General features: G+C 73.3%; 95 protein-coding genes and 1 pseudogene (2 of these 96 only partly in view). 30 read left to right on the plus strand and 66 right to left on the minus strand.

Annotated features, from left to right (window positions below; all coding sequences use genetic code 11):
• From TPA0908_RS12130 to TPA0908_RS12150, 5 genes are all read left to right on the plus strand, one after another.
• Positions 1-353, plus strand: the 3' end of a protein-coding gene (locus TPA0908_RS12130; RefSeq protein WP_281937483.1) for an ABC transporter substrate-binding protein. 988 nt of this gene lie to the left of the window's left edge; 353 of the gene's 1,341 nt are visible here — the last part of the coding sequence; its start codon lies off the left edge, out of view; its stop codon occupies positions 351-353.
• Positions 354-426: 73 nt separating this feature from the next.
• The gene (locus TPA0908_RS12135; protein WP_281937485.1) at positions 427-1,476 is read left to right on the plus strand and encodes a carbohydrate ABC transporter permease; all 1,050 of its coding nucleotides are present in this window, start codon (positions 427-429) and stop codon (positions 1,474-1,476) included.
• Position 1,477: 1 nt separating this feature from the next.
• Entirely contained in the window at positions 1,478-2,437 is a 960-nt protein-coding gene (locus tag TPA0908_RS12140; RefSeq protein WP_281937487.1) for a carbohydrate ABC transporter permease, read from the plus strand.
• Between the two features lie 65 nt (positions 2,438-2,502).
• Positions 2,503-3,573, plus strand: a complete 1,071-nt coding sequence (locus TPA0908_RS12145; protein WP_281937489.1) for a LacI family DNA-binding transcriptional regulator — start codon at positions 2,503-2,505, stop codon at positions 3,571-3,573.
• A gap of 40 nt (positions 3,574-3,613) precedes the next feature.
• Positions 3,614-5,254, plus strand: coding sequence for a glycoside hydrolase family 13 protein (locus TPA0908_RS12150; RefSeq protein ID WP_281938567.1), 1,641 nt, complete (start codon positions 3,614-3,616; stop codon positions 5,252-5,254).
• A 59-nt stretch (positions 5,255-5,313) separates the two neighbouring features.
• Here the strand turns inward: TPA0908_RS12150 and TPA0908_RS12155 are convergent, their stop codons facing one another.
• The 3 genes from TPA0908_RS12155 to xylA form a co-directional block, all read right to left on the minus strand.
• Positions 5,314-6,753, minus strand: a complete 1,440-nt coding sequence (locus tag TPA0908_RS12155) for an MFS transporter (protein ID WP_281937491.1) — start codon at positions 6,751-6,753, stop codon at positions 5,314-5,316.
• A 106-nt stretch (positions 6,754-6,859) separates the two neighbouring features.
• The gene (locus tag TPA0908_RS12160; protein ID WP_281937493.1) at positions 6,860-8,350 is read right to left on the minus strand and encodes a xylulokinase; all 1,491 of its coding nucleotides are present in this window, start codon (positions 8,348-8,350) and stop codon (positions 6,860-6,862) included.
• 11 nt (positions 8,351-8,361) lie between these two features.
• Positions 8,362-9,549, minus strand: a complete 1,188-nt coding sequence (xylA, locus tag TPA0908_RS12165; RefSeq protein ID WP_281937495.1) for a xylose isomerase — start codon at positions 9,547-9,549, stop codon at positions 8,362-8,364.
• Positions 9,550-9,600: 51 nt separating this feature from the next.
• On the opposite strand from xylA, the gene TPA0908_RS12170 reads away from it, so the two are divergent.
• From TPA0908_RS12170 to TPA0908_RS12180, 3 genes are all read left to right on the plus strand, one after another.
• A complete protein-coding gene (locus TPA0908_RS12170) occupies positions 9,601-10,866 on the plus strand; it encodes an ROK family protein (RefSeq protein ID WP_281937496.1) in 1,266 nt (421 codons plus the stop codon).
• Between the two features lie 216 nt (positions 10,867-11,082).
• The gene (locus TPA0908_RS12175; RefSeq protein WP_281937498.1) at positions 11,083-12,672 is read left to right on the plus strand and encodes a PP2C family protein-serine/threonine phosphatase; all 1,590 of its coding nucleotides are present in this window, start codon (positions 11,083-11,085) and stop codon (positions 12,670-12,672) included.
• On the plus strand, positions 12,669-13,664 hold the full coding sequence (locus TPA0908_RS12180) for a cobalamin B12-binding domain-containing protein (protein WP_281937499.1): 996 nt from the start codon (positions 12,669-12,671) through the stop codon (positions 13,662-13,664). The genes TPA0908_RS12175 and TPA0908_RS12180 overlap by 4 nt, the downstream gene beginning before the upstream one ends.
• Before the next feature lie 84 nt (positions 13,665-13,748).
• On the opposite strand, the gene TPA0908_RS12185 is transcribed toward TPA0908_RS12180, so the two are convergent.
• Positions 13,749-14,327 (minus strand): MarR family winged helix-turn-helix transcriptional regulator, encoded by a 579-nt coding sequence (locus TPA0908_RS12185; protein WP_281937501.1) that lies wholly within the window; start codon positions 14,325-14,327, stop codon positions 13,749-13,751.
• A 95-nt stretch (positions 14,328-14,422) separates the two neighbouring features.
• Here TPA0908_RS12185 and TPA0908_RS12190 point away from each other — a divergent pair, with 95 nt between their 5' ends.
• Positions 14,423-15,556 carry a PP2C family protein-serine/threonine phosphatase gene (locus TPA0908_RS12190; protein WP_281937503.1) on the plus strand — a complete coding sequence of 378 codons (1,134 nt, stop codon included), beginning with the start codon at positions 14,423-14,425 and terminating at the stop codon, positions 15,554-15,556.
• Here TPA0908_RS12190 and TPA0908_RS12195 read toward each other — a convergent pair.
• The 7 genes from TPA0908_RS12195 to TPA0908_RS12225 form a co-directional block, all read right to left on the minus strand.
• Positions 15,550-17,031, minus strand: a complete 1,482-nt coding sequence (locus TPA0908_RS12195) for a sugar transferase (protein ID WP_281937505.1) — start codon at positions 17,029-17,031, stop codon at positions 15,550-15,552. The genes TPA0908_RS12190 and TPA0908_RS12195 overlap by 7 nt on opposite strands.
• 213 nt (positions 17,032-17,244) lie before the next feature.
• Positions 17,245-19,020 (minus strand): VWA domain-containing protein, encoded by a 1,776-nt coding sequence (locus TPA0908_RS12200; RefSeq protein WP_281938569.1) that lies wholly within the window; start codon positions 19,018-19,020, stop codon positions 17,245-17,247.
• Between the two features lie 156 nt (positions 19,021-19,176).
• Complete coding sequence (locus TPA0908_RS12205) at positions 19,177-20,211, minus strand: lactonase family protein (RefSeq protein ID WP_281937507.1); 1,035 nt, start codon at positions 20,209-20,211, stop codon at positions 19,177-19,179.
• 97 nt (positions 20,212-20,308) lie between these two features.
• Positions 20,309-20,911, minus strand: coding sequence for a GTP-binding protein (locus tag TPA0908_RS12210; RefSeq protein WP_281937509.1), 603 nt, complete (start codon positions 20,909-20,911; stop codon positions 20,309-20,311).
• Positions 20,892-21,281: a DUF742 domain-containing protein gene (locus tag TPA0908_RS12215; RefSeq protein WP_281937511.1), complete on the minus strand. Its 390-nt coding sequence runs from the start codon at positions 21,279-21,281 to the stop codon at positions 20,892-20,894. The genes TPA0908_RS12210 and TPA0908_RS12215 overlap by 20 nt, the downstream gene beginning before the upstream one ends.
• Positions 21,271-21,693 (minus strand): roadblock/LC7 domain-containing protein, encoded by a 423-nt coding sequence (locus TPA0908_RS12220; protein WP_281937512.1) that lies wholly within the window; start codon positions 21,691-21,693, stop codon positions 21,271-21,273. Before TPA0908_RS12220 ends, TPA0908_RS12215 begins: the two co-directional genes overlap by 11 nt.
• Positions 21,693-24,062 carry a sensor histidine kinase gene (locus tag TPA0908_RS12225; protein ID WP_281937514.1) on the minus strand — a complete coding sequence of 790 codons (2,370 nt, stop codon included), beginning with the start codon at positions 24,060-24,062 and terminating at the stop codon, positions 21,693-21,695. Before TPA0908_RS12225 ends, TPA0908_RS12220 begins: the two co-directional genes overlap by 1 nt.
• Before the next feature lie 303 nt (positions 24,063-24,365).
• Between TPA0908_RS12225 and TPA0908_RS12230 the strand changes: the two genes are divergently transcribed.
• From TPA0908_RS12230 to TPA0908_RS12250, 5 genes are all read left to right on the plus strand, one after another.
• Complete coding sequence (locus TPA0908_RS12230) at positions 24,366-24,965, plus strand: hypothetical protein (protein ID WP_281937516.1); 600 nt, start codon at positions 24,366-24,368, stop codon at positions 24,963-24,965.
• Positions 24,966-24,977: 12 nt separating this feature from the next.
• Positions 24,978-26,204, plus strand: coding sequence for a hypothetical protein (locus TPA0908_RS31775; protein ID WP_281937518.1), 1,227 nt, complete (start codon positions 24,978-24,980; stop codon positions 26,202-26,204).
• Between the two features lie 141 nt (positions 26,205-26,345).
• Positions 26,346-28,001 (plus strand): sodium:solute symporter family protein, encoded by a 1,656-nt coding sequence (locus TPA0908_RS12240; protein WP_281937520.1) that lies wholly within the window; start codon positions 26,346-26,348, stop codon positions 27,999-28,001.
• A gap of 16 nt (positions 28,002-28,017) precedes the next feature.
• Entirely contained in the window at positions 28,018-28,338 is a 321-nt protein-coding gene (locus TPA0908_RS12245; RefSeq protein WP_281937522.1) for a hypothetical protein, read from the plus strand.
• Positions 28,339-28,426: 88 nt separating this feature from the next.
• Positions 28,427-28,810: a hypothetical protein gene (locus TPA0908_RS12250; protein ID WP_281937524.1), complete on the plus strand. Its 384-nt coding sequence runs from the start codon at positions 28,427-28,429 to the stop codon at positions 28,808-28,810.
• Positions 28,811-28,920: 110 nt separating this feature from the next.
• Here the strand turns inward: TPA0908_RS12250 and TPA0908_RS12255 are convergent, their stop codons facing one another.
• Positions 28,921-30,723 carry a glycoside hydrolase family 6 protein gene (locus TPA0908_RS12255; protein WP_281937526.1) on the minus strand — a complete coding sequence of 601 codons (1,803 nt, stop codon included), beginning with the start codon at positions 30,721-30,723 and terminating at the stop codon, positions 28,921-28,923.
• Between the two features lie 606 nt (positions 30,724-31,329).
• Between TPA0908_RS12255 and TPA0908_RS12260 the strand changes: the two genes are divergently transcribed.
• Both TPA0908_RS12260 and TPA0908_RS12265 read left to right on the plus strand, forming a co-directional pair.
• Entirely contained in the window at positions 31,330-32,538 is a 1,209-nt protein-coding gene (locus TPA0908_RS12260) for a hypothetical protein (RefSeq protein WP_281937528.1), read from the plus strand.
• A 79-nt stretch (positions 32,539-32,617) separates the two neighbouring features.
• Positions 32,618-33,445: a class F sortase gene (locus TPA0908_RS12265; RefSeq protein ID WP_281938571.1), complete on the plus strand. Its 828-nt coding sequence runs from the start codon at positions 32,618-32,620 to the stop codon at positions 33,443-33,445.
• 75 nt (positions 33,446-33,520) lie between these two features.
• Here the strand turns inward: TPA0908_RS12265 and TPA0908_RS12270 are convergent, their stop codons facing one another.
• Entirely contained in the window at positions 33,521-38,581 is a 5,061-nt protein-coding gene (locus TPA0908_RS12270; RefSeq protein WP_281937530.1) for an NAD-glutamate dehydrogenase, read from the minus strand.
• 287 nt (positions 38,582-38,868) lie between these two features.
• Here TPA0908_RS12270 and TPA0908_RS12275 point away from each other — a divergent pair, with 287 nt between their 5' ends.
• On the plus strand, positions 38,869-40,830 hold the full coding sequence (locus TPA0908_RS12275; RefSeq protein ID WP_281937532.1) for a penicillin-binding transpeptidase domain-containing protein: 1,962 nt from the start codon (positions 38,869-38,871) through the stop codon (positions 40,828-40,830).
• A gap of 25 nt (positions 40,831-40,855) precedes the next feature.
• Here TPA0908_RS12275 and TPA0908_RS12280 read toward each other — a convergent pair whose 3' ends face one another.
• The 7 genes and pseudogenes from TPA0908_RS12280 to TPA0908_RS12310 all read right to left on the minus strand — a co-directional run bounded on the left by TPA0908_RS12280 (position 40,856) and on the right by TPA0908_RS12310 (position 48,302).
• Positions 40,856-42,076, minus strand: a complete 1,221-nt coding sequence (locus TPA0908_RS12280; RefSeq protein ID WP_308447826.1) for an arginase family protein — start codon at positions 42,074-42,076, stop codon at positions 40,856-40,858.
• Positions 42,077-42,141: 65 nt separating this feature from the next.
• The gene (locus tag TPA0908_RS12285; RefSeq protein ID WP_281937534.1) at positions 42,142-43,059 is read right to left on the minus strand and encodes a tetratricopeptide repeat protein; all 918 of its coding nucleotides are present in this window, start codon (positions 43,057-43,059) and stop codon (positions 42,142-42,144) included.
• A gap of 135 nt (positions 43,060-43,194) precedes the next feature.
• The gene (locus TPA0908_RS12290) at positions 43,195-44,883 is read right to left on the minus strand and encodes an acyl-CoA mutase large subunit family protein (protein WP_281937537.1); all 1,689 of its coding nucleotides are present in this window, start codon (positions 44,881-44,883) and stop codon (positions 43,195-43,197) included.
• A 61-nt stretch (positions 44,884-44,944) separates the two neighbouring features.
• Positions 44,945-45,207: pseudogene (locus tag TPA0908_RS12295) on the minus strand (hypothetical protein).
• 335 nt (positions 45,208-45,542) lie between these two features.
• Positions 45,543-45,956: an Asp23/Gls24 family envelope stress response protein gene (locus tag TPA0908_RS12300; protein ID WP_281937539.1), complete on the minus strand. Its 414-nt coding sequence runs from the start codon at positions 45,954-45,956 to the stop codon at positions 45,543-45,545.
• Positions 45,957-46,113: 157 nt separating this feature from the next.
• Positions 46,114-47,106: a methylmalonyl Co-A mutase-associated GTPase MeaB gene (meaB, locus tag TPA0908_RS12305; protein ID WP_281937541.1), complete on the minus strand. Its 993-nt coding sequence runs from the start codon at positions 47,104-47,106 to the stop codon at positions 46,114-46,116.
• Entirely contained in the window at positions 47,103-48,302 is a 1,200-nt protein-coding gene (locus tag TPA0908_RS12310; protein WP_281937543.1) for an acetyl-CoA C-acetyltransferase, read from the minus strand. Before TPA0908_RS12310 ends, meaB begins: the two co-directional genes overlap by 4 nt.
• Positions 48,303-48,363: 61 nt before the next feature.
• Between TPA0908_RS12310 and mce the strand changes: the two genes are divergently transcribed.
• From mce to TPA0908_RS12330, 4 genes are all read left to right on the plus strand, one after another.
• A complete protein-coding gene (gene mce / locus TPA0908_RS12315; RefSeq protein WP_107157028.1) occupies positions 48,364-48,828 on the plus strand; it encodes a methylmalonyl-CoA epimerase in 465 nt (154 codons plus the stop codon).
• A gap of 296 nt (positions 48,829-49,124) precedes the next feature.
• Positions 49,125-50,480, plus strand: coding sequence for a crotonyl-CoA carboxylase/reductase (gene ccrA / locus TPA0908_RS12320; protein ID WP_281937545.1), 1,356 nt, complete (start codon positions 49,125-49,127; stop codon positions 50,478-50,480).
• A gap of 275 nt (positions 50,481-50,755) precedes the next feature.
• Positions 50,756-52,012, plus strand: a complete 1,257-nt coding sequence (locus TPA0908_RS12325) for a DivIVA domain-containing protein (RefSeq protein ID WP_281937546.1) — start codon at positions 50,756-50,758, stop codon at positions 52,010-52,012.
• Positions 52,013-52,182: 170 nt separating this feature from the next.
• Positions 52,183-54,216, plus strand: coding sequence for a coiled-coil domain-containing protein (locus TPA0908_RS12330; RefSeq protein WP_281937548.1), 2,034 nt, complete (start codon positions 52,183-52,185; stop codon positions 54,214-54,216).
• A 110-nt stretch (positions 54,217-54,326) separates the two neighbouring features.
• Here TPA0908_RS12330 and TPA0908_RS12335 read toward each other — a convergent pair whose 3' ends face one another.
• The 7 genes from TPA0908_RS12335 to TPA0908_RS12365 form a co-directional block, all read right to left on the minus strand.
• A complete protein-coding gene (locus TPA0908_RS12335) occupies positions 54,327-55,136 on the minus strand; it encodes an alpha/beta hydrolase (RefSeq protein ID WP_281937550.1) in 810 nt (269 codons plus the stop codon).
• 66 nt (positions 55,137-55,202) lie between these two features.
• The gene (locus TPA0908_RS12340) at positions 55,203-55,535 is read right to left on the minus strand and encodes a hypothetical protein (RefSeq protein ID WP_281938573.1); all 333 of its coding nucleotides are present in this window, start codon (positions 55,533-55,535) and stop codon (positions 55,203-55,205) included.
• 80 nt (positions 55,536-55,615) lie between these two features.
• A complete protein-coding gene (locus tag TPA0908_RS12345) occupies positions 55,616-56,671 on the minus strand; it encodes a hypothetical protein (protein ID WP_281937552.1) in 1,056 nt (351 codons plus the stop codon).
• Positions 56,668-57,162 (minus strand): SigE family RNA polymerase sigma factor, encoded by a 495-nt coding sequence (locus tag TPA0908_RS12350; RefSeq protein ID WP_281937554.1) that lies wholly within the window; start codon positions 57,160-57,162, stop codon positions 56,668-56,670. The genes TPA0908_RS12345 and TPA0908_RS12350 overlap by 4 nt, the downstream gene beginning before the upstream one ends.
• A 39-nt stretch (positions 57,163-57,201) precedes the next feature.
• The gene (locus TPA0908_RS12355) at positions 57,202-58,992 is read right to left on the minus strand and encodes a 3-hydroxyacyl-CoA dehydrogenase family protein (protein WP_281937556.1); all 1,791 of its coding nucleotides are present in this window, start codon (positions 58,990-58,992) and stop codon (positions 57,202-57,204) included.
• Between the two features lie 122 nt (positions 58,993-59,114).
• Positions 59,115-60,179 carry an alpha/beta fold hydrolase gene (locus tag TPA0908_RS12360; protein WP_281937558.1) on the minus strand — a complete coding sequence of 355 codons (1,065 nt, stop codon included), beginning with the start codon at positions 60,177-60,179 and terminating at the stop codon, positions 59,115-59,117.
• Positions 60,180-60,340: 161 nt separating this feature from the next.
• The gene (locus TPA0908_RS12365) at positions 60,341-60,787 is read right to left on the minus strand and encodes an FHA domain-containing protein (protein ID WP_281937561.1); all 447 of its coding nucleotides are present in this window, start codon (positions 60,785-60,787) and stop codon (positions 60,341-60,343) included.
• Between the two features lie 240 nt (positions 60,788-61,027).
• Here TPA0908_RS12365 and TPA0908_RS12370 point away from each other — a divergent pair, with 240 nt between their 5' ends.
• Positions 61,028-62,530 carry an aldehyde dehydrogenase family protein gene (locus TPA0908_RS12370; protein ID WP_281937563.1) on the plus strand — a complete coding sequence of 501 codons (1,503 nt, stop codon included), beginning with the start codon at positions 61,028-61,030 and terminating at the stop codon, positions 62,528-62,530.
• A gap of 25 nt (positions 62,531-62,555) precedes the next feature.
• Here TPA0908_RS12370 and nucS read toward each other — a convergent pair whose 3' ends face one another.
• Complete coding sequence (gene nucS, locus TPA0908_RS12375; protein WP_281937565.1) at positions 62,556-63,215, minus strand: endonuclease NucS; 660 nt, start codon at positions 63,213-63,215, stop codon at positions 62,556-62,558.
• 71 nt (positions 63,216-63,286) lie between these two features.
• Here nucS and TPA0908_RS12380 point away from each other — a divergent pair, with 71 nt between their 5' ends.
• Positions 63,287-63,904 carry a DUF4126 domain-containing protein gene (locus TPA0908_RS12380; RefSeq protein WP_281937567.1) on the plus strand — a complete coding sequence of 206 codons (618 nt, stop codon included), beginning with the start codon at positions 63,287-63,289 and terminating at the stop codon, positions 63,902-63,904.
• Between the two features lie 38 nt (positions 63,905-63,942).
• On the opposite strand, the gene TPA0908_RS12385 is transcribed toward TPA0908_RS12380, so the two are convergent.
• The 5 genes from TPA0908_RS12385 to TPA0908_RS12405 form a co-directional block, all read right to left on the minus strand.
• Complete coding sequence (locus tag TPA0908_RS12385) at positions 63,943-64,239, minus strand: DUF1540 domain-containing protein (RefSeq protein ID WP_281937569.1); 297 nt, start codon at positions 64,237-64,239, stop codon at positions 63,943-63,945.
• 73 nt (positions 64,240-64,312) lie between these two features.
• Positions 64,313-66,307 carry a protein meaA gene (locus TPA0908_RS12390; RefSeq protein WP_281937571.1) on the minus strand — a complete coding sequence of 665 codons (1,995 nt, stop codon included), beginning with the start codon at positions 66,305-66,307 and terminating at the stop codon, positions 64,313-64,315.
• Between the two features lie 112 nt (positions 66,308-66,419).
• Complete coding sequence (locus tag TPA0908_RS12395; RefSeq protein ID WP_281937572.1) at positions 66,420-68,573, minus strand: FtsX-like permease family protein; 2,154 nt, start codon at positions 68,571-68,573, stop codon at positions 66,420-66,422.
• Positions 68,570-69,250 (minus strand): ABC transporter ATP-binding protein, encoded by a 681-nt coding sequence (locus TPA0908_RS12400; RefSeq protein ID WP_281937574.1) that lies wholly within the window; start codon positions 69,248-69,250, stop codon positions 68,570-68,572. The genes TPA0908_RS12395 and TPA0908_RS12400 overlap by 4 nt, the downstream gene beginning before the upstream one ends.
• Entirely contained in the window at positions 69,247-69,771 is a 525-nt protein-coding gene (locus tag TPA0908_RS12405) for a PadR family transcriptional regulator (protein ID WP_281937576.1), read from the minus strand. The genes TPA0908_RS12400 and TPA0908_RS12405 overlap by 4 nt, the downstream gene beginning before the upstream one ends.
• Positions 69,772-69,856: 85 nt before the next feature.
• On the opposite strand from TPA0908_RS12405, the gene TPA0908_RS12410 reads away from it, so the two are divergent.
• The 3 genes from TPA0908_RS12410 to TPA0908_RS12420 are packed head-to-tail and all read left to right on the plus strand — an operon-like array spanning position 69,857 to position 72,406.
• Positions 69,857-70,702 carry an ABC transporter ATP-binding protein gene (locus TPA0908_RS12410; protein ID WP_281937577.1) on the plus strand — a complete coding sequence of 282 codons (846 nt, stop codon included), beginning with the start codon at positions 69,857-69,859 and terminating at the stop codon, positions 70,700-70,702.
• The gene (locus TPA0908_RS12415) at positions 70,702-71,547 is read left to right on the plus strand and encodes an ABC transporter permease (protein ID WP_281937579.1); all 846 of its coding nucleotides are present in this window, start codon (positions 70,702-70,704) and stop codon (positions 71,545-71,547) included. Before TPA0908_RS12410 ends, TPA0908_RS12415 begins: the two co-directional genes overlap by 1 nt.
• Before the next feature lie 49 nt (positions 71,548-71,596).
• Positions 71,597-72,406 (plus strand): alpha/beta hydrolase, encoded by an 810-nt coding sequence (locus tag TPA0908_RS12420; RefSeq protein WP_281937581.1) that lies wholly within the window; start codon positions 71,597-71,599, stop codon positions 72,404-72,406.
• Between the two features lie 41 nt (positions 72,407-72,447).
• On the opposite strand, the gene TPA0908_RS12425 is transcribed toward TPA0908_RS12420, so the two are convergent.
• Together TPA0908_RS12425 and murA are read right to left on the minus strand one after the other, a co-directional pair.
• Entirely contained in the window at positions 72,448-73,296 is an 849-nt protein-coding gene (locus tag TPA0908_RS12425; protein ID WP_107157007.1) for a 3-hydroxyacyl-CoA dehydrogenase family protein, read from the minus strand.
• 66 nt (positions 73,297-73,362) lie between these two features.
• The gene (gene murA / locus TPA0908_RS12430; protein ID WP_281937583.1) at positions 73,363-74,793 is read right to left on the minus strand and encodes a UDP-N-acetylglucosamine 1-carboxyvinyltransferase; all 1,431 of its coding nucleotides are present in this window, start codon (positions 74,791-74,793) and stop codon (positions 73,363-73,365) included.
• Between murA and TPA0908_RS12435 the strand changes: the two genes are divergently transcribed.
• Positions 74,792-75,364, plus strand: coding sequence for a cob(I)yrinic acid a,c-diamide adenosyltransferase (locus TPA0908_RS12435; protein ID WP_107157005.1), 573 nt, complete (start codon positions 74,792-74,794; stop codon positions 75,362-75,364). The genes murA and TPA0908_RS12435 overlap by 2 nt on opposite strands.
• Before the next feature lie 96 nt (positions 75,365-75,460).
• Here TPA0908_RS12435 and TPA0908_RS12440 read toward each other — a convergent pair whose 3' ends face one another.
• The 3 genes from TPA0908_RS12440 to TPA0908_RS12450 form a co-directional block, all read right to left on the minus strand.
• A complete protein-coding gene (locus tag TPA0908_RS12440) occupies positions 75,461-76,189 on the minus strand; it encodes a DedA family protein (protein ID WP_281937586.1) in 729 nt (242 codons plus the stop codon).
• An 81-nt stretch (positions 76,190-76,270) separates the two neighbouring features.
• Entirely contained in the window at positions 76,271-76,963 is a 693-nt protein-coding gene (locus tag TPA0908_RS12445; RefSeq protein ID WP_281937587.1) for a response regulator, read from the minus strand.
• On the minus strand, positions 76,960-78,132 hold the full coding sequence (locus TPA0908_RS12450) for a sensor histidine kinase (RefSeq protein WP_281937590.1): 1,173 nt from the start codon (positions 78,130-78,132) through the stop codon (positions 76,960-76,962). Before TPA0908_RS12450 ends, TPA0908_RS12445 begins: the two co-directional genes overlap by 4 nt.
• A gap of 129 nt (positions 78,133-78,261) precedes the next feature.
• Between TPA0908_RS12450 and TPA0908_RS12455 the strand changes: the two genes are divergently transcribed.
• Entirely contained in the window at positions 78,262-78,855 is a 594-nt protein-coding gene (locus tag TPA0908_RS12455; protein WP_281937592.1) for a class I SAM-dependent methyltransferase, read from the plus strand.
• Between the two features lie 41 nt (positions 78,856-78,896).
• On the opposite strand, the gene TPA0908_RS12460 is transcribed toward TPA0908_RS12455, so the two are convergent.
• From TPA0908_RS12460 to TPA0908_RS12520, 13 genes are all read right to left on the minus strand, one after another.
• Positions 78,897-79,451, minus strand: coding sequence for a hypothetical protein (locus tag TPA0908_RS12460; protein WP_281937594.1), 555 nt, complete (start codon positions 79,449-79,451; stop codon positions 78,897-78,899).
• A gap of 494 nt (positions 79,452-79,945) precedes the next feature.
• Positions 79,946-80,401, minus strand: coding sequence for a DUF2550 domain-containing protein (locus TPA0908_RS12465; protein ID WP_281937595.1), 456 nt, complete (start codon positions 80,399-80,401; stop codon positions 79,946-79,948).
• Positions 80,402-80,413: 12 nt separating this feature from the next.
• Positions 80,414-80,692 (minus strand): F0F1 ATP synthase subunit epsilon, encoded by a 279-nt coding sequence (locus TPA0908_RS12470; protein WP_047893558.1) that lies wholly within the window; start codon positions 80,690-80,692, stop codon positions 80,414-80,416.
• Positions 80,693-80,800: 108 nt separating this feature from the next.
• A complete protein-coding gene (locus TPA0908_RS12475) occupies positions 80,801-81,943 on the minus strand; it encodes an LCP family protein (RefSeq protein WP_281937598.1) in 1,143 nt (380 codons plus the stop codon).
• Between the two features lie 215 nt (positions 81,944-82,158).
• On the minus strand, positions 82,159-83,604 hold the full coding sequence (atpD, locus tag TPA0908_RS12480) for a F0F1 ATP synthase subunit beta (RefSeq protein ID WP_107156997.1): 1,446 nt from the start codon (positions 83,602-83,604) through the stop codon (positions 82,159-82,161).
• Positions 83,604-84,533, minus strand: coding sequence for a F0F1 ATP synthase subunit gamma (locus TPA0908_RS12485; protein WP_281937601.1), 930 nt, complete (start codon positions 84,531-84,533; stop codon positions 83,604-83,606). Before TPA0908_RS12485 ends, atpD begins: the two co-directional genes overlap by 1 nt.
• A gap of 4 nt (positions 84,534-84,537) precedes the next feature.
• The gene (gene atpA / locus TPA0908_RS12490) at positions 84,538-86,190 is read right to left on the minus strand and encodes a F0F1 ATP synthase subunit alpha (RefSeq protein WP_281937603.1); all 1,653 of its coding nucleotides are present in this window, start codon (positions 86,188-86,190) and stop codon (positions 84,538-84,540) included.
• An 85-nt stretch (positions 86,191-86,275) separates the two neighbouring features.
• Complete coding sequence (locus TPA0908_RS12495; protein ID WP_281937605.1) at positions 86,276-87,097, minus strand: F0F1 ATP synthase subunit delta; 822 nt, start codon at positions 87,095-87,097, stop codon at positions 86,276-86,278.
• A complete protein-coding gene (locus TPA0908_RS12500; RefSeq protein ID WP_107156993.1) occupies positions 87,097-87,636 on the minus strand; it encodes a F0F1 ATP synthase subunit B in 540 nt (179 codons plus the stop codon). Before TPA0908_RS12500 ends, TPA0908_RS12495 begins: the two co-directional genes overlap by 1 nt.
• Positions 87,637-87,664: 28 nt before the next feature.
• Positions 87,665-87,892 carry an ATP synthase F0 subunit C gene (locus TPA0908_RS12505; protein WP_091422600.1) on the minus strand — a complete coding sequence of 76 codons (228 nt, stop codon included), beginning with the start codon at positions 87,890-87,892 and terminating at the stop codon, positions 87,665-87,667.
• A 70-nt stretch (positions 87,893-87,962) separates the two neighbouring features.
• Positions 87,963-88,760, minus strand: a complete 798-nt coding sequence (gene atpB / locus TPA0908_RS12510) for a F0F1 ATP synthase subunit A (protein ID WP_281937609.1) — start codon at positions 88,758-88,760, stop codon at positions 87,963-87,965.
• A gap of 11 nt (positions 88,761-88,771) precedes the next feature.
• On the minus strand, positions 88,772-89,008 hold the full coding sequence (locus TPA0908_RS12515; protein WP_107157102.1) for an AtpZ/AtpI family protein: 237 nt from the start codon (positions 89,006-89,008) through the stop codon (positions 88,772-88,774).
• A gap of 175 nt (positions 89,009-89,183) precedes the next feature.
• Entirely contained in the window at positions 89,184-89,615 is a 432-nt protein-coding gene (locus tag TPA0908_RS12520; RefSeq protein ID WP_281937611.1) for a hypothetical protein, read from the minus strand.
• An 87-nt stretch (positions 89,616-89,702) separates the two neighbouring features.
• Between TPA0908_RS12520 and TPA0908_RS12525 the strand changes: the two genes are divergently transcribed.
• The gene (locus tag TPA0908_RS12525; RefSeq protein WP_281937613.1) at positions 89,703-91,169 is read left to right on the plus strand and encodes an SDR family oxidoreductase; all 1,467 of its coding nucleotides are present in this window, start codon (positions 89,703-89,705) and stop codon (positions 91,167-91,169) included.
• Between the two features lie 51 nt (positions 91,170-91,220).
• Here the strand turns inward: TPA0908_RS12525 and TPA0908_RS12530 are convergent, their stop codons facing one another.
• The 4 genes from TPA0908_RS12530 to prmC all read right to left on the minus strand — a co-directional run bounded on the left by TPA0908_RS12530 (position 91,221) and on the right by prmC (position 95,648).
• Positions 91,221-93,332 (minus strand): transglycosylase domain-containing protein, encoded by a 2,112-nt coding sequence (locus TPA0908_RS12530; RefSeq protein WP_281937615.1) that lies wholly within the window; start codon positions 93,330-93,332, stop codon positions 91,221-91,223.
• Between the two features lie 112 nt (positions 93,333-93,444).
• Positions 93,445-94,056 carry an arsenate reductase/protein-tyrosine-phosphatase family protein gene (locus TPA0908_RS12535; protein WP_281937617.1) on the minus strand — a complete coding sequence of 204 codons (612 nt, stop codon included), beginning with the start codon at positions 94,054-94,056 and terminating at the stop codon, positions 93,445-93,447.
• Positions 94,057-94,701 carry an L-threonylcarbamoyladenylate synthase gene (locus TPA0908_RS12540; RefSeq protein ID WP_281937619.1) on the minus strand — a complete coding sequence of 215 codons (645 nt, stop codon included), beginning with the start codon at positions 94,699-94,701 and terminating at the stop codon, positions 94,057-94,059.
• On the minus strand, positions 94,701-95,648 hold the full coding sequence (gene prmC, locus TPA0908_RS12545; protein WP_281937621.1) for a peptide chain release factor N(5)-glutamine methyltransferase: 948 nt from the start codon (positions 95,646-95,648) through the stop codon (positions 94,701-94,703). Before prmC ends, TPA0908_RS12540 begins: the two co-directional genes overlap by 1 nt.
• Before the next feature lie 73 nt (positions 95,649-95,721).
• Here prmC and TPA0908_RS12550 point away from each other — a divergent pair, with 73 nt between their 5' ends.
• Positions 95,722-97,275 (plus strand): GGDEF domain-containing protein, encoded by a 1,554-nt coding sequence (locus TPA0908_RS12550; RefSeq protein WP_281937623.1) that lies wholly within the window; start codon positions 95,722-95,724, stop codon positions 97,273-97,275.
• A gap of 73 nt (positions 97,276-97,348) precedes the next feature.
• On the opposite strand, the gene prfA is transcribed toward TPA0908_RS12550, so the two are convergent.
• From prfA to lysA, 11 genes are all read right to left on the minus strand, one after another.
• Positions 97,349-98,437, minus strand: coding sequence for a peptide chain release factor 1 (prfA, locus tag TPA0908_RS12555; protein WP_281937625.1), 1,089 nt, complete (start codon positions 98,435-98,437; stop codon positions 97,349-97,351).
• Positions 98,438-98,555: 118 nt separating this feature from the next.
• Positions 98,556-98,780, minus strand: a complete 225-nt coding sequence (gene rpmE / locus TPA0908_RS12560) for a 50S ribosomal protein L31 (protein WP_073828674.1) — start codon at positions 98,778-98,780, stop codon at positions 98,556-98,558.
• 248 nt (positions 98,781-99,028) lie between these two features.
• Entirely contained in the window at positions 99,029-102,514 is a 3,486-nt protein-coding gene (locus TPA0908_RS12565) for a phosphodiester glycosidase family protein (protein ID WP_281937628.1), read from the minus strand.
• A gap of 153 nt (positions 102,515-102,667) precedes the next feature.
• The gene (gene rho, locus TPA0908_RS12570) at positions 102,668-104,830 is read right to left on the minus strand and encodes a transcription termination factor Rho (protein WP_281937630.1); all 2,163 of its coding nucleotides are present in this window, start codon (positions 104,828-104,830) and stop codon (positions 102,668-102,670) included.
• 339 nt (positions 104,831-105,169) lie between these two features.
• Entirely contained in the window at positions 105,170-106,072 is a 903-nt protein-coding gene (thrB, locus tag TPA0908_RS12575) for a homoserine kinase (protein ID WP_281937632.1), read from the minus strand.
• Positions 106,073-106,207: 135 nt separating this feature from the next.
• Positions 106,208-107,440, minus strand: a complete 1,233-nt coding sequence (locus TPA0908_RS12580; protein WP_281937633.1) for an MFS transporter — start codon at positions 107,438-107,440, stop codon at positions 106,208-106,210.
• Positions 107,441-107,449: 9 nt separating this feature from the next.
• Positions 107,450-108,271 (minus strand): polysaccharide deacetylase family protein, encoded by an 822-nt coding sequence (locus TPA0908_RS12585; protein ID WP_281937635.1) that lies wholly within the window; start codon positions 108,269-108,271, stop codon positions 107,450-107,452.
• 135 nt (positions 108,272-108,406) lie between these two features.
• Entirely contained in the window at positions 108,407-111,649 is a 3,243-nt protein-coding gene (locus tag TPA0908_RS12590; RefSeq protein ID WP_281937637.1) for an efflux RND transporter permease subunit, read from the minus strand.
• Between the two features lie 88 nt (positions 111,650-111,737).
• The gene (gene thrC, locus TPA0908_RS12595) at positions 111,738-112,787 is read right to left on the minus strand and encodes a threonine synthase (RefSeq protein WP_281937640.1); all 1,050 of its coding nucleotides are present in this window, start codon (positions 112,785-112,787) and stop codon (positions 111,738-111,740) included.
• 112 nt (positions 112,788-112,899) lie between these two features.
• A complete protein-coding gene (locus tag TPA0908_RS12600) occupies positions 112,900-114,204 on the minus strand; it encodes a homoserine dehydrogenase (protein ID WP_281937642.1) in 1,305 nt (434 codons plus the stop codon).
• A protein-coding gene (lysA, locus tag TPA0908_RS12605) for a diaminopimelate decarboxylase (RefSeq protein WP_281937644.1) crosses the window boundary here: on the minus strand, positions 114,201-115,343 show its 3' portion. Its footprint extends 243 nt past the window's final position; 1,143 of the gene's 1,386 nt are visible here — the last part of the coding sequence; the start codon falls outside the window, past its right edge — the gene reads right to left on this strand; it ends in the stop codon at positions 114,201-114,203. Before lysA ends, TPA0908_RS12600 begins: the two co-directional genes overlap by 4 nt.

Here is a 115,343-nt window from a genome sequence, read left to right on the forward strand (position 1 = left end):
CCAAGGGCAAGCCGGTGCTGGGCGGCGGCGAGTTCGTCGCGGCCTTCGCCGACCGGCCCGAGATCCAGGCGGTGCAGACCTACCTGGCCTCCGGCGAGTACGCCAACAGCCGCGCCAAGATCGGTGACTGGGTGTCCGCGAACAAGAAGCTGGACATCAACAACGTCCCGAACCCGGTGGACAAGCTCTCCGTGGGCATCCTCCAGGACCCGAAGACCGTCTTCCGGTTCGACGGCTCGGACCTGATGCCGGCCGCGGTCGGCGCCGGCACGTTCTGGAAGGGCATGGTGGCCTGGATCAACGGCAAGGACACCACCACCGTCCTGAACGACATCGAGGGCAGCTGGAAGTGATCCGCGTGGGTGGCCCGGTCCGTGTGCACGGGCCGGGCCACCCGCCCGCATCCGAACCCTTGAGGGAGGGTTGATGGAGTTCGACTTCGCGGCGGAACAGCCGAAGTTCCTCATGCTGATGTACGGGCTGATCGCTTTCGTCGCGGTGGTGGGCGGGCTGCTCCTGCTCCTCGACGTGGTGCCGACGTGGTTCGCCCGGCGCCGGGAGGCGCAACTGGTCGCGGTCGCGGCGGGCGGCGGACCGGCACCCCGGCGGCGCAAGCCGCGCGAGGGCGCCTTCGCGTTCTTCTTCCTGCTGCCGACGCTGCTGCTGCTGACCGTCGGGCTGGTGATCCCGGCCGTCCGCACCACGCTGCTCTCGTTCATGGACTCGGGCAGCACCGACTGGGTGGGGCTGGACAACTACGCCTGGATGTTCGCCGAGGACTCGATCGTCCGGGTGCTGCTCAACACCCTGGTCTGGGTGCTCCTGGTGCCGCTGCTGGCCAGCGCGTTCGGCCTGATCTACGCGGTCCTGGTGGACAAGGCCCGGTTCGAGTCGGCGGCCAAGTCGCTGATCTTCCTGCCGATGGCGATCTCGTTCGTGGGCGCCGCCATCATCTGGAAGTTCGTCTACGCCTACCGGGGCGACGGGCAGGAGCAGATCGGCCTGCTCAACCAGATCGTGGTCAGCCTGGGCGGCGAGCCGAAGCAGTGGCTGTTGGACTCGCCGCTGAACACGCTCCTGCTCATCGTGATCATGATCTGGATCCAGGCCGGCTTCGCCATGGTGGTGCTCTCCGCGGCCATCAAGGCCATCCCGGCGGACATCATCGAGGCGGCCCGGCTGGACGGGACCACCGCGTGGCAGATGTTCTGGCGGATCACCATGCCGAGCATCCGGCCGGCGCTGATCGTGGTGGTGGTGACGATCTCCATCGCCACGCTCAAGGTCTTCGACATCGTCCGGACCGCCACCAACGGCAACTACGACACCAGCGTGATCGCGAACGAGATGTACAACCAGGCGTTCCGGTACGGCGAGAACGGCCAGGGCTCGGCGCTCGCGGTCTTCCTGTTCGTCCTGGTCCTGCCGCTCGTGATCTACCAGATCCGCAACCTGCGCAAGCAGCGGGAGGGCTGAGATGACCACCGCCACGCCCACCGTCGGAGCCGGCGTCCAGGCGACCGGGCCGACCACCCGGGCCGCCCGGGTCCGCAAGCGGCTGAACAGCCGCACCGCCACGCTTGTCTCGATCGTGCTCGCGCTGCTCTGGACGGTCCCGACCTTCGGCCTGTTCGTCTCCTCGTTCCGGCCCGAGGACCAGATCAAGACCACCGGCTGGTGGACGTTCTTCCGCGACCCCCAGTTCACCTTCCAGAACTACCAGGACGTGCTGTTCAGCAGCGGATCGTCGGGGCAGCTCGCCAGCTACTTCATCAACTCGCTGGCGATCACCATCCCGTCGGTGCTGTTCCCGATCGCGTTCGCCTCGCTGGCCGCGTACGCGCTGGCCTGGATCAACTTCAGGGGTCGGGACTGGCTCTACATCGGGATCTTCGCGTTGCAGATCGTGCCGTTGCAGATGGCGCTCGTGCCGCTGCTGCGGTTCTTCTCCACCGGCGTCACCATCGCCGGGGTCCAGGTCCTCCCCGCGTGGGACCTGGTCGACGAGCAGAAGTTCGCCCAGGTGTGGTTCGCGCACACCTGCTTCGCGCTTCCGTTCGCCGTCTACCTGCTGCACAACTTCATCTCGCAGCTCCCCGGCGACCTGATGGAGGCGGCCCGGGTCGACGGCGCCACCCACCCGAAGATCTTCCGCACCATCGTGCTGCCGCTGATCACCCCGGCGCTGGCGGCGATCGGCATCTTCCAGTTCCTCTGGGTCTGGAACGACCTGCTGGTCGCGCTGATCTTCGCCGGTGGCGGCGACGAGACCGCCCCGCTGACCGTCCGGCTCGCCGAACTGGCCGGCACCCGGGGCAACGAGTGGCAGCGGCTCACGGCCGGCGCGTTCGTGTCGATCGTCGTACCGCTGATCGTCTTCCTGTCCCTCCAGCGCTACTTCGTGCGGGGCCTGCTCGCCGGCAGCGTCAAGGGTTGATCCACCGTCCCGCCGCCGCCGGCACACCGGCGGCGGCGGGACACGGGTCGCAGCGGGGAGCCACGATGACCAAGATTGACGACGTCGCCCGCCTGGCCGGGGTCTCCACGGCCACCGTCTCCCGCGCGTTGCGCGGCCTGCCGACGGTCTCGGCCGCCACCCGCCGCCGGGTCCTCGCCGCCGCCGAGCAACTCCAGTACGCGGTCTCGCCCAGCGCCTCCCGGCTCGCCGGCGGGCGGACCGGCACCGTCGCCGTGGTGGTCCCGCGGATCACCAGGTGGTTCTTCGGCACTGTGGTGGAGGCGGTCGAGGACTCCCTCCAGCAGCACGGCTACGACACGCTGCTCTACAACCTCGGTGGCCGGGAACAGACCCGCCAGCGGGTGCTGCGGACGGCCAGCCTGCACAAGCGGGTGGACGCGATCATCCTGGTCGCCACGCCGCTGCGCGCGGCGGACGTGCACGCGCTCACCAAACTCGACCTGCCCGGCGTGACGATCAGCTCCGGCAGCGGAGTGCCCGGCTGGCCCTGCGTCCGGATCGACGACGTGGCCGCCGCCCGGACCGCCACCCGCCACCTGCTCGACCTCGGGCACACCCGGATCGCGCACATCTCCGGCGACCCGGACGACGAGCTGGCGTTCACCACCCACCTGGACCGGCGGCGCGGCTACCAGGAGGCGCTGCGCGCCGCCGGCCTCCGGCCCGACCCGAGCCTCGACGTCGAGTCCCAGTTCACCATCGACGGCGGCATCCACGCCACCGCCGAGCTGCTGGCCCGCGGCGAACCACCGACCGCCATCTTCGCCGCCTGCGACGAGATGGCGATGGGCGCGGTCAGCGCGCTGCGCGACGCCGGGCTGCGGGTGCCGCAGGACGTCAGCGTGATCGGCATCGACGACCACGACCTGGCCGGCGTGCTGGGGCTGAGCACCATCGCCCAACCCGCCGCCGACCAGGGGCGCCTCGCCGCCCGTATCCTGCTCGACCCGCTGGGGGCGGGCGCCGCCGACCCGTACCCCGGCCCGGTGCCGGCGCCGCGCGGGGCCGGCGGCGACGGACGGACGCCGACCTCGGTGATCCTCCCCACTCGGCTGGTCGTGCGGGACTCGACCGCGCCGCCCCGGGCACACTGAACGGACCCGTTCGTCAGGCATCCACGACAGGGAGAAGGCGCTGAACACCGACGCGACGCAGCAGGCCCCGGCCACCGGCTGGTGGACCGAGGCAGTCATCTACCAGGTCTACCCGCGCTCGTTCGCCGACTCCGACGGTGACGGCATCGGCGACCTCCCGGGCATCACCGCCCGCCTCGACCACCTCGCCGAACTGGGGGTCGACGCGGTCTGGCTGTCCCCGTTCTATCCGTCCCCGCAGGCCGACGCCGGCTACGACGTGGCCGACTACCGGGACGTCGACCCGCTCTTCGGCACGCTCGCCGACGCCGACAAGATGATCGCCGAGGCGAAGGCCCGCGGCCTGCGGGTGATCGTCGACCTGGTGCCCAACCACACCTCGTCCGCGCACCGCTGGTTCACCGCCGCGGTGGGCGCCGCGCCGGGCAGCCCGGAACGCCAGCGGTACGTCATCCGGGACGGCAAGGGGCCGGACGGCGCCGAGCCGCCGAACGACTGGGAGAGCGTGTTCGGCGGGCCGGCCTGGACCCAACTGCCCGACGGGCAGTGGTACCTCCACTTGTTCGACCCCGGCCAGCCGGACCTCAACTGGGACAACCCGGAGGTCCGCGAGGAGTTCCTCGGCGTGCTGCGCTTCTGGCTGGACCGTGGCGTCGACGGGTTCCGGGTGGACGTGGCGCACGGGCTGATCAAGCAGGCCGACCTGGCCGACTGGCAGGAGCCGCAGGAGATCCTCTCCGGCAACGAGGCGGACAAGCCCCGGCCGCCGATGTGGGACCAGGACGGCGTGCACGAGGTCTACCGGGAGTGGCGGCGGCTGCTCGACTCGTACGCCGGGGAGCGGGTCCTGGTCGCCGAGGCCTGGGTGGAGCCGGCCGAGCGGCTGGCCCGCTACGTCCGGCCGGACGAGATGCACCAGGCGTTCAACTTCGAGTACCTGATGGCCGCCTGGACCGCACCCGCCCAGTACGCGGTGATCACCCGCTCGCTGGAGGCCACCGACGCGGTCGGCGCGCCCACCACCTGGGTGCTGTCCAACCACGACGTGGTCCGGCACGCCTCCCGGCTCGGGCTGACCACCGGCGGCGGCCGGATGAACGGCATCGGCGTCGACGACCCGCAGCCGGACGTGGCGCTGGGCCTGCGCCGGGCCCGGGCGGCCAGCCTGCTGATGCTGGCGCTGCCCGGCTCGGCCTACCTCTACCAGGGCGAGGAGCTGGGGCTGCCGGAGCACACCACGCTGCCCGACGAGGCCCGGCAGGACCCGACCTGGGCGCGTAGCGGGCACACCCAGCGCGGCCGGGACGGCTGCCGGGTGCCGATCCCGTGGGAGGCCGACGCCCCGTCGTACGGCTTCGGCCCGACCGACGCGAGCTGGCTGCCCCAGCCGCCGATCTGGGCCGAGTACGCGCTGGACCGCCAGCGCGGGGTGCCCGGCTCGACGTACGAGCTGTACCGGACGGCGCTGCGCCTGCGCCGGGAGCACGGACTGGCCCGCGGCCCGATGCGCTTCCTCTCCTCCGGCGACGAGGTGCTCACGTTCACCAACGGCGACCTCACCGTGCTGACCAACTTCGGCCCCGAGCCCGCCCCGCTGCCCGCCGACGCAACGGTGCTGGCCACCAGCGCCCCCCTCACCGACGCCACGGTCCCCACCGACGTCACCGTCTGGCTGGCGTAAGGAGGGGCCCCCTGTTAACGCCTCCGGTATAGGCGGGGCCCCCTCTTGACACCCACCCGTTAAGAGGGGGCCCCTCCTTCGAGGCGGTCGAGGCGGTCGGCGCGGGCGTGCAGCAGGTCGTGCACCTGCGCGATGTCGCGGGGGGACGTCCGGGCCGCCAGCCAGTACATGATCCCGGTCGGGACGAAGAAGAGCTGGAACGCGGCCAGCCCGACCGCGTAGTTCAACGGCGGCGGGAACGCCACCCGCAGCGCGGCGAACGCCACCCCGACCAGCCCGTTGCCGGCCGCCCGGCCGACGCCGTTGACCAGGTTGCCGAGGCTGTAGACCGTGCCCCGGTGCTCGGGCGGGTTGACGTCGGCGATCAGCGCGAACCAGTTGGGCGAGTTGGCCGAGGTGAGCGCCAGCGCCACCACGGCGGTGAGCAGGCTCAGCCCGATCGTCGGCTCGGTCAGCACGCTGGACAGCACCGCCGCCACCACCGCCCCGGAGCTGCCGCCGTCCGGCACGTCGATGCGCAACGGCACGAAGAACAGGACCAGGTAGAACGGCACGGCCGCGAGGACGCCCACGGCCGCGACCCGGGCCCGACCGCTCGGGGTACGCCGTTGCAGCGCGTCGCCGACCAGCCCACCCACGATGGAGAGCACGCCGCCGAGCTGGAACAGCGTGGCGAAGACGCTGCCCACCACCACCGCGGTGGCCGCCGAGTAGCCCTGCGCCTCGGCCCGCTGGCTGAACAGCACCGGCAGCCAGACCAGCGAGCCGAACGCGGCCTGCGCGGTGAGCCCCTGGAGGATCAGCCAGCGGTTGGTCCGCCGGGCCAGGATCCGGGGCAGGTCGGCGCGGCTGATCCGGTAGTCGTACTCGCCACCGGCGTCCAACGCCTCGGCCAGCTCCGGCTCGCTCTGCCCGCGCCGGATGTCGTAGGTGAACAGGTACGCCATGGTGGCGGCCAGGCCGACGCCGGTCAGCAGCAGGAACGGTCGCCGCCAGTCGGTCGCGCCGAGCAGCCCGCCGACCAGCGTGCCGGCCAGCGTGCCGACGCCCTGGGACAGGCCCCAGAAGCTCATCACCAGGCCGCGGCGGCGCGGCGAGATCAGGTCGGTGACCACGGAGAAGCCCACCGAGCCGACCGCGCCCAGCCCGACCGCGGCGACGAGCTGGGCGACCAGGAACGTCGAGTAGTGCCCGGCCAGCGCGCTGCCGCCGGTGCCGGCCGCCCAGATCAGCGTGCCGACCATGAGCAGCGGCTTGCGGTTGGTGCGGTCCCCGACGTACGCCCAGCCCACCGCCGCCACGGCGCTGACCAGGAAGCTGACGGCGGTGACCAGGCCGAGCAGCCGCTGCGGCACGCCGAGCGCGCCGGAGATCGGCCCGTACAGCGGTGGCACCAGGCCGATCGCCACATTGTCCAGCGAGGCGAGCACGACGAAGACCACGACGCTGTAGAACCGGTGCGCCGCGTTCCCGCGCCGGGAGACCCTCGTGCCGCTCATGCCGGCAGCCAACCAGGCCCGCGCCCCTCGCGCAGCGCGACCCCCCGGTGCGCCCGGTGTTGAACGGGGCCCCTTCTATGCGGGAGGCGTTAACAGGGGCCCGTCCTTACCCCCGGGCCTGGGTGTAGTGGGTGCGGATGGTGGGGACCGGCTCGGCGGTGTACTCCTCGGTGTCGCCGATGGACCAGGTGGGCGGAGCGGTGCCGCCCAGCGCCACCCAGGCAGCCTGTCGGGCCGCGCCGTCCGCGACGTACTCGCCCGGCGGCGGGACCACCACCGGGCGGCCGAAGACCTGCGGCGCGATCCGCCGGACCGCGGCGGAACGGGCGCCGCCGCCGACCAGGATGATCCGGTCCGCGCGGGCGCCCTGCGCGAGCAGCGCGTCGAGGCCGTCGGCCAGCCCGCACAGCAGCCCCTCGACGGCGGCCCGGGCCAGGTGCGCCGGGGTCGAGGTGCCGAGCGTGAGACCGTGCAGGCTGCCGGTGGCGTGCGGCCGGTCCGGGGTCCGCTCCCCTTCCAGGTACGGCACCAGCACCAGCCCGTCCGCGCCGGCCGGGGCGGACAGCGCCAGCTCGCCGAGCGTGTCCAGGTCGACACCGAGCAGCGTCGCGGCGGCGTCCAGCACCCGGGCCGCGTTCAGCGTGGCGACCAGTGGCAGGAACCGCCCGGTGGCGTCCGCGAAGCCGGCCACCGCGCCGCTCGGGTCGGCGGCCGGGGCGTCGGCGACCGCGAAGACGGTGCCGGAGGTGCCGATCGAGACGATCACGTCGCCCGGACCGGCGCCGACGCCGAGGGCCGCGGCGGCGTTGTCCCCGGTGCCGGGGCCGAGCAGCGCCCGGCCGGCGACGCCGGACGGGCCGACCGCGCCGGCTGCCCCGCCGCCGGACGAGCGCGCGGCACCGGACGGGCCCGCGGCCGGACCGCCGTCGAGCGCCGTCGGGTCGAGGTGCCCCGCCGCCTCGGCCGGACCGAGCACCACCGGCACCCGAATCCGCCGGCCGAACGCCTGCTCCAGCAGGTCGAGCCGGTATTCCCCGCTACGCGGTGACCAGTAGCCGGTGCCGCTGGCGTCGCCCCTGTCGGTGCGCAGCGCGTCCAGCCCGGGCGCACCGGCCAGTTTCCAGGTCAGCCAGTCGTGGGGCAGGCAGACCGCGGCCACCCGGTCGGCGTTCGCCGGCTCGTGCCGGGCCAGCCAGCGCAGCTTGGTGGCGGTGAAGCTGGCCACCGGCACCGCGCCGGTGGCGTCGGCCCAGAACCGGCGGCCGGTCTCCCCGCCGCCGGCCTCCTCGACCAGTTCCCGGGCGGCGTCGGCAGATCGGGTGTCGTTCCACAACAGCGCCGGCCGGACCACCTCGCCCGACTCGTCCAGGCAGACCATGCCGTGCTGCTGGCCGCCGACCGAGACGGCGGCCACGTCGGCCAGCCCGCCGGCCTCCGCGACCGCGGCGCGCAGCGCGTCCCACCAGGCGTACGGGTCGACCTCGGTGCCGGCCGGGTGCGGCGCGCGGCCCTGCCGGACCAGCGCGCCGGTCTCCGCGTCCCGGACCACCACCTTGCAGGACTGGGTCGACGAGTCGACCCCGGCGACGAGCGGCATGGCGGCCCGCCTCAGCGCGCGCCGAGCAGGTGCTCGACGGCGAGCTGGTTGAGCCGGACGAAGCCGAAGCCCTTCGCGCCGGCGGCCTCCGGGTCGAACTCCTCGAACGCGGTCCGGTCGGCGAGCAGCTCGGCGTAGCCCTCGCCCGGGTTCAGCGTCGGCGTGGACAGCTCGGCCACCCGGCTGGCGGCGAGCGCCTCGGCCACCTCGGGGTCGGCGCGGAACGCCTTGGCCCGCTCCTTGAGCAGCAGGTACGTGCTCATGTTCGCGGCGGCCGACGCCCACACCCCGGCGATGTCCTCGGTCCGGGAGGGCTTGTAGTCGAAGTGCCGCGGGCCGTCGTACGCGGGGCCGCCGTCCGGGCCGCCGTGCTCCAGCAGGTCGACCAGGGCGAACGCGTTGAGCAGGTCGCCGTGGCCGAAGACCAGGTCCTGGTCGTACTTGATGCCGCGCTGGCCGTTGAGGTCGATGTGGAACAGCTTGCCCTGCCAGAGCGCCTGGGCGATGCCGTGGGCGAAGTTGAGCCCGGCCATCTGCTCGTGGCCGACCTCCGGGTTGAGCCCGACCATCTCCGGGCGGGCCAGGGTGGAGATGAACGCGATCGCGTGGCCGACGGTGGGCAGCAGGATGTCGCCGCGCGGCTCGTTCGGCTTCGGCTCGATGGCGAAGCGCAGGTCGTAGCCCTGGTCGACGACGTACTGGCAGAGCAGGTCGACGGCCTCGCGGTAGCGCTCCAGCGCGGCGCCGATGTTCTTGGACAGGTCGTACTCGGCGCCTTCCCGGCCGCCCCACATGACGAACGTCTTCGCGCCCAGCTCGGCGGCGAGGTCGACGTTGCGCAGCACCTTGCGCAGCGCGTACCGGCGCACGTCGCGGTCGTTGCTGGTGAAGCCGCCGTCCTTGAACACCGGGTGGGTGAAGAGGTTGGTGGTGACCATCGGCACGACCAGGCCGGTCTCGTCGAGCGCCTTGCGGAACCGGCTCAGCCGGGCGTCCCGGGTGGCCGCGTCCGCGCCGAACGGGACCAGGTCGTCGTCGTGGAACGTGATCCCGTACGCGCCCAGCTCGGCGAGGCGGTGCACCGCCTCGACGGCGTCGAGCTCGGGGCGGGTGGCGTCGCCGAACGGGTCGCGGGCGGTCCAGCCCACCGTCCAGAGACCGAAGGAGAACTTGTCCGCGGGGGTGGGACGGGGTGCCATGGGAACCTCCGGTGGTGGTGTCGTCCGCGATTTGTTCAGCGGTTGAATTAAATGGCGGGGATGTGGCAGTGTCAAGTGGTGACCAGCGCCAGCACCGCCGGAGCGGTCCGGCAGGGCAGCCTGCGCGAGTTGAACCTCGCGGTCGTGCTCGGGCGGATCGCCGCCGCCGACCGGCCCCCGTCGCGGGCCGGGCTCGCCGCCGGGACCGGGCTGACCCGGGCCACCGTCTCCGCCGTCGTCGACGACCTGATCGCCGGGCGGCTGGTCGCCGAGGCGGAGCCGGCCCCACGGACCGGGGCGGGCCGGCCGGCGCGCGGCCTGGTGCTCGCCGTGGACGGCCCGGCCGGGTTGGGGCTGGAGGTGAACGTCGACTACCTGGCGGCCTGCGTGGTCGACCTGAGCGGCACGGTCCGGCACCACCTGGTCCGTCGCGCCGACCTGCGGCCGGTCTCCCCCGCCGACGCGCTCGACCGGCTCACCGCGCTGGCCGCCGAGGCGCGCGCCGCCGCCGTACGCGACGGGTTGACGCTGGCCGGCGCGACGCTGGCCGTGCCCGGCCTGGTGGGCGACGGCGGCCTGGTCCGGTTGGCCCCGAACCTCGGCTGGCGGGACGTGGACGTGCCGGCGCTGCTCGCCGGGCGTCCGCTCGTCGAGCCGGTCGACGGTGTCCCGCCACTGGTGGTGGAGAACGAGGCCAACCTGGCGGCGCTGGGTGAGTTGTACGCCGGGCCGGCCGGCCCGCGCAGCTTCCTGCACATCACCGGCGAGATCGGCATCGGCGCCGGGATCGTGCTGGACGGCGCGCTCTACCGGGGCGCGCGCGGCTGGAGCGGAGAGATCGGTCACTTCCCGGTCCAGCCGCAGGGGCGGCCCTGCCGGTGCGGTGGCCAGGGCTGCCTGGAGCGGTACGCCGGTCAGGAGGCCATCCTCGCCGCCGCCGGGCTGCCCGGCGCGGAGCTGCCCGCCGACACCGCCGCCACCCGGCTCGCCGACCTGGCCGGGGCCGGGGACCGGGCCACGCTGGCCGCGCTGGCCGACGCCGGGGTGGCGCTGGGGGTGGCGGTGGCGGGCGTGGTGAACCTGCTGGACCTGGACACCGTGGTGCTCGGCGGCGGATACGCCCCGCTCGCGTCGTGGTTGTGCCCGCCGGTGGTGGCGGAGATCTCCCGACGGGTGCTCACCGCCGCCTGGTCACCGGTCACGGTGCGGCCCGCCGCGCTCGGCGCCCAGTCGGCCGCGGTCGGCGGCGCCACCTCGGTGGTACGCCGCATCGTCGACCGCCCGGTCGGCTGGCTCGCCCGGGCCGCCACCGGCTGAGCAGGACCTCGCGCATTCCTCGACGGGCGTTCGTCGCTCCCGCTCGGTACGCTTGCCGTCAGGCAACCTGTCCACGAGCGAGGAGTGCACCGACAGCATGCACACGGGTCGACCGACCGAAGCGCCCGGCCAGCGGCGGTGACCGCCACACGCCGGGGCGGTGTCGCCGGGCCGGTCAGCGGCGGTGGACACGGCTGGAGGAAACGACCCCGGCGAGTGGCCGGGGTCGCGCTGCCGGCCGACGACCGGCTCGCCCGAGAGTTGCTGGACGGGCTGGCCGAGGCCGTCGTGACGGTCGACCCGGCCGGCGTGGTGACCCTGGTGAACGCCATGGCGGCGGAGCTTCTCCCCGAGCTGACGCCGGGCGTCGGCCTGGCCGGCTGCCAGGTGTCCGCGCTGGCCGAGGCGGCCCGCGACGGCGCCGACACGTTCGAGACCGAGCACCTCGGCCGGCGACTGCGCGGTCTGCGGCGCGGGCTGGCCGGGGAGCGCGGCGCCTGGTATGTGCGGGACGTCACCGAGGAGCACGCGCGCACCGACGCGCTGCTCACCGAACGCTCCCGGACCGCGTTCCTGGCCCAGGCCGGCAGCCGGCTCGGGCTCTCCCTGCACCGGGACCAGACGCTGCGCGCCGCCGTCACCCTGCCGGTGCCCTACCTGGCCGACGTGGCCGTGGTGGTGCACCGACCGCCGCCGCCGGCCGAGGACGAGCCGCACTGGATCCGGTACGCGACCGGCGACGCGGGGCCGATCACCGGCGTGGCCGGCTGGCGGACCGTGGAGTCGGTCCCCGGTCTGGTCGAGGCGCTCGACGGCGACCTCACCGCGCCCAGCCCCTGGCTCGACGCCGAGCTGGCCGACCTGGCCGAGGTGCTGCCCACCGACTTCGGCCGGCCGGGCACCGTGCTGATCAGCCCGATGCCCAGCGCCGGCGGGCCGGCCGGGGCGCTGGTCCTGGCCCGCCGCCCCGACCGGGCCGGCTTCGACCAGCGGGAGATCGCGCTGGCCCGGGAGTTCGCCGGCCGGGCCGGCGCCGCGCTGGCCGCCGCCGAGCTGTACGGCGAGCAGACCCACCTGGCCCGGGTGCTCCAGAACAGCCTGCTCCCGCCGGAGCTGCCCCGCCTGCCCGGGATGACGCTGGCCGGTGGCTACCGCGCCGCCGGGGACAGCCTGCGCATCGGCGGCGACTTCTACGACCTGTTCCCCACCGGCGACGGCGGCCTGTTCGCGCTCGGCGACGTCTGCGGCAAGGGCGTCGGCGCGGCCGTGCTGACCGGGCGGGTACGCCAGTCGTTGCAGACCCTGCGCCTGGTCGAGCAGCGCCCCCGGGAGCTGATGGAGCTGCTCAACCGCGCGCTGCTGGACGCGCCGGGCGCGGCCTCGCGGGCCCAGTTCACCACGCTCCTGCTCGGCACGCTGAGCCGGCAACCCGACGGCGGGCTGCTGGTCCGGATGGCCGGCGGCGGGCACCCGGCGCCGCTCGTGGTCCGCGCCGGCGGTGGCATCGACGCGGTCCGGGTGGGCGGCATGCCGGTCGGCGCGCTGACCGCGGCCCGGTTCGCCGAGGTCGAGGTACGCCTGGCCCCCGGTGACCTGCTGCTGGCGCACACCGACGGGGTCACCGAGGCCCGGGGCGGCCCCACCGAGCCGGCCATGTTCGGCGACGACCGGCTGCGGCAGGCGCTCGCCTCCGGGGCCGGGCTGCCACCGGCCGCGCTCGTCGACCGGGTGCTCCAACTCGTGGACGAGTGGCTCGACGGGCAGCCGCACGACGACATCGCCATGCTGGCCGTGGCCGCCGGGTGAGCCCGTCCTGCCGGATCGGGCCGGAGACGCTCGCCGCGTACCTCGACCACCTGGACCGGGCCGACCGGGTCGGCGCCGTGGCGCTCGCCCGCGACCTGGTGGCCGGCGGCTGTTCGGTGGCGGACGTCCTGGTCGACCTGGTCGCGGTGGCGCAGCGGGAGATCGGCCGGCGGTGGCTCACCGGCTCGTGGAGCGTCGCCCAGGAACATGCCGCCACCCACGTCAGTGAGCTGGTGGTGGACGCGCTCGGCGCGAGCGTCGGCGCGCCGCGCCACGGCCTCGTGGTGGTGGCCTGCGTGGAGGGCGAGTGGCACGCGCTGGCCGCCCGGATCGTCAGCGAGGTGGTCCGGGCGGCCGGCTGGCGGGTGACGTTCCTGGGGGCCAGTGTGCCGGCCCGGCATCTGGTCTCCTACCTGCACCAGACCGGCCCGGAGGCGGTGCTGCTCAGTTGCGTGCAGCCGAACCGGCTGGTGCGGGCGGCGCGGATGGTGGAGGCCAGTCGGGCCGCCGGGGTGCCGGTGCTGGCCGGCGGGCCCGGTTTCGGCCCCGAGGGCCGGTGGGCGACGGCGATCGGCGCGGCGGCATGGGGCGCCAGCGCGCGGGACGCGGTGCGGTTGCTGGCCGGGCCGCTGCCCGCCGGCACGCACACCGGCCCGCCGCCGCCCCCGACGGACGACGCGTACGTGGCGGTGCTGCACCGCCGGCGCGAGCTGGTCCGGCTCGCGCTGGGCGCGGTGGATCCGCCGCCGGAGAGCGTCGAGGACGTCGCCTCCGGCATCGCGCACCTGGTCGACGCGCTGGTGGCGACGGTACGGGTGGACGACGACCGGCTGTTGCGGGATTTCGTCAGGTGGCAGGAGGAGGCGCTCACCGCTCGCGGTGGCCGCCGCCTGCTGGACGACGTGCTCGCCACGCTGGAGGGGGCCCTGACCGAGTATCCCCGGGTGGCCGCGCGGCTGCGGACGGCGCGGGCCACGGTCGCGGCCGGCTGACCGGCGTGGCGCGCCCCCGCCGGCGCGGCGCGCCGCCGCCGGCGCGGCCCGCCGCCGGTGTCGACGGAGGGCCGGGCTGCGGTGTCAGGCGGTGCGGACCGCCGAGGGGCCGTCGGGCGGGACCGGCTCGACGGGCCCGCGGGGCGCGCCCGGTCGACCGGGCGCCGGCGGCGCGCCCAGACCCACCAGCGGGTCGCCGATCCGCTCCCCGGAGGGGCGCAGCACCGGCCAGTCCTCGGCCACCGTCGCCTCGTCGCGGCGACCGACCTCGTCGAACTCCCGCATCCCGCGCAGCAGCGCCACCCGCCCCTCGGCGCTCATCCCGGCCAGGATCCGCGCCAGCCGGCGTCGCCGGTCGGCGCGCAGCTCGGCCAGGAGCCGGTTGGCCGCCGGGGTGAGGTGCAGCGAGATCTCCCGGCGGTCGTAGCGGCCCGGCTCCCGCTCCAGCATGCCGGCCGCCACCAGCCGGTCGCAGAGCCGGCTGGCGGAGGAGAGCAGCATGTCGGTCAGCGAGGCGAGCCGGCGGAGGTTGATCCCGTCGTACTGCTCGACGACCATCACCGCGCGCAACTGGGCGCTGGAGAGGCGGCTCGTGGTCCGCTCCCGGGCCGCCTCCCAGACGGAGAGCAGGGTGCCCGCCGCCTCGTCCAGGGCGGCGGACATACTCGCTTCGGGTCCCACGGGACCGGGCTCCTCGGTCATGGTGGGCCCGAGACTACCCCCCGGCCCAGCCCGGCGACCTGTGCAAAGGAGCAAAGATGAGCGAAGCGGAGGCGCGCGCCCGCCGAAACGTGACGGACGCGCCGACGGATCTCATCGTGGCGCGCCTCGCCGACGAGCTGCGGCGGACGTACGGGATCACCCGGACCGAGCTGTACCAGGTCGACTACCGGCTCGCCGAGCTGCTGCCGCTGGGCGGCGGCGAGGCGCTGACCGGCCCCGGCCACCCGGCCTGGTACGCGTTCGACCACCAGGAGCCGGTGTTCGCCGACGGGACCGGCTGGTTCCCGGTGGGGATGCGGGGCGAACGACGCGGCGTGCTCCGGGTCTCGCCGGTGCCCGCCGACCCGGCCGCCCGCCGCGAGCTGGACACCGTCGCCACCGTGCTCGGGCACGAGGTGGCCGCCGTCACCTCGACCACCGACATCTACCTGAGCGCCCGGCGCAGCCGGCGGCTCACGCTGGCCGCCGAGATGCAGTGGGAGCTGCTGCCCGGCCGCAGCCGCATCCGCCCGTCGTTCAGCCTGGCCGGCCAGTTGGAGCCGGCGTACGCGGTGCGCGGCGACAGCTTCGACTGGTCCGACGACGGCCACCGGCTCTGGCTCGCGGTGCTCAACGGCTTCGGCGAGGGGGTGGCCGCGGCGCTGCTCACCTCGCTGGCCACGTACGCGCTGCGCAACGCGCGCCGCGCCGGGCTGGCCCTGGCCGACCAGGCCGCGCTGGCCGACCAGGCGGTCTACGCCCAGCACCGGGGCGAGCAGCACCTCTCCGTGCTCCTGATGGAGCTGGACCTGGCCACCGGGGCGCTGGTCGCGGTGGACGCCGGCTCCCCGCACCTGATCCGGCTGCGCGCCGGCGAGGTGACGTCCCAGGCGTTGGAGAAGCAGTTCCCGCTCGGCATGTTCGAGGGCACCGACTACCGCGAGCAGCGGTTCCACCTGGAGCGCGGGGACCGGCTCTTCGTGGTCAGCGACGGCGTGATCGACGCCACCGCGGACCGGGTCCGCTACGGCGAGTCGGCCCTGGACCGGTTCCTGCGCCGCACCGGCCCGATGGAGCCGCTGGACGCGGTCCGGTCACTCATCGGCGACCTGCGGGCCTTCGTCGCCGGTGACCTGGTGGACGACGCGGTGGTCGTCTGCCTGGACTGGCTGGGCCCGCAGGATCAGTAGGCGCCCCGGCTGCCCAGCACCGCGCCGAACGTCTTCCAGAGGATGGTCAGGTCCGCCGCGAGCGACCAGTTCTCCACGTAGTAGAGGTCGAGCCGGATGCCGTCCTCCCAGCTCAGGTCGGACCGGCCGCTGACCTGCCAGAGGCCGGTCATGCCAGGCTTGACCAGCAGCCGGCGTGCCACGTCGCCGTCGTAGCGGGCCACCTCGGAGGGCAGCGGCGGGCGCGGGCCGACCAGGCTCATGTGGCCGAGCAGCACGTTGGCGAGCTGGGGCAGCTCGTCCAGCGACCACCTGCGCAGCAGCCGGCCCGTCCGGGTCACCCGGGGGTCGTCGCGCATCTTGAACATCAGGCCGTCGGTCTCGTTGCGCGCGGCCAGCTCGGCGAGCAGGGCGTCCGCGTTGACCACCATGGTGCGGAACTTGAAGACGCCGAACTCCTCGCCGCCCTGCCCGACCCGGGTCTGCCGGAACAGCACCGGGCCCCGGCTGTCCAGCTTGATGGCGAGCGCGAGCACCCCCAGCAGCGGCGAGAGCAGGAGCAGGGCGATCAGCGAGAGCGACCGGTCCACGAATCCCTTGACCAGCTTGCGGGCGCCGCGGAACTCGGGCGCCTCGACGTGGATCAGGGGCAGGCCGGCCACCGGACGGGTGTGGATGCGCGGGCCGGCCACGTCGGTCAGCGCCGGGGCCACCACCAGGTCGACACCGGTGCCCTCCAACTGCCAGCCCAGGCGGCGCAGCCGGGTGGCGGTCAGCTCACCGGACGCGGTGACCGCGACCGTGTCCGCGCCGATCGCGGTGGCCGCCTCCGGGATGCCCCGGAAGGATCCGACCACCGGCACGTCACCCAGCCGCTGCGGCACCGGGGCGAGCAGCGCGTCCGGGATGCACGCGCCGACCACCTGGTAGCCGGCGTACGGTTCCCGGCGCAGCGTGTGCACCAGCTCCAGCACGTGCGCGGTGTCGCCGACCACGAGCACCTTGCGGGACCAGCCGGCGCCCCGGTCCCGGGCGCGGTGCAGCCGCTTGCGCGCCGCGAAACGGGCCACCTCCAGACCGATCGTGCCGACCGCGAAGGAGATGGCCAGGAAGCCCCGGGAGACCCCGACGTCGGCGATGTAGCCGGCGATGGCGATGCCGCCGGCCAGCCGCAGGCTCGCGGCGCTGACCCGGCGGTACTCGTCCGCGCCGTAGCCGAGGACCTGGTCGTCGTAACAGCGCATGGCCTTCAGCGACACCAACCAGACCAGCAGGAGCACCGGGGCGACCACCACGTACGGGATCTCGGACCCGGTGGGTTGTTCGTCCCCGAACCGGGCCAGGTAGCCGGCCAGGATGGCCACGGCCAGCACGGCGGTGTCGAGCACCACCAGGACCCGGATGTAGGCCCGCTCCGCGGCTCGCGTCGTCGCACCGGGTCGATCACCCCCGGGACGCGACGTCCTGGCAGGGGTCAACAACGTCGCCGAGGTCACCGGTCCTCCCCACTTAACTCAGGACCGCCCCGTCCCCGCCCGGCCCCCGGTGGAGGCCTGCGGTCGAGGCACCCGGACATCATGCCAGGACAATTATGGTTACCGATTGATTCGGACACATTACCGTCAGTTCACTTCCCAGGCCCTTGACCCGGGAAGCCTTCCGCCGCACCGGATCGCCGGCACGGCGGAAGATTATCGCTGAGTGCGGGATCAGCGCGGCGCGGGTGGCCGCAACGCGATCGCCTGGAGGAAGATTTCGCCGATCTTGCTCGGGTCGGTGGTCACGAACGCGCCGCCGCCGGTGACGTCCGTGATGGACTTCAGCTCGGCCCGGTTCACCTCGTTGCCGATGCCGATGATGATCACCTGGACCGGCTGCTCGTCGTCCCGGAGCTTCTTGAGCTGGTCCAGCAGCGCCTTCTGCGAGATGCCGTTGTCGTCCTCGTTCTTGCCGTCGGTGAAGAGCACGATCGAGTTGACCTTGCCAGGCTCCCAGTCCTGCTGGACCTTCTTGTACGCCGCGAGCATGGTGTCGTACAGGCCGGTGTCGCCGTTGGAGGGCCGGATGGAGGCCAACCCGCGCTGCAACTCGCCCCGGTTGCCGGACAGCGGCCGGATGCCGACCAGCTCGTTCCAGTCCTGCGAGCCCTTCAGGTTGGTCGAGAAGGTCCACAGGCCGATCGACCAGGAGTCGTCGAAGAGCCCCAGCCCCTGACCGGCGGCGGCCACCGTGACCTGCTCCCGGCTGGCGCCGTTGGCGGTGGCCACCGGCTTCTTCATCGAACCGGAGACGTCGACGACACAGAGCATCCGACCGGACTGGGTGGCCACCGACCAGGTGGTGGTGGCCGTCGAGATGGCGACCGGGTCCAGGTCGGCCGCGCCGCCCTGACCGGACGGCGGGACCTGCTTCTCCCCACCGTTGGACGGGCTCGGCGCACCCGTCGGGGCCTGGAAGCCCCGACCCCAGTTGCCGTCCGGCGCGCGCAGCGACTGCGCGGCGAGCCGGTCCTTGAAGTCGGCGGAGCGCAGCGCCTCGAAGAGCACCCGGGCGGCCGACGCCTTGCTCGGCTCGATGCCGGGCAGCACCGCGAACGGGAAGTCCAGCGGGATCGGCGGCGGGTCGAGGTAGAGCGCGGCGAGCTTGATCGGCGGCTTCGTGTTGTTGTAGGCGATCACGTCCTCCTCGGACAGCGCCGCCGCGCCCAGCCCGTTGGCGATGGCCGTCGGGTCGGACGAACGCGGGAACCGCGCGAGCAGGTCCTGCCGCAGCGAGGAGCGGTTGGTGGCCAGCGCGCGCAGCGCCCCGACCATCGCCTCCTGCGCCTTCGGGGAGCCGGCCTCACCGGTGGAGCTGGCCGCCGCGGTGAGCGAGAGCAGGCCGGACAGGCCGGCCGCGTCCTGGGTCGGCTCGACGATCCCGGCCCGCAGCGGCTTGCTGGCGGTCACCTGCTGGAGCAGCTCGGACCAGCGGAACTCCTTGTCCGGCCAGCCGATCCGGGTGGCCACCGGCTCGGGCAGCGCGACCACCACCGGGCTGCGCGCGATCGAGGCGCCGTTGGCCGGGGCGAAGGCGCTCGCGCCGCCGGCCTTGAGCCGGACCAGCCAGGTCGAGGAGTCGGGCACCCAGACGTCCGGGGTGACCGCGGTGCCGCTGGCCTGCCCGACGCCGGCCAGCGTGGCGCCGTGCTTGCCCGCCACGGCGGCGGCCACGTCGACCGGCTCGGCCGAGGCGACGTTCACCGCGATGCAGGTGCCGCCGACCGCCGCGCCGTTGGCCACCCACTCGTCGGCAGCCCCCTGCACCGCCGGGGCGATCTCCGGGGCGGCCGACACCGACAGCTCGATCCGGCCCGAGCAGTTCGGGCCGGCCAGCTGCTGGTAACCGAACCAGGAACCGGCTACGACAGCGACGAGCGCGGTCGCCGCTGCGGCGGCGCCTGCTCCTCGGAGGTTGTGACGCATGCGATGGCGGCCAGACACGATGACCATCTTGCGTATCTCGTGGGGTTACTGCCACAACCGTTCGGACGAAAGTTACGCAGGAGAAACAGTTGATCACTTAATCGGCACGCTGAGTTAGGAATCAGTGACCGAGGCAGCCACCGTCCACTGCGGATCACGCGCTGCGTGACGGCTCCGTCACACCAGCACGCAGGTCGGGCTCGCCACCGGCACCGGCTCCCCGACCGGCTCCGGCACCCCGCTGGCCGGGTCCACCCGGAAGACCCGCACCAGATCGGCCCGCTCGTCGGCGACGTACAGGTGCGAGCCGGCCAGCGCGAAGTGCCGGGGCCAGCCACCGCCGGCGTCCACCTCGGCCACCAGCTCCGGCGTCTCGCCCGCCAGCGCGAACACGGCCACCGTGCCGACGCCGCGGTTGCTGACGTAGAGGAAGCGGCCGTCCGGCCCGACCGCCACCCCGGCGGGCTGCACGTGCCCGGTCCGGCCGCTGGCGTCGACCCGGACCCGCTGGCGCAGCCCGTCCGGCGTCAGGTCGTACCCGGTGACCGTGGCGTCCAGCTCACCGACCAGCCAGCAGCGCCGCCCGTCCGGATGCCGGGCCAGATGCCGCGGCCCGGTGCCGGCCGGCGTCCGCAGCCGCGGGCCCCGGGGCACCAGCCGCCCCGAGGCGGCGTCGAGGTCGTACCGGTAGACCGAGTCGGTGCCCAGGTCGACGGCGAGCAGCGGCCCGTCGGCCGGGTCGGGCGAGACCATGTGGCAGTGCGCCGCCTCCTGCCGCTCCGGATCGGCGCCGTGCCCCTCGTGCCGCACCAGGTCGGTGCGCTCCCCCGGCACCCCGTCGGCGTCCAGCGGGAACACCGCCAGGCTGCCGCCGCCGTAGTTCGCCACGAACACGTGGCGCCCGTCCGGCGCGATCGCGAGGTGGCACGGCTCGGCCCCGCCGGTCGGGCGTACGCCCAGCGCGGTGAGCCCGCCGTCCGGGGCCACCCGGAAGGCGCTCAGCCCGCCCTCGGGAAGCTCGTTGACGGCGTACAGCACCGGCTGCCCGGGGTGCCGGGCCAGGAACGACGGCGACGGGGTGACCGCCACGGTGCCGAGCGGGGTCAGCGCCCCGGTCGCCGGGTCACGCCGGGCCGCGACGATCCCCTCGGCCCGCCCGTCCGACTCCGCCGTGTAGCCCCCGATGTGGACGACCTCGTGCTGCCCCGCCACCGCTTCCCACCTTCCGTCGGTCCTGCTGCGATCCAACCAGGCTTCCCGGGCGGTCGCCCGGTCAGTCGTCGAACGCCGCCCCGACCGGCGGGCCGGATCAGCCCACCGGGACCGGCTCGCCGCGCTGCCGGGCCACGTGCTCGACCAGCGTGATCAACACCAGCTTGCCGGACTGCCGGTCCCGGGCGTCGCAGAGCACGAGCGGAACGTCCGGGTCGAGGTCCAACGCGTCGCGGACCGCCTCCAGGCCGAACTGCCGGGAGCCGTCGAAACAGTTGACCCCCACCACGAACGGGATGCCCCGCTGCTCGAAGTAGTCGATCGAGGGGAAGCAGTCGGCCAGCCGGCGGGTGTCGGCCAGCACCACCGCGCCCAGCGCGCCGAACGCCAGCTCGTCCCAGAGGAACCAGAAGCGGTCCTGGCCCGGGGTGCCGAACAGGTAGACCTGGAGGTCGTCGTTGATGGTGATCCGGCCGAAGTCCATCGCCACCGTGGTGGTCGACTTCTGCTCCACCCCGGAGACGTCGTCGGTGCCCAGACCGGCCCCGGTCAGCACCTCCTCGGTCTGCAACGGGCGGACCTCGCTCAACGCGCTCACCAGCGTCGTCTTGCCGGCGCCGAAGCCGCCCGCGATGAGGATCTTCAGGGCCAGCGGCACCCGCGACGCGGCCGGCTCCGGGTCAAAGCGCACGGAGTCCATTGACCACCGCCTTGAGGATGTTGTCGTCGGGCAGGTACGCGGTGGCCGGTGGCCGGTGCACCGCGACGAACCCATGGGCGAGGAGGTCGCCGAGCAGCACCCGGACCACGCCCACGGCGAGGTCCAGGTCGGCGGCGAGGTCGGCCACGGCCTTCGGCCGCCGGGCCAGCTCGACCAGGCGACGGTGCTCCGGCTGGAGACCGGGCACCCCGGCCGGCTCGGCCGCGGACGTGGTCAGCACGAACGCCAGCAGGTCGAACCCGTCGACCGGCGGGCGCACCCGGCCACCGGTGAGCGTGTACGGACGGACCACCGGCCCGGCGTCGGCGTCGAGCCACTCGTGCTGCGGCCCGGGCCACTCAGCTCGCATCGGTGGGCTCCCCCGGGACCCGGGCCGGCGCGGCCAGGTTCTCCCCGACGCGGATCACCAGCATCGCCATCTCGTACGCCACCAGGCCGATGTCGGCGTCCGCGTCGCTGGCCACGGCCAGGCAGGCGCCCTGCCCGGCGGCCGTGACGAACAGGTACGCCGACTCCATCTCCACCACCGTCTGCCGGACCGCGCCGCCGCCCAGGTGCCGGGTGGCCCCCTTGGCCAGCCCGGAGAATCCGGAGGCCAGCGCGCAGAGGTGCTCCGCGTCGGTGCGGTCCTGGTCGGTGGAGGCGCCGAGCAGCAGCCCGTCCGCCGAGAGCACCACCGCCCGGCTGGCGGCGGGCACCCGCTCCACCAGGTCGTCGAGCAGCCAGTCGAGATCGGCGTTCTGCCGCGTCGTGTGCACCACTAGGCGTCCCTCTCAGTCGCGGTTCGTTGGTCCGACGCCGGCGGGGAGGGCTCCGGGGCCGGATCCGGCGCGGTGGCCGGCGTACCGGGGTCCGCCGGCACGTCGGTGGGCGGGTCGGGAACGGTGCCCCGGATCCGCGCGACCGTCGGGTTGCCGGTGGCGCGCGTGCCGTCCCGGCGTCCGCGCGCGGTGCCGGCCTGCAACGCGGACATGGTGCGGCGGGCCTCCTCCGGCGGGCGGCTGGCCGGGGTGTCGGTGACCACCGCGCGGGGTCGCGCCGGGCCGCGCCGGCGCACCCGCCGGGGCAGGCCGTCGCCGTCGGCGGGCGGTTCCACGGTCGAGGCCCGGGCGGCCGGCAACGGGATGACGGTGGACTCGGGACGCTCCCGGCCCGGTCGGGTGGGCCGCCCGCGGGGCACCGTGGTCAGCCGGCTCACCTTCGCCATCCGCCGCCGCTCCGGGCCGGCGGTGGCGTCCGGGCCGACCGGTGGCTCGTCGGTGATCAGGTCCGACGGGACGAGGACCGCCGCGATCGTCCCGGCCGGCCGGCCCCGCCGCAGTTCCACCCGGACGCCGTGCCGCGCGGCCAACCGGGCCACCACGAACAGGCCCAGCCGGGCGCTGTCGGTCGGGTCGAACTCGGGCGGGGCGGCCAGCTTGCGGTTGGCGGTGGCCATGGCCGGCGGCGACATGCCCAGCCCTCGATCGGTGATCTCGATGGTGTAGCCGCCGGGCACGGTCCGGCCGGTGACGTCCACCCGGGTGCCCGGCGGGGAGAACGCGGTCGCGTTCTCGATCAGCTCGGCGAGCAGGTGGATCACGTCGCCGACGGCCCGGCCGAGCACCCCGGCCGGCTGCACCTCGCCCACGTCGACCCGGTCGTACGCCTCGACCTCGGAGATCGCCCCGCGCATCACGTCCACCGCGGCGACCGGCCGGCGCCAGCCCCGGCCGGGCGCGGCCCCGGCCAGGATGACCAGGTCCTCGGCGTGCCGGCGGAGCCGGGTGGCGAGGTGGTCGACCTGGAACAGCCCGGCCAGCTCGTCCGGGTCCTCGGTGCGCCGTTCCAGCCGGTCCAGCAGCGCCAACTGCCGGTGCACCAGGCCCTGGCTGCGCCGGGCGAGGTTGAGGATGACCTCGTTGAAGCCGCGGCGCAGGGTGACCTCGTCGGCCGCGGCCCGGACAGCGGTCCGGCGTACCTCGTTGAAGGCGCGCGCCACCTGGCCGATCTCGTCCCCGCCGTGATCCAGCTCCGGGGCCTCGCGGTCGACGTCGACCTCCTCGCCCCGGCGCAGCCGGGCGACCACGTCGGGCAGCCGCTGCTCGGCCACCTCGGTCGCGGCGGTGCGGACGCCGGTCAGCCGCTGCGCCAGCGACCGGCCGACCCGCAGCGCCACCAGCACGCAGACCACGATGGCGATCAGGCCGAGCACGCCGGCGGCGGCGAGCTGGACCAGGATGCGTACCGCGATCGGCACCGACCGTTCGGCGAGGCTGTCCGCGCCGCGCAGCTCGAAGTCCCGCAGGCCCTGCCAGACCTCCGCGTGGCCGGCCTCCCAGGCCCGGACGTCGAAGCCGGCGGGGAGGTCGTCGGCGCGGATCAGCGCGTCCTGGAGCGCGCGCAGCCGGAGGAACGCGGCGCCCTCGGTGAGTCGTTGGTAGCCGGCCCGCTCGTCGGGCGGCAGGTCGGCGACCGCGTTCTCGGCCAAAAACCGCTGGTTCTCCACGGTGCGTACCAGTTGCTCGTGCTCGCCGTCGGCGTACCGGCCGGCGGTGACGGCGCCGGCCAGCAGCGCGTCGGCCTGACCGAGCAGCTCACGGGAGCGGCCCAGCGCGGTGAGCGCCGACGCCTCCCGGTTGAGCCGCACGTCGGGCAGCATCGCCATGGCGGAGAACGCCTGGAACGCCGAACCGATCATCCCGCTGTAGAGCCCGACCGCGCCGGCCCGGTCGACCTTCCGGTCGTCGATGAAGACCCGCCCCGCGGGGAGCGCCTCCAGCGCCGAGCCCAGTTGGTCGAGGCGCGCGTCGAGCTGGTCGTCGGCCGCGTCGCGCAACGCCTCGCCGTCGATCCGGCGGCGCAGCTCGGCGACGGCCCGGTCGGTGCGGTCGCGTTGCGCGGCCAGCTCCGGCAGGACGCCGTCCCCGGCGAGCTGGACCACGGAGAGCCGCCGTTCCCGCTGCAACTCGGCCACCACGTTCTCGCCCGGCCGGCCCAGGTCGTACAGCAGGGTGCGGGTGGCGAGCAGGTCGAGCGCGGGCCCGAAGGCGAGCGTGGTGGCGAAGATCCACAGTGCCAGCAGCCCGGTCACCGGGCCGATGACCAGCGCGGTCAGCTTGGCGCGGATCGGCCAGTCGCGGGTGTTCAATCAGACCTCGCCCGGGAAGGGTTCGCTGGGTGGCGCCGGCAGTGGCCGTCAGGTCGACGGCCACGACGCCGGGACCCGGCCCGGACGCCTTGGGCAGGATACGTAATCCCCGACGGATGCACTACCGGCCGTCTCGCCGCTCACTACGGTCCGAGATGGTCTTGGCGGGCCCCGTCGGACCCCCGTCGCATGGCCGGACCGGCGGCCGCGGGCCCCGCGCCGGACACCCGACCCGGGAAAGTGCCCCGGAACGGGATTGGCGATCACCCGGAGGAGGGAATACCAGCTGGCGAAGGAGGAGCCATGTCGCCCACGCAGGTAGTCGTCATAGTCATCGTCGTCGCCGTGGTCGCCGCGTTGGTCGCGTTCGCCGTGGTCGCGAACCGCCGGCGGGCGCTGCGGCAGCGCTTCGGCCCGGAGTACGACCGGGTCGTCGCCGAGCAGGACAGCCGCGGCGCCGCCGAGCGGGAGCTGCGGGAGCGCGAGCGTCGGCACGCCGAGCTGGAGCTGACCCCGCTCACCCCGGAGTCCCGGGCCCGTTACGCCGCCGCCTGGGAGGAAATCCAGGTGCGTTTCGTGGACTCGCCGGCCGAAACCGTCGGCGACGCCGACGAGCTGGTCAGTCACCTGATCGCGGAGCGCGGATACCCCACCGGGGACTTCTCCGACCAGATCGCCCATCTCTCCGTCGAGCACGCCCGCACGCTCACCCACTACCGCGACGCCCACGAGATCCGGCAGCGCAACGAACGCGGCGAGGCCGGCACCGAGGATCTCCGCCAGGCGCTGGTGCACTACCGGGCCCTCTTCGCCGACCTGCTCGGCGCGGACCCGGTCGGCCAGCGGTCGCCGGAGCAGCGCCACCCCGATCCCGACCCCGAGCACGACGCCACGAGCCGCTGAGGAGCCGCCGCCATGCGCCACGAAGAGCAGCAGGTCACGCCGGAGCACCCGGAGACCGTACGATCCGCGCCGGTGCCGGTCCCGCCGCCGGACGACCGCGCCCACGCCGACCGGTCGGGGACCGACCGCGCCGGCCGGGCCGAGCTTCCGGAGGACGCGCTTGACGACCGGGGCACGTTCGACGACCCGGCCGTGACCGACGGGCCGGACGCCCGGCCCGACGAGACCCGGGCGTACGACGCCGACGATCTGCGCGACGCGGCGGACCGGTCGGACGACGCCGACGGGACGCGGGACGGCGAGCGGCCCGCCTTCCACGAGCCGGCGCCGCTGCCGACGGCGTTCGGCGCGGCCACGGTGGGCGACGCGGTAGCCGCCTCGGCGCTGGCCGGCGGTCGTCCGCAGGACGAGCGGGACGCGCGTGGTGAGGACACCGCCGCGCCGGGCGACGGGGCGCCGGGGCGTACCGACCCGCTGGACGACGAGCGGGCCGACCCGACCGCCGGGGACCGGCTGCACGACCGGGACCGTTGGGCGGCCGAGCACGCCGACGCGGACCGGGACGTGGACGTCACCGACCGGGACGACGACACGGTGACCGCCGACGCGGACCGGCGCCACGACCGGGTGACCGCCGACCGGGACTCCGACGACGCGGTGGCCGCCGGTGCGGTCGGCTATGGCAGCCCCGAGCCGGGGCTGGTCGACCCGGACGCCGTGCCGGTCGCGGCGGGCGCCGATGCCCACGGTTCCGGCCGGCACCACGACACCGTCGACCGGGACGCCGCCATCGCGGCGGCGGGCACGGCGACCGGCGGCACGACGGCGGCCGGCGGCGCGGCGGGCGCGACCGTGACCGGCGGCGAGGTGGGCGCGGTGGCAGCCAGCGACGCGGCGGGCGTGACGCCGACCGGCGACGCGGCGGACGCGGCGGTGGCCGGGGCGGGCCGGGCCACGTCCGGCGCCGTGCCGGCGGACGCGGCCACGCTGTTCGACCCGGACGCGGCGCAGGGCTTCCGGGACCGCTGGCGCGACGTCCAGCTGCGTTTCGTGGACGACCCGAAGGCCGCGGTCGGCGAGGCGGAGTCGCTCGTCGAGGAGGCGATCGAGGCGCTGTCCACGGCGCTGCGGGAGCAGCGCACCCGGCTCGGCACCTGGCAGGAGTCCGGGGACACCGAGCAGCTCCGGGTGGCGGTACGCGGCTACCGCGACTTCCTGGACCGCGTACTGGGCCGCTGACGCCCCTCACCTGCGACGGAGCCCCGGCCGGTCACCCGGTCGGGGCTCCGTCGCGCACGGCGGATCGAACACCAGGCATGAAACTTCGCGATCGGGGTACCTGCCGCCGCAGCACGCACCCACACGAGGGGAGCAACAGGCATGGGCAGCGGCCTACGGTTGAACATGAACGCCCTGGACTACCTGATCCTGGCGCTCTACTTCGTCACGGTGCTGGGGGTCGGCTTCGCCGCCCGCCGCGCCATCAAGACCAGCGTCGACTTCTTCCTGTCCGGGCGGTCGTTGCCCGCCTGGGTCACCGGTCTGGCGTTCGTCTCGGCGAACCTGGGCGCGCTGGAGATCATCGGCATGGCCGCCAACGGCGCCCAGTACGGCATCATGACGGTGCACTACTACTGGATCGGCGCGGTGCCGGCGATGGTCTTCCTCGGCATCGTGATGATGCCGTTCTACTACGGCTCGAAGGTCCGCAGCGTGCCGGAGTACCTGCGGCTGCGCTTCAACCGCCCCACCCACCTGCTCAACGCGATCAGCTTCGCGGTCGCCCAGGTGCTGATCGCCGGCGTCAACCTCTACGCGCTGGCGCTGATCATGCAGGCGCTGCTGGGCTGGCCGCTCTGGATCGCGATCGTGGTCGGCGCGGTGATCGTGCTGGCGTACATCACCGTCGGCGGGCTCTCCGGCGCGATCTACAACGAGGTGCTCCAGTTCTTCGTGATCATCGCCGGCCTGGTGCCGATCACGGTGATCGGCCTGGTCAAGGTCGGCGGCGTGAGCGGCCTGATGGACGCGGTACGCGAGTCCAAGCTCGGCGAGGCCGGTCTGCACGCCTGGCAGGGCACCGGCAGCACCGACAACCCGCTCGGCGCGCACTGGCTGGGCATCGTCTTCGGCCTCGGCTTCGTGCTCTCCTTCGGCTACTGGACCACCAACTTCGCCGAGGTGCAGCGCGCCCTGTCGGCGCGGAACATGAGCGCCGCCCGCCGCACGCCGATCATCGGGGCGTACCCGAAGCTGCTCATCCCGCTGGTCACCGTGATTCCCGGCCTGATCGCCCTGATCACGGTCAAGGGGCTGGGCGCCGACCAGGGCGACCTGGTCTACAACAACGCCATCCCGCTGCTCATGCGCGACCTGCTCCCCAACGGCGTGCTCGGCATCGCGGTCACCGGCCTGGTGGCGTCGTTCATGGCCGGCATGGCGGCCAACGTCAGCGGGTTCAACACCGTCTTCACGTACGACATCTGGCAGGCGTACTTCCGGCGGGACCGCCCGGACGAGTACTACGTGAAGGTGGGCCGGATCGCCACCGTGATCGCGGTGGTGGTGGGCATCGGCACCGCGTTCATCGCGGCCGGCTTCAGCAACATCATGAACTACATCCAGGCGCTGTTCTCGGTCTTCAACGCGCCGCTGTTCGGCACGTTCATCATCGGCATGTTCTGGCGGCGGATGAGCGCGCTGGCCGGCTTCTGGTCGCTGCTGTCCGGCACCGTGGTGGCGGTCGTGACGTACGTGCTGTACAAGACCGGCGTGATCAGCTTCAACTCGGACCTGGAGGAGAGCTTCTGGGGCGCCGGCCTGGCCTTCGTCACCGTCGCCGTGGTGGCCGCGGTCATCACGCCGCTGACCCGGCCGAAGACCGACGACGAGCTGACCGGCCTGGTGTACGGCCTCAGCGACACCACACTCGCCGACGACTCGCTGGCCGGCGACGCGGCCTGGTACCGCTCCCCGGTGCTGCTCGGCGTCGTCGCCGTGGTGCTCGCCGCCCTCTTCTACATCCCGGTCTTCTGAGGAAGGGACCCACGTCATGGCAGACAACGCGGACCGCTACCAGGACGGCGAGGCCCACGACCCGCTGGTCGACGAGACCGAGGACGCCCGGGAGGAGCGCTCCGCCGCGGCCCGGCTGTTCGACATCCGCCGGGTCATCGGTGGGCTGTTCGTCGCGTACGGGCTGATCGTCGGGCTGACGGGGCTCTTCGACTCGTCGGCCGAGATCGACAAGGCGCAGGGCCTGCGGATCAACCTGTGGGCCGGGGCGATGATGCTGGTCTTCGGTCTGCTCATGCTGCTCTGGCAGCGGCTGCGCCCGACCGAGGCCCCGTCGACGCGCTCCGACGAGTCCTGAGCCGCACCGGATCCTCGCCCCGGCCCCGCCGGCATGCCCGGCGTCGCACCGGGTACGCCAGGCGCGGATGGGGACAGGAGGCAGCAGCATGACCGATCGTGACCCCGGTGGCGAGCGACCGCTGGAGGAGACCCCCGAGGTGGCCGCCGCGGTGGACGACGACAGCACGGTGCCGCAGTTCCGCGGCGGCGGCACCGATCCGGACAATCCCGCGTTCGCCGAGCCGGACGGCGCGGTGGCCGACACCGGCTCGCCGGACATCCTCGGCGACCCGTACGCGGCCGGCACCGGCGCGACCGGCACCGGCACCGGCGCGGGCGGGGACAACATCCGTACCGGCGCCGAGCAGCCCTGGGAGCCGGAGGACCTGGTCCGGGCCCGCGGTCAGGACGTGACCCCGGAGAACGTCGAGCGGGCCCGCCGTGACCTCGCCGAGCTGGGCCGCGCGGCGATCGAGAAGACGGTGCCCTGACCGGAAACGGCCGGGGGCCCCTGGTCGACGTGGGCGTCGACCAGGGGCCCGGGGAAACCCGCGCGGCGGTGCCTCACTCCCGCCGCGGCGGGTGGTCCGGCCGCGGGGCTCTACAGCGCCGGGTAGGCGTTCTGCATGAGCTGCGCGAACTGGGCCGAGAACCAGGCGCCGGAGATCGGCGCGTCCGGCAGGGCGCCGGACATGCTGTTCCCGTTGCGGGCGTTGCCGGTGTACGTCGGGTCGCACATCCGGTCGAAGCCCTTGCCCTCGTTGTTCGGGATCTCCTTGCTGGAGCCGTCCGACTCACCCGGGGGCTTCACCCAGACGTAGGCGTCGATGCCCGGCTCCGGGTTGGCCTTCGGCCGCTCGCCGAGGCCCGCGCCGGCCTGGTTGCACCAGTTGCCGAGGTGGATGCGGCGGTCGACCTTGCCACCGTTGACGTAGGCGTCCACGCTGGTCAGCGGGCCCGGGCCGGTGGGCCGGGCGGTGCCGCCCCAACCGTTGCGGGAGGTGTCGATCAGCATACCGATGTTGCTGTCGAAGCCGATCGAGACCAGCTTCTGCCGGAACGCCTGGGCGAACGACAGCTCGTCGACGTACTGGTTCCAGTCGATCCACTTGGACTGCCGCACGGTCTGGCCGTTCACCGAGTCGGTGATCTTGACGTACGGCTCCTTGAGCGCGGAGTAGTTCGCCGTGTTGACGATGAAGCCCGTCACGTTGCGGACGGTGCTGCCGGACGCGACGGCGGCGGCCTTGAGCTGGTCGGCGACCGGACCGAAGTTGCTGTCCCAGCCGATCCAGCCGTGGTGCGCGGCGTCGATGTAGTTGTAGACGTTGCCGATCGCGCCGAGCTTGGCGAGGGCGTAGCCCACGCCGTTGACGTACGCTCCGTTGGCCTTGACCGTGTCGCACATCGCGGTGCCACCCGCGTTGCCCGAGGTGTTGGTCACCAGGTTGGGCAGCGAGTCGATCTCGATGATGTTGACGATACGCAGGTTCTTGTACTTCGCGTCGGCCTGGATCGCGGCGATCGGGTCGATGTACTCGGACTTGTAGCGCGGCAGCTCATCCGGGCCCAGCTCACCGTTGGAGGCGAGCGCGGCACAGTCCCGGCCGGGCAGGTTGTAGATGACGAACTGGATGTAGCCGGCGCCCTGGGCGAGCGCGGCGTCCAGGTGGTCACGTACGCCCATCGAGCCGTTGGAGCTGCTGCCCGTGGTGCCGTTGATGGCGGCGATCCGGTCCAGCCAGACCGCGGTCGGGTTGCTCGACACCCGGTTGCCACCGGCCACCGACTCGGCCTTGGCCTTCCACTCCGGGTTCACGTACCCCTTGACCCCGGCGTACGGGTTGTCGACCTTCTGCCCCGGCGGGGTGGTGGTCGGCGGCGTGCTGGTGGGCGGGGTGCTGGTGGGGGGCGTGCTCGTCGGCGGGGTGCTCGTCGGCGGCGTGCTCGTGGGCGGGGTGCTGGTGGGCGGCGTGCCGCCGTTGCAGACCGTGCCGTTGAGCGTGAACTGGGTCGGCTTCGGGTTGCTGCCGCTCCAGGCGCCGTTGAACCCGATGCTGGTGCTGGCGCCGGTGCCCAGCGAGCCGTTGTAGGACTCGTTCTGAGCGGTGACGTTCTGGCCGCTCTGGGTCCACTTCGCCGACCAGCCCTGCTGTACGCGCTGGCTGCTGTTGCCGAACGTGAAGCCGAGGGTCCACGAACTGACCGGGTCACCGAGGTTCTTGATGACCACGTTCGCGGTGAAGCCACCGGCCCAGTCGTTGGTGGTGTAGTCCACGCTGCACTGCGTCGCGGCCTGCGCCGCGGTGACCGGGAGGGTCACCAGCCCGCCGGCCACGAGGACGCCGGCGCCGGTGAGCGCGAGCGTCCGGCTCCGGCCGGACAGCCTTCTCCACAGATTCATACCACTGATCTCCTTGGGCGAGACCGGATCCGCGTACGGCCCGGCGGAATGGCGGCGGTTGGTCGGCCCTGCGGGAACGACCAGTGCGCGCCACGGGTTACTTCGGGGGACGCCCGACCCGGACGGGCGTGAAGGTGGTGGTGGTGCCGACCGGTCCGCAGGACCGGTCGAAGGAGCCGGACGTCGTCCGGTGAGACCGGTTGCCCTCGACGTCTGTGCTCGCGGTGTGGCTCCCCGAACCGCGTGCAGCGATTCTTGCATGGGAGCGCTTCCATGGCAATGCCTCGATACGCACCCCGACCCTACCCCCACCCCCGCCACCCCACGCCCGTCGACCATGAGGTCGACGGCAGATGGGAAGCGCTCCCCCTGCCACCAACTCCATGGTCACTGGTCGCCGGCCGCCCGGACGGGGGTGCGGGGGACCGGGCGGGAGGCGCAGAGGGCGCAGAGGGCTCGGTGGTGGCCGGGGCTACGCGAAATGCCACATCATCGACAAAGCCCGAAAAACGAAACTTTCCCCGGATAGGTCGCGAAAAGGTCTAACGTCGGCCGTAGCTCGACTGACGTCGGGCTCAGGACGAACAGGGATGGAGTGACGCTGGTATGGCTGACAAGATGCTCGGGAAGATCGTCGCGGGTGCCGCTCTCGGCGGTGCGGGCCTTCTCGTGTTCACCCCGGGAATGGCCTACGCAGGCGGGCACGACGACGAGGGCAAGGTGATCGCCAAGCCGCACGTGGTCAAGGCCGGTGACACCGTGGAACTGCTCCAGATCTGCCCGGAGCCCCAGGAGCACGCCTACGTCTGGTCGAAGGTGACCGGCAAGGTCGACCTCCACCCGGCCCGGGACGGGGAGCACGGGGACTGGGCCGACAAGGGCGGCGACTGGGCCGAGGACGCGGACCAGGGTCCCGACGGCAAGGACGGGCACGGTGCCCCGCCCGAGGCCAACAAGGACGAGCACGGCAAGGACGGCAAGGACGCCAAGGACGAGCACGGCAAGGAAGAGCAGGGCAAGGACGAACAGGGCAAGGGTCCCGAGGGCAAGGGTCCCGAGGGCAAGGACGAGAAGGGCAAGGACGGGCACGGTCCCGGCGAGGCGGGCATGCCGGAGCCGCCGGCCGACGCGCCGAAGCCGGGCGGTGCGGGTGCCGGCATGGCCGCGGACGCCGGGGATCTGGGACCGCAGGGCCACGAGGAGTACGGCCAGGACGCCGAGCCGGGCTGGCCGGCTGCCGACTGGACCCGGGACGAGCACGGCAAGGACGGCAAGGACGGACACGGTGCCCCGCCCGAGGCCAACAAGGACGAGCACGGCAAGGACGCCAAGGACGAGCACGGCAAGGACGAGCACGGCAAGGACGAGCACGGCAAGGACGAGCACGGCAAGGACGAACAGGGCAAGGACGAGCACGGCAAGGACGCCAAGGACGAGCACGGCGCCCCGCCGGAGGCCAGCGAGGACGAGCAGGGCAGGGACGCCAAGGACGAGCACCACGGCGACTGGCAGGACGACAAGGGGTACGGCCACGGCGAGGACGAGGCCGGCTGGGAGCACGGGAAGGACTTCGTCTACTACGGCGAGGCCCGCGTCTCCGAGGACGTCCACCCGGGCCGCTACGAACTGAACGGCTCCTGCGGCGAGGGCGAACTGGTGGTCCTCCCCCGGGGCGGGGTCGACGGCGGTGACGGCGGCATGGCCACCACCGGCCTGGACCGTGGTCTCGCCACCGGGGGCGCCGGCATGATCGGCGCCGCCGCACTCGGCGGGCTGGTGCTGATGCGTCGGCGGCGGGCCGGTGGCCTGGTCTGACCGGACGACGATCCGGGCCGGCGGCCGTCACGGGAAACCGTGGCGCGCCGTCGGCGCGGCCGTCGTCGTCCTGCTCGCCATGGTGGGCTCCGGCCTGATCGGCGCGTCTGTCCGCACCGTCCCGCCGCCCACCCCGCCGCAGCCGATCGCGCAGGCCGGACCGGCCGGCACGACGGATGCCACCGACCCGCCCACCGCCTCCGACACCGATCCGGACGCCGACGGCGGCGCGCCCTGGGACGGCCCGTCGACCGCGTACGCCGATCCGGGGACGCCACCCGGTGCCGCGCCGGGGACGCCCTCCGGGGCCGCGCCGGCGACCCCGCCCGGGGCCGCGCCGGGGACGCCGTCGGGGACCGGGCCCGGGACCGCGCCGGGCACACCGCCCGGGAGCGTCCCGGTGGCCCCCGGCGCCACGCCGACCGGGCCCACGGGTGTCCCGGCCGCACTGCCCCGCTCCGCGCCCACCACCGTCGTGATCCCCCGGATCGGAGTCCGTGCCGAGGTCATGACGCTCGGCACCAACCCGGACGGAACGGTCCAGGTGCCCCCACTGGACCAGGCGATGAAGGCGGGCTGGTACTCCCCCGGCGCCAGCCCCGGCGAGGTCGGCAACGCCGTGATCGTCGGGCACGTCGACTCCGCCAAGCTCGGCCCGGCGGTCTTCTTCAACCTGGGCGCGCTGGTGCCGGGCGACACCATCGCCGTGTCCCGGCAGGACGGCTCGACCGTCACGTTCACCGTGGAGGAGGTCCGGTCGTACCCGAAGACCGCCTTCCCGGCGGAACAGGTCTACGGCCCGTCCACCGTGCCCGGCCTGCGCGTGGTCACCTGCGGCGGGGTGTTCGACCGCACCGCCGGCAGCTACCTGAACAACATCGTGGTCTACGCCCGGATGACGCGCTGATCCACCTCAGGCACGGAAAGAGTGCCCATCCGAAGCGCGATGGGCACTCTTTCCGTGCATCAGTGACGCGGCGCGTCAGGCCGCCGCCGAGGTGCGGACCAGGGTACGGATCTGGCGCAGCAGGACGGACAGGGCGGACAGGTCGGCGCGGGACTCGTCGAACTCCCCCATCGCCCGGTGCGCCCGGTGGATCGAGGTCGCGTTCGCCTGCTCCCACTCCTGCACCCGCTCCACCGGCGGCTGGCTGTCCGAGGTGGAGCTGAGCACCTCCGCGGTGAGCGCGGCCAGCGCGGCGTACAGGTCGTAGCGCAGCGCCATCCGGGCCAGCGTCTGCCAGCGGTCCTCCCGCGGCAGCAGGGAGATCTTCGACAGCAGCGCGTCCACCCGGAACCGGTCGGAGAGCACGAAGTAGACCGAGGCCACCTCGCTCACCTCCCGCCCGGTCGTCTTCGCCGTCTCGACGATGTCGAGCAGGCCGAAGCTGTACATCAGGCGGGTCGCCTGCACGGCCAGCTCACGCGGCAGCCCCTTGCCGACGAGCGTCTCGATGTGCGCCGCGATCGCCTCCCGCTCGGTGCCCCAGAACAGGTGCTCCAGGTCCGGCATGAGCTGGGCCACGCCGTCCCGCAGCCGGGTGATCTCCGCCGGCACGTCGATCGGCGAGCGCCGGTTGGTGACCAGCCAGCGCACCGCGCGGTCGAGCAGCCGTCGGGTGTCCAGGTAGACGGCGGTCTGCAACTCGGGCGAGACCTTGTTGTCCAACGCCTCGACCGCGTTCCACAGCTCGCCCAGCCCGAACACCTCGCGGACCACCACGTACGCGCGCAGCACGTCCGCCGCCGAGGCGGCCGTCTCCTCGACCACCCGGAACACGAACGAGATGCCGCCCCGGTTGATCGCCTCGTTGACCAGCACCGTGGTGACGATGTCCCGGCGCAGCCGGTGCCGGCCCATCCGGTCGGCGAAGCGCTGCCGCAGCGGGGTCGGGAAGTAGTTGACCAGGACGTCGGTCGTCCACTCCTCGTCCGCCAGCCCCTCGCTGACGATCTCCCGCTCCAGCACGATCTTCACGTACGCGAGCAGCACCGCGAACTCCGGCGGGGTCAGCCCGGTCTCGGTGCGGACCGCCAGCTCCTCGTCCGACGGCAGCGCCTCCAGCGCCCGGTCCAGCGCGCCGGACCGCTCCAGCTCGTTGATCATCCGGCGGTGCACCGGGAGCAGCGAGGCGGCCTGGGTCTGGGCGTTGTTGAGCGCCCGCGCCTGGTCGTAGTTGTCCCGCAGCACCAGCTCGGCGACCTCGTCGGTCATCTGGGCCAGCAGCTCGTCCCGCTCCGGCCGGTCCAGCTCACCGTCGGCGACCGCGGTGTTCAGCAGGATCTTGATGTTCACCTCGTGGTCGGAGCAGTCCACCCCGGCCGCGTTGTCGATGAAGTCGGTGTAGATGCGTCCGCCGCCGGCGGCGTACTCGATCCGGCCCTGCTGGGTGAAGCCCAGGTTGCCGCCCTCGCCGACCACCCGGCAGCGCAGGCTCTTGCCGTCCACCCGGATGGCGTCGTTGGACTTGTCCCCGACCTCGGCGTTGGTCTGCGTCGACGCCTTCACGTAGGTGCCGATGCCGCCGTTCCAGAACAGGTCCACCGGCGCGGTGACGATCGCCTTCATCAGCTCCTGCGGGCTGAGCTGCGTGACGTCGTCGTCGAGGCCGAGCACCGCGCGGACCTGCGGCGTGAGCGGCACCGACTTCGCGGTACGCGGGAAGATGCCGCCGCCTTCCGAGATCAGCTCCGGGTCGTAGTCCTCCCAGGACGACCGGGGCAGGTCGAACAGCCGCTTGCGCTCGGCGAACGAGGTGGCCGCGTCCGGGTCCGGGTCCAGGAAGATGTGCCGGTGGTCGAACGCGGCCACCAGCCGGATGTGCTCGGAGAGCAGCATCCCGTTGCCGAACACGTCGCCGGACATGTCGCCGACGCCGACCACTGTGAAGTCCTGGGTCTGGGTGTCGTGCCCCAGCTCCCGGAAGTGCCGTTTCACCGACTCCCAGGCGCCCCGGGCGGTGATGCCCATCTTCTTGTGGTCGTAGCCGGCCGAGCCGCCGGAGGCGAACGCGTCACCGAGCCAGAAGCGGTGCGCGGTGGAGATCTCGTTGGCGATGTCGGAGAACGTCGCGGTGCCCTTGTCCGCCGCCACCACCAGGTAGGGGTCGTCGGGGTCGTGCCGGACCACGTCCTCGGGCGGCACGATCTCGCCGCTGGCGATGTTGTCCGTGACGTCGAGCAGCGCGGAGATGAACTCCTTGTAGCAGACCACCGCCTCGTCCCGGTCGCCCGGCTTCTGCTTGAGCACGAAGCCGCCCTTGGCGCCCACCGGCACGATCACCGCGTTCTTCACCATCTGCGCCTTGACCAGGCCCAGCACCTCGGTGCGGAAGTCCTCGCGGCGGTCGGACCAGCGCAGGCCGCCCCGGGCCACCGGCCCGAACCGCAGGTGCACGCCCTCGAACCGGGGCGAGTAGACGAAGATCTCGAACTTCGGTCGCGGCGCCGGCAGGTCCGGGATGGCCTGCGGGTCCAGCTTGAACGCCACGTACGGCTTGGGCCGCCCGCCCACCGGCTTCTGGTAGAAGCTGGTGCGCAGCGTGGCCTGGATCAACGTCAGGAAGGCCCGCAGGATGCGGTCCTGGTCGAGGCTGGCCACCTCGTCCAGCGCCTCGCCGATCGCGTCGACCAGTTCGGCGCCGCGCTGGCGCCGCTCGTCCATCGTGATGGGGCTGGGCGCGAACCGGATCTCGAAGAGCTGCACCAGCAGCCCGGCGATGCTCGGGTACGCGATGAACGTCTGTTCCATGTACTCCTGGGAGAACACCGTGCCGGCCTGCCGCAGGTACTTCGCGTACGCGCGCAGCACGACCACCTGCCGCCAGGTGAGCCCGGTGCGCAGCACCAGCTCGTTGAAGCCGTCCACCTCGGCCTCGCCCCGCCAGGCGGCGGCGAACGCGTTCTCCACGTGCGGGCGCACCTCGGCCAGGTCCTGGTGCCGTTCCGGCAGCTCCAGCCCGAAGTCGTAGAGCCAGATCCGGCCGTCGACGCGCTCCACCTCGTACGGGTGCTCGTCGACCACCTTCACGCCGAGCGAGTGCAGCACCGGCAACACGGCGGAGAGCATCATCGGCTCGCCGTACCGGTAGACCTTGAACCGCACGTCCAGCGACTCGTCGCCGTCGTTCGCCCGGCCCGAGTAGGCCCGCGGCGCCAACTGCTTGCGGAACAGGTGCATCTCGAGCTGGCCGGGCTCCTCCAGCAGCTCCAGCTTGGCCAGGTCCTTCATCGCCTCGTACGGCGTGTGCCCGTCCTTGTAGCCCTCCGGGAACGCGTCGGCGTACCTGCTGAACAGGTGCTTGGCCTGCTCGTCGCCGAGCTTGCGCTCCAGCACCAACCGGTAGTCGTCGTCCCAGAGCCGGGTGGCGTCGGCCAGCTCCTCGGCGAGCAGGTCGGCGTCGATCTCACCGGGCGGGTGGTTCGGGTCGGTGCGGACGATGAAGTGCACCCGGGCCAGCATCGACTCGGTCACCCGGGTGGTGTAGTCGACGCCGACGCCGTTCAGCTCGCGCAGCAGGATGTCCTGCATGCGCAGCCGGTTCTGCGTGGTGAACCGGTCCCGGGGCAGGTAGATCAGGCAGGAGATGAACCGCCCGTACGCGTCCCGGCGCAGGAAGACCCGGAGCTGCCGGCGGCCGGCCATCCGCAGCACGCCGATCACCGCGTGGTAGAGGTCGTCGGTCTTGATCTGGAACAGCTCGTCGCGCGGGTAGGTCTCCAGGATCTGGAGCAGGTCCTTGCCGGAGTGGCTGCGCAGGCTCAGGCCGGAGCGGTCCAGCACCTCGGCGACCTTGCGGCGGACCACCGGCAGCTCCTGCACGCTGGTCCGGTACGCGGCGGTGGAGAACAGGCCCAGGAAGCGCCGCTCCCCGACCACCTCGCCGGCCTCGTTGAAGATCTTGAAGCCGATGTAGTCGAGGTAGGCCGAGCGGTGCACGGTGGCCCGGGAGTTGGCCTTGGTGATGATGAGCAGGCGCTTCTCCAGCACCCGCTCGTGCGCCTCCGGGGTCATCGAGTTCAGCGACCGGGCCTCCGGCGAGTCGGACCGCAGGATGCCCAGCCCGGTGCCGAGGACCGCCTCCAACGCCTGCCCGCCGGCCGCCCCGTCCGCGTCGACCAGGCGGTACTCCCGGTAGCCGAGGAACGTGAAGTGGTCGTGCGCCAGCCAGCGCAGCAGCTCCACCGAGTCCGTGATGTCCTTCTCCGGCACCGGCGGGCGGCTGTCCGACGTCCGCGCGGCGGCCAGCTCGTCGGCGAGCGCCAACGCCCGCTGCCGCATCTTGGGCCAGTCCTCGACGGCCTCCCGCACGTCGGTGAGCACCCGCTGGAGCTCGCGGCGCACCGCCTCCCGTTCGGCCGGGTCACGGACCGGGTCGATCTCGATCCGCATCCAGCTCTCGACCAGGTCACCGGCGATCGCGTCGTCCGGCTCCACGTCCGCGGAGACCTCGGTGAGCCGGCCCAGCGGCTCCCGACGGACCACCACCAACGGGTGCACCAGCAAGTGCACGTCGAGGTGGCGGGAGTTCAGCAGCGCGGTGACCGAGTCGACCAGGAACGGCATGTCGTCGGTGACGATCTCGACGACGGTGTGGTGCTGCTCGGCGTCCGGCTCGTGGATGCGCAGTTTCAGCTCGCCCGGCACCCGCTGCTGGGCCAGGTCCCGGTGGGCCCGGGCCGCCTCCAGCATCTCCTCGGCGGTGAAGCCGATCAGCTCCTCGTCCGGCGCGAACCGCCAGAACCGGTCCACCAGCGTGGCCGCGTCGTGGTCGTCGCCGGCCAGCGCGACCGCCTGGGCGACCAGCCGCTCCGCGTTGGGCACCGGCTCGTCCAGCTCGGCGTCCTCCACGTCGTCGGCCAGTGCCTGCGCGGGCAGGCCCAGGTCGTAGAGGGTGTCGATGCTGGAACCGGTCAGGCCGGTCACTCCTGTGTCGAGACGGCCGAAACCGTCCCCGTCGGTCGCCGAATCGAAGCTGTCATCGTCCCGGCTGGTGTCAGCCTGGAGATCGGGTCCCGGTTTGATCGCCGGACGCCGGTCCATCGGTGCCACTCCCCTCGACCCACCGCGTTGTGGGTCACTCTGCCGCCCAGCCTAGGCCCTGCCGTTGTGCCCCTCGGTCGGCGGACCACTGGCCGGACGTCCGGATCGGGACTGTGCCCTTTCACCTGTTGCGGGTCCGTGGTCGGCCGGTCGCGGATTACCCCGGCTGGCGATGTTCATCACACTGCCACATGCCACTTCTGAACCCGCCGCGGGCGGTGGCGGGGCGGTGGGGAGCCGCGTGGCGTACTAGCGTGCAGGTCAGCTTCGCACCGGAGGACCGCTTCATGCCCCTGTCGTACCCCGTCCACCCCCGTCGCCAATCCCGCCGCCGGCCGATCGCGGCGCTGGTCGCCGCGCTGCTGGCCGCCGGTGCGGTGACCGGGTGCTCCGGCGAGGACGGGCCGGGGAGCACCGTCGACGCCTTCCTGAGCGGCTGGCGCTCGGGTGACCTGCAACCGGTCGGCTTCCTCGCGCCGACCGGCGCGCGGGTGCCGGCGGCCGAGGTGACCAAGCAGTTGAAGGCGCTCTCCGGCGACCTGGCCGCGACGCCGCCGACGCTGGAACGCACCGGCGAGGTCACGACCGCCGGCGACATCGCCACCGCCCGGGTCCGGCTGACCTGGACGCTGCCGGGCGGCGCCCGCTGGGCCTACGAGAACCCGGTGCGCCTCAAGGGCAGCGGCGACCAGTGGCAGGTGATCTGGGAGCCGGCCGTGGTGCACGAGAAGCTGACCGAGGGCGACCACCTCGCCCTGCGCCGGGAGCCCGCGGAGCGGGCCGCGGTCCTGGACGCCGCCGACAAGCCCGTCGTGGCGCCCCGCCCGGTGGTCCGGGTCCAGGTCGCGCCCGGGGAGGTGAAGGACGTGCCCGGCCTGGTGCGCCGGCTCGACGCCGCGTTCAAGGCGGTCCGGCCCGCGCTCAGCCCGCCGGTCGACCTCAGCGACCTGCCGAAGCGGCTCAAGGAGGCCGACCGGGACGCGCTCGTCGAGGTGGTGACGCTGCGCGACGAGGCGTACCGGCAGATCAAGTCCCGCATCTACGACCTGCCCGGCACCCGGTTCCCCACCGACCAGCTCATGCTGGCCCCGACCCGGGAGTTCGCCCGGGCGCTGCTCGGCTCCGTCGACCAGGCCCAGGCCGACGATCTCCAGGCCCACCCCGACCGGTACGCCCGCGGCGACCTGGTCGGCCACGGCGGCCTCCAGGGCCGGTACGACGAGCGGCTGCGTGGCGTGCCCGGCGTCACCGTGATCACCGAGCGGCCCGCCGCCGAGGGCGCCACCGAGCCCACCGGCACCGAGGTGTTCCGCAGCGACCCGAAGCCCGGCCAGCCGGTGCGGACCACGCTGGACGTGACCACCCAGAACGCCGCCGACGCCGCGCTGCGGGGCCAGACCCGCCGCTCCGCGCTGGTCGCGGTGCGGATCAGCGACGGCGCGGTGCTGGCCACCGCGAACGGCCCCGGCGCGGCCGGCGAGAACCTCGCGTTCACCGCCCAGGTGCCGCCCGGCTCCACGTTCAAGATGGTCAGCGCGTTGGGCCTGCTCGACCGCGGCGCGGTGACCCCGCAGACCACGGTGAACTGCCCGAAGACCGCCGAGGTCGACGGGCGCATCTTCAAGAACTCGGACAACTTCGCGCTCGGCGCGGTGCCGTTCGCCACCGACTTCGCGAAGTCCTGCAACACCGCCTTCACCGCGCTGGCCCCGCAACTCGGCCCGGACGGGCTCGCCCAGGCCGGCCGCACGCTCGGGCTGGAGGCCGGGTGGGACCTGGGCGCGGACGTGTTCACCGGCAAGATCTCCGCGAACGGGGAGCGCACCGAGCAGGCCGCCGCCGCGATCGGCCAGGGCACCACGCTGGTCAGCCCGCTGGCGATGGCCGGCGCCACCGCGGCCGTGGCGCGGGGCCGCTTCGAGCAGCCCAAGCTGCTGCTCGACCCGGCGCCGGGCAAGCCCGCCCCGGCCGGGCCGGCGCTCAAACCGGAGTCGGTGGCCGCGCTGAAGACCCTGATGCGCGGCGTGGTCACCGCCGGCACCGCGACCGCCCTGGCCAAGGTGCCCGGCGAGCCGGTGCACGGCAAGACCGGCACCGCGGAGTACGACAACAACCCGGCGCACACGCACGCCTGGTTCGTGGGCTGGCAGGGCGACGTGGCCTTCGCCGTCTTCGTCGAGCAGGGCGGCTCCAGCACGGCCAGCGCGGTGCCGATCGCCGAGCGGTTCCTGCGCGGCCTGGCCCGCTGACCGGGTTCGCGCGGTCCGGCGTCGCTCAGGCGGGTTCCCCGGTGGCCGGCGCCTCCCCGACCGGTCCGCCGTCCATCCCGGGCACCGCGACGCGGCGGAGCAGCCCGGGGCCGACGGCCGGCCCGGAGTCCTTCTCGCCCGGCTCCGGCAGCCACGCCGCCGTGTCGTCGTCACCGTCGTCGTCCCCGTCCGGGACGGCCGGCGGGCCGATCGGATCCGCCGCGACGGCGGGTACGAGCACCGTCGTCGCCGGGCGCGGCACCCGGCCGTCACCCGCCCGGGGTGCCGGGGCCGCCGGGCCGGCCGGCAGCAGCCGGGGCGGCACCGCGTCCGGGGCGACGACCGGGGCGAGCCCGGCCACCACCGTGTTCACGATCTCCGCCGCGTACGCCCCGTCCGGGTCGTAGTCGGGGTCGAAGACGGTCAGCTCGACGCCGAGGCAGTGCGGCGTGTCCACCAGCCCGGCGAGCAGGATCTCCAGCTCGGCGAAGGCGATGCCGCCCGGGTCGGGCGCGTCGACGGCGGGCATCACGGCCGGGTCGAGCACGTCCACGTCGATGTGCACCCAGTAGCCGGCACAGTCGACGAGCTGCTCGTGCGCCCACTGGGCGGTGCGGGCCGCGCCCTCGGCGCGCAACGCCGGCACCGGCCGGGTGGTGATGCCGGCGGCCTGGAGGTCGAGGCGGTACTCGTCCTGCGCGCGGATGCCGAGCACCACCACGTCGATGTCTCGGAAGTAGGGGCGTCGCCCCTCGATGGCGGCCAGGTCGGGCTGCCCCCGCCCGGTCACCAGGGCGAGGTCCTCCCCCGCCGCCGCGCCGACGTAGGAGGCGTTGCCGGGGTGCCGGAAGTCGGAGTGGCCGTCCACGAAGACCAGCCCGATCCGCCCGCCGACCGCCTCGCCGAGCCGGTGCATGGCCAGCGCCGAGCCGAGCAGCACCGAGCAGTCCCCGCCGAGCACCAGCGGGAACTCACCCCGGTCGATGATCGCGCCGATCCGGTCGGCCAGCGCCACCGAGTAGGTCGAGATCTCCGGCGCGTGGCAGACGCCGTCGCCGGGCCGCCAGTCGCCCGGGTCGTACCGGGGCGGGGTGAGACAGCCGGCGTCGCGGGCCCGCAGCCGGGCGAGCAGCCCGTGGTCGCGCAGCGCGCCGGGCGCCTTGCCGCAGCCGGGCACGGAGCTGACCGTCGGCGGGCGCAGCCCGAGGTTCGTCGGCGCGTCGAGGACGGCGATCCGGCGCATCATGAGCTCCCGTCCTCGATGGTCGGGCGGGCCGGCGGCGCGCCGGCCCGCGCGGGCGTGCGACGAATTCAGAACAAGGCGCTGGCCAGGGCGCGTCGGGCGGAAGCCACGGCGGGGTCGTCCGGGCCGGCGATGGTGAACAGGCCGATCAGGTGCTGGCGGACCCGGTCCCGCTCCTCACCGGCGGTGCGGCGAACCAGGCCGACCAGTCGCTGGTAGGCCTGGTCGGCCAGACCGCTGAGCACCTCGATGTCGGCGGCCAGCAGTTGGGCGTCCACGTCGTCGGGGGCCGCCGCGGCGGCGTCGAGCGCCCCCTGCGGGTCCGCCCCGGCCACCCGGCGGGCCAGCCCGACCTGCGCCAGGCCCGCCTCCGCCGCCGCGTCCGTCGGGGACTCGGCCAGGATCTTCCGGTACGCCGCCTCGGCGGCGTCCAGGTCACCGCTCATCAGCGCGTCGTCGGCGGCGTCGAGCCGCGGGTCCTCCGGCTCGGCCACCTCGACGCCGGCGGCCTTGAGCACGGCCTGGATCCACTGCCGTAGCTGCGCCTCGGGCACCACGCCCGGGAAGGCGTCGACCGGCCGCCCGCCGACGATGGCGTAGGTGGTCGGCAACGTCTGGAGTTGGAACATCTGCGCGAGCCGGGGCTGCTGCTGCACGTCGACCCGGGCCAGGAGCCACGCGCCGGCGCCCTCGGCGGCCAGCCGCTCCAGCACCGGTGCGAACTGGTCGCTCTCCGGGTACCCGGCGGCGCCGAAGAAGACCACGACCGGTGTGGCGAGCGAGCGTTCGAGCACCTCGGACTGGATGTTCGCCTCGGTCACGTCGATCACGGCGGCCGAGCCGGCGGGGCTGCCCGGCAGCCCGGCGGGCGGGCCGCCCTGGGACGGTGTGGCGGGAGAGGTGTCGGCCGGTGCGGGGGTGCGCAGCGCGCTGAGGTCGACCGCGCCGCGGGTGAAGATCGACGAGGTGATCCGTGGGTCGCTCATGGTTGTCTAGTCTCGCACGTACCGCACGGAACTCCGCTCACCCGCAACGGCGACGTTGCGACTCTCACCCCTGCTCAGAGTGCGCAAGAAGGGCCTTCCTGACAGACGCCCCGTCAGGAAGGCCCTTCCTGGTGCCTAGAAGCGGGCGGGCTCGCGGTAGACGCCCCACTCGCCGCGCAACGCGTCGCAGATCTCGCCCAGGGTGGCCTCGGCGCGGACCGCGTCCAGCATCGCCGGGATCATGTTCCCGCCGGTCCGGCTGACCTCCACCATCCGGCGTACGGCGGCGGTGACCGCGGCGTCGTCGCGGGCCGACTTGCGCTCGGCCAGCACCCGACGCTGCTCCAGCTCCACCTCGTGCGAGATGCGGAGGATCTCCAGCTCCTTGGCGACCGTGCCGGTGTGGCAGTTGACGCCGACGATCCTCTTGTCGCCCTTCTCCAGCGCCTGCTGGTAGACGAACGCCGACTCGGCGATGTGCCCGGTGAACCAGCCGTCCTCGATGCCGCGCAGGATGCCGGAGGTCATCGGCCCGATCTGGTGCGGCCCGTCGCCGCCGAGCTGCCGGATCCGGGCGAAGATCTCCTCCGCCTCGGCCTCGATCCGGTCGGTGAGCGCCTCGACGTACCAGGCGCCGCCGAGCGGGTCGGCCACGTTGGTCACGCCGGTCTCCTCCATCAGCACCTGCTGCGTCCGCAGGGCGATCTCGGCCGACTCGTCGGTGGGCAGGGCCAGCGTCTCGTCCAGCGCGTTGGTGTGCAGCGAGTTGGTGCCGCCGAGCACCGCCGCCAGCGCCTCCACGGCGGTGCGTACCACGTTGTTGACCGGCTGCTGGGCGGTCAGCGACACCCCGGCGGTCTGCGTGTGGAACCGCAGCCACATCGCCTTCTCGCTGGTCGCGCCGTACACGTCGCGCAGCCAGCGGGCCCAGATCCGGCGGGCGGCGCGGAACTTGGCGATCTCCTCGAAGAAGTCCAGGTGGGAGTCGAAGAAGAAGCTCAGCCCGGGGGCGAACACGTTGACGTCCAGCCCGCGCGACAGGCCCAGCTCGACGTAGCCGAACCCGTCGGCGAGCGTGTACGCCAGCTCCTGCGCGGCGGTCGAGCCGGCCTCGCGGATGTGGTAGCCGGAGACCGAGAGCGGCTTGTAGCGGGGGATCTCCGCCGCGCAGTACTCCATCAGGTCGCCGATCAGGCGCAGGTGCGGCTCGGGGTCGAAGAGCCACTCCTTCTGCGCGATGTACTCCTTGAAGATGTCCGTCTGGAGCGTGCCGTCCAGCGTGGACACATCGGCGCCCTGGCGCTCCGCGGCGACCAGGTACATGCAGAACACCGGCACGGCCGGCCCGGAGATGGTCATCGAGGTGGTGACGCCGGCCAGGTCGATGCCGTCGAAGAGCACCTCCATGTCGGCGGCCGAGTCGATCGCGACGCCGCAGTGGCCGACCTCGCCGAGCGACTGCGGGTCGTCCGAGTCGCGGCCCATCAGCGTCGGCATGTCGAACGCGACGGAGAGCCCGCCACCACCCGCGCCGAGGATCATCTTGTAGCGCTCGTTGGTCTGCTCGGCGTTGCCGAAGCCGGCGAACTGCCGGATGGTCCAGGCCCGTCCGCGGTAGCCGGTCGGGTGCAAACCCCGGGTGTACGGGAACTCGCCCGGCCAGCCGATCCGCTCGAAGCCCGGGTAGGCGGTCCCCTCCGGCGGGCCGTACACCGGGTCGACCGGCAGGCCGGAGAGCGTGGTGAAGTCCGCGTCGCGCTTGCGGGCGGCGTCGTAGCGGGCCTGCCAGCGGGCCCGGCCGGCGGCGATCTCGTCAGCGTCCATGCGCGGAGCTCCTCCTCGGTCCTCGTGAAGACCGAGTGTAGAACGAATGCCTGAACGATCGCTAAGGACCGGCGTACCGGCCGGTAACCCGGGAGCAGGGTCCGTCGCGGTCGGCGCGGAGCAGACAGCGCCGGCCGCCGATCATCCGCAGGTCGCAGAAGACCCGATGGCGTACGCCCTGCTCGCCTCGGCCGACACGGTGGTCTCCCCGGGGTCGGCCGAGGTGAGCACGCCCGACCAGCGGGCGACCACCAGGGCCAGGCGCACCGCGCCGGCCAGGTCACCGGCCACCACTGGCAGGTGGATGACGAACCGGTCCGGCATCGCGCTCACCTCTCGCGTCGGAGCACTGGAAGGGCGGATCCACCCGGCCGCCCCGCCCGGGCGAGGTGGAGCCAATCCGCCCGCCCGACGCCTGACCGAGGCGATCAGCCCCGACGCTCGTTCCGGACAGGACAGGGCACGACTGGAACGCCACGGGTGTCTGCGGCACCCTGACACACCCATGGCGTTCCACCCACCGCCCCGACAGGGCTTGACTGGAACGCCATGGGTGTTTGGCGCCCGCGGTGAACGACCGGGGAAGGCCGGCACAGGCATCTCCCGTGCCGGCTTATGCGAACCCACTCACCGGCCCCGGCGTCGCTGGGCGAGCGGGATCAGCCGAGAGACGTGCCCGGGTCCCCGATCGCCACGTCGTCCACCCGGATGTTGATCTCGTCGACGCGCAGCCCGTACGCCTCGACAGCGGACGTGACCGCGGCCCGCACACCGTCGGTGACCTGCGGCACCGGGTGACCGCCGTCGATCACGATGACCAGGTTGACCACGGCCGCGCCGTCGGTGACATGGGCCGAGCAGCCGCGCCGGGCGTCGCCGACCTGGTCCAGGCCGACCCGGTCCAGCACGGCGTTGAAGAACCGGGCCACGTCGCCGCCCAACTCGGCCACGCCGGGCACGGACTTCGCGGCGGCCACCGCGATCTTCTCCACCACCTCGTCGGCGACGTGCGTCGTCCCGCCCGCCGTGGCCGCCGGCGTGATCGACAGCTCCTGCGTAGCCTCGTGCTCCACGCTTTCCCCCACCCTCGCTCCAACCGACCCCGGGAGCGTACAAGCCACACCGTCCCGGCCACGCCCCCGCCCGACACCACCGTCGATCATGGACTTTGTGCCCGGCGAATGCCCCTTGTGTCGCCTTTGCCGGGGCAGTAACCGCAAGATCGACGGGTCAGGTGGCGAGTTGGGTGAGGAGGTCGGCGGCGGCTGCGTAGGGGTCCAGGGCGCCCTGGGCGACCTTCGCGGCGAGCTCGGGGAGCTGCGTACCGTCGCGCAGTGAGCCGATCCGGGCGCGGAGCGCGCCCAGCGCGATCGCCTCGATCTCGGCGGCGGCCCGCGCCTCCCGGCGACGGCGCAGTTCGTCGTGGCGCTCCAGCCAGTCGCGGTGCTTGTCGATCGCGGCGGCGATGTCGTCGATGCCCTCGGCGCGGGCCGCGATCGCGCGCACCACCTGCGGACGCCACTCCCCCGGCCCACGCTCGCCGAGCGCGATCATGCCCTGGATGTCGCGGACCGTGGCGTCCGCGCCGTCCCGGTCGGCCTTGTTCACCACGAACACGTCGGCGATCTCCAGGATGCCGGCCTTGACCGCCTGGATGGCGTCGCCCATGCCCGGCGCGAGCAGCACCAGCGTGGTGTCGGCCAGCGAGGCCACCTCCACCTCGGCCTGCCCCACCCCGACGGTCTCCACCAGCACCACGTCGCAGCCGGCGCCCTCCAGCACGCGCACCGCCTGGGGCGTCGCGGCGGAGAGCCCGCCGAGGTGGCCCCGGCTCGACATGGAACGGATGTAGACGCCGGGATCGGTGGCGTGGTCCTGCATCCGGACCCGGTCGCCGAGGATCGCCCCGCCGGTGAACGGGCTGGACGGGTCGATGGCCAGCACACCGACCCGGTGACCGCGCGCCCGCAGCGCGCGTACCAGCTCGTTCGTGGTGGTCGACTTGCCCACGCCCGGCGAACCGGTCAGCCCGACCACCTGGGCGTGCCCGGCGAACGGCGCGAGGGCCGCCGCGACCTGCGGCAGCACCTCGTCGCCGGACTCGACCAGGGTGATCAGCCGGGCCACCGCACGGGCGTCGCCCGCGCGGGCCCGCTCGACCAGCAGGGGTACGTCGCGGCTGCGGCGCACCGGAGGGGTGGCCGGGTTGGTCACGTCACTCACGCGTGCGACTCGCCGCCCGTCGGCACGTGGATGATCAGCGCGTCGCCCTGGCCACCACCGCCGCAGAGCGCCGCCGCGCCGGTGCCGCCACCGCGTCGCTTCAGCTCCAGCGCCAGCGTGAGCACCAGCCGGGCGCCGGACATGCCGATCGGGTGGCCCAGCGCGATCGCGCCGCCGTTGACGTTGACCTTGTCCGCGCTGATCCCGAGGTCACGGGTCGACTGGATGCCGACCGCGGCGAACGCCTCGTTGATCTCGATGAGGTCGAGGTCGTCCAGGCTCAGGCCGCCCTTGCGCAGCGCGTGGTTGATGGCGTTGGACGGCTGCGAGTGCAGGGAGTTGTCCGGCCCGGCCACGTTGCCGTGCGCGCCGATCTCGGCCAGCCAGGTCAGGCCCAGCTCGGTGGCCTTGGCCTTGCTCATCACGACCACCGCGGCGGCGCCGTCGGAGATCGGCGAGGAGCTGCCGGCGGTGATGGTGCCGTCCTTGGCGAAGGCGGGACGCAGCCGGCCCAGCGACTCGGCGGTCGTGTCCGGCCGGATGCCCTCGTCCTCGCTGACCACCAGCGGGTCGCCCTTGCGCTGCGGAATGATCACCGGGGTGATCTCCTCGGCGAAGTGGCCGTTCTTCTGGGCGGCGGCGGCGCGCTGGTGGCTGGCGGCGGCGAAGGCGTCCTGCTCCTGGCGGGTGATGCCGTGCTTCGCGCCGTGCCGCTCGGTGGACTCGCCCATCGAGCAGCAGTCCCAGGCGTCGGTGAGACCGTCGAGCGCCATGTGGTCCTTGACCGTGACGTCGCCGTACTTGTAGCCGGAGCGCTGCCCGAGCAGCAGGTGCGGGGCGTTGGTCATCGACTCCATGCCACCGGCCACCACGATGTCGAACTCGCCGGCCCGGATGAGCTGGTCGGCCAGCGCGATGGCGTCCAGCCCGGAGAGGCACACCTTGTTGATGGTCAGCGCCGGGGTGGACATCGGGATGCCGGCCTCGACGGCGGCCTGGCGGGCCGGGATCTGCCCGGCGCCGGCCTGGAGCACCTGCCCCATGATCACGTACTGCACCTGGTCCGGTGCCACGCCGGCGCGCTCCAGCGCCGCCTTGATCGCGATGCCACCGAGTTTGGTCGCGGGGAGGTCCTTGAGGTTGCCCAGCAGGCGCCCCATCGGGGTTCGCGCGCCGCTGACGATCACCGAAGCCATTGCCTGCCTCCGAGGGGTGCCGACCTGTACGCCTTAACGATTGTTCGGTCAGACTAGCGCCATGGCTGAGAACTCCCCCGTCGAGCCCGCTGCCGAGTTTGTCACAGACATCGGTCTGCGCCGCATCGACCACGTCGGGATCGCGGTCGCGGACCTGGACGCCGCGATCGACTTCTACCAGCGCACCTTCGGGATGCGCTGCGTGCACACCGAGACGAACGACGAGCAGGGCGTACGCGAGGCGATGCTGGCGGTCGGGCCGGACGCCTCCGGCGGCATGGTGCAGTTGCTCGCCCCGCTCTCGCCGGACACCACCATCGGCAAGTTCCTGGACAAGCGCGGGCCGGGCATCCAGCAGGTCGCGTACACGGTGGCGGACATCGACGTGGCCTGCGCGGCGCTGCGCGAGCGCGGCGTCCGGCTGCTGTACGAGGCGCCCCGGCGCGGCACGTCGGACTCCCGGGTGAACTTCGTGCACCCGAAGGACGCCGGCGGCGTGCTGATCGAGCTGGTCCAACCCGCCTGAGGCGCAAGGAAGGGCCCCTTGTTAACAGACGTCTGTTAACAAGGGGCCCTTCCTAACAAGTGGGAACACGCGCGGCCATGCGCGGTTGCGCGTTCCCACGGACATCTCCACGCATCGGCCGATGCAGTTTTTCACACAGCCCTTCCGGCCCAAGCTACCGTTCAGTAACGTCCCGGCCCACAGGAGCGCGACCGGTGCCGGATGTGTCGATTGCCGACATGGCGGTCCCGTCGCACCGGCGCCGACGATGGCAGCACCCCTGCCCCGGTGCGGGTGCTGACGAACGGGAGGTCACCGTGCAGGACATCCTTGAAGCGATCATGGCGACGGAGGGCTCGGCGCGGCCGGAACGGGAGCTCGCCGGCCTGGCCGGCCTGCCGGTGCCGGAGAGCTACCGGGGCGTGGTGGTGCGGGCCGAGGACACCCGGATGTTCGAGGGCATGGCCACCCGGGACAAGGACCCGCGCAAGGCGCTGCACGTCCAGGAGGTGCCCACCCCCGAGCTGGGGCCGGGCGAGGCGCTGGTCGCGGTCATGGCCAGCGCGATCAACTACAACACGGTGTGGACCAGCATCTTCGAGCCGCTGCCCACGTTCAAGTTCCTCCAGCGTTACGGCCGGCTCTCCGAGCTGACCCGCCGCCACGACCTCCCGTACCACGTGGTCGGCTCGGACGCGGCCGGCGTGGTGCTGCGGACCGGCCCCGGCGTGACCCGGTGGAAGACCGGCGACGAGGTGGTGGCGCACTGCCTGTCGGTCGAGCTGGAGGACGCCGCCGGCCACGACGACACCATGCTCGATCCGCAGCAGCGGATCTGGGGCTTCGAGACCAACTTCGGCGGCCTGGCCGAGCTGTGCGTGGTCAAGGCCAACCAGCTGATGCCGAAGCCACGCCACCTGAGCTGGGAGGAGGCGGCCAGCCCCGGGCTGGTCAACTCCACCGCGTACCGGCAGCTCGTCTCGCACCACGGCGCGAACATGAAGCAGGGCGACGTGGTGCTGATCTGGGGCGCCTCCGGCGGCCTGGGCGGCTACGCCACCCAGATGGCGCTGGGCGGCGGCGCGATCCCGGTCTGCGTGGTCTCCTCGCCGGAGAAGGCCGAGCTGTGCCGGAGGATGGGCGCCGAGCTGGTCATCGACCGCACCGCCGAGGGCTTCCGGTTCTGGTCCGACGAGCAGACCCAGGACCAGGACGAGTGGCGGCGCTTCGGCGAGCGGATCCGCGAGCTGACCGGCGGTGAGGACCCGGACATCGTCTTCGAGCACCCGGGCCGGGAGACGTTCGGCGCCAGCGTCTACGTCGCCAAGAAGGGCGGCACGATCGTCACCTGCGCCTCCACCAGCGGGTTCCTGCACCAGTACGACAACCGCTACCTGTGGATGCACCTCAAGCGCATCGTCGGCAGCCACTTCGCCAACTATCACGAGGCGTGGCAGGCCAACCGGCTCGTCGCGCTCGGCAAGGTGCACCCGACGGTGTCGAGGACGTACCCGCTGGAGCAGACCGGTCAGGCCGCGTACGAGGTGCACCGCAACGCGCACCAGGGCAAGGTCGGCGTGCGCTGCCTGGCGCCCACCGACGGGCTCGGCGTCCGGGACACCGAGCTGCGCTCCCGGCACGAAAGCGCGATCAACCGGTTCCGCGGGCACTGACCGTACGGCGTCGACGGATTGCCTTTCCGGCGGAGCGGGACGCCATTCGACTGTCGTCCGGACAGTCATGAAGACAGTCGTGAACACAAAGGGCCGCGGGCACCCGTCCGCGGCCCTTTCCCGCCGACCGTCCGGCGTCACCGTCCGGCCCGGGACCTGCCAAGATCGCCGATTGGTCCGGTCCCCCGGCCGACAGAAGTTGACCATGTAAAGAGGACGCGAAAGCTGCCGACCACTCTTGCGAACCACCCTGGGGGGTCTGCGAGTATGTCCCAATGCCCCAGCAGCAGTCCTCCCCTCTTGCGTTCTTCGATAACGCGAACTCACAGCCCGATTTCACTGTTGGCCTGCGCGGATACAACACCAACCAGGTCGACGACTTCATCGGCCGGCTGAGCGCCGCACTGAGCCAGTCCGAGCAGGCCCGCGCCGAGGCCGAGCAGCGGATGAACGACGCCCAGCGCCGGCTCCGGCAGGCCGAGCAGCGCCAGGGCGCGCTCGAGCAGAAGCTCACCGAGACCAACAAGCAGCTCGAGGAGAACAGCCGGCCGACCCTCTCCGGCCTGGGGACCCGCGTCGAGCAGATCCTGCGGCTGGCCGAGGAGCAGGCCAACGACCACCGCAACGAGGCCAAGCGCGAGTCGGAGGGCATCCTCTCCGCCGCCCGCCTGGAGGCGCGCGAGATCACCGACAAGGCACGCGCCGAGGCCGCCGCCATGAAGGCCACCGCCGAGCGGGAGGCCGGCACCGTCCGCACCGCCGCCGAGCGGGAGGCCGCCGAGGTCCGCGTGCAGGCCCGCCGGGAGGCGGACACGCTGCGTTCCGACGCCGACCGGGAGACCAAGCAGCTGCGTACGGTCACCGCGCACGAGGTGGCCGAGCTGAAGTCGACGGTCGAGCGGGAGGTCGCCACGCTGCGCGCCACCGCCGAGCGGGAGATCACCCAGCAGCGGGCCAAGGCCGCCCGGGAGGCCGAGGAGAAGCGGGCCGAGGCGACCAAGCTGCTCACCGACGCGCGCGACAAGCGCGACAAGGACCTCCAGGCTCTGGAGCTCCAGCTCGCCGAGCGGCGCGAGAAGTCCGAGCGCGAGGAGTCGGCGCGGCACGCCGCCCAGGTCACGCAGACCCAGAAGATGGTCAACGAGGCCGAGCAGCGGGCCCGGGCCGCCCAGGAGCGGGCCAAGGAGATCGAGCAGCGGGCCGAGTCGCGCCGGGTCGAGTCCGAGCGCACCGCCAACGACACGGTCGACAAGGCCAAGGCGCTGGCCGACAAGACGCTCAACGAGGCGCGGGCCGAGGCGCAGCGGGTGCTCAACGAGGCCCGCACCGAGGCCGAGCTGACCACGCAGGCGGCCCGCCGCGAGGTCGAGGACCTGACCCGCCAGAAGGACGCGGTCACCTCCCAGCTCGGGCAGATGCTCTCCGGCCTGGCGGGCATCGTGCCGGGCGTGCCGGCGGGCGGCAACAAGGCGGCCGAGGCGCCGAAGGCCGACACCTCCGGGCAGAAGGTCACGGCCGAGACGGCCGGCTGAGCCACCACCCGCTGACGGGGCATGCGCCACGGCGCGGGGTGACACCGGGTGACCGGTGCCCCCCGCGCCGTCATGCTTTCCCCGGCCCGTTTCGCCACGAGGGTGAAGTAGGTCCCAGAAGGGGCGTCCGTATCGCCCCCGCGGAGGCGGAGGCGTGTGAGGATGGGGGCATGTCGCACGGCGAGGAACTGTTCGCGCTCGGCGGGGACGTGACCACGGAGCCCAGCTTCGAGTCCGCGCTGCGGGGATACGAGAAACGACAGGTCGACCGCTACGTCGCCCGCGCGGAACACGAGATCGCGGCGCTGACCACCGAGCGGGAACAGGCGTACACCCAGATCCACAAGCTCGCCGGCCAGGTCGAGGTGCTCCAGCGCGACCTCGCCCAGGTGCGCAAGCAGGTCGGTGTGGTGGACCGCGCCTCGTTCCGGCACCTCGGTCCCCGGGTCGAGCAGATCCTCACCATGGCCGAGGAGCAGGCCGACGACATCCTCGCCGCCGCCAACGAGGAGATCGAGGCCCGTCGGGCCGCCGCCGAGCACATCGTCGAGGAGGCCCGGGAGCAGGCCGCGCAGGCGCTCAACGACTTCGAGATCGCGCTCGCCGCCCGCCGCGCCGAGGAGGAGCGGCACACCGCGACCCGCAAGGCCGAGGCGGAGGCGACGCTGAAGGCCGCCAGGGACGAGTCCGCCAAGCTGCGTACGGCCGCCCAGGACGAGGCCGAGAAGCTGCGCCGGACCGCCCAGGACGCGCTGGCCAAGGCGCAGCAGGAGGCCACCCAGCTACGGGACACCGCCAAGGAGATCCACGCCCGGGCCCAGCAGGAGGCGGCCCGGCTGCGCGAGGCCGCCAAGGAGGTGCTGGCCAAGGCGCAGCAGGAGGCCAGCCAGCTCCGCGAGGCGGCCAAGGAGGTGCACGCCAAGGGCCAGCAGGAGGCCAAGCGGCTCACCGACGCCGCCGCCGAGGCGGGCCGGGCCACCCACGCCAAGGCGCTCGCCGAGGCCAAGAAGATCGTCGACGACGCGGAGGAGGCCGCCAAGGCCACCCGCGGCCGGGCCCGTACCGAGGCCAGTCGGCTCACCACCGAGGCCACCGAGGCCGGTAAGCGCAACCGCGCCGAGGTCGAGGCGTACGTGCAGCGGATGCGCACCGAGACCGAGGCGTACGTGCAGCAGTCCCGCGCGCAGACCCAGCAGGAGCTGGGCGCGTGGCGGGCCGGGGTGGAGAAGGAGGTCGCCGGCCAGCGCGAGAAGGCGGAGAAGGAGCTGGCCCAGCGCCGCGCCGCCGCCGAGCAGGAGTTCGCCAAGCGCCGCGACGAGCTCGACAAGCAGCACACCAGCCGGCACGAGGAGCTGGAGCAGGCGTACGCTGCCCGGCGCGACGAGATCGAGCGCAACGCCGCGAGCATCCGGCAGGCCGCCGAGTCCGACGCGCTCACCATGCGGCAGCAGGCCGAGCTGGAGGCCGCCGAGCTGCTGCGCCGGGCCGAGGCGGACGCCACCGAGCAGCGCCGCCGGGCCGACGAGCACGTGGCGGCCTCGCGTCGCCAGTTCGAGGAGTACGCGGCCACCACCCAGCAGCACCTGGCCACCACCCAGCAGCACCTCGCCGCCACCCAGCAGGAGGTGGCCGCCGGCCGGCAGCAGCTCGCCCACGTGATGCTGGAGATCGCCACGGCGCAGCAGGAGCTGGCCGACCTGCGCACCGGGACGTGGAAGTCCCGGCAGGAGTCCGACGACCTGGAGCGCCGGCTCACCGAGCTGCGTCGGGACGCCGACTCGGCCGGCATCTCGGCCACCCCGGTCGACCCGGCGGAGCTGGCCACCGCCGCCACCGGCGGCCGGCCGGCGGGGGACGGCGTGCCCGTGGGTGGCGGCGCCCCGGGGGGCCGTGGCCCGGCGAAGGGCACCGCCGCGGTCTCGGCCAACGGCGCCGGGCCGGAGCAGGGCGGGAACCGGTCGGCCGGCGAGCCGGCGGAGGCCGGGCCGGCGAAGCCGATCGCCGAGCCGGTGACCACGATGGACTCGGCCGTCGGCACGGGTGTCGACGGGGAGCCCACCGTGGCCGCCGTGCCGGGCGAGGGTGGCCGGGGCGCCACCCCGACGAAGATCACCAGCACCGGCGAGAACGGCAAGCGCCCGACCAAGCCCACCACCGACGAGCGCAGCGCCAAGCCCAGCGCGGTCACCGTCGACAAGGACTGACCCGCCTCGGGAGTGATCAAGGAGTTCGCGTCACAGTCGATCTCCGCGATGACGCAAACCCCTTGCTCACCCATCCCCGTGCACGCGGGGGAGGGCCGGCCGGGTGAGCGCTACTCGGCGCGCCGCTGGGCCGGGCCGGGGACCGGGGTGTCGGCGAACGCGGCGACCGTCCGGTCCGCGTACGCGCTGACGTCGCCGGTCTCCATCGGGCCGTCCCAGCTCGTCGGCAGCGGCACCGGCACGCCCGGGGCGACGCGCCGGACGATCTCGTCGAGCGCCTTCTCCGCGTCGCCGACCCAGAGGTGCTTGGCGCCGTCCACGCCGACCACCTCGGCCTGCGGCACGGCGGCGAACCGCTGCCGGGCCTCGTCCGGGCGCAGGTAGTCGTCGAACTCCGGCACCAGGGCGGTCAGCGGCCGGCCCGAGTCGGCCCAGACCGCGAGATCCTCCGGGGCGGAGAAGCGCAACGGCGGGGAGAGCAGGATCGCGCCGGCGACAGCCGGGTCGCAGCCGTACTTCAGCGCCAGGTCGGTGCCGAACGACCAGCCGACCAGCCAGATGTTCGGCAGCTCGTGGAACTCGGCGTACTCGATCGCGGCGGCCACGTCGAACCGCTCGCTGACGGCGTTGTCGAACGCCCCCTCGCTGGTGCCGCGGACGCTGCTGGTGCCCCGGGTGTTGAACCGGAGCACGGCCAGGTCGGCCAGCGCGGGCAGCCGCCAGGCGGCCTTGCGCAACACGTGGCTGTCCATCATCCCGCCGTGGGTGGGCAGCGGGTGCAGGCACACCAGCGTGCCGACCGGCTCGCGCTCCACCGGCCGGGCCAGCTCGCCGACGAGTGTCAGCCCGTCGGCGGTGTGCAGCTCGATGTCCTCCCGGCGGCCGGGCAGGATCGACGACGCGCGAATCGGAGTGCTCACCGTGCCAGTGTCCCGCGCCGCCGGCCCCGCCGCCCGCCGGGGCGGGAACCGGGTGATCCAGATCGCTCAGCCGTGCCGGGGGGCGCCCCGGCCGCGCTGGAGGTTGGGGGCGCGCCGGTCCCGGGCCCGCCAACAGCCGCTGTGCCAGTGCCGGCGGTCGGTCAGGTCACCCCGGTCGTCGGCCGGCCAGGCCACCAGGTGCGCCACGCCCGGACGGATCTCCTGGTCACACCCGGGACAACGGTACGTCTTGGCGGAGGCGCCGCCGCTGATCCCACGCACCTGCCAGTCGCCGTCGCGCCACTGCTGCACGGTCGACACGCCGTGGCGGGCTCGTTCGGCGTCCAGACCGGTGGTCTCGTCCCGGCGGGGCCGATTGCGACGGGGGCTCACGGTCACCAAGCGTACGGCCCGCATCCGGGCGATCCTGGTACGGCCCCGCGCTTCCGGGGCGGCTCCCGTACCAGGATCTCGCACGGTCAGGGCCACGTCGTCAGGTCGGACGGATCCTTCGCCAGTCGCGCGTCGGCAAGCAGCATCCCCGCCTCCGCCTCGGTGAATCCGGGCACCGCCGTGCCGACGGTGGCCCTCAGCTCCACCTTCGGGACGCCGACCAGGTCGAGCGTCCATCCACCAGGCACCACGTACGCCGGCCGGCCGGCGTACGACCGGTTGGCCTTGGTGCTGGTGCCGGCGCCCACCGCGTAGCGATACCAGACGGTCATCGTCGCGCCGTTCCGCATCACCGAGAACTGGGCGGTGACCAACTTCGGGTACGAGGAGACGTCGGCGCGGCACGAGTCGACAATCGATCCCTCCGGAAGCGCGTCGATCCGTACCGGCGCGGCGCACCGGCGTGCCTCGTCCCACCGGAGGGCGTTCACCGCTCGGGCCAGCACCGAGAGGTCACCGCTGCTGGTGGCCGCGCGGGCGAAGACTCCCGGTGCGGGCTGCCAGGACTGGATCCAGGCGACGGGCGTGCGACCGTCCGTGCCGACCCTGGACCAGCGCCCACCGTCGAACCTGAGCCGTTCCCGGCTCACCTTCGCCGAGAACCCGTCGATCTCGCGGACATCGAGTTCCTGCCGGGAACGCGCCACCTGCACCGTGACCGGCGGCCCGTGCCCGGTGTCCACCTGGATCGACTCGACCTGGCCGAGGACCTCCCAGTTCAGGTAACGGACCTGGGTCGGGTCGACGCCGAAGTGCAGCACCCGCGGATCGGCGCCGACCCGGGCCGGGTCGGTGGCCGCCCCCGGTACCCCGTCGGCCGTCGGCGGCACCGGGGGCGGGGGCGTCGCCGGGGTGGCGGCGGTCCAGGGCAGGCGCCCCGCCAACCCGCCCACATCCGCCCGCTCCACCCCGACGAGGCCGAGCACGCCGACCAGGGCAAGCGCGGTGCCGGCGGCGGCCAGGCGGCGCGCCTGCCGACGCCGGCCGAGCGTGCGGGAACCGCGCAGCAGGCGGCCGGTGTCGGTCTCCCCTTCGGCGTGCTCCCGCAGCACTGAGGCGATCCGCTGGTCGAGGTCGGTCACGGCCGGCTCCCCTTGGTCGTCGGGACGCCGCAGCGCTCCCGGAGGTGGGCGAGCGCCCGCATCGCGTGGGTGCGGACGGTGACCGGGGAGCAGTCGAGGATCTGGGCGATCGTCGCGTCGTCCAGGTCCTCGTAGTAGCGCAGCACGAGCACGGCGCGCTGGCGGTCGGGCAGGGCACGGATCAGCCGCCACATCTCGTCCCGGTCGGCCGCCTCGCCGTCGAGGTCGCCCCGCTCGGGCCGCTCGGCGAACGTGTCCATCGCCAGCTCGCGGTTGGACCGCCGCCGCCACCAGGAGTGGTTGGCGTTGACCAGCATCCGGCGCACGTACACGTCGGGCCGGTCGGCGCGGGCGATCCGCCGCCAGTGCACGTACGCGCGGGCCAGCACGTCCTGGGTCAGGTCCTCGGCGCGGTGCGCGTCGCCGGTCAGCAGCCGGGCCAGGCGTAACAGGGCCGGGCCCCGGCTGCCGACGTACTCCTCGAAGGTCACACCCTCATGACGCCGTCACCGGCGCAGGCCGTTGACCGGTCAGCGGCTGGTGTGGTCGCGGAACCCGCGACCGCTCTTGCGGCCCAGGTAGCCGGCGGTGACCAGGTGCTCCAGCAGCGGCGCCGGCGCGAAGCCGGGCTCGCGCAGTTCCAGGTACAGCTCCCGCTGGATGGCCAGCGAGACGTCCAGGCCGACGACGTCGAGCAGCTCGAACGGGCCCATCGGGTAGCCGCAGCCGAGCTTCATCGCGTGGTCGATGTCGTCGGCGGTGGAGTAGCTGGCCTCCAGCATCTTCACCGCGTCGTTCAGGTACGGGAAGAGCAGCGCGTTGACGATGAAACCGGACCGGTCGCCGCAGACCACGCCGGTCTTGCCGAGCGTGGCGCAGACCGCGCGGGCGGTGGCCGACGTCTCGGCGGAGGTGCGGATGGTCCGCACGATCTCCACCAGCGGCATGATCGGCGCCGGGTTGAAGAAGTGCAGGCCGATCACGTCGGCCGGGCGCTGGGTGGCCATCGCCACGTCGATCACCGGCAGCGACGAGGTGGTGGTGGCGAGCACCACGCCCGGCTTGCAGATCTCGTCCAGGCTGGCGAACAGCGCCTTCTTGACGCTCAGCTCCTCGACCACGGCCTCGACCACCAGGTCGACGTCGGCGAGGTGCTCCAGCGTGGCGGACCAGGTGATCCGGCCCAGCGCGGCGTCCCGGTCGGTCTCGGCGAGCTTGCCCCGGACGACACCCTTGTTGAGCGAGGTCTTGACCGCCTCGCAGACCTTGGCGGACTTCTCCGCGCCCCGGGTCACCGAGATGACCTCGTAGCCGGCCTTGGCGAAGACCTCGATGATGCCGGTGGCCATGGTCCCGGAACCGACCACACCGACCTTCGCGACCACGCGCGCGCCGTCGGCGAGCGCGGCCTCCGCGGCCACCGGCGTGTGCTCGTCGGGTACGACCTTCGGCGAGCCCGGCCGCTCGTAGGTGTAGAAGCCGCGGCCGGACTTCCGGCCGAGCAGCCCGGCGGTGACCATCTGCTTGAGCAGCGGGGCCGGGGCGTGCCGGCGGTCCCGGCCGCCGCGCCGGTACATCGTGTCCAGGATCTCGTACGCGGTGTCCAGGCCGATCAGGTCCATCAGCGCCAGCGGGCCCATCGGCAGGCCGCAGCCGAGCTTCATGGCGGCGTCGATGTCCTCGCGGGTGGCGTAGCGTGCCTCGAACATGCCGACCGCGTGGTTCAGGTAGCCGAAGAGCAGCGCGTTCGCGATGAAGCCGGCCCGGTCACTGATCGTCACGTCGACCTTGCCGAGGCGGGCGCAGAGCGCCTCCACGTCGGCCACCACCTCGGCGGAGGTGACCACCGTGCGAACCACCTCGACCAGCTTCATCACCGGCGCGGGGTTGAAGAAGTGGATGCCGATGACCTGGTTCGGCCGGGTGGTGGCGACCGAGATCTCGGTGACGCTCAGCGACGAGGTGTTGGTGGCCAGGATGGCGTCGGGCTTGCAGACCCGGTCCAGCTCGGCGAAGATCCGCTGCTTGAGGTCCAGGTGCTCGGGCACCGCCTCGATCACCAGGTCCACGTCGTGCAGCGCGCCCAGCCCGACCCGGAAGTCCACCCGCGCCAGCAGCGCGTCCCGGTCGGCCTCGGCGAGCTTGCCCTTGGCCACCGCACGGTCGGTGGAGCCGGTGAGCGTGACCCGGCCGCGTTCCAGCGCGGCGTCGGAGATCTCCACCGCGGTCACGTCGACGCCGTTGCGGGCGAACACCTCGACGATGCCGGCACCCATGGTGCCCAGACCCACCACGCCCACCCGGGTGAACTCGCGCGCCACGACCGGCCTCCCTCGGTTGCCTCCGCCGTTGCCGACATGAACGGCCGCTAAGGTTATGCGCCGGAGTCTGCCACGTGACGCTGTGTTGTCGAGACGCGGTGGGATATTTCACGCACCACGCCTCACGCCGGCGCGGTCACCCCGGCGAGCGCCAGCAGTTCGGCGACGAACTCGGCGGGCCGTTCCAGGTGCGGGCTGTGCCCGCAGCCCGGCAGCGCCACCTCCCGGTACGACCCGCCGGCCGCCGCGTACCGGTCCAGCACCGCGCGGGTCTGGCCGACCATCGGCTGCGGCGGACATCCCTCGGCGCCGGGCCAGCCGGGCACGATCCCGAGCTGACCGAGGTACGCCAGGTCGAACAGCGAGGTGTCCGAGACGATCACGTCGGCGTCGCCGCGTACCCAGGTCACCGGCGGCTTGACCGGCACGGCGACCAGCTCGTCGGCGAGCCGGAAGTGAATCGGGGCCAACGCGTTGAGCACGCCGCGCCGCCCGGCGGCGGTCCCCGGCCAGTGGTCCGACGCGGCTGCGGTGCCGGGATAGTTGTCGCCCCCGGTGGCGGTGGTCAGCATGCTCTCCAGCAGCAGGTCCTCGTGGTCGCCGAGCGACGCCGGGTCGGCCACGTACGCGGCGCGCAGCACGTTGCGCGGGCTGGTGGGGCCGTCGGCGCCCCGGTCACCGGCGGCGAGCCGGGCCACGAAGTCCGGGTTCGCGCCGCCCGCGCCGGTGCCGGCGAAGTCGGGCGTGGTGGGGGCGCCGTCGAGGTCCCGGGTTCCCCCGAAGCCGTACGGGGACACCGGCGCCGCCAGCAGCAGCCCGGCCACCCGTTCCGGCCGGTCGACGAGCAGCCGCATCGCCACGCCGCCGCCGAGCGAGTGCCCGACCACCACCGGCCGGGCGCCGGGAGCGAACAGCCCGGGGGCGTCGAGCAGGGCGGCCACGTCGTCGGCGAAGTCACCGACGCCGCGGGTGGCGTCGACCGGCGCGGTGTCGGTCTCGCCGTAGCCGCGCAGGTCGGGCGCGACCACCCGGAGCGTCGCCGGCAGTTCCGGCAGCAGCGGCTCCCAGAACGCCGACGACGAGACGTTGCCGTGCACCAGCAGCACCGGCACGCCGTCGAGTGGCCCGGCCACCCGGACCGCCTGGGTGATGCCGTTGGCCTGGACCGTGTGCCGCGCGCTCCGCATCAGCGCATGCTGGCACACCGCCAGCCGGGAAGCCATGTGCCCGCCCCACACACCGCCGCCCAACCGCGCGCCCTGTTTCACAGAAAGTGCGGCTGTTCGGGCCGCGACAGCCGCACTTTCCGTGAATTCGCGCCCACGATGGACGCGCGGGTGCGCGGCGGTCAGCGGGCGTCGGCGGGCTGCGCCTCGCGGGACTCGATCGACTGCCGGGGCGCCGGGACCGGCAGCGGCAGCGTGGGCCGCTGGTCGCGGCGGGGCGCGCCGAAGGTCATCCCGACCGGGTCGGTGCGGGCCACGCCGGGATCGTAGAGGCGCAGGTCGGTGCGGCCGAGCCGGACCACGTCCCCGTCGGAGATCGGCACGCTGCCGGTGATCCGGGTGTCGTTGAGCCAGGTGCCGTTGGTCGAGCCGAGGTCGGTGAGCAGCACTCCCTCTACGGTGGCCTGGATGGTGGCGTGCCGTCGGCTCAGGTGCGGGTCGGCGAGCACGACGTCGGCGGTCGGCGCGCGGCCGATCACCTGCACGCCCCGGCCGACCCGGAAACTGAGCCCGCGCATCGCTCCGCCCGACACCGTCAGCAACGGCATCAACTCCGGATGCTCCTCCATGGACAGTCGACCTCCACCCCACATCGCCCCGCGGCGTCAGCCTGCCACCTCACCGTAGTGGCTCCCACCCCCGCGCGGTCACCCGCGCGACCCCGGCCGGTCACCTCCCGTTCGCCGTTCGGGTGGCCGCACCGGGCGCGTTCGGACATCACGTGTGTCGATGTGATGGGTATCGGTCCGGGCAGCGTAGCGGGCCTCCGCCACCTACCCATGAGTAATATTCGGGTCTAGACTTCGGCCATGACCGCAGTGCATCTCCCCGGAACCCCGCTCATCGAGGCCGGTCGACTGGTGTCGACCAGCCCGGCGACCGGCGCGGAGGCCGGGCGGCTCCCGGTGGCCACCGAGGCGGACGTGCGCGCCGCCGTCGACCGGGCCCGCCCGGCCGGCGAGTGGTGGGCCGGGCTCGGCTTCACCGGCCGGCGGGACCGGCTCCAGCGCTGGCGCGGCGTGCTCGCCCGGCGCATCGAGGAGCTGGCCGACCTGATGCACACCGAGGGCGGCAAGCCGGTCGGCGACGCCGTGGTGGAGATCCTCACCGCGCTGGAGCACGTCGACTGGGCGGCCCGTAACGCCCGGCGCGTGCTCGGGCCCCGCCGGGTCCGCTCCCGGCTGATCCTCGCCGAGTTCACCGGCCACCTGGAATACCAGCCGTACGGCGTAGTCGGCGTGATCGGTCCGTGGAACTACCCCGTCTTCACCCCGATCGGCTCGGCGGCGTACGCGCTGGCCGCCGGCAACGCGGTGGTGTTCAAACCGAGCGAGTACACCCCGGCGGTGGGCCAGTGGCTGGTCGACCGGTTCGCCGAGGTGGTGCCGGAGCAGCCGGTGTTCCAGGCGGTGCACGGGCTCGGCGACGTCGGCGCGGCGCTGTGCCGTTCCGGCGTGGCGAAGGTGGCCTTCACCGGCTCGACCGCCACCGCGAAGAAGGTCATGGCGGCCTGCGCCGAGACGCTCACCCCGGTGCTGCTGGAGGCCGGCGGCAAGGACGCCATGATCGTCGACTCGGACGCCGACCTGGACGCCGCCGCCGAGGCGGCCGTCTGGGGCGGGCTGACCAACGCCGGCCAGACCTGCATCGGCATCGAGCGGGTCTACGCGGTCGACCAGGTCTTCGACGCGTTCGTCGACAAGGTGGTGGCGAAGGCCGGCCGGCTGACCGTGGGCGCCGACGGCACCGACCTCGGCCCGATCACCATGCCGTCCCAGATCGACGTGATCCGGCGGCACATCGACGACGCGGTCGCCCGGGGCGGCCGGGCGGTGCTCGGCGGCCCGGAGGCGGTCCAGCCGCCGTACGTGCACCCGACCGTGCTGGTCGACGTGCCGGAGGACTCCGCCGCCGTCCGCGAGGAGACGTTCGGGCCGACGCTGACCGTCAACCGGGTCCGCGACGTCGACGAGGCCGTCGAGCGCGCCAACGCGCTGCCGTACGGGCTCGGGGGTTCGGTCTTCGGCCGGGCGCGGGCGGTGGCCGTGGCGCGGCGGCTGCGCTCCGGGATGGCCTCGGTGAACTCGGCGCTGACCTTCGCCGGCATGTCCACGCTGCCGTTCGGCGGCACCGGCGAGTCCGGCTTCGGCCGGATCCACGGCGAGGACGGCCTGCGCGAGTTCGGCCGCCCCAAGGCGGTCACCCGCCGTCGGGCGCGTTCACTGCTGCCGTCGATGACGTTCGAGCGCACCCCGGCCGACATCGCCCGCCTGGTCAAGGTCGCCAAGCTGATGTACGGCCGGAAGCGCTGACCGCCCGGTCCGGGCGGGCCCCGGCTCAGAACAGCGTCAGCTCGTCGCGCTCGATGCCGCGCAGCTTGTCGTAGTCGACCACCACGCAGCGGATGCCGCGGTCGGCGGCGAGCACCCGGGCCTGCGGCTTGATCTCCTGTGCGGCGAACACGCCGGTGACCGGCGCGAGCAGCGGGTCCCGGTTCATCAGCTCCAGGTAGCGGGTGAGCTGCTCCACCCCGTCGATCTCGCCGCGCCGCTTCACCTCGACCGCGACCGCGCCGGCGTCGGCGTCCCGGCAGAGCAGGTCGACCGGCCCGATCGCGGTCATGTACTCCCGCCGGACGAGCGTGTAGCCCTCGCCGAGCGTGCCCGGGTTGGCGGCGAGCAGCTCCTGGAGGTGCGCCTCCACGCCGTCCTTGCGCAGCCCGGGGTCGACGCCCAGCGCGTACGAGGTGTCCTGGAAGATCTCCTCCAGTGTGATGCGCAGCTCCTCGCCGGCCTTGTTGACCACCCGCCAGACGCCGGGCGCCTCCTCCAGCCGGCACGGCGGGCTCATCCAGTTCAACGGCTTGTAGGCCCGGTCGTCCGCGTGGATCGACACCGAGCCGTCCGCCTTGACCATGAGCAGCCGGGTGGCCGGCGGCAGGTGCGCCGAGAGCCGTCCGACATAGTCCACCGAGCACTTCGCAATGACCAACCGCACCCGACGAGGGTAGCCGAGCCCTCGACCGACGCCGACGAGCGCCACTGGCGCACCGGTGCCATTCTGAAATCGTGCTCGAAGTCCTCACCGGTTCCGGTCTCGCCGCCTCGGCGGGCCTGAACGCCTACATCCCGCTGATGCTGATGGGCCTGCTGGCCCGCTACACCGACCTGATCGAGCTGCCGAGCGGCTGGCAGTGGCTCGGCAACGGCTGGGTGCTGGCGATCCTCGCCGTCCTGCTGGCGGTCGAGACGGTGGCCGACAAGGTGCCCGTGGTCGACCACGTCAACGACATGGTGCAGACCGTGGTCCGGCCGACCGCCGGCGGTCTGGCCTTCGGCGCCGGGTCCGGCTCGGAGACGGTCACGGTCAGCGACCCGGACACGTTCTTCTCCACCCACCAGTGGGTGCCGGTGGTGGTGGGCGTGCTGATCGCGCTCGGCGTGCACCTGCTCAAGGCCGCCGCCCGGCCGGTCGTCAACGCCACCACGGCCGGTTTCGGCGCACCGGTGGCCAGCACCGCCGAGGACGCGACGAGCGTGGTCATGTCGGTGGTGGCGATCCTGCTGCCGGTGCTGGTGCTGGTGTTCGCGGTCGGCCTGGTGGTCTTCGTGGTCTGGTTGTTCCGCCGCCGGAAGGACCGCCGCCGGGAACGCGCGGCGGCGCGGGCCGCCGGCTTCCGCGTCTGACCGCGCCGCCGGCTTCCGCGTCCGAGCGCGCCGGTCGCTCAGCGACTGCGGTAGGTCATGCAGTCGGCCATGTCGTTGTCCGGGCCGACGGTGATGGCGGGTGCGTGGCACTCCAGGTCGGAATTGTGCTGGCAGTCGGCGCGGGAGCAGGCGCCGACCTGCGCGACGAGCTGGTCGATGCCGCCGCGCACCGGCAGTTCCACGAACGTGTGGCAGTGCGCGTGGTCGCTGCTGCCGATCGTGATGGCGAACGCGTGGCAGTCGTTCGTGTGGTTGTAGGCGCAGGATCGGACGGCGCACTCCTGGACCCGGGGCATCTCCATCGACGCGGTCATCTTTCCGCCCTTCCGTGGGTGTCTTGCCCCACTTTAGGACTTTCGACCCCTACGCCGAGTGGGATTCCCCGCCTTACATCCGCTCGCGGATGACGGTGACCAGCTCGTCGATGATGCCGGTGAGCGCGAAGTCCTTCGGCGTGAACACCCGCGCCACCCCGGCGGCCCGCAGCTCCTCGGCGTCGCGCGGCGGGATGATGCCGCCCACCACCACCGGCAGGTCGCCCCGGCCGGCCGCGCGCAGCCCGTCCAGCACCGCCGGCACGGCGGCCAGGTGCGAACCGGAGAGCACGGAGAGCCCGACCAGGTCGACGTCCTCCTCCACCGCGGCGGCCACGATCTGCCCGGCGGTCAACCGGATGCCCTGGTAGACCACCTCGAAGCCGGCGTCGCGGGCGCGTACCGCGATCTGCTCCGCGCCGTTGGAGTGCCCGTCCAGCCCCGGCTTGCCGACCAGCAGCCGTAGCCGGCCGGTGCCCAGCTCCCGCGCGGTGGCGGCGACCCGCTCCCGGACCGCCGCGAGGTTCACGTCGCCGCCGGCCCCGGCCGCGCCGGTCAGCCCGGTCGGCGCGCGGTACTCGCCGAACACCTGGCGCAGCGCGCCGGCCCACTCCCCCGTGGTCACCCCGGCGGCCACGCAGGCCAGCGTCGCCGGCATCAGGTTCGCGGTGGTCGCGGCGTCCGCGCGCAGGCGCGCCAGCGCGGCGTCGACCGCCGCCGCGTCCCGGCCGGCCCGCCATTCGCGTACGCCGGCCGCGGCAGCCGCCTCGACCGCCGGGTCCACCTGCTCGATCGCCTCGGCGCCGGCCGCGGTCAGCGGGGACGGTTCGGTCTCGGTGAACCGGTTGACGCCGATCACCACGTCGGTGCCGGCCTCCATCCGTCGGCGCCGGTCGGCCAGCGAGGCGACCAGCGCGCTCTTGAGGTAGCCGGACTCCACGGCGGTCACCACGCCGCCCATCTCCAGCACCTTGTCCAGCTCGACCCGGGCACCGGTGACGATGTCGTCGACGAGCGCGGTCATCACGTGCGAGCCGTCGAACAGGTCGGGATATTCGAGCAGGTCCGACTCGTACGCCAGCACCTGCTGCATGCGCAGCGACCACTGCTGGTCCCACGGGCGGGGCAGGCCGAGCGCCTCGTTCCAGGCGGGGAGCTGCACGGCGCGGGCCCGGGCGTCCCGGGACAGCGTGACGCCGAGCATCTCCAGCACGATGCGCTGGATGTTGTTCTCCGGCTGCGCCTCGGTCAGGCCCAGCGAGTTGACCTGCACGCCGTAGCGGAACCGGCGCTGCTTCGCCTCGGTCACGCCGTAGCGGTCGCGGGTGATCTCGTCCCAGAGCGCGCCGAACGCGCGCATCTTGGCGATCTCCTCGACGAAGCGCACACCGGCGTTGACGAAGAAGGAGATCCGCTGCACCACGTCGCCCATCCGCTCGGCCGGCACCTGGCCGGAGTCGCGCACGGTGTCCAGCACGGCGACCGCGGTGGCGAGCGCGAAGCCGACCTCCTGCACCGGCGTCGCACCGGCCTCCTGGAGGTGGTACGAGCAGATGTTGACCGGGTTCCACCGCGGCATCTCGCGCAGCGTGTACGCGATGACGTCGGCGGTCAGCCGCAGCGAGGCGGCCGGCGGGAAGATGTACGTCCCCCGGGAGAGGTACTCCTTGATGATGTCGTTCTGCGTGGTGCCGGCGCAGCGGCGCAGCTCGGCGCCCTGCTCGACGGCGGCCGTGCCGTAGAGCGCGAGCATCCACATCGCCGGCGCGTTGATGGTCATCGAGGTGTTCATCTCGGCCAGCGGGATGCCCTCGACAAGCGTGCGCATGTCGCCGAGGTGGGCCACCGGCACGCCGACCCGGCCCACCTCACCGGCGGCCAGCTCGTGGTCGGGGTCGTAGCCGGTCTGGGTGGGCAGGTCGAACGCGACCGACAACCCGGTCTGCCCCTTCGCCAGGTTGCGGCGGTAGAGCGCGTTGGAGGCCGCGGCGGAGGAGTGCCCGGCGTACGTGCGCATCACCCACGGGCGGTCCCGCTCCGGCAGGCGTCCCGGCATCGCGTCGTCCATGGCCGGAGTCTAAGTTACCGTTCAGTAAAAGCGGCTGTGCAAAACCACACAGTTGGATGTCCGCGCCGGTGGGTCGGCCGGGCCCGCACATGTGGCCGACCCACCGGGCGGGTCACTCGCTACGGGCGGTCTGCGGGCCGGTGACGCGTTCCAGCAGTGGCAGCGTGGCGGCGATGACGGCCAGGCAGCCGAGCAGCCCGACGGCCACCACGGCGGCGAACCCGAGCCCGGGCGGGCGCAGGTCGTAGTGCATCTGCGCGCGGAGGAACAGGTGCGCGGCGACCAGGCCCATCCCGACCGCGGCCGCGGCGACGGTCAGCATCGGCACCACGCTCTCCAGCGCCACCACCCGGCGCAGCAGCCGCACCGGCGCGCCACTGAGCCGCAGCAGGCTGAACGGCCGCTTCCGCTCGCTGAGGCCGGCCGCCACACCGACCGCCAGGCTGCATCCGGCGAGCACGAGGCTGGCCACCACGACCACGTCGGCCAACCGCTGCCAGCCCCGCATCGTGTTGGTGAAGTCGGACTCGAAGTCACCGGGCACGTTCGGGGCCACCGTGAAGGCGGGGATCGCGCGTTCGATGACCGTCCGGGCCCGCTCGACCGCGATCGGGCCGTCCGCGTCGACCGCCACGGAGTCCGCCGGCAGCCCGGGGAGGGCGGCCGGGTCGACAGCGGACGCCGGCCAGATCCGGTCCGCCGAGGCGGACGCCCGCCAGGGGATCAGGCCCGACGCCACCTCGGCGACGGCCACCCCGTCGGCGCACCGCCCGTAGACCGGCGGGATGTCCGCACAGGCGATCACGCCCGGCTCGTGCTCGCCGCCGCGCACCGGGTTCTGCCGGACGATCACCGGATCACGCACGCCGGGGACCGCGGCCAGCTCGGCCAGCAGCGTGGCGGGCACCGGCGCGTCGTCCCCCAGATAGAAGGACAGCCGACCCGCCTCCAGCGAACCCCGGGGGGCCGGGCCGCGCTCGGCCGCGATCGTGCCCATCACGCCAACCGCCACTGTAGTCACGAAGAGCGCGAGCATCACGCCGCTGACCGCCCGGAAGCCGGCGGCCGGGTTGTCGGCGAGCCGGCGGGCGGCGATCAGCGCCGCCGGTCGGCTGGCCCGGGCCGCCATCGCCCGCGCACCCACCATGGTCAGCCAGGGGCCGCCGGCGATCAGCCCGATCATGATCAGGAGCAGCGCGGGCAGGAAGAGCGCGGTCTGGCCGTCCGCGGTGCCGGGCCGGTAGAGCAACGCGAAGCCCAGCCCGGCGAGCCCGAGCACGAGCGGGACCAGCCGGTACGCCCGCGGTGGCCGGGGGGTCACCCGCCGGGTCACGCCGAGCGGAGAGATCCGTACCCGGCGCAAGGCCATCCAGGCCGCGACCGCCGCGCCCGTCGGCACCCCGAGCGCCACCAGCACGACGTCCGCCGCACCGAGGGACAGGTCGCCGGGGAAGTACGGCATGCCGGTGAACGGGATTCCGGCGAGCTGCCCGCGGAACGCGAGGAACAGCGCGAAGCCGACCCCGACGCCGACGGCCGCCGCGAGCGTGGCTTCCACGGCCGCGACCACCGAGATCTGTCGCGGCGTGGCCCCGACCAGGCGCATCGCGGCGAAGCGTTGCTCCCGGCGGGCGGCACCGAGCCGGGTCGCGGTGCCGATGAAGATCAGGACGGGAAAGAGCAGCCCGCCGGCCACCACGCCGAGGATGAGGTCGATCGCCGTGTCCGGCAGCGGGGCCCGGTTGTCGTCGACCCGGGTGACGTCGCGGACCTGCGCCAGCGCCCCCACCTGTTCGGGGGTGCCACCGACGAGCACGAGCAGCGTGTCCGGCGAGGTGAGCGCCGCCGGACCGATGGCGCCGAGGTCACGGCCCGGGTAGCGGTCGGCGAGCTGGTCGGCCGGGGTGGTGGCCAGCAGTTTCCGCATCGCCGGGGAGGCGTACCACTCGCCGGGGCCGGGCACGCGGGGCACCCCGACCGGGGTGGGCGCGGTCGGCCCGGTGGCGGCGACGTCGACGCGGAGGATCTGCGCGCCGTGGAAGTAGTCGTACCGGGTCGACCAGAGCAGCGGATCGGTGGCGCCCCCCGCCGTCTCCTGCGGGTACATCGCGGCGTACCGGCCGAGCTGGGCGTTGGTGGCGTGCACGCCGGCCACGGTGGTGAGCAGCAGTCCGGCGCCGATCGCGACGGCGGCGGCGATGACCACCAGCCGGACGAGCGCCTCCCGGCCGCCCGCGACGGCGAGCCGCAGCGCGAGGGCGATCACGAGGCGACTCCGGCCGGGGCGTTGATCCGGCCGTCCCGCACCACGACCTCCCGGTCGGCGTACGCGGCGACGCGCGGCTCGTGGGTGACCAGGATGACGGTGGTGCCCTGTTCCCGGGCGGTGTCGACGAGCAGGGCCATCACCTCCTCGCCGGTGAGCGAGTCGAGCGCGCCGGTGGGCTCGTCGGCGAAGAGCACCTGCGGGCGGGCGACCAGGCCCCGGGCCAGCGCGACCCGCTGCGCCTGCCCGCCGGACAGCTCGCCCGATCGCCGGTGCTCCAGACCGGCCAGCCCGAGCCGCTCGAACCAGCCGTGCGCGGCCCGCAGCGCCGGCCCACGCCGGATGCCGCCGAGCAGCAGTGGCAGCGCGACGTTCTCCGCGGCGGTGAGTTCGGGGACGAGCTGGCCGAACTGGAAGACGAACCCGAAGCGGTCCCGCCGCAGCGCGCTCCGGTCGGCCTCGCCGAGCGTGTCGATCCGCACGTCGCCGAAGCGGACCTCGCCGGAGTCGGGCACCAGGATGCCGGCCAGGCAGTGCAGCAGCGTCGACTTGCCGGAGCCGCTGGGCCCCATCACGGCGACGACCTCACCGGCCTCCACGGCCAGGCTCGCGCCGCGCAGGGCGGGGGTCTCGCCGAACGAGAACGTGACGTCGCGGGCCTCGATCGTCACGGTCATCGCCGAACCTCCTTCCGCAGCGCGTCGAGTCGGGCGCCGGTAGCCTCGATCCATCGCAGGTCCGCCTCCAGGTGGTAGAGGCCGTGGTCGGCGAGCATCACGTCGACCAGCCCGCCGTTCCGCTTGACCTCGGTCAGCTCGCGCATCCGGTGCAGGTGGGCGGCGCGCTGGGTGTCCAGGTACGCCTCGGCCGGACGATCAAGCATCAGCGCGAGCACGACCTTGGCGAACAGCACGGTCTGGAGGTGGGGTTCCGGTTCCACCGGCTCGGTCAGCCAGTGCTCCACCTCGGTGGCGCCCCGGTCGGTGATGACGTAGCGCTTGCGGTCCGGCCCGGCGCCGGGGGCGACGTCGCTGACCATCACCTTGCCGTCCCGGGCCAGCCGGCTCAGCGTCGAGTAGACCTGCCCGTACGGCAGCGGTTTGCCGCGCCCGAAGAACGTGTCGTAGTCGCGTTTCAGGTCGTAGCCATGGCTCGGTTCGCGTTCGAGCAGGCCGAGCAGGGTCAGGGGAACGGTCATGCGGCGATACTACACCGAGTGTATACCTCGCGTACATAGCTAACCCCGGGACCGGGCCGAGGGCCGCAGGACGCACACTTGAGTCATGGACCAGCAGCTCGCGATCTCCGTACGGGGACTGCGCAAGACGTACGGCGACAACGTCGCGGTGGCCGGGGTGGACCTGGACGTCCACCGGGGTGAGGTGTTCGCCCTGCTCGGCCCGAACGGCGCGGGCAAGACCACCACGGTCGAGATCCTGGAGGGCTACCGGCACCGCGACGCCGGCGAGGTGCGGGTGCTCGGCACCGACCCGGCCCACGCCGACGCCGACTGGCGGTCCCGGGTCGGCATCGTGCTCCAGGGCACCGGCGAGTTCGACGAGCTGACCGTCGGTGAGGTGGTCCGCCATTTCTCCGGCTTCTACCCGGACGCCGACGACCCGGCCAAGGTGGTCGAACGCGTCGGGCTGGGCGCCAAGGCGAAGGCGCGCACGCACACGCTCTCCGGCGGCCAGAAGCGCCGCCTGGACGTGGCGCTGGGCATCATCGGCCGCCCCGAGCTGCTCTTCCTCGACGAGCCGACCACCGGCTTCGACCCGGAGGCCCGACGCGAGTTCTGGGAGCTGATCCGGGACCTGGCCGCCGCCGGCACCACCATCGTGCTCACCACCCACTACCTGGACGAGGCCGAGGCGCTCGCCGACCGGGTCGGCGTGATCGCGGCCGGCCGGGTGGTGGAGGTCGCGCCGCCGAACAAGCTGGGCAACCGCCAGGAGGCGCTGGCGACCGTCTCCTGGCGCAACCCGGACGGGACGCCCGGGTCGGCGCAGTCCGCGACGCCGACGGCGCTGGTGTACGACCTGGCCGCGCGCTTCGGCGGCGAGGTGCCCGGCCTCACCGTGACCCGGCCGACCCTGGAAGACGTCTACCTGCGGATGATCGGACACTGATGACCACCACGACGAAGCCGACGGCCCCGGTCGTCGCCGCGCCGGCCCGGCGGACCGGCGCGGGCGCGCTGGCGCTGCGCCAGGGCCGCCTGGAGATCACCCAGTTCCTGCGCAGCCGGGAGTCCGTCGTGTTCACGATGGGCTTCCCGATCATCATGATCCTGATCTTCGCGGCGATCTTCAGCGACGAGATCGCCCCGGGCGTCAGCTACACGCAGTACTTCATCACCGGCATGATCGCGACCGGCCTGATGACGGTGAGCTTCCAGAACCTCGGCATCTGGATCCCGATCGAGCGGGACCGGGGCGTGCTCAAGCGCTACCGGGGCACGCCGATGCCGAAGTGGGTCTGGTTCGCCGGCAAGGTGATCATGGTGGTGGTGATCGGCGTCGCCGAGACCGCGCTGCTGCTCGCCGTGTCGGTGGCGCTGTTCGACCTGGACCTGCCGCAGACCGCCGCCAAGTGGCTCACGTTCGGCTGGGTCGCCGTGCTCGGTGTCACCGCCTGCACGCTCTGCGGCATCGCCATCTCGTCGCTGGCCCGCACCGCACGCAGCGGCTCGGCCGTGGTCACCCCGGTCGCGCTGGTCCTCCAGTTCATCTCCGGCGTGTTCTTCGTCTTCACCAGCCTGCCCACCTGGATGCAGCAGGTCGCGGCGATCTTCCCGCTGAAGTGGATGTGCCAGGGCCTGCGTTCGGTCTTCCTGCCGGACAGCTTCGGCGGTCAGGAGCCGGGCGGCTCGTTCGAGCTGGGCAAGGTGGCGCTGGTGCTCGGCGCGTGGTGCGTGATCGGCCTGGTGCTCTGCCTGACCACGTTCCGCTGGACCACCCGCCGCGACGGCTGAGGTGTAAGGAGGGGCCCCTTCTTACACCCGGGGTGGCACACTCGCCGGCATGGGACGCACGTTGAGCCGGCGGGCGGTGCTGACCGCCGCCGGCGGGATCGCCGGCGCCGGCCTGGTCGGCGGCCTGGCCGCCCGGCAGCTCGCCGAGCCCCGCCCCGGGCCCGGACCCGCCGTGCCGGACGCGCCGGCCGGCGACGAACGGCTGATCCGGATCGCCTCCGCAGCCCGGGGCCGGGAGGTGGACTTCTGGACCGCCGTGCCCGAGGGGTACGGCGACGGCCGCGGCCTGCCCGTCTGCCTGGTCCTGCACGGCGCCTCCGCCACCCCGCGCGACTACGGCCGGTTCGGGTTGGCCCGTTTCCTCACCGACGCGGTACGCCGCGGCGCCCCGCCGTTCGCGCTCGCCGGCGCCACCGGCGGCCGGCTCTCCTGGCGTCCGTCGGGCACCGACGACCCACAGCGGATGGTGCGCGAGGAGGTGCCCGCCTGGTGCGCCCGACGCGGCTTCGACAGCGGCCGGCTGGCCGTCTGGGGCTGGTCGATGGGGGGCTTCGGGGCGCTGCTGCTCGCCGAGACGTACCCGGCCTGGGCGCGGATGGTCGCGGCCTTCTCCCCGGCGGTCAGCCGCGGCGACGCGGTCTTCACCGGCGTCGACAGGCTGCGCGGCACACCGGTCGGGCTCTGGTGCGGCCGGCAGGACAACTTCCTGAAGGACGTCCGCGCGTTGGCCCGGGTGCTGCCCGAACGCCCGGTACGCGCGTCCTGGGCCGACGGGCGGCACAACTTCGGCTACTGGGGCACCGTCATCCCGGACGCGTTCGCGCTGATCGGCGCCGCGCTCACCCCGCCCCGGCCATGAGCCGCCCCCGGCCGGCACCGGCCGGGGGCGGTCCGCACGACTCAGTACGGGTAGAAGCCCTGGCCGGACTTGCGGCCCAGGTCACCGGCGGTGGCCATGCGCTGGAGCAGCTCCGGCGGGAAGAACTTCTCGTCCGCCGTGTCGGTGTAGATGTTGCGGGTGGCGTTGAGCAACACGTCCACGCCGGTCAGGTCGACCGTGGCCAGCGGGCCCATGGCGTGCCCGAAACCCAGCTTGCAGGCGGTGTCCAGATCCTCGGCGGAGATCACGCCGGACTCCACCAGCTTGACCGCCTCCATGGCCAGCGCGCAGATCAGCCGGGTGGTGACGAAACCGGCGATGTCCCGGTTGACCACCACGACGGTCTTGCCGATCTCCTCGGCGAACGACCGGGCGGTGTCCATGGTCGCGTCGGCGGTCTTGTAGCCCCGGACCAGCTCGCAGAGCTTCATCATCGGCACCGGCGAGAAGAAGTGGGTGCCGACCACCGACTCCGGACGCTGCGTGGCGGTGGCGATCTGGGTGACCGGGATGGCCGAGGTGTTGGTGGCCAGCACCGCGTCCGCCTTGCAGATCTTGTCCAGCGCGCGGAACACCTCGTGCTTGATCTCGATCTTCTCGAAGACCGCCTCGACCACGATGTCCGCGTCGGCCGCCGCCTCCAGCTCGGTGGTCGGGGTGATCCGGGCCAGCGTCGCCTCGACGTCGGACGCCTCGATCTTGCCCTTCTCGGCGAACTTCGCCAGCGACTTCCGGATGCCGTCGACGCCCCGCTTCGTGGCCGCGTCGTCGACGTCGCGCAGCGTCACCTGCCAGCCCGCCTGCGCCGCCACCTGGGCGATGCCCGAGCCCATCAGCCCGGCACCGACGACCGCGAGTCGACCCGCCATCTGCTTCTCCCTCGCCCGTTTCCTACAACGTCTGGGAGAACCCTACTTAACGAGGGATAAGGACCGTCAGATGGCCAGGTCCGGTTCCTCCGGCGCGGTGCCCCGCTCCACCTCGACGTCGAGTGCCCGCAGGTCCGCCACGAAGTCCGGGTAGCCCCGGTCGACGTGGTGCACGTGCGAGACCTCGGTGAGCCCGTCCGCGCACAGCCCGGCGATGATCAGGCCGGCGCCGGCCCTGATGTCGGTGGCCCGGACCGGGGCACCGGAGAGCCGCTCCCGGCCACAGACCAGGGCGTGGTGGCCGTCGGTGCGGATCTCCGCGCCGAGCCGCATCATCTCGTTGGCGAACATGAACCGGCCGTCGAAGATGTTCTCCGTGATCAGGGAGCCGCCGTGGCTCACCGCGGCCAGCCCGATCGCCATCGGCAGCAGGTCGGTGGCGAAGCCCGGATAGGGCAGCGTGACCACGTCCACCGCCGCCGGCCGGTCGTCCATCCGGACCCGGAACGCGTCGCCGCGCGTCTCCACCAGGCCGCCGGCCGAGACCAGCTTGTCCAGCGCGACCTCCAGGTAGGCCGGGTCGAGGCCGGTCACGGTGACGTCGCCGCGGGTCATCGCGGCGGCGAACGCCCAGGTGCCGGCCACGATCCGGTCCCCCACCGTGGCGTGCCGCACCGGGCGCAGGTCGGGCACGCCGACGATCTGCACCGTCGAGGAACCGGCGCCGGAGATCCGGGCGCCCATCCGGTTCAGCATGGTGCAGATGTCGACGATCTCCGGCTCCCGGGCCGCGTTGTCGATCGTCGTGGTGCCCCGGGCCAGCACCGCCGCCATCACCAGGTTCTCGGTGGCGCCCACGCTCGGGAAGTCCAGCACGATGTCCGCGCCGTGCAGCCCGTCCGGCGCCTCGGCGATGACGAAGCCGTGCTCACCGGAGATGTCCGCGCCCATCCGGGCCAACCCGGCGATGTGCATGTCCAGGCCGCGCGAGCCGATCGCGTCGCCGCCGGGGTGGGCCACCCGGACGTGCCCACGCCGGGCCAGCAGCGGGCCGAGCACGCAGATCGACGCGCGCAGCCGGCGGACCAGGTCGTAGTCGGCCTCCGCGCCCGGCCGCTCCGGCACGTCGATGACGACCGAGCGGGACCGCTCCTTGCCGCCGCCGGCGACCATCGGGTCGACCGGGTCGTCGGGGCCGAAGCGTACGCCGCAGCCGAGCCGACGCAGCACCTCACCCATGATCGCGATGTCGGTGATCCGGGGCACATTGGTGATCACGCTACGGCCGGGCGCGAGCAGCGCGGCGGCCATCAGCTTCAACGCCGAGTTCTTCGCGCCCACCACGTGCACGGTGCCGGCCAGCCGGGCGTCCCCGCGTACCCGGATGACGTCGACGTCGCTGACCGCCGGGTCGCCGGCGTCGCCCGGCCCCACCGCGGTCGGCCGGTCGGGCCGTACCGGGATGGTCAGGTCAGGTATCCGTAGGCTGTGCGTCATGGCCGTCCACCTCACGCGCATCTACACCAAGGCCGGCGACGCCGGCATGACCAGGCTGAGCAACAACGAGCAGGTGCCGAAGACCGATCCGCGGATCGCCGCGTACGCGGACGTCGACGAGTGCAACGCCTCGATCGGCGTCGCGCTCGCCCTGGGGCAGCTCCCGGACGAGCTGCGGGGGGTGCTGGAGTCCGTGCAGAACGACATGTTCGACGTCGGCGCGGACCTGGCGACACCGGTCGAGCCGGACCCGGAGTACCCGCCGCTGCGGGTCACCGAGGAGTACGTCGAGCGCCTTGAGGGCTGGTGCGACGAGTTCAACGCGCGCCTGGGCAAGCTCGACTCCTTCATCCTCCCCGGCGGCACCGCGGGCGCGGCGCTGCTGCACGTGGCACGGACGACCGCCCGGCGCGCCGAGCGTGCGGCATGGGCGTTGGTCGCGCACGACCCCGATCGGACCAGCACGCTCCCGGCAAAGTATCTCAACCGGCTCTCCGATCTGCTCTTTATCCTGTCAAGAACGGCCAATCCGGGCGGCGATGTGCTATGGGTGCCGGGCGGGAAGCGCTGACCGTCAGCGGGCCGCACCACGCGCAGGCCCGCATACCCGACCTGACGGCAGCCAGTCGTACCCGGTGACCGGATTCCGGCGGAGCGGCCGGCCGGGTCAGCAGCGGTCGACCGCGCCCCGCCGGACGGGCGCGGTCCGGCCCTCTCCCGGACGGCGGGAACCCGGCCGGCGGCGGGTGCCGCCCGCCCGCGCCGGCACCGGCCCGGAGCAGGCGCGGCGGCCCGCGCGCCGTCGGCGTACCCGCAGACGCCGGAACGCCACCGCGAGCGCGACCGCCACCACCACCGCCACCCCGGCGGCGGCCGGGAGACCGGCCGGCAGTCCGCCGGCCGCCCAGCCCACCAGCACCGTGCCGGGCACCCAGACGACGACCGCCAGGCCGTCGAAGAGCACGAACCGGCGGTACGGCAGTCCGGCCGCCCCGGCCACCCGGGGCACCAGCGTGCGGACGAACGCCGTCCAGCGACCCAGCAGCACCGCGGTCCCGCCCCGGGCGGCGACCAGCGCCTCGGCCCGCCGCCAGCGAGGTTCCCCCACCCACCGGCCGACCGGCCCACCACGCAGGCGGGGGCCGAGCAGCCGCCCCTCCAGATAGCCGAGCTGATCCCCGACGAACGCGGCGGTGGTGGTCACCGCCAGCGCGACGCCCAGGTCGACGCGGCCGGCACGGGCCAGCAAGCCGACCGTCAGCATGGTGGTCGCGGCCGGCAGCACCAGCCCGGCCAGCAGCCCCACCTCGCCGGCGAGCACCGCCGCCGCGACCAGCAGCAGGAGGCCCGGCGGCAGGGTGTCGAGCCGGTCCACCAGGGAATCCAGGAAGGTCATGCCTACCAGCGTCGCCGCGGCGTCGGCCGGTGACGTCCTGCCCGCGGCCGGGGCGGGTCCTCCGGGTGGCCGGTCGTGGCCCTAGGGTCCACCCGGATCCGGCACCGGGTTGAACCCGTCGTCGACCAGACCCAGCCGGTGCGCCACCACCGCCGCCTGCACCCGGTTCCGCAGCTCCAGCTTCTCCATCGCGGCCGAGACGTGCGTCTTCACCGTGGTCACGCCGAGGTGCAGCCGGGCGGCGATCTCCGCGTTCGACAGTCCGGCCCCGACCAGCGCCAGCACCTCCCGCTCCCGCGGGCTGAGCAGACCGAGCCCCGCGACGGCCGGATCGGGGGTACGGTCGCGGTCGTGCGCGGCGAGCGCGCGGCGCAGCACCCGGGCCAGCACCGGCGGGGCGAGCAGCGGCTCACCCTGGGCGGCCCGCCGGACCGCGTCGACCAGTTCCTCGGGGGCGCCGTCCTTCACCAGGTAGCCCTGCGCGCCCGCGCCGAGCGCCCCGTAGACGTTCGCGTCGTCCGCGAACGTGGTCAGCACCAGCACCCGGGCCGCCGGCTGCTGCCGCAGGATCCGCCGGGTCGCCTCGATGCCGTCCAGCCGGGGCATCCGCAGGTCCATCAGGATGACGTCCGGCCGTAGCCGCTCGGCGAGCCGGACCGCCTCGTGGCCGTCGCCGGCCTCGCCCACCACCTCGAAGCCCCCGGCCGTCCGCAGCACCAGGCCCACCCCGGCCCGGACCAACGTCTGGTCGTCGACCACCAACACTCTGATCATTCGTTCTCCCTGATCGGCAGCCGTACCCGGACCCGCCAGCCGCCACCCTCCGTGCCACCCGCGACGAGCGTCCCACCGAGCAGGCCCACCCGCTCCCGCATGCCCCGCAGCCCGTGCCCCGAGGCCGGCAACCGGGGGCCCGGACGCGCCGGGCCGCTGTCCCACACCTCGATCAGCAACGCGCCACCGGTCACCTGGACGTCGACCGAGACGACCGCGCCCGGCCCGGCGTGCTTCAGGCTGTTGGTCAGCGCCTCCTGCACCACCCGGGCCGCGGTCGTGCCTCCCACCAGCGGCATGTGCAGCACCTCGGGCATCCGTACCTGCACCGCCAGGCCGGCCTCCCGCACCCGCCGGGCCGCGTCCCGGATCACCTGCGCCGGATCGACGGACGTCTCGGCCGGCGCCACCGCGTCCGGGTCACGGAGCACCTCCAGCAGTTCCCGCAGCTCGTCCAACACCTGGCCGGCGGTGTCCCGCAGCTCGTCGAGCGCCAACACCGCCTCGTCGGGGCGGCCGGTGTGCTGCACCGCGTACCGGGCGGCGCCGGCCCGCAGCGCGATCGCCGCGACGTGGTGCGCGACGATGTCGTGCAGGTCCCGGGCGATCGCGGTGCGCTCGGTCAGCCGGACCATCCGGGCCTCCGTCGCCCGCCGCTCCTCCGCCTCCCGGGCCCGCTCCTCGGCCGCGCGAGCGGCCTGGCGCACGCCGCTGAGGTAGCGGCCGAACGCCACCGGCGCGGCGGCGATCCCGGCCAGCATCACCAGCCGCAACACGCCGACACCGCCACGGAGGACCTCCGCGTTGCCCGGGTCGATCACGTTGATCAGCGTCACGGTCAGCAGCAGCGCGTACCCGGCGGCCGTGGCCGGCCAGCTCGACCGGTACGCGACGTAGCCCAACGCGACCGCGGCGGCGAACTGGGCGGTGTCCGCGCCGGTCACCGTCACCGCGTCGGCCACCACCAGCAGCGCCGACGTGGCGAGCAGCACCGGCCACGGCCAGCGCCGGACGCCCACCAGGACCAGGCCGGTGAGCACCGCGAAGACCCCCGCCCACGCCTCGCGCGGAATGCCGGGGATGACGATCCGGGTGCTGATCAATCCCAACGCGGCCGTGCCGAGCCCGAGCAGCAGCTCGGGCCACCAGCTCCACCGCCTGCCCCCCATGCGGCCACCATACGGAGCCGGACGCGGCGGCCAGCCCTTCCACCGGCCGGCGCCCCTCCTCCGACTGGCCGGTGTGCCGGCCCGCCGCACGAGACCCGGGCGGCGTCCGCGCGCCTACCGTCGGTCGGCGTGATCAGCGACGCCCCCACCTTCCTCGGCCAGTTCGCCCGACACCCGTTCGCCACCGGCGCGGTGTTGCCGAGCGGATCGGTCCTCGCCCGGGACATCACCGCCGCCGTGCCCCGCAACGGGCATCCGCTGGTGGTGGAGCTGGGCCCCGGCACCGGCGCCTTCACCCGGGCCATCCAGCAGCGGCTGGCCGGGCGCGGCCAGCACCTGGCGGTCGAACTCAACCCGAGCTTCGCCGCCGCGCTGGCACGTCGTCACGCCGCCGTCGAGGTGGTACGCGCCGACGCGGCCACCCTCGACCGGGTGTTGACCGAGCGGCATCTTCCCGCCGCCGACGTGGTGGTGAGCGGGCTGCCCTGGGCGGCCTTCGGCGCCGGGCGGCAGCTGGCCGTTCTCGACGCGGTGCGGGCGGCGCTGCGGCCGAGCGGCGTGTTCACCACGTTCGCGTACCGGCACGCGCTCGCGACCCGGCCCGCCCGCCGCTTCCGGCACCTGCTGACCGGCGCGTTCGAGGAGGTGACGATCGGGCGTACGGTCTGGGCGAACCTGCCACCGGCCCTGGTCTACCACTGCCGCCGCCCGGTGAGCCGCTGAAGGCCGGCACCCCTGTCCGGGGTGCCGGCCTTCGCGTTGTCTCAGCTGTTCCAGTGCTTGCCGACGAGGTCGGTGGCCTGCTTCTCCCACTGCGCGTACGCGTCCGGGTAGGCCGACACCTGCACCGTCTGCGCGGCCTCGGTCAGCGGCATGTCCTGCCAGCCGTCGACCTGCTTCAACCCCTTCAGGAACGCAAGCGTCGAATACTCCGGATCGGTGATCTGCTCCGGGGTGCCCCAACCCGAGGACGGGCGCTGCTGGAACAGACCCAGCGAGTCATGGTCGTTGCGGTCGCCGAGATGGCCCAGGTTCTCCAGCTTCGACTCCTGCAACGCCGTCGCGATCGAGACCACCGCAGCCCGCTCCGGCAGCCCAGCCTTCTTCGTCGCCGCGATGATCGCCTTCACGTTCGCCGTCTGCTCGTCGTTCAGGCTGATCGTCGACTGCTCACCCTGCACACTCGCCACCGCAACCGGCTTGCTGGCCGTGGCGGCGTGCGCGGACTCGACATGACCGGCGATCGGACCGGCGAACACACCACCGGTGAAAGCCAGACCAGCAATACCCAGCACGCTCTTACGCAGCATCGTGTTCATGGCGGGGGCTCCATTCGGGGGTCAACGCACCGGGGGGTGCGGGCACCGTCAGGCGCACAACAAAGTTCTCGGGGGATCCGGCTGCTCGCGCGGCGGGGGGCGCTCGCCTTCCTCGGCCGTGCACCCGTCTACAACGCCGCCACCCCGTCGACGATTCCGCCGCCAGCGTGCCGCCCACCACCGCCGAACCGGACAAACCACCCAGTGAGGCACGCCCGCCGCCACTGGAACGCTATCGCCCACACCTCCACCGCGTTCCACTCGCCGTCCCACCACGTTTCACGTCCCGAGCCTGCAAACCTGATGGCGTGGATGGGTCAGGACGGCGACCCGTCCACGCCATCAGGTTTGTAGCGCTGCAAGCGCAAGCAACGCCCGGCATGCCCGACCCGTCGACACCGGACACCCCCCATCCCGGCACAGTCGGGGACACCCGAGGGCGAATCCTCGACACCCCGCTCGCAGTGCAGGGGGCGGGGACGGGACGGGGGCCGTCAGGCGGCGGGCCAGTCCTGGGAGGCCAGACGTGGCGAGGCCGCCCCCGGAGGGGCGGCCTCGAGCCAGGAGAGGAAGCCGGTCACCGTGGATCGCGCCATGGCGATCTCGACCGGAGCATGGTCGCTGGTACAGCGCAGGATCACCCAATCGGCCGGCATGGAGAAGCGCTCCTGCCCCTCGGGCAGGCGGCGGCGCTCCACCGCCAGCCCCTTGCGGGAGAGCACCCGCTTCGGGCGGAGCGCGAAGCTGAACATGCGGTACCAGCGGAGCTGATCGCCGGCGAACCGGCCGAAGCCGGGTGACCAACCACGGCCGTCGAGCATCGTGGTGACCCGGACGCTCAGCCGGATGATCCCCCCGCTACGGGTGAACAGGGCCCGCCGGATGAAGAGGATCAGAAGCGCGACGACGACGACCGCGACGCCGATTCCGATCCCTTCCACGATCTCCATCGGCGGGTCGGCTCAGCGGGCCGGAGTGGCCGGGGTGGCGCTCTCGGCGAGGACGGTCACGCCCTCACCGGTGACCGACAGGAAACCGCCGGCGACGTCGTACGCGACCTGCTGGCCACCGGCCTGCTTGATGCGCACCTGGCTGGGCTCCGCGAGCTGGCCGAGCAGCGGCGCGTGCCCCGGCAGCACACCGAGCTCACCCTCGGTCGTCCGGGCGACGACCATCTCGGCCTCACCGGTCCAGACCTTCTCCTCGACGGCTACGAGCTCGACGTGAAGCTGCTGTGCCACGCTGTCTCCTTGCTGCGGCGGCGGATTGCCGAAAGTCTAGTCGCGCCCCCGAGCGCCACCCAACGCGGGTGGTGAGAGCCGGACCACGGTGCCCCGCACTCGTTCAGGCTACTGGCTCTTCTGCTTGAAGTCGGGGTGCTCCAGCAGGAACGCGTCCAACTGCTCGGCACGCAGGGCGGCGAAGAAGTCGTCGGACGGCGCGAGGAGCTCTTCGCCCCGGTAGGCGCTGCCGCTCCCGATCGGCCCGCCGGGCAGCTTGATCGTCTCGATGGCGTCGGGACGGATGTCCTTGAGCGCGAGGCCGAAGTCGACGACGCTGTTGCCCCGGCCGTTGAAGACAAGCGACTGCCCGGCGGCCCGCAGCACCCGGTCCAGCTTGACCGGGTTGGCCACCACGTCGGCGCTGAACGCCTGGCTCACCATCGCCTTGACGAACTGCTGCTGGTGCCGCTGCCGGCCGTAGTCCGCGTCCGGCACGCCGTTCTTGGGGTAGCGCTGCCGGACGTAGTCAAGCGCCTGCCAGCCCGTGAGGTGGGCGTTGCCCTTCTTGTAGCGGGCCTGCGGGCCGAGGTAGCCGCCCCCGCCGGGCTTGAGCTGGCGCGGCGTGCCGTCCGGCTGGAGGTGCTCGGACTTCACGTCGCGCTCGATGTACATGTCGACGCCGCCCATGGCGTCCACGATCTTCTTGAACCCGCTGAAGTTGATGATCGCGCCGGCGTCGAAGCGCTTGATGCCGGTGACCCCCTGCACGGTCTTGGCGAGCAGTTCGAAGCCCTGCGCGGCGCTCGGGTTCTTCCCCGGCACGTTGCTGCCGTGCGACATGGCCGCGTTGATCCGGTCGGTGCCGCCGGAGTAGTCGGCCTTCGGGAACGCCGGGATGTCCACCCGCAGGTCGCGCGGGAGCGAGAAGAGATAGCCGCGGTCCATGCCGGCCGGCACGTGCAGGATCATGATCGAGTCGGAGAGCGGGCGGGCCGTCGAGGTGCGGGGGTCGATGCCGACGAGCAGGATGTTGAGCGGGCCCTTGATGTCGCTCTTCTTCTCGGTGGCGCCGGCGGCCTGGTCGCCGAAGAGGTCGCCCTTGCCGACCGCGCCCTCGTAGCGCGCGACGAGCGTGTGGTAGCCCACCAGCACCGAGCCGCTGAGCACCATCATGACGATGCCGAGGATGGTGCTGACCCGGGCCCACCGCGGCACGCCACGCCACATGGACCGCTTGTCCCGGTCCGTGCCGCCCTTACCCACGAGCATCTCCTATCGTCGCGCCCACGAAGAGGAGACGGGCGCAGGGGTCCGTTTCGTTGCAGAGATCAACGACGGTGACGCGAATTCGTGTCACGAACGGTACCGCGCGCTGCGGCGGACCGCTTGCCGGCCAACCGGGCGTCTGGTACGAGACCGGTCGTGAACGGGCGAAGGCCGCCCCGACGAGACGTCGGGACGGCCTTCGTGGTGTGAGCGGGCTCTCAGCCCTCCTCACCCATCAGCTCCTCGGCCTTGGCCTTGAGGTCCTCCAGGCCGCCGCACATGAAGAACGCCTGCTCCGGGAAGTGGTCGAACTCCCCCTCGCTGATCCGGCGGAAGGCGTCGATGGTCTCCGCGATCGGCACCGTCGAGCCCGGCACGCCGGTGAACTGCTCGGCGGCGTAGGTGTTCTGCGAGAGGAACCGCTCGATCCGGCGGGCGCGGCCGACGGTGAGCTTGTCCTCCTCGGAGAGCTCCTCGATGCCCAGGATGGCGATGATGTCCTGCAGGTCCTTGTAGCGCTGCAGGATCCGCTTCACCTCGGTGGCGACGGCGAAGTGGTCCTCGCCGACGAACTCCGGGGCGAGGATCCGGGACGAGGACGCCAGCGGGTCCACGGCCGGGTAGATGCCCTTGTCGGAGATCGACCGCTCCAGGTTGGTGGTCGCGTCGAGGTGGGCGAACGTGGTGGCCGGCGCCGGGTCGGTGTAGTCGTCGGCGGGCACGTAGATCGCCTGCATCGAGGTGATGGCCTGACCCCGGACGGAGGTGATCCGCTCCTGGAGCTCGCCCATCTCGTCGGCCAGCGTCGGCTGGTAACCCACGGCGCTCGGCATACGCCCGAGCAGCGTGGAGACCTCGGAACCGGCCTGGGTGAAGCGGAAGATGTTGTCGATGAAGAGCAGCACCTCCTGCTTCTTCACGTCGCGGAAGTACTCCGCCATGGTGAGCGCGGAGAGCGCGACCCGCAGCCGGGTGCCCGGCGGCTCGTCCATCTGGCCGTAGACCAGCGCGGTCTTGTCGATGACGCCGGACTCGGTCATCTCGGCGATGAGGTCGTTGCCCTCGCGGGTGCGCTCACCCACGCCGGCGAAGACCGAGGTACCACCGAAGTTCCGGGCCACCCGGGTGATCATCTCCTGGATGAGCACCGTCTTGCCCACGCCGGCGCCGCCGAACAGGCCGATCTTGCCGCCCTTGACGTACGGGGCGAGCAGGTCGATGACCTTGATGCCGGTCTCCAGCATCTCGGTCTTGGGCTCCAGGTCCGCGAAGGCCGGAGCCTTGCGGTGGATGCCCCAGTGGTCGTCGGCCTGGATGGTCTCGCCCTCGGTGAGGTTGAGGCACTCGCCGATCGCGTTGAACACGTGGCCCTTGACCGCGTCGCCCACCGGCACGCTGATCGGCGCGCCGGTGTCCCGGACGTCGGCGCCACGGACCAGGCCGTCGGTCGGCTGCATGGAGATGGCGCGGACCAGGTTGTCACCGAGGTGCTGGGCGACCTCCAGGGTCAGCGTCTTCTCACCGCCGGAGAGCGTCACGTCGACGTGCAGGGCGTTGAACAGACCCGGCATGGCGTCGCGCGGGAACTCGGCGTCGACGACCGGGCCGATGACCCGGACCACGCGACCCGTGGCCGTCTTGGTCTCCACTGCGGATACAGTCATCACACTTCACTTCCCGACGCGGCCAGCGCGTTCGCGCCGCCGACGATCTCACTGATCTCCTGGGTGATCCCGGCCTGACGGGCCGAGTTCATCTCACGCGTGTACTTCTCGATCATGTCTTCGGCGTTGTCGGTGGCGCTCTTCATCGCCCGCCGACGGGCGGCCGACTCACTCGCCGCCGACTCCAGCAACGCCGCGTAGATCCGCGTGTTGATGTACTTCGGCAGCAGCGCGTCGAGCAGCGACTCCGGCTCCGGCTCGAACTCGTACGCCGGAAGCAGGCCCTCGGACCGCGGCCGGTCCTCGACCTGCATCGGGCCGACGATCCGGGTCACCGGGTTCTGCGTCATCAGGGACTTGAACTCGGTGTAGACGATGTGCAGCTCGTCCACGCCGAGGATCCCGTCCGCCCCGGCGTGGCCGTCCGCGTCGTCCGCGCCGGCGGTGAACGCCTTGATCAGCGTGTCACCGACCTCGCGGGCGTCGTCGAACGACGGCTGCTCGGAGAAGCCCGTCCAGCTGCCGGCGATCTCCCGGTTGCGGAACCGGTAGAACGCCACGCCCTTGCGGCCGATGACGTAGAGCACCGGCTCCTTGCCGTCGGCGCGCAGCCGGGCGATCAGCGACTCGGCGGTCCGGATCGCGTTCGAGCTGTACCCGCCGGCCAGACCCCGGTCGGCGGTGACCAGCAGCACGCCCGCCCGCCGCACCCGCTCACGCGGGGTGAGCAGCGGGTGGTCGATCCGCGCGTTGGAGGCCAGCGCCGTCAGCACGCCGGTGATCGCCTCGGCGTACGGCAGCGAGGCCGCCACCTTGGCCTGGGCCTTGGCGATGCGGCTCGTCGCGACGAGCTCCATCGCCTTGGTGATCTTCTTCATCCCCTTGGCGGAACGGATCCGCTGTCGGAGAACGCGTACCTGGGCGGCCATCGGATCAGCTCTCGGCGGGGCGGTCGGTGGTGCCGTCGCGGAAGCGGGTCACCGTCTCGCGGGTCTGCTCACCCTCCAGCGGCTCGGCCGGGGCCTCGTTGACGCGGACCTCGTCCTCCTTGCCCAGGAAGACCTGCTTGAACTCGGCGATGGCCGAGTCCAGCGAGGCGATGATGTCGTCGCCCCACTTGTTGTCCGCGATCGAGGCCAGCACGCCCTCGTGCTTGTGCCGGAGGTACTGGAGGAACTCCGACTCGAAGCGGCGGACCTCGCCGACCGGGACGTCGTCCAGCTTGCCCTCGGTGCCGGCCCAGACGGAGACGACCTGCTCGTTGACCGGGTACGGCGAGTAGTTCGGCTGCTTGAGCAGCTCGACCAGGCGGGAACCACGGGCGAGCTGGTTCTGCGAGGCGCGGTCCAGGTCGGAGGCGAAGGCGGCGAACGCCTCCAGCTCACGGAACTGGGCCAGGTTGAGCCGCAGCGAGCCGGCGACCTTCTTCATCGGCTTCACCTGCGCGGCGCCGCCGACCCGGGAGACCGAGGTGCCGACGTTGATGGCCGGCCGGACGCCCTGGTTGAACAGGTCGGTCTCGAGGAAGATCTGACCGTCGGTGATCGAGATGACGTTGGTCGGGATGAACGCCGAGATGTCGTTCGCCTTGGTCTCGATGATCGGCAGGCCGGTCATCGAGCCGCCGCCCAGCTCGTCGGAGAGCTTCGCGCAGCGCTCCAGCAGGCGGGAGTGCAGGTAGAAGACGTCACCCGGGTACGCCTCACGGCCCGGCGGGCGGCGCAGCAGCAGCGACACGGCGCGGTACGCCTCGGCCTGCTTGCTCAGGTCGTCGAAGACGATCAGGACGTGCTTGCCGCCGTACATCCAGTGCTGTCCGATGGACGAGCCGGTGTAGGGCGCGAGGTACTTGAAGCCGGCCGGGTCGGACGCCGGGGAGGCGACGATGGTGGTGTACTCCATCGCGCCCGCGTCCTCCAGCGTCCCCTTGATGGAGGCGATGGTGGAGGCCTTCTGGCCGATCGCGACGTAGATGCAGCGGACCTGCTTCGTCGGGTCGCCGGAGCGCCAGTTGTCCCGCTGGTTCAGGATGGCGTCCAGCGCGACGGTGGTCTTGCCGGTCTTCCGGTCACCGATGATCAGCTGACGCTGGCCACGGCCGACCGGGGTCATCGCGTCGATGGCCTTGATGCCGGTCTGCAGCGGCTCGAAGACGGACTGCCGGGCCATCACGTTCGGGGCCTGGAGCTCCAGCTCGCGGAAGCCCTCGTTGGCGATGTCGCCGATGGCGTCGATCGGCTCGCCTAGCGCGTTGACCACGCGGCCGAGGAACGCGTCACCGACCGGCACGGAGAGCACCCGGCCGGTGCGCTTGACGCGCTGACCCTCTTCGATCCCGCCGAAGTCGCCGAGGACGACGACACCGATCTCGCGCACGTCGAGGTTCAGCGCCACGCCGAGCGTGCCGTCCTCGAACTCCAGGAGCTCGTTGGTCATGGTCGAGGGCAGACCCTCGACGTGGGCGATGCCGTCGCCGGCGTCGGCGACGGTGCCGACCTCCTCACGGGAGACGTCGGCCGTGTAGGAGGAGACGTAGCGCTCCAGGGCGCCGCGGATCTCCTCCGTCGAGATGGTCAGCTCGGCCATCCTCTGCTTCCTTAAAGTTCAGGGGCCCGGGATACCAGGTACCGACCGGTCCGATGGCGTCGAAATCAGGGCTGCAAGACGCTGGTCAGCGCTTCGCGAGCGCGTTGCGGGTCTCGTTGAGGCGGCGCAGGACGGTGCCGTCGTACAGGTCGGAGCCGACCCGTACGCGCACCCCGCCGAGCACGTCGGGGTCGACCGTCTGCTTGACGGACACCTCCCGACCGTACATGCCGGAGAGGCGGGCACCGAGGCGTCGCTCCTCCTCCTCGGTCAGCGGGGCCGCCACGGTCACGTACGCGACCTGACGGTCCCGCCGGTCCGCGGCCAGCTCGACCAGCCGGGTGAGCGCGCCGCCGAAGGAGCGGCCCCCGAAGCCCGCGAGCGCGACCTCGACGAGGCGGACGGTGACCGGCCGGGCCTTGCCGTCGAGCAGTTGACCGGCGAGGCCGGACCGCCGCTCGGCCGGGGCCATCGGGTCGGAGAGCGCGTTGGACAGCTCGGCGGAGCCGGAGACGACCTGCCCGAAGCGGAACAGCTCGTCCTCGACCTCACCCAGCTCGCCGGCCGAGTCGGCGCTCGCCAGGAGCGCCTCCACACCCAGCCGCTCGACGCCGTCGAGCAGTTCCGACGGGGTCGACCAGCGACCGGCGACCAGCGCGGCGAGCAGGTCGATCGCCTCCGCGCCGACCTTGCCGCTGAGGATCCCGGTCAGCAGAGCCGTGCGGTCCGCACCGGAGCGGGCCGGGTCGGAGAGCGCCCGGCGCAGCCGCGGCTCGCGCCGCAGCAGGGCGGCGACGGAGAGGATGTCGTCGGCGGTGGAGGCCACCGCCGACGGCTCCGCGCCGCGGACGTACGCGTCGAGGCGTTCGACCCCGGCGGCGTACGACTCCCGGCTGGCGGCCTGCATCAGCGGGCCCCCGTGCTCTCGAGACCGCTCAGGAACCGGTCGACGGTGCCCTTGCGACGCGCCTCGTCGGCCAGCGACTCACCGACGATCTTGCTGGCCAGGTCCACCGCGATGGTGCCCATCTCGGTGCGCAGCTCGCGCACGATGGTGGCCCGCTCGGCCTGGAGCTGCTCCTTGCCGGCGGCGATGACCCGGTCGGACTCCTCGCGCGCCTTGGCGAGGATGTCCTGACGGATGCCCTCGGCGTCGGCCCGGGCGTCGTCCCGGATCCGGGCGGCGTCGGTACGCGCCTCGGCGAGCTGGGCGCGGTACTGCTCGAGCAGCTGGTTCGCCTCGGCCTGGGCGGCCTCGGCGCGCTTGATGCCGCCCTCGATCGCGTCCACCCGGGCCTGGAACGTCTGCTCCATGCGCGGGAAGACGAACTTCATCAGCACGAAGCAGAGGACACCGAAGGCGACCAGCCCGACCACGATCTCCTGCCAGACAGGGATGATCGGGTTGTGGGTCGTCTCACCACCCTCAGCGGCGAGGAAGAACATGGAAAACCTCCCGGTCAGAGGGGTTGGGTCAGCCGGCCCAGATGAAGCCGAACGCGATGCCCAGCAGCGCCAGGGCCTCGATGACGGCGAAGCCGATCCAGACGTACGGAAGGGTCATCCGGGACGACTCCGGCTGGCGGGCGGTCGACTGGATGTAGGCCGAGAAGACCAGGCCCACGCCGATGCCCGGGCCGATGGCCGCGAGACCGTAGCCGATGGCGGCGGTGCTGCCCTCTACCGCGGCGTAGATGTCCATTGGTTGGTTCCTCCTGGTTATCACGCGTGACTCTCACGCGGGACGACAACGGTTGGTGCGAAAGATCGGATCAGTGCTCGTCGGCGAGCGCGCCCTGCACGTAGCTGGCGGTCAGCACCGTGAAGACGTACGCCTGCAGACAGATCACCAGGAACTCGAGGAAGGTCAGCGCGATCGTCATCACCCAGGACAGCACCGAGACCGGCGCGAGCCAGACGTTGGCGCTGAGCATGGCGAAGCCGCCGAGCGTGAAGACCAGCAGGAGCATGTGGCCGGCGAACATGTTCGCGAAGAGACGGACGGCGAGCGAGAAAGGCCGGACGAGGAAGGTCGAGAAGAACTCGATCGGGATCAGCAGCGGCAGGATGTACCACGGCGCCGGCGGGATCAGAGAGTTCTTGAAGTACTTCACGAAGCCGTGGTGCCGGATGCCGACGAAGTTGAACATCAGGTAGCTGATCACGGCGAGGATGGCCGGGAACGCGATGTGCGAGTTCGGCGAGATCTGGAAGAACGGCACGATCGCGAAGAAGTTCGTCAGCAGGATGAAGCAGAAGAGCGTGGTGAAGTACGGCGCGAACCGCACCCCCGCGTGCCCGATCATGTCCACCGCGATGTTGTTGCGGACGAAGCCGTAGATCGACTCGGCGAACCACTGCTTCTTGGTGGGGACGAGCTGCGGCTTCCGGTAGCTGACCAGGAAGAAGATGATCAAGATGCCGACGGCGACCCACACCATCGCCGTGATCTTGGTGAACCAGTACGAGTTCTCCGCACCCCAGGGCAGGATGCTGGGCAGGTAGAAGTCCCCCACGCTCGGTGGGAATTCCGCCTGGCCCTGAGCCAGGACGTTCGCCTGTCCGAACACCGCGTCCCTTCCTAAGTAGGCGTGCCCAGCCGGCGGACGACCAGGATGATGCCCCCGGCCATGCCGAGCACGACCCCGATGCCGGTGGCGACGCCGCCGGTATCGAGCCAACGGTCGACCAGCCAGCCGACGAAACCCCAGACGAGCATGCCCCCGATGAGGTATGAGAGCGCGGTCCAACCCTGACCGGCACCGGACGGAACGTCGCCCGAGCCGCCAGCGTTGGGGGGTTTCTGGTCACCGGCCATGACGGGGCGAACGATATCAGCAAGGCAGAAGAGGTTGTGCCTCACCCCCCGCACAACCTGGTTGTGTGGGACACGGGCGGGCGAAGTCGTCTGGAGGCACCGTACTCCTCCCGCGCCACTGAGAGAATGACCGATCGCGGACGCTGTGGCGCGTCGTCCGAAGGATGGGACGGCGTCAGCGCGCGACCCGTCGCGCGTGGACGGTGGCGAGCCACCAGATGTGCACGCCGGTCCAGATCACCACGCCCGCCGCGAGGCCCAGGCAGAACGGGATCAGCCCCGGCCAGCCGGTGGAGGCGACCAGCACCAGCACGCCGCCGAGCGCGGTCATCTTGGCCACGTAGAGGCCCAGCCCGAACGGCAGCACGAGCTGCGGGTCGCGGGCGTCGGCCCAGGCCAGCACCACGGTGGTGAGCGTGTAGCTGGCCGCCGTGACGGCCACCCCGCCGGCCGCGCCGAGCGCGCCGTCCGCGCCGCGCCACGCCCCGCCGGCCACCGCCGCCACCGCCGCCAGCACGGCCACCGCGGCCAGCAGGACGGGCAGGTGGCGCAGTCGCCACCCACGGTCCGCGACCGCCTCCGCCGCGCGCGTCCCCGACTCAGCCACGGGGGTACGCCGGCAACACCGTGGTCATCTGCCGCTCCCTCGCGTTCTCCACAGCGAAGGAGTCTACGGAGCCGCACACTGGAACCCGTGAGATGCCTCGTCACCGGTGCCACCGGCTACATCGGCGGGCGCCTCGCGCCCCGCCTCCTGACCGACGGGCACACCGTGCGCTGCCTGGCCCGCAAGGCCGGGCGGCTGCGCGACGTGCCCTGGGCCGCCGAAGCGGAGATCGTCGAGGGCGACCTGCGCCGACCGGAGACGCTGCCGGCCGCGTTCGAGGGCGTGGACGTCGCGTACTACCTGGTCCACTCGCTCGGTCAGCGTGATTTCGAGGCGGCCGACCGGGAGGCGGCGACGAACTTCGCCGAGGCGGCGCGTGCCGCTGGCGTACGCCGGATCGTCTATCTCGGCGGGCCGGAGCCGGCGGAACGGGCGGAGGTGCCCTCGGCGCACCTGCGCTCCCGGGCGGAGGTGGCCCGCATCCTGCTCGACAGCGGCGTGCCGACCGCGGTGCTGCGGGCCGCGGTGATCATCGGCTCCGGTTCGGCCTCGTTCGAGATGCTGCGCTACCTGACCGAGCGGCTGCCGGCGATGGTCACCCCCCGCTGGGTACGCAACCGGATCCAGCCGATCGCGGTCCGGGACGTGCTGCGCTACCTGGCCGGCTGCGCGCACCTGCCGCCCGAGGTGAACCGTGGCTTCGACATCGCCGGCCCGGACGTGCTGACGTTCGCGCAGATGATGCAGCGCTACGCCCGGGTGGCCGGGCTGCGACCGCGGCTCATCGTGCCGGTGCGTCCGCTCACCCCGGGGCTCTCCTCCCACTGGGTCGGCCTGGTCACCCCGGTCCCGAACGCGATCGCCCGGCCGCTGGTGGAGAGCCTGATCCACGAGGCGGTGGCGCACGAGCACGACATCGCCAGGTACGTGCCCGACCCGCCCGACGGGCTGACCGGCTTCGACCAGGCGGTCGGTCTGGCGCTGGCCAAGGTGCGCGACGCGCAGGTGGAGACGCGCTGGTCGACCGCGAGCGGGCCGGACGCGCCGGCCGAGCCGCTGCCGTCGGACCCGGACTGGTCCGGCGGCACGGCCTACACCGACCTGCGGGAACAGGCGGTGAGCGCCCCACCGGCGGCGCTGTGGCGGGTCATCGAGGGCATCGGCGGCGAGCACGGCTGGTATTCCTTCCCGCTGGCCTGGTCCGTGCGCGGCTGGCTGGACCGGCTGGTCGGCGGCGTGGGGCTGCGCCGGGGCCGGCGCGACCCGCACCGGCTCCAGGTCGGCGAGGCGCTGGACTTCTGGCGGGTGGAGGAGATCGTCCCGGGTGAACTGCTGCGGCTACGCGCCGAGATGCGGCTGCCCGGCCGGGCCTGGCTGGAGATGCGCGCCGAGCCGGCCGAGGGCGACCACAGCCGGTACGTCCAGCGTGCCGTCTTCCTCCCGCACGGCCTGCCCGGGCACCTCTACTGGGCCTCGGTCGTCCCGTTCCACGCCGTCGTCTTCGGCGGCATGGCCCGCAACATCGCCCGCAACGCCGAACACCCCACCGGTTAGGCGGGGCCCCTTGTTATCGCCAGGCGTTAACAAGGGGCCCCGCCTTACACGTCAGTTGCCGGTGCGGGGGGTGGTGTGCTGGAAGGCGACTGACTCGCCCGGGGGGACGAAGTCGCGGACGGGCTGGTCACGCAGGGCCCAGGCGAGGACGCGGCCGACGGCGGCGATCTGCCGCTTCTGCACGCCGCCGCCGACCGCGTCGCGCGGGTCGTCCGGGTTCGCGGCGATGGTGGCCACCGCGAGCTGCGGGGTGAACGCGACCACGGTCTCCGTGGCGTTCCGCTCCGAACTGCCGGTCTTGCCGGCCAGCGGGCGGCGCAGACCGGGAGCCAGTTCCTCGGCCGTGCCGCCGGCACACCTGCGGTACATCGACTGGTCGCCCACCGGGCAGCGGCTGGCGTCGGCCGCCGCGCGGGCCACCTCGGTGTCCAACACCTGCCGGCAGTCGGCGTCCCCGGCGGCCACCCGCCGGCCGGTCGCGTCAGTGATGGAGACGACCGGGGTGGGCCGGCACCAGGTCCCCTCGGCGGCCACCGTGGCGTACGCGTTGGCCAGGTCGAGCGGCGTGGTGGCGGAGACGCCGAGGGTGAACGGTCCCCAGTTCGCCGCCCCGTCCCGGGCCATCTTCGCGTCCTGCGGCGCGCGGAACACGATGCCCAGCCGCTGGGCCATCTCGACCACCCGGTCCGCGCCGACCCGCTCGGTCAGCCAGGCGAAGTAGGTGTTCACCGAGCGGCCGAACGCGTCCCACATGTCGCGGTCGCCGTCCATCCAGTACGTGTTGGCGTTCGCCGGGCACCACCGGCCGCCGCAACTGGCCGGGCCGCCGGAGACCGGGTACTTCGTGACGTACACCCGGGGGGCGTCGAACTCGGTGTCCAGCGGCAGCCCGGACTCCAGCGCGGCCAGCAGCGCGAACAGCTTGAACGTGGAGCCGGCCTGGTAGCCGGTGATGTCGCCGCCCCCGGCCACGAGCTGGTTGACCGTGTTCGGGTAGTTCTGCTGCCCGGCCGGGTTGTCGCCCACGCCGTAGCCGCGGTTGACCGCCATGGCCAGCACCCGTCCGGTGCCGGGCTGCACCACCGCGGTCGGCGCGGCCCGCGCGATCGTCTCCGGGTAGATCGTCCGTACCTGCTCGCTCGCCTTGGCCTGCACGTCCGGGTCGAGCGAGGAGACGATCGACCAGCCGCCCCGGCGCAGCGTGCGCTGCCGTTCGTCGACGGTCTTGCCGAACGCCGGCTGGGCGTTCCACCACTGGGTGAACCAGTCGCAGAAGAAGCCCCAGTCGTTGTGGCCGGCGGGCACCGCGGCGCAGTCGTTCGGGGTGGCGCTGGGCTTGAGGGCCAGTTCGGCGTCCTTGGCCGCGGTCGCCTCCGCCTCGCTCGCCCGACCGGTCTCCACCATCCGGTCCAGCACGTACGCCCGGCGGTCCAGCGCCGCCCCGGCGTCGCCGTTGATCGGGTCGTCGTGGTCCGGCGCCCGCACCAGCCCGGCGAGCAGCGCGGCCTGGGCGAGCGTGAGCCGGTCCGGCGTGGTGGAGAAGTAGCGCTTGCTGGCGGCGGCGATGCCGTACGCCCCGGCGCCGAAGTACGCGATGTTCAGGTAGCGCCCGAGGATCTCGTCCTTGCCGACCTGGCGTTCCAGCGTCAGCGCGTACCGCATCTCGCGGATCTTGCGGCCGGCGGTGATCTCGGTGGCCGCGGTCCGCTGCGCCTCGGTCAGCCGGGGGTCACCGGCCAGCGCGTTGCGCACGTACTGCATGGTCAGCGTGGATGCGCCCTGCCGGGTGCCCTCCGTGCGGTTGGCCGTCAACGCCCGCAGCACGCCCCGCACGTCGACGCCGTGGTGCTCGTAGAAGCGCACGTCCTCGGCGGCCACGATGGCGTCCCGCATCACCGGCGCCACGTCGCCGACCGGCACGTCCACCCGGTCCTCGACGTAGAACGAGGTGATCAGCGTGCGGCCGTCGTTGGCGTACAGGTTGGCGCGTTGCGCCGGTTGCGGCGCCCGGAGCGCCTCCGGCAGCTCGGTGTACGGCATCAGGTTCTTCACGCCCAGCCCGAAGACCAGCGCGGCCGGCAGCGCGGCGGCGGCCAGGGCCAGCCCGGCGAGCACGCCGGCGAGCAGCACGGTGAACAGCTTGTCGAGATGGGCGCGGTTCATCAGCTCTCCCCGCAGGAGCCGGCCGTACGGACCCGTCAAGAATGACCGGATTTGCCGTTTTTGCCGGCACCTTCAATGAAATGCGCAGGAAGTTCGCGAGAAAGGATGAACCTCAGGGCAGCAACGCGGCGGCCAGCGGCTGGACCGTCTCCTCGATCTCGTCGGCCACCCGGCTGAAACACTGGTCGCCCCGGCCCCACGGGTCGTCGAGGTCGTCGGTGGGCAACGCCGGGTCGCCCTGTCGGGCCGCGTCGGCGGCGGCCACCAGCGCCATCCCCCGGGCGTGCACCGCCTCCGGCGTCGGCCCGGCGGGCGGCAGGGCGGACCGGTCCAGCCCACCCAGCAGCCGGCCGAACTCGCCCAGCACGAACGTGCGCCCGGCGGCGTCCGGCCGCAGCGCCACCACGTACTCCTGCTGGTCGGCGGTGGCGGTGAGCACCAGGTCGGCGGCGTCGATCAGATCCGAGCGCAACCGCCGCGCGGCGAACCCGGCCACGTCACCACCGCGCGCGGTCACCTGCCGCGCGGCCGGCGGGTTCATCTCCTCGCCGGCGTGCCAGCCGCCGGTGCCGGCGCTGTGGCTGTGCACCAGCGCGTCCGAGCCGGCCGGGTCGACGTCGAGCCGGGCCAGCCGCTCCCGCACGGCGAGCAGCAGCAGCCGCTCGGCCATCGGCGACCGGCAGATGTTGCCCATGCAGACGTGCAGGACGGTGAAGGGCGGCACTCAGACCCCCCGCTCGTCGAGGAGCTCCGGCGCCACCTCGCGCAGCTTCGCCACCGACACCGCGCCCTGGCGCAGCACCCGCGGCACCTCGCCGGTCAGGTCGACGATGGTGCTCGGCACCGGGTCCACCGCCGGCCCGGCCTCCAGGTACGCCCGGACGCCGTAACCGAGCTGGTCGCGGGCCTCCTCGGCGGTCAGCGCGGCGGGCTGGCCAACCTTGTTGGCCGAGGCGACCGCCATCGGACCGGTCTCCCGCAGCACCTCCAGGGCGACCGGGTGCAGCGGCATCCGCACTGCCACCGTGCCGCTGGTGTCGCCGAGGTCCCAGGCCAGGCTCGGCGAGTGCTCCACCACGATCGTCAACGCGCCCGGCCAGAACGCCTCGACCAGGTCGCGGGCCACCTGGGGCAGCGAGAAGACCAGGCCGTCGAGGGTGTGCCGGGAGCCGATCAGCACCGGCGGCGCCTGCCGGGTGCCACCCTTGGTGTCCGCCAGGGCCTTCACCGCGTACGGCGTGAACGCGTCCGCCCCGATGCCGTAGACCGTGTCGGTCGGCAGGACGACGAGTTCCCCGTTCTTGACGGCCTCGATGGCAGCGGCGATGCCGCGGTCCCGGTCGGCGGGCGACCGACAGTCGTAGAGCATCACGAGGAGTCAGTCTGCCACGCCGCGCCGGGGTCGGCGTGTCGGCCGTCCGCCCGCCGGGACGCGGTCGCCCAGCGGGGCCGCCCGGCCAGGTCCCGGTGCTCCGCCACGTGCTCGTACCGGCCGTCGCCGGCGAGCAGGGCCGGCACCGCCGTGGCGTGCGTGTCGTCGTGCTCGACGCCGATCACCCCGCCCGGACGCAGCAGCGTCGCGGCGCGGGCCACCACCGGCCGGATCACGTCCAGCCCGTCCGCGCCGCCGAACACCGCCTCGTCCGGGTCGTGGCCGGCCACCTCCGGCGGCACGGTCACCGCGCGCGGCACGTACGGCGGGTTGCACAGCAGCACGTCGACGCGGCCGGCCAGGTCCGCCAGCAGGTCCGGATCGGTGACGTCGGCGACCACCACCTCGACCGGCCGGTCCCCCGCGTCGGCCCGCCCGGCCGCGTTGCGCCGCAGCCAGGCCAGCGCGGCCGGGGAGCGTTCCACCGCCACCACCCGGGCCGCCGGCACCTCCTGGGCGACCGCGAGCGCGATCGCGCCGGAGCCGCTGCACAGGTCGACCACGAGCGGCGCGGCGAGCCGCCGGGCCACCTCGACCCCCCAGCCGGCGAGCAGTTCGGTCTCCGGGCGGGGCACGAACACCCCCGGCCCGACCGCCAGCTCCAGGTGCCGGAAACCGGCCGCGCCGGTGAGGTGCTGCAACGGCTCCCGGGCCACCCGCCGGTCGAGCAGCGCGGCCAGGCGTTCACGTTGGACCGCGGTGAACCCGTCGGCCAGCGCCAGCCGGCCGCGCGGCACCCCCAGCACGTACGCGGCCAACTGCTCGGCCTCCGCCCGCGGCGCCGCCACCCCGGCGGCGGCCAGTGTCCGGGCCGCCCGGGCGATCATCGGCGAGACCCGTTCGCGTTCTGTCCCTTCGGACGGGTGTTGCGGGAGTGTGCTCACGCAATAATCATGAAGCGTCGCGGGTCGCCACACGAGCGGGTGCGTCCGGGCGCACACGTCAGGGAGGTCGCGAGTGGGCTGGCTCGACCAGGTCGAGGACCAGGTTGACGCCCTCCGACGTGCCCGGGCGTTGCAGGAGGCGAGCCGTTCCGCCGAGGCGTGCGTGCTGCTCGATCGCGTGATCCGCACCACCGACGATCCGTACGCCCGCGCCGACGCGCTTGTGCAACGCCTGTCCGCGCTGATCAATCTCGGTCGGACCGCCGAGTTCACCAGGGCCGTCGAGGACGCCTCCGCCGCCGTGCGTGACCTGGCCGAGCCCTACCTGCACGGGCACCTCAACGCGCTGGCCGCGCTCGCCGCCCACCACCAGGGCGCGCTCGACCGGTGCGTGATGCACCTGGTCCGGGCCGCCCGCGCGCTCGGCGCCGACGACACGCCGGACCGGGACACCGCCTGGGGCTGGCACGACCTGGCGATGGCGTACTCGTACCTCAGCTTCCACGGCCACGCGCTCGGCGCGATCGAACGCGCCCGCGAGGTCGGACTGAGCGCGGGCATTCCGGAGGAGACGTTCGCCGCGCCGGGGATCCGACTGCGCAACGCGGTGGCCCTGGACCACAACGGCGACAGCGACGGCTGCCTGCGGGTGCTGCGCGACGTGGCCGGTGACCTGGCCCGGTTCCTGCGCGGTGGGCAGGCCGCCAACCTGCGGCCCAGCAGCCTCACCGCCTACGGCTACGCCGCCGCCCGTCGCGCCGCGCTCGGCGACCGGGTGGAGTCGGCCGGGGACGCCGACCCGAACCGCCTGCTCGGCCACGGCGGGGACAGCGCCCGCGCCCGCGACCTGCGCCAGCTCGGTCAGGTCTGCCTGGCGGTCGCCGCCGGCCGGCCGATCGAGGCGGTCACCCGGCTGGACACGGTCCGGGCCTCCGACGAGACGCTCGGCGCGGCCGAACCGCCCCGGCTGCGCAGCATCGCGCTGGCCCGGGCCGGCGACCACGCCGGCGCGCACCGCGCCGACCGGCACGCGTTCCGGCTGGCCGCCCGGCGCAGCGACCGCCTGCGCGACGTCTACATCGACGGCATCGCCGCCCGGATCGACCACGAGGAGATGCGCCGCGAGGCCGCCCGGTACGAGGGCGAGGCGCTCACCGACCCGCTCACCGGCCTGCCCAACCGACGCCGGCTGGAGCGTTACCTCGGCGCGGTGGTGTCCCGGGGCGAGCGGGTGGTGATCGGCGTCTGCGACCTCGACGGGTTCAAGGCGGTCAACACGCGGCACGGCCACCACTCCGGCGACCTGGTGCTGCAACGGGTGGCCGGCGTGATCAACCGGGTGATGCGGCGGGGCGACTTCGTGGCCCGCTACGGCGGCGACGAGTTCGTCGTGGTGCTCCCCGACACCGTCATGCCGGAGGCGGTCGAGGTGGCCCGGCGGATCGAGGCAGCCGTACGCACCGAGGACTGGGACACCCTGGTCCCGGGCACCCCGGTCGGGGTCACCATCGGGTTCGCGGAGGTCGACGGCAGCACCACGATCAGCGTCCGGGAGGCGTTGGGCGCCGCGTTCGAGCTGGCCGACCGGGAGATGCTGCGCGCGAAGGACCGCCTCCGCGCCAGCTGAGGTGTGTAAGGCGGGGCCCCCTGTCAACGCCTCCGGTATAGGCGGGCGCCCCGGTTGATGCGCCGGCGGTCGGTCAGCGGCGGGACAATTCGGTCTCGCCGGCCAGCCGGGCCGCGCGGTCCGCCTCGGTCAGCGCGTCGAGCACCCCGTCCAGTTCGCCGGCCAACGCCAGATCGAGGTTGTACGCGGTGTAGCCGATCCGGTGGTCGGTGATCCGGTTCTGCGGGAAGTTGTAGGTGCGGATCCGCTCCGACCGGTCCACGGTGCGGACCTGCGCCTTGCGGGCGTCCGAGGCGGCGGCGTCGGCCTGCTCCTGGGCCGCGGCGAGCAGCCGGGCGCGCAGGATCCGCATCGCCTGCTCGCGGTTCTGGAGCTGCGACTTCTCGTTCTGGCAGGACACCACGATGCCGGTCGGGACGTGGGTGATCCGGACCGCCGAGTCGGTGGTGTTGACCGACTGGCCGCCGGGCCCGGACGAGCGGAACACGTCGATCCGCAGCTCGTTCGCGTCGATGGTGACGTCCACGTCCTCCGCCTCGGGCAGCACCAGTACGCCGGCCGCGCTGGTGTGGATCCGGCCCTGCGACTCGGTCACCGGGACGCGCTGCACCCGGTGCACGCCCCCCTCCCACTTGAGCCGGGACCAGACGCCGTTGCCGCCCTCGGGCACGCCCTTGGTCTTGATCGCCAGCGAGACGTCCTTCACACCGCCGAGGTCGGAGTCCTGGGCGTCGATCACCTCGGTGGTCCAGCCCCGGCGCTCGGCGTACCTGGTGTACATCCGCAGCAGGTCACCGGCGAACAACGCCGACTCCTCACCGCCCTCGCCGGCCTTGATCTCGACGATCACGTCCTTCGCGTCGTGCGGGTCACGCGGGATGAGCAGCTCGGCGAGCCGTTCCTCGAGCGCCGGCAGGGTGGCCGCGATGGTGTCCGCCTCGGCGGCGAACGCCGGGTCCTCGGCGGCCAGTTCGCGCGCGGCGACCAGGTCGGCACGGGCCTGCTCCAGCTCGCCGGCCGCCTTGTGCAGCGGCACCAGCTCGGCGTAGCGCCGGCCGACCCGCCGGGCGGTGCCCTGGTCGGCGTGGATGGCCGGGTCGGCCAGCCGCTTCTCCAGTTCGGCGTACTCGTCGAGGAGGGCGGCCAGGCGCTCACTGCTCATGCTGCGGATGCTCCTTCGGACGACAGGACGACTCGACGACGGGACGACACGACACCGGCGGAAAACGGACGAACGCCCGTGTCCGGCACGGAGCCGGACACGGGCGTCGTCGACGGAGCTACTTGGCCTTCTTGGCCTGAACCTTGGCGTACTTCTGCTGGAACTTCGCGACCCGACCGGCGGTGTCCAGCACGCGCTGCTTACCGGTGTAGAACGGGTGGCAGGCGCTGCAGGTCTCGACGCTGATGGCGCCGCCCTTGGCGGTGCTGCGGGTCGTGAACGTGTTGCCGCAGGAGCAGCGGACCTCGGTGGTCGCGTACTCCGGGTGGATGTTGGGCTTCATGTCGCCTCGGTCCTTTCGTGGGTGGTCGCCGGGTCGCCGTCGGTGTGCCCCGTCGTGGTGACGGGCTCGGGCGTGAACCGGAACCGGTGGCCGATTGACCAGTGTGCCATGGGCGTCGGCCGGCCGGCACAGCAGGTCCGCCCGCCACAACGCCCGACCACCTCCCCGCATTCCCGCCCACCGCCGGGGCATGCGCGCGCCCCGCCGGCCGGGCTCCTCCCCCAGGACGAGGAGCCCGGCCGGGGGACCTACGCGGCGGGGCGCGCCTGCGCCGCCGCGGTGGTGGTCACCGTGGCCTCGGCGCGGACGCCGTTGACGGTGACCGTGAGCAGGATCCGTGCGCCGGCACGCAGCGCGGTGAGCTGACCGGTCGACGGGTCGAACCGGGCCACGTGCCACGGGCGTACCCCGGTCGCGCCGCCGACGTGCAGGTTGGGCGAGCCCGCCCAGTCGGCGCTCACCGGCGGCCCCACCGGCACCTGCCGGCCGCCGGGCTGGGTGAGCGTGGCGACGACGGCCGCGGGGGCGCCGAGGCGCACCTGCGCCGGCGCGTCCAGCGCGAGCCGGTCGACGTGGGCGTGCGTCTCCGCGGCCACCCACTCCGGCCCCTCGGCGAGCGGGTCGCGGCGGGCCCGCTCCGCCTCCCGTGCGGTGACCGGGTCCACCCCGAACTCGGTCCAGCCGGTGAAACCGCCCAGCCCGGCCGGGGTGGACGGGTCCTTGCCCGCGTTCCCGTTGATCACGTACGGGACGCCGTCCACCCGGTCGGCGTGGAACGTGCCGACGTGCCCGTTGACCATCAACGCGCCCTTGCCGGTGCGGTGCTGGAAGTCGGCCAGCCACTGCTCGACGAGCGCGGCCTCCTTCCGGTCCCCGAGCTGGCTGGCCTTGACCGGGCTCGGGTCGCGCGGCGGGTGGTGGAACAGCACCGCCACCGAGCCGACGGCGCGGTCGGCAGCCGCCTCGTCAAGCGTCCGGCGCAGCAGCTCCACCTGGTCGAAGCCGCCCCCGCGCAGCGAGCCGCTGGCCGTGCTCAGGGTGAGGAACCGGGTGCCCCGGTGGTCGAAGACACGCTTGGTGTCCCCGAACACGCTGCGGAAGTTGTCGATCGGGGCGCCCATGATCTCGTGGTTGCCCGGCACGTAGTGGTAGGGCACCTCGCCGCCCAGTTCCTCGTCCAGGATCCGCTTGGCCAGCGCGAAGTCCGCCGGGTACGCGGTGTCCACGAAGTCGCCGTCGATGATCAGGAAGTCCGGCCGGGCGGCGCGGACCTCGCGCAGCGTACGGCGGGCCTGGGCGACCAGCTCGCTGTCCGGGTCGGCGGCGACGAACTGGGCGTCGGAGAGCACCGCGAAGCGCCAGGGCGCGCCGTCGACGGTGCCGTCGCGCAGCACCACCCGGTCGGTGCGGTTCGGCTCCGCGGGCGCCTGCACGTCCGGCGGCACCCGGGCCACCAGGTCGTCGATGACCACCTCGCTGCGGTACTGCTTCGCCGGGTCGGTCTCGGCCACGTAGAACCGGCGCACCCGCACCGGGTACTGCACGCCGGGCGGCACCGCGAACTCGACGTACTTCCAGCCGGTCCAGTCCAGGTACGGGCCGCGCAGCACGAACTGGGTGTCCTGCGCGTCGTGCAGGTGCAGGCTCGGCCACTCGCCGGTGCCGTTCGCCTTGATCCACATGCCGAACGCCTGCGGCTGGCCGGGCACGTCGATCCAGGCCGGCGGGTCGGCGTACGCGGCCCGGGTGCCGGTGGACTGGCTGAAGTCGTACGACATCTTCAGGCCGGCGCCGGTGTGCCCGTCCGCCGGGGCGACCGCGCCGGCGGCCCGGGCCTGGCTGAACCGCCAGGACGCGGCGTCGTCGAAGCCGGCCACCGGCACGTCGGTCAGCCCGACCGTCACCGGCAGCACCGTGCGGTGCCCACCGACGAGGGCGGTGACAAGCGCCGAGCCGGACCCGCCGAGCGCCGTCACGGACAGGTTGCCGTCGGCGGTGGGGGTGACGGAGAGCAGGTCGTGGTCGTACTCCAGCTTCAGGTCGGCCGGCTCGATCGGCGCGGTGTTGCCCTCGGCGTCGTAGCCGACCACGCCGAACAGGCCGGTGTCGCCGGCCCCGTCGAGGCCGACCCGGTCGACGGTGGCGTCGATCCGCGCCAGTGGGCCGAGCACGGTCAGGTCGAGCGTGCCCCGGGCCCGTCCGCGCGCGGCGGTGACGGTGCTCCGGCCGGGGCTGCCGGCCCGGAAGATCCCGTCGCCGTCCACCCGGCCGTGGGTGGCGCGCCAGCGCGGCTCGCCGGCCGCCGGCCCGTACGTCTCGTCGTGGCCGGCGGCGGTGAGCCGGCGGGTGAGGCCCGGGAAGACCCGGTCCGGCCGGCCGCCTCGGACCGGGGCGACGCCCGGCGCGGCGGTCGGGTCGCTCGCGGTCTCCAGCCAGTACCCGGTGAGCCGGCCGCTGCCCTTCGGCGCGTAGACGGCCAGCCCGTTCGGCACCGGCCGCTCGCTGCCGTCGGAGGGGCTGTTCTCCACCTGGACCGCCGCCGCGCCGGGCTCCCGGGCCAGCAGCGTGGAGGAGCCGCCGCCGTCGAGGTTGAGCGCGTTCGCGGCACCCAGCTCGACCATCATCCGGCCCATCTCGGTCTGGGTGACACCGCGGCTGTCCACCTGCCGGCCGTCCACCGTCAGCATGATCATCCGACGTCCGTCGGCGGAGAAGCCGACCGACGTACGCGGGGCCAGCGACTGGTCGGCGATGCTCTGCACCACGCCGTCCCGGACCAGCACGCTCCCGCCGCCCACCGCGGCGCGCAGGTCGCCGCCGTCGGAGGCGCGCGGACGCCAGGACAGGTCCACCGCGTCGCCGGGACGCAACGCGGCGAGCGCGTCCGCCCCGGCCTCCCGGCCGAGCAGCACCGTGCTGCCGGCCGGGATCGGCCCCTCCCCCGCCGTGGTGGCGACCGTGGCCACCCGCCCGCCGGTCACCGTCACCTCGACCACCCGCGCCGCGCCGTCCACCGCGCGCTGCCGGGGGTACGCGCCCCAGAGCGGCGTGAACACGCCCACGCCGTCGCGCTGCACCATGTTGTTGAACTGGGTCAGCGGCACCGGGCCGGCGGGCAGCGCGGCGGTGCCCTCGAAGCCGACCTCGACCACCCGGCCGATGCCGCCGGCGCTGATCCCGACCGCGTTGGGGTGCCCGGCGATCGGCGACTGCACCAGCTCACCGGAGCGGATGCCGACGCCCTGGGCGGCACCGGAGTTGTTGATGTCGAAGAAGTCGCCGTTGACGGCCGCCACGGCACGGGACCGGTCCACCGCCGCGCGCAGCGGCTCGTCCCGGGTGACCGCGCCGGAGTTGACGTAGTCCACGGTCAGCCCGCCGGACAGGTCGGCGGTGAGCGCGTCGGCCCGCAGCCAGCCGGCGGCGTCGTACCTGTCGAAGGAGGTCAGGTCGAGACCGGGCGCGACCGGCCGGGTCGTCTTCGCGGTCTCCAGGCCACCGGCGGGTTCCACCGCGGCCAGCGTGACCGCCGACTCGGGTCGGGAGGAGGCCGCCGGCGCGTCCTCGGCCGCCGTGCCCGTGGGGGTCGCCGTGCCCGGGGTCGCCGTGGTCCACGGCGTGGCCTTGGTCGAAGGGGTGGCCGCCGCGGCCGGCGGCATCGGCGCGGCGAGGGTGAGCAGCGGCGTCAGCAGCAGGACGCCGGCGGAACGGATGGATCGACTGCGCAGTCGCATGGACGACAGTCAACCCGACTCTGAACAGAAGTTTCAATACCTCGCGGCTGAACCGTAGAAAAACTTCAGCAGGCCGGTGGGTCGCCCGCCCGACCCGGTACGCGAACGAGGGGCACGGCCGGTGGCCGTGCCCCTCGTCGTCGGTCCGTCAGGTCACTCGCCCGGAGTGGACTTCGCGATCTGCATCAGGAACTCGATGTTGGTGCGGGACTGCTTGAGCCGGTCCAGCAGCAGGTCGAGCGCGGCCTGCGAGTCCAGCGAGTGCAGCACCTTGCGGAGCTTGTGGATGATCGCCAACTCCTCCGGCGCGAGCAGGACCTCCTCCTTGCGCGTACCGGTGGGGTTGATGTCGATCGCCGGGAAGACGCGCTTGTCGGCGATCTTCCGGTCCAGCTTCAGCTCGGCGTTGCCGGTGCCCTTGAACTCCTCGAAGATGACCGTGTCCGCCATGGAACCGGTCTCCACCAGCGCCGTGGCGATGATGGTCAGCGAGCCGCCGTTCTCGATGTTGCGGGCCGCGCCGAGGAAGCGCTTCGGCGGGTAGAGCGCGGTGGAGTCGATACCACCCGACATGATCCGGCCGCTGGCCGGCGCCGCCAGGTTGTACGACCGACCCAGCCGGGTCACCGAGTCGAGCAGCACGACCACGTCGTGCCCCAGCTCGACCAGGCGCTTCGCCCGCTCGATCGCCAGCTCGGCCACCGTGGTGTGGTCCTGCGGCGGACGGTCGAACGTGGCCGCGATGACCTCGCCCTTGATCGACCGCTGCATGTCGGTGACCTCTTCGGGCCGCTCGTCCACCAGCACCACCATCAGGTGGCACTCCGGGTTGTTGCGGGTGATCGCGTTCGCGATCGCCTGCAGCACCATCGTCTTGCCCGCCTTGGGCGGCGACTGGATGAGCGCCCGCTGCCCCTTGCCGATGGGCATGACCAGGTCGATGACCCGGGTGGTCAGGATGTGCGGCTCGGTCTCCAGCCGCAGCCGCTCCTGCGGGTAGAGCGGGGTGAGCTTGTAGAACTCCGGCCGGCGCTTCGCCTCGTCCGGCTCCATGCCGTTGATGGTGTCCAGCCGGACCAGCGGGTTGTACTTGTCGCGCCGCTGCTCGCCGTCCCGGGCCGCCCGCACCGCGCCGGTGATGGCGTCACCGCGGCGCAGGCCGTACTTCTTGATCTGGGACATCGAGACGTACACGTCGTTCGGGCCGGCCAGGTAGCCGGTGGTCCGGACGAAGGCGTAGTTGTCGAGCACGTCGATGATGCCGGCCACCGGGACGAGCACGTCGTCCTCGCCGACCTGCGGCTCGCGGACGGCACCGCCGTCGCCGTTCTCGCCCCGCTCGCCGCGGCCACGCCGACGGTCCCGGAACCGGCTGCGCCGGCCCCGCCGGCCGCCGCCCTCGTCGTCGTCGTCGTTGTCGCGGTTGTCCCGCTCGGCGCGCTGCCCCCGGTCGTTGCGGTCGCCCCGGTCGTTGCGATCGCTCCGATCGTTGCGGTCGCCCCGATCGTTGCGGTCGCCCCGATCGTTGCGGTCGCCCCGGTCGTTGCGGTCACCCCGCTCGGCACGCTCACCCCGGTCGGCACGCTCGTTGCGGTCGCCCCGGTCGTTGCGGTCGCCCCGCTCGGCACGCTCGCCCCGATCGTTGCGGTCACCCCGCTCGGCCCGGTCGGTGCGCTCACCCCGGTCGCGGCCCCGGCCTTCGGCACGCTCGTCGCGCTCGGCACGCTCGCCGCCGCCATCGGCCCGCTCGCCGCCGCGCTCGGCACGCTCGCCGCCGCGCTCGGCACGCTCGCCGCCGCGCTCGGCACGCTCGCCGCCGCGCTCGGCACGCTCAGCGCCGCGCTCGGCCCGCTCGGTCCGCTCGCCGATCTCGGCGGGCGCCTCCGCGGCGGGTGCCTCGGCCGGACGCGCCTCGGTGGCCGCGGTGGCGGCCCGGGTACGGCGGCCACGGGTGCGGCCCTCGGTCGCCTCGGCGGCCGGCGCCTGCTCGGCGGGACGACGCCCGGCCTCGGCCCGCTCCTCACGGACCTCGGCGTGCACCTCCTCGCGTGCGGGAGCCGCCGCGGCCGCAACCTCGGCCCGCGGTCGAGGGGTACCGGCGGCGGCGCCGCCCTGCCGCTCGGTGATCGCACTGATCAGCTCGCCCTTGCGCATGCGAGCCGTACCAGAGATGCCGAGCGACGCGGCCAGGCTCTGGAGCTCCGGCAGCAGCATCGCCGACAGGCCGGTACCGCTACGCCGACGGCGCGTGGGGGCGGCGGTGGCATCGCCAGCGACGTTGGAAACATCCGACGTCACGTCGGTGGTGTCGCTCAATGGATTCCTTCCCTCGATAGGCCGGGGCTGCCCGGGGTCGTGGAACCAGGTGGCCGGGCGGCCTCGGTGCACCCGCCTCGCATGGACGCGTCGCGGGAGTCTGTAACACAGCAGCAGGGCGGTCTCCCGACTCACCAACCTCGGTGAGCAGGTCTCGCCGTCTGCGGCGACCTGCGGAAACTGCGGTGCGGCGTGGGCCTTGGGCAGGGGTGACGGGCTGACCGCCGAGAGCTTCGGGGGTGCGCCGAACCGCAGGAAGATCGCATGCTTCGCGGCTGTGCTCGGTCTAGAGGGTAATCAACTCTTCCGACCTGCGGCAACAGGGTCCCGCTCGGCGTGTCAAAGTGTACCCCGGAAAACCCGGGCTCCGCTGACATCTGTCGGCAACTCCCACCGGCGCCATTCTGTTCCCGGCTCGAAGCCCGCCGGCACGTCGGAGAGCGCCAGCACGGTCGGGCCCGCCCCACTGATCACGGCAGCCACACCCGCCGCACGCAGCGCGGCGACCAGCCGGGCGCTGGCCGGCATCCCCGGGGCCCGCTGCTCCTGGTGCAGGCGGTCGACGGTGGCCGGCAGCAGCAGAGCCGGGTCGGTGGTCAGCGCGTGCACCAGCAGCGCGGCCCGGCCCGCGTTGGCCGCGGCGTCGGCGTGCGGCACGGTGGCCGGCAGGGCGGCCCGGGCCGCCGCGGTCAGGCCCCGCTCGGCCGGCACGAAGACGGTGGGCCGGACGGCGGACGCCACCGGCAGCGAGACCGCCCGGGCGCCGGACGACTCCGTCCAGGCGATCGTGAAGCCGCCGAGCAGGCACGGGGCCACGTTGTCCGGATGCCCCTCCAGCTCCGCCGCCAGGCGCAGCGTGGCCGCGTCGTCCAGCCGCTGCCCGCCGTCGACCACCAGCGCGCGGGCCGCCAGCACCCCGGCCACGATGGCCGCCGAGGACGAACCGAGACCACGGGCCTGCGGGATCCGGTTGACGCACTCCAGCGCCAGGCCGGCGGGCTGCGCGCCCAGCACGTCGAACGCGGCCCGCATGGCGGTCACCACCAGGTGCCGGTCGTCCGCCGGCAGCTCACCGGCGCCCTCGCCGGTGACCACCACCCGGACGCCGCCGCCGGTCACCTCGGCCGTCACGTCGTCGTGCCGGCCGAGGGCCAGCCCGAGCGCGTCGAACCCGGGGCCGAGATTGGCGCTGGTCGCGGGCACCCGGACCCGGACCGGACCGGAGGCGAAAGTCGTCGGCACCGGCTCATGCTAGGGCCTGGCACCGACACCGCGGCGGACCGCCCGCAGCGTGGGACCGCCGGACGGACCGCCCGTCCCGCCGCACCCGCTCGCCGCCATGGAACGACAGGATCACGCGGGCCAGCAGCACCTCGGTCAACCGGCCGGCGGCTGCGCCGGGTCGGTGAGCGACAGCCGCCGGGTGGCGAACCGCCAGCCGATCGCGTAGACCACGGTGACCAGGCCGCAGCCGGCCAGCACGGTGCGCTCGTCCACCCGGTCCACCACCAGCGCCACCACCAGCTGGCTGAGCGCGATGGCCAGCGTGGCGAGCATCATGTCGGTGGCGAAGACCCGGCCGCGCAGCCGGTCCGGCACCTCGCCCTGGAGCGCGTAGTTGGACAGCACCCAGTTGCTTCCGCCCCCGAGGTGGGCCAGGAAGACCAGCACCAGCACCAGCGGGAACCAGGACACCGCCGAGGCCCCCAGGTAGGCCAGGCCGTACGTCGACATGGACAGCGCCAGGCCGGTGAGCAGCCAGGCCCGGTTGCTGAGCACCCGGCGCATCAGGATCGGGCCGACCAGCGCGCCGGCCCCCCGGGCGGCGAACAGCAGACCGGCGCCGACCGCCCCGACCCCGTACACGCCGGCCAGCAGCGGGAAGACGGTCAGCACGCCGTTGCCCAGGCCGACCGCCGACTTCACCGTCACCAGCGCGAGCACGCGCGGCCGGCGGGCGATGTAGCCGAGCGCCTCGCGGATCGCCGCCGAGGGGCGCGGCACGCCCGCCGCCGGGTCCCGGGGCGCCTGGAGAGGCCGCCGGATGAGCGCGGCCAGCGCCGCCGCCCCGGCCAGGCCCGCCGCGGCCACCCAGAAGCAGGCGTACGGGCCGGCGGCGGCGCTCAGGATGCCGCCGAGCGAGGCGCCGACCACCGCCATCGTGCCCCAGGCCGAGCCGGCGACCGCGTTGGCCGCCGCGAGGTCCACCGGATCGACCACGTTGGGCAGCGCGGCCTGGGCGGCCGGCGAGTAGAACGCCTTCGCCACGGCCACGACCGCGATGGCCAGCAGCGCCAGCCAGGCGGTCCCGGCGCCCCGCACACCGAGCAGCAGCAGGATGCCGGCGAACGCGGCCACATTGGCCGCCATCATCACCTTGCGGCGGTCGAACCGGTCGGCGACGGTGCCCGCGTACGGGAGCAGCAGGGCGGTGGTGCCGGTGTCCACGGCCAGCACCAGCGCGCCCCAGATCCCGCTGCCGGTCAGCTCCGGCAGCAGTACGAGCAGCGGCACCATGACGAACCAGTCGGCGCCGAAGACCACCAGCTCGGCGAGGAACAGGTTGCGGAAGTCGCGGTTGCGGACGAGGACCGAGAGGGTGGGTGACACGCCGGCACCCTATCGGGCGGCTCCCGGGGCGGCGGTGCGACGCAGCAGGTCGGAAACGGTGACGAACGCGTAGCCCCGGGCCCGCAGCCCGGCGATCATGTCGGGCAGGCCGCGGAGCGCGACCAACCGCCGCTCGTCGCCGACGTCGTGGCCGAGCAGGATGGTGCCGGGCCGCACGTCGGCCACGATGCGCCGGGCGTGCCCGGCCGGGTCGTGCGGGAACTCGCTCTCCACCATCTGGAGTGTCCAGAGCACCAGCCGGTAGTCCAGTTGGGCCGCCGCGTACAGCACCGCCCCGCCCAGGTGCCCCCAGGGCGGGCGGAGCAGCCGGGGCGCCGTGCCGGTGGCCGCGGTGATCGCGTCGTGGCTGCGGCGCAGGTCGTCGTGGACCGCCGCGGCGTCCATCCGGGCCAGGTCGTGATGCGCCCAACTGTGGTTGCCCACCTCGTGGCCGCCCATCCGGCCGCGCACCAGCGCGGCGTGCCGGCGGGCCCGCTCCCCGACCAGGAAGAACGTGGCCGGCACCCGGTGCTCGGCCAGGGTGTCCAGCACCATCGGCGTCCACTGTGGCCGTGGCCCGTCGTCGAACGTCAGCGCCACCAGCGGCTCACCGGTGCGGACACCCCACACCACCTGCACGCCGCCCCCGCCGACGTCCTGGCGGCGGTTGCCGAGCGTCGCGCTGGCCGGGCCGCCCGCCAGCGGCAGCCGGCGGTCGGCCACCCACGTGCTCTCCAGGGTCGCGGCGGAACCCATCGCGGCACCGCCGAGCAGCAGCGCCGACCGGCGCAGCAGCGCTCGGCGACCCCACCGGCCCCTGCCGTCCGCCATCGCGCCCCCGCACCCAAAGTAGGCACCAGCTCACCGAGCGTACCGCTCCCGGTGGGTCTCGGCGTGCCCCCGCGTGCGGGAAGTGTGCGAGGGGGCCCCACCTGTGCAGGAGGCGTCAAGCGGGGCCCCCTCCTTTCACTCGGTGGGGGGAAGGGGGGAACGGCGGCTCTTCGGCAGCCGGAGCACCTCGAACTGGTCGGTGCCGTCGACCAGCGCCCCGGACGGGCGGGCCGGCGGCTCGGGCGGACCGTCCCCGCCGCCCACGGTCACCGGCGTCGGGGCCTCGGCCCGCTCGACCAGCTCGGCCGGGCCGGTCGGCTCCGGCACGCCCCGGCGGCGGTCCCGGCGGTCCCGGAACGAGCCCTTGGTGCGCTCGACCATGGTGTAGAGCGTCGGCACCAGGACCAGCGTCAGCAGCGTCGAGCTGAGCAGACCACCGATCACCACGATCGCCAGCGGCTTCGAGATGAACCCGCCCTCACCGGTCAGCCCGAACGCCATCGGCAGCAGCGCGAACACGGTGGCGACCGCGGTCATCAGAATCGGTCGCAGCCGGCGCCGGCCGCCCTCGACCACCGCCTCGGTGACGCCCATGCCCTGTGCCCGGTACTGGTTGATCAGGTCGAGCAGCACGATCGCGTTGGTCACCACGATGCCGACCAGCATGAGCACGCCGATCAGCGCCGGCACGCCCAGCGGCGTCCCGGTGGCCAGCAGCAGCGCGATCGCGCCGGTCGCCGCGAACGGCACCGAGATCAGCAGGATCAGCGCCTGGGTCAGGCTGCGGAACGTGGCCACCATGATCAGGAAGACGATCGCGATGGCGGCCAGCACCGCCAGGCCGAGGTCCGCGAACGCGTCCGCCTGGTCGGCGCTCACCCCGCCGATGACGTACGTGGCACCCGGCACGTCCAGCGCGTCCAGCTTCTTCTGAAGCTCAGCCGTGGTGGCGCCGAGGTTCGAGCCGGTGGCCGTGCCGGTCACCGAGACGCTGCGCTCGCCGTCGATCCGGGTCACCTGCTGCGGCCCGTCGACCTGGTTGACGTCGGCGATCGCGTCCAACGTCACCGGCCCCACCCGCAGCGCCCGCAGCTCCGCCACGCTCAGCGGCGGCTTCGCCCCGCTGCTCAGCACCACGTCCTGCGCCGTGCCGTCCAGCGTGACCTGGCCCAGCGGCACCCCCCGGTACGTCTGCGCGACGAGCTGCCCGACGGCCGCCTCGGTGAGACCCGCGCGGGCCGCGGCGACCCGGTCCACGGTCACCTCGACCCGGGGCACCCGGGTGGCCAGGCCGCTGGTGACGTCCTCGACGCCGGAGGTGCCGGCCATCGCGGCCCGGACCTCCTCCGCCGCTCGGGTCAGCGTCTCCTGGTCGGCGGCCTGCACCACCACCTCGACCTGGTTGGCCGAGGCGTCCTGCCCGCCGCCGAAGGTCAGCTCGCCGACCTCCGGGCCGAGCGCGTCGAACTCCTTGCGCAGCGTCTCCCGCACCGCCTTGGCGTCGGTGTCGCCGGCCAGCGCCAGCGACCAGGAGGCGCTGTCACTGCCGCCGCCCCCGGCCCACGGGTTGTCCCCGCCGCCGGCGCTGACCTGGTAGGTCTCCACGCCCGGCGTACGCTTCAGCACCTCCTCGACGCGGGCGGCAGCCCGGTCGGTGCCGGTGAGCCCGGTGCCGGCCGGCATCTCCTGCCGGATGGCCAGGGTGTCCTGGCCGGAGTCGTCCAGGAAGTTGGTCTCCAGCTTCTGCGCCAGGCCGAACGTGCCCAGCAGCACCAGCAGGCCGAGCGCCACGGTGGCCCACCGGCTCTTCCGCGACCGGGTGGCGAAGCCGATCACCGGCAGGTACGCCCGCTGGAGCGGGCTGCGCAGCTCCTTCTCCTCGGCGGCGCGGCGGGCGGCCTCGTCGTCCGCGCCGCGGCGCGGCCGGAGGAACCAGTACGCCAGCACCGGGATCACGGTCAGCGACACCAGCAGCGAGGCGAGCAGGGCCACCGTCACGGTGATCGCGAACGGCGCGAAGAGCTGCCCGACGAAGCCACCGACCAGGGCGATCGGCGCGAAGACGGCGACCGTGGTCAGCGTGGAGGCGGTGACCGCGCCGGCCACCTCGCGGACCGCGGCCAGGATCGCGTCGCGTTTCTCCTCGCCGTACTCCAGGTGCCGTTTGATGTTCTCCAGCACCACGATGGAGTCGTCCACCACCCGGCCGACCGCGATGGTCAACGCGCCAAGCGTGAGCAGGTTCAGCGAGTAGTCGCCGGCCCAGAGCACGATCAGCGCGACCAGCACCGACAGCGGGATGGAGACCGCGGTGACCACGGTGGACCGCACCGAGAGCAGGAACACCAGGATCACCACCACGGCCATCAGCAGGCCGAGCAGGCCCTCGGTGGTGAGACTCTCGATGGACCGCTCGACGAACGGGGCCTGGTCGAAGACGACGGTCAGCTCCGCGCCGGAGGCGGTCCGCAACTCGGCCAGCCGGTCGCGGATGTCGTGCGAGATGCCGACCGCGTTGCCGTCCGGGCTGGCGGTCACCGCGATGCCCAGGCTCGGCTTGCCGTTGGTGCGGGTGAACGACGTCGCCGGGGCGAGCTGCTGCTCCACCCTCGCCACGTCACCGAGGCGCACCGGCGCGGCCGGCGCGGTGGTGAGCACGATGCCCCGCAGGTCGTCCACCGTGCGGATCGGCGTGCCGACCTGCACCGGCAGCGACCGGTCGCCGTCGGCCAGCGCGCCGGCGGGCACCGCCACGCCGTTCGACTTGAGCGCCGACGCGATGGCGGTCGGGGCCACCCGGGCGGCGGCCAGCTTCGCCGGGTCGGGCGTGATCGTCACCACCTGGTCGCGGGCGCCGGTGACGTCCACCGAACGGACGCCGTCCAGCCCTTCCAGCTCCGGCACCACGGTGGCGCGCAGCTTCTCGGCCAGCGCCCGCTCGTCGCCGTCGCCGGTCGCGGCGACCACCACCGCGGGCAGGTCGTCGGTGCTGCCGGCGATCACCTGCGGGTCGACGCCCTCCGGGAGCTGGGCCCGGTTGATCGCGGTCTCCATCTTGTTGACCACGTCGTCCAGGTCGGTGCCGAACTCGTACTGCACCTGGACGGTGGCCGCGCCCTCGCGCGAGGTGGAGGTGACCTTCTCCAGCCCCGGGATGCCCTGGAGGCTGTTCTCGATCGGCTCGGCGACCTGGGACTCGACGATCTCGGGGGCGGCGCCCGGGTACGGCGCCACGATGAACGCCGCCGGGAATTCCAGCGAGGGCAGCAGCTGCTGCTTCAGCGACGGCACGGCGAACGCGCCGAACGCCGCGGTCACCAACGCGATCAGGGCGATCAGGCCCCGGTTGGCAAGACTGAATCTGGCGAGCAACGACATGGGCGTTGGTCACTCCTGGGAAGGGGTCTGCGGGGTGCCCTGAGTCTGCCGCACCCGGTCCCGCTCCCCGCCTGCGGGGCGGGTGGGTTCAGGCCAGGTCGAGGGAGCGGGCGGCGGCGAGGGCGTCGTTGGCGATGGTCACCGGCGCCGGGGCGGTCGAGATGGCCCACTCCGGGTCCTTCAGGCCGTGGCCGGTGACCGTGCACACCACCCGCGACCCGGCCGGCACCTGGCCGGCGGCGGCCTGCTGGAGCAGGCCGGCCACGCTGGCCGCGCTGCCCAGCTCGACGAAGACGCCCACCTCGCGGGCCAACAGGCGGTACGCGGAGAGGATCTCCCGGTCGGTGACCGAGGAGATCAGCCCACCGGAGGCGTCCCGCGCGTCGACCGCCTTCGTCCAGCTCGCCGGGTTGCCGATCCGGATGGCGGTGGCGATGGTCGACGGCTCGGGCACCACCTGGCCGGTGACGATCGGGGCCGCGCCGGCCGCCTGGAAGCCGAACATCCGGGGGGCCTTCGTGGCGTTGCCGTCGTGCAGGTCCTCGGAGTAGCCCATCCAGTAGGCGGTGATGTTGCCGGCGTTGCCGACCGGCAGGCAGTGGATGTCCGGCGCGTCGCCGAGCGCCTCGACGATCTCGAAGGCGGCCGTTTTCTGGCCGTGCAGCCGGTACACGTTCACGGAGTTGACAAGCGCGACCGGGTAGTCCTGGGCGAGCTTGCCGGCCAGCGCCAGGCAGTCGTCGAAGTTGCCCTGCACCTGGAGCAGCTTCGCGCCGTGCACCAGCGCCTGGGCCAGCTTGCCCAGCGCGATCTTGCCCTGCGGCACCAGCACCGCGCAGGTGATCCCGGCGCGGGCCGCGTACGCGGCGGCCGACGCGCTGGTGTTGCCGGTGGAGGCGCAGATGATCGCCTTGTCGCCGCCCTCGACCGCCTTGGAGACGGCGAGCGTCATGCCCCGGTCCTTGAACGAGCCGGTCGGGTTCGCGCCCTCGACCTTGAGCCACACGTCCGCGCCGACCCGGGCGGAGAGCACCGGTGCCGGCAGCAGCGGCGTGTTCCCCTCGTGCAGCGTGACGACCGGAGTGGCGTCGGTGATCGGCAGCCGGTTCCGGTACGCCTCGATCAGCCCTCGCCACATGTCGCGCTCCTCGCCTCTCCCGCCCCGGTCCGGGGCCCGCCTCAAGCGTGGACCAGCCTGCCCGACCGGTCACCGGCACACTCCGACCTAACCATCAGGCGGGACGCCGGGGTTACGCGCCGCCCTCGACCCGCAGCACGCTGGTGACCGACCGGACGGTGTCCAGCCCGCGCAGCTCGCGCACGGTGGCCGCGAGCGCGGCGTCCGGTGCGACGTGGGTGACGATGACCAGCTCGGCGTCGCCGCCGGCGGGGCCCTGCCGGACGGTGGCGATGGAGACCTCGTGCCGGGCGAACACCCCGGCCACCGACGCCAGCACACCCGGCCGGTCGGCCACGTCGAGGCTGATGTGGTAGCGGGTGAGCGCCTCTCCCATCGGCCGCACCGGCAGGTCCGCGTACGCCGACTCGCTGGCCGCGTGCACGCCGGCGAGGCGGTTGCGGGCCACCGCCACCACGTCGCCGAGCACCGCGCTGGCGGTCGGCGCCCCGCCCGCGCCCCGGCCGTAGAACATGAGCTGCCCGGCGGCGTCCGCCTCGACGAAGACCGCGTTGAACGCGTCGCCGACGCCGGCGAGCGGATGGCTCAGCGGGATCATCGCCGGGTGCACCCGGACGTTGACGGTCTCGCGGCCGGCCGTGTCGGCGCCCCGGGCCGCGATGCAGAGCAGCTTGATCGTGCAGCCCATGGCCTTGGCGCTGGCCACGTCCGCGGCGGTCACCTCGGTGATGCCCTCGCGGTGCACGTCGGCGGCGGTGACCCGGGTGTGGAACGCCAGCGAGGCGAGGATGGCGGCCTTGGCGGCGGCGTCGAAGCCCTCCACGTCGGCCGTCGGGTCGGCCTCCGCGTACCCCAGCTCGGTGGCCTCCTCCAGCGCCTCGGCGAACCCGGCGCCGGTGGCGTCCATGGCGGAGAGGATGAAGTTGGTGGTGCCGTTCACGATGCCGGTGACCCGGGTGATCCGGTCGCCGTGCAGCGACTCGCGCAGCGGGCGCAGCAGCGGGATGGCCCCGGCGACGCTGGCCTCGTAGTAGAGGTCGGCGCCGCCCTCGGCCGCCGCGTCGTGCAGCGTGGCGCCGTCCTCGGCGAGCAGCGCCTTGTTGGCGGTGACCACGCTCTTGCCGGCGCGCAGCGCCTCGACCAGCCAGCCCCGGGCCGGCTCGATGCCGCCGACGACCTCGATCACCACGTCCACGTCGTCGCGCTTGATCAACCCGAGCGCGTCGGTGGTGAACAACGCCGGGTCGACCGGCAGGTCGCCGCGGTCACGGCCGAGCCGGCGGACGGCGATGCCGGCGATCTCCAGCGGGGCGCCGATCCGGGCGGCGAGGTCGGCCGACTGCGCGTGCAGCAGCCGTACGACGTCGCTGCCGACCGTGCCGCAGCCGAGAAGTGCCAAGCGAACCGGTGAGGTCATCCCACGTCCAATGCGAGCAGGTCGTCTTCGGTCTCCCGCCGAACGATCACCCGGGCGTGACCGTCACGCACGGCGACGACCGAGGGCCTCGGCACATGGTTGTAGTTGCTGGCCATGCTCCGGCAGTAGGCCCCCGTGCCGGGCACCGCGAGAAGATCTCCGGGCTGCACGTCGGCGGGCAGGAATTCATCCTTCACCACGATGTCCCCGGACTCACAGTGCTTTCCCACCACGCGGGCGAGCATCGGCACCGTGGAAGACGCGCGGTTCGCCAGTGTCGCCGAGTACGACGCGTCGTAGAGCGCGGTGCGGATGTTGTCGCTCATCCCCCCGTCCACGCTGACGTACGTCCGCAGGCCGTCCACGTCCTTCACCGTGCCCACCTCGTAGAGGGTGAACACGGCCGGGCCGACGATGGCGCGACCCGGCTCGACCGAGAGGTGCGGCACGGCGAGGTTCTCCGCCGCGCACTCGCCGTCGACGATCTTGCGGAGCCGCTTGGCCAGCTCGTGCGGGGACGCCGGGTCGTCCTGCGTGGTGTACGCGATGCCGAAGCCGCCGCCCAGGTCCAGCTCGGGCAGCTCCACGCCGCGGGCGTCGCGGATCTGTGCCTGGAGGGCGAGCACCCGGCGGGCGGAGACCTCGAAGCCGCTGGCGTCGAAGATCTGCGAGCCGATGTGCGAGTGCAGCCCACGCAGCTCCAGCACGTCCTCGTCGAGGATCCGGAACGCGGCCGTCGCGGCGGCGCCGCCGGCGAGGGAGAAGCCGAACTTCTGGTCCTCGTGCGCGGTGGCGATGAACTCGTGGGTGTGCGCCTCCACGCCGACGGTGACCCGGACCAGCACCTTCGGGCGGACCCCGCGCTCGCGGGCCAGCTCGGAGAGCCGGTCGATCTCGGTGAACGAGTCGACGATGATCCGGCCCACGCCGGCGTCCACCGCCCGGGTCAGCTCGGCCACCGACTTGTTGTTGCCGTGGAAGCCGATCCGTTCCGGCGGCATCCCGGCCGAGAGCGCGGTGGCCAGCTCACCGCCGGTGCAGACGTCGAGGAACAGGCCCTCCTCGGCGATCATGCGGACCACCGCGCGGCAGAGGAACGCCTTGCCGGCGTAGTAGACGTCCGCGTCTGGAAAGGCGGC

Origin of the sequence: Micromonospora sp. AKA38, from assembly GCF_027925725.1 — a bacterium.
In the GTDB taxonomy this organism is placed as follows: domain Bacteria; phylum Actinomycetota; class Actinomycetes; order Mycobacteriales; family Micromonosporaceae; genus Micromonospora.

Coding starts and splice junctions, on each gene's coding strand:
- TPA0908_RS12135 (WP_281937485.1), top strand. CDS start 427: ATGGAGTTCGACTTCGCGGCGGAACAGCCGAAGTTCCTCATGCTGATG.
- TPA0908_RS12140 (WP_281937487.1), top strand. CDS start 1,478: ATGACCACCGCCACGCCCACCGTCGGAGCCGGCGTCCAGGCGACCGGG.
- TPA0908_RS12145 (WP_281937489.1), top strand. CDS start 2,503: ATGACCAAGATTGACGACGTCGCCCGCCTGGCCGGGGTCTCCACGGCC.
- TPA0908_RS12155 (WP_281937491.1), bottom strand. CDS start 6,753: ATGAGCGGCACGAGGGTCTCCCGGCGCGGGAACGCGGCGCACCGGTTC.
- TPA0908_RS12160 (WP_281937493.1), bottom strand. CDS start 8,350: ATGCCGCTCGTCGCCGGGGTCGACTCGTCGACCCAGTCCTGCAAGGTG.
- xylA (WP_281937495.1), bottom strand. CDS start 9,549: ATGGCACCCCGTCCCACCCCCGCGGACAAGTTCTCCTTCGGTCTCTGG.
- TPA0908_RS12170 (WP_281937496.1), top strand. CDS start 9,601: ATGGCGGGGATGTGGCAGTGTCAAGTGGTGACCAGCGCCAGCACCGCC.
- TPA0908_RS12185 (WP_281937501.1), bottom strand. CDS start 14,327: ATGTCCGCCGCCCTGGACGAGGCGGCGGGCACCCTGCTCTCCGTCTGG.
- TPA0908_RS12190 (WP_281937503.1), top strand. CDS start 14,423: ATGAGCGAAGCGGAGGCGCGCGCCCGCCGAAACGTGACGGACGCGCCG.
- TPA0908_RS12210 (WP_281937509.1), bottom strand. CDS start 20,911: ATGGACTCCGTGCGCTTTGACCCGGAGCCGGCCGCGTCGCGGGTGCCG.
- TPA0908_RS12215 (WP_281937511.1), bottom strand. CDS start 21,281: ATGCGAGCTGAGTGGCCCGGGCCGCAGCACGAGTGGCTCGACGCCGAC.
- TPA0908_RS12230 (WP_281937516.1), top strand. CDS start 24,366: ATGTCGCCCACGCAGGTAGTCGTCATAGTCATCGTCGTCGCCGTGGTC.
- TPA0908_RS31775 (WP_281937518.1), top strand. CDS start 24,978: ATGCGCCACGAAGAGCAGCAGGTCACGCCGGAGCACCCGGAGACCGTA.
- TPA0908_RS12240 (WP_281937520.1), top strand. CDS start 26,346: ATGGGCAGCGGCCTACGGTTGAACATGAACGCCCTGGACTACCTGATC.
- TPA0908_RS12245 (WP_281937522.1), top strand. CDS start 28,018: ATGGCAGACAACGCGGACCGCTACCAGGACGGCGAGGCCCACGACCCG.
- TPA0908_RS12250 (WP_281937524.1), top strand. CDS start 28,427: ATGACCGATCGTGACCCCGGTGGCGAGCGACCGCTGGAGGAGACCCCC.
- TPA0908_RS12255 (WP_281937526.1), bottom strand. CDS start 30,723: ATGAATCTGTGGAGAAGGCTGTCCGGCCGGAGCCGGACGCTCGCGCTC.
- TPA0908_RS12260 (WP_281937528.1), top strand. CDS start 31,330: ATGGCTGACAAGATGCTCGGGAAGATCGTCGCGGGTGCCGCTCTCGGC.
- TPA0908_RS12265 (WP_281938571.1), top strand. CDS start 32,618: ATGGTGGGCTCCGGCCTGATCGGCGCGTCTGTCCGCACCGTCCCGCCG.
- TPA0908_RS12270 (WP_281937530.1), bottom strand. CDS start 38,581: ATGGACCGGCGTCCGGCGATCAAACCGGGACCCGATCTCCAGGCTGAC.
- TPA0908_RS12275 (WP_281937532.1), top strand. CDS start 38,869: ATGCCCCTGTCGTACCCCGTCCACCCCCGTCGCCAATCCCGCCGCCGG.
- TPA0908_RS12280 (WP_308447826.1), bottom strand. CDS start 42,076: ATGATGCGCCGGATCGCCGTCCTCGACGCGCCGACGAACCTCGGGCTG.
- TPA0908_RS12285 (WP_281937534.1), bottom strand. CDS start 43,059: ATGAGCGACCCACGGATCACCTCGTCGATCTTCACCCGCGGCGCGGTC.
- TPA0908_RS12290 (WP_281937537.1), bottom strand. CDS start 44,883: ATGGACGCTGACGAGATCGCCGCCGGCCGGGCCCGCTGGCAGGCCCGC.
- TPA0908_RS12310 (WP_281937543.1), bottom strand. CDS start 48,302: ATGGCTTCGGTGATCGTCAGCGGCGCGCGAACCCCGATGGGGCGCCTG.
- mce (WP_107157028.1), top strand. CDS start 48,364: ATGGCTGAGAACTCCCCCGTCGAGCCCGCTGCCGAGTTTGTCACAGAC.
- TPA0908_RS12325 (WP_281937546.1), top strand. CDS start 50,756: ATGCCCCAGCAGCAGTCCTCCCCTCTTGCGTTCTTCGATAACGCGAAC.
- TPA0908_RS12330 (WP_281937548.1), top strand. CDS start 52,183: ATGTCGCACGGCGAGGAACTGTTCGCGCTCGGCGGGGACGTGACCACG.
- TPA0908_RS12360 (WP_281937558.1), bottom strand. CDS start 60,179: ATGCGGAGCGCGCGGCACACGGTCCAGGCCAACGGCATCACCCAGGCG.
- TPA0908_RS12365 (WP_281937561.1), bottom strand. CDS start 60,787: ATGGAGGAGCATCCGGAGTTGATGCCGTTGCTGACGGTGTCGGGCGGA.
- TPA0908_RS12370 (WP_281937563.1), top strand. CDS start 61,028: ATGACCGCAGTGCATCTCCCCGGAACCCCGCTCATCGAGGCCGGTCGA.
- TPA0908_RS12385 (WP_281937569.1), bottom strand. CDS start 64,239: ATGACCGCGTCGATGGAGATGCCCCGGGTCCAGGAGTGCGCCGTCCGA.
- TPA0908_RS12390 (WP_281937571.1), bottom strand. CDS start 66,307: ATGGACGACGCGATGCCGGGACGCCTGCCGGAGCGGGACCGCCCGTGG.
- TPA0908_RS12400 (WP_281937574.1), bottom strand. CDS start 69,250: ATGACCGTGACGATCGAGGCCCGCGACGTCACGTTCTCGTTCGGCGAG.
- TPA0908_RS12405 (WP_281937576.1), bottom strand. CDS start 69,771: ATGACCGTTCCCCTGACCCTGCTCGGCCTGCTCGAACGCGAACCGAGC.
- TPA0908_RS12410 (WP_281937577.1), top strand. CDS start 69,857: ATGGACCAGCAGCTCGCGATCTCCGTACGGGGACTGCGCAAGACGTAC.
- TPA0908_RS12415 (WP_281937579.1), top strand. CDS start 70,702: ATGACCACCACGACGAAGCCGACGGCCCCGGTCGTCGCCGCGCCGGCC.
- TPA0908_RS12420 (WP_281937581.1), top strand. CDS start 71,597: ATGGGACGCACGTTGAGCCGGCGGGCGGTGCTGACCGCCGCCGGCGGG.
- TPA0908_RS12425 (WP_107157007.1), bottom strand. CDS start 73,296: ATGGCGGGTCGACTCGCGGTCGTCGGTGCCGGGCTGATGGGCTCGGGC.
- TPA0908_RS12435 (WP_107157005.1), top strand. CDS start 74,792: ATGGCCGTCCACCTCACGCGCATCTACACCAAGGCCGGCGACGCCGGC.
- murA (WP_281937583.1), bottom strand. CDS start 74,793: ATGACGCACAGCCTACGGATACCTGACCTGACCATCCCGGTACGGCCC.
- TPA0908_RS12440 (WP_281937586.1), bottom strand. CDS start 76,189: ATGACCTTCCTGGATTCCCTGGTGGACCGGCTCGACACCCTGCCGCCG.
- TPA0908_RS12445 (WP_281937587.1), bottom strand. CDS start 76,963: ATGATCAGAGTGTTGGTGGTCGACGACCAGACGTTGGTCCGGGCCGGG.
- TPA0908_RS12450 (WP_281937590.1), bottom strand. CDS start 78,132: ATGGGGGGCAGGCGGTGGAGCTGGTGGCCCGAGCTGCTGCTCGGGCTC.
- TPA0908_RS12460 (WP_281937594.1), bottom strand. CDS start 79,451: ATGAACACGATGCTGCGTAAGAGCGTGCTGGGTATTGCTGGTCTGGCT.
- TPA0908_RS12465 (WP_281937595.1), bottom strand. CDS start 80,401: ATGGAGATCGTGGAAGGGATCGGAATCGGCGTCGCGGTCGTCGTCGTC.
- TPA0908_RS12475 (WP_281937598.1), bottom strand. CDS start 81,943: ATGCTCGTGGGTAAGGGCGGCACGGACCGGGACAAGCGGTCCATGTGG.
- atpD (WP_107156997.1), bottom strand. CDS start 83,604: ATGACTGTATCCGCAGTGGAGACCAAGACGGCCACGGGTCGCGTGGTC.
- TPA0908_RS12485 (WP_281937601.1), bottom strand. CDS start 84,533: ATGGCCGCCCAGGTACGCGTTCTCCGACAGCGGATCCGTTCCGCCAAG.
- atpA (WP_281937603.1), bottom strand. CDS start 86,190: ATGGCCGAGCTGACCATCTCGACGGAGGAGATCCGCGGCGCCCTGGAG.
- TPA0908_RS12495 (WP_281937605.1), bottom strand. CDS start 87,097: ATGCAGGCCGCCAGCCGGGAGTCGTACGCCGCCGGGGTCGAACGCCTC.
- TPA0908_RS12500 (WP_107156993.1), bottom strand. CDS start 87,636: ATGTTCTTCCTCGCCGCTGAGGGTGGTGAGACGACCCACAACCCGATC.
- TPA0908_RS12505 (WP_091422600.1), bottom strand. CDS start 87,892: ATGGACATCTACGCCGCGGTAGAGGGCAGCACCGCCGCCATCGGCTAC.
- TPA0908_RS12515 (WP_107157102.1), bottom strand. CDS start 89,008: ATGGCCGGTGACCAGAAACCCCCCAACGCTGGCGGCTCGGGCGACGTT.
- TPA0908_RS12530 (WP_281937615.1), bottom strand. CDS start 93,332: ATGAACCGCGCCCATCTCGACAAGCTGTTCACCGTGCTGCTCGCCGGC.
- TPA0908_RS12540 (WP_281937619.1), bottom strand. CDS start 94,701: ATGCTCTACGACTGTCGGTCGCCCGCCGACCGGGACCGCGGCATCGCC.
- prfA (WP_281937625.1), bottom strand. CDS start 98,437: ATGAGCAGTGAGCGCCTGGCCGCCCTCCTCGACGAGTACGCCGAACTG.
- rpmE (WP_073828674.1), bottom strand. CDS start 98,780: ATGAAGCCCAACATCCACCCGGAGTACGCGACCACCGAGGTCCGCTGC.
- TPA0908_RS12565 (WP_281937628.1), bottom strand. CDS start 102,514: ATGCGACTGCGCAGTCGATCCATCCGTTCCGCCGGCGTCCTGCTGCTG.
- TPA0908_RS12585 (WP_281937635.1), bottom strand. CDS start 108,271: ATGGCGGACGGCAGGGGCCGGTGGGGTCGCCGAGCGCTGCTGCGCCGG.
- TPA0908_RS12590 (WP_281937637.1), bottom strand. CDS start 111,649: ATGTCGTTGCTCGCCAGATTCAGTCTTGCCAACCGGGGCCTGATCGCC.
- thrC (WP_281937640.1), bottom strand. CDS start 112,787: ATGTGGCGAGGGCTGATCGAGGCGTACCGGAACCGGCTGCCGATCACC.
- TPA0908_RS12600 (WP_281937642.1), bottom strand. CDS start 114,204: ATGACCTCACCGGTTCGCTTGGCACTTCTCGGCTGCGGCACGGTCGGC.